Raw genomic sequence first — 115,343 nt, 5'->3', positions numbered from 1 at the left:
CTGGTGCCATTGGGGCCACTGGCGCTCGTCCGCCAGGGCTCCTGGCGCAGGATCGCCTGGTGGGCCGCGGTGAGTTCGGGGCCGGGGTCCACCCCCAGTTCCTCGGCCAGCCGGGTGCGTATCTCGCCGTACGCGGCCAGCGCCTCGCGCTGCCGGCCGGCCCGGTAGAGGGCGGTCAGCTGCAGGGTGCGCAGCCGTTCCCGGAGCGGGTGCCGGACGACCAGGCCGGCCAACTCGCCGGTCAACAGGGCGTGTTCACCCAGTTCCAGGCGGGCCGCGGCCCGCTCCTCCAGTGCCGTCAGCCGCTGCTCCTCCAGGCTCTCGGCCACCGGGCGCACCAGGTCGCTGTCCGCGAAGCCGGCGAATGCGGGGCCGTGCCACAGGTCCAGGGCCTCGCCCAGCAGATCGGCCCGTTCCCGCGCGCCGGCGGACGCGTAGGCGCGGTGCGTCAGTGCCGTGAAGCGGCCGGCGTCCACGGCCTCGGCGGTGATGTCCAGCCGGTAGCCGGGCGGGGTCGCCGTCACCAGTTTCCGGGCGCCGGGCTCCGCCGTGTCCAGGGCGCGGCGCAGCTGCGAGACCTTGCTCTGGAGGGAGGCCGTCGGGTTCGCGGGCGGCCGCGGGCCCCAGAGGTGTTCGACGAGCCGGGTGGTGGACACGGGGCGGCCGAGGTGTGCCAGGAGTGCGGCCAGCAGGGCGCGTACCTTCGTCTCCGGGACGGGGGCGGGGCGGTCGTCGGAGGACCGCACGTCCAGGGGGGTCAGTACGCGGAAGTGCATTGCCCCACGGTAGTGGGGGGCGGCCCGCGTTGTCGGGTGGCTCCCACCGTGGGGGCTTGTCTTTTGCCCCTGCCTTCGGCGGGGCGGTGGGGTGTTGTGGGGCGGGGCCCGGGTGTGTGGGGGTGGCGGTGGTGCGGCCTCCGGGGCGGGGTGTGTGGACTGCTTCGCTTTACGTCCACACACCCCGCCCCTGCGGCCCCACCACCTCCCGTCCGTGGTGGGGTCCCGCCCCGGTGGGGGTGAGGGAGAAGCCGAGTTGCCTTTACGACACGGGGCGGGAATCCGCCCAAATGCCCTCGAATTCCTCGCGGTAGGTTTCGAACAGGCCGTGGTCGCCGTCGCGGGTTTCGCGGGCGTCCTGGCGGACGATCTCCCGGCTGCCGCCGCGGAGGACCAGGACGGGGGACTCCATGCCACGGCTCTTGCGGAGGTAGGACTGCACGACCGCTATGCCGTCGGGGCCGTCGCCGTCGACGAGGTAGGCGGTGAAGCGCGGGGTCTCGTCGAAGACCTGGATCTCGAACGCGCCGGGGTCGCGCAGCCGGGCCCGCACCCGTCGCATGTGGAGGATGTTCATTTCGATCGAGCGGCTCATCTCGCCCTTCTTCAGGCCGATTTCGCGCTCGCGGCGGCGCACCGCGCTGCTCGCGGGGTTGAGGAAGAGCAGGCGGACGCGGCAGCCGGATTCGGCGAGCCGGACCAGGCGGCGGCCGGAGTAGTTCTGGACGAGGAGGTTGAGGCCTATGCCGACGGCGTCGAGTCGGCGGGCGCCGCCGAAGAGGTCCTCGGCGGGGAGCTGACGCTGCAGGCGCACCCGGTCGGGGTGTACGCCGATGACGTCGGCGTAGCGGTCGCCGACGAGATCCTCGACCGCGTCGATGGGCAGCCGTCCGGAGATACGGGTGCCGACGCCGGAGCCGAGTATGTCCAGGAGGCGGGCGGAGGCGCGCTCGGCCTGGGCGAGGACGGTCTCGGACAGGGCGCGGTTGCGGGAGACGATGTTGCGGGCGACCTCCAGTTCGTCGAGGGCCAGCTCGACGTCCCGGCGGTCGTCGAAGTACGGCTCGAAGCAGGGCCAGTGCTGGACCATCAGTTCGCGGAGTTGCGGGAGCGTCAGAAAGCTGACGATGTTGTCGTCGGCGGGGTCGAGGAGGTAGCCCTTGCGGCGGCTGACCTCGCGGACCGCGACCGCGCGCTGTACCCATTCCTGGCCCGCGGGGCCGGCCGCGGCGATGACCCATTCGTCGCCGTGCACCGGCTCGTAGATCGGGCGCAGGACCGCCGCCACGACGGCCCGCAGCCGTTGCTCGACGAGATTCAGCCAGATGTAGGCGCGTCCGGCCCGGCGGGCGCGGGTGCGCACCTCGCTCCAGGCGTCGGCGCCCCAGTCCAGTTCCGCACCGATCTCCAGTGGTCGTGCCAGGGACACCGCGCCGGGCGGTGCGTCGACGGAGCCGCCCTCGTGTCCCTCGTGACTCTCGTCACCAGGGGGCAACTCCAGCCCGCCGCTCACCTGCCACCGCCTTCCGAACCCCCGTGCCAACGATCAAGGCAGACTACTGCGGTGCGGGAGGCGGTGCAGCAGGATGGTTCGAGTCGACTACCAACTCCCCTTATTCATAGTGCCCGTTGTGACCGGACAGCGCGGGTGGAGTGAGCGGATTCATAGCGGTGACGTCGCGTGGCGCCAGCTGGAAGCCCTGCCAGTGGACGGGCATCGGTTCCTGGTCCTCGTCCTTGGCGATGTGGTGGAACCCGATGTTGACCCACGCGATGGGGTGTTTCAGCGGCTGGCCGTTGACCCAGGTGTCGATGCTCTTGCCCGCGCGGGCGCCGCAGTTGGCCAGGTTGTTGCTGGCGAACTGCTCACATTTGTTGTACTCGGTGAAATAGACGTCGTGTTTGGTGTAGCCGCGGCCGGTGTATTTGTTTGTATGGCCCGGCACGATCTCGTAGGAACGCGGGTGGCCGTCCTTGTTCTTGAGCGGGCTGACCACCCGCCACCAGCGCATCGCGCCCGCGTCACCGGCCAGTTCCTTGGTGACGGGTGTGCGGGTCGTGCGGATGGTGGGGGTGAGGCCGCCGGGGCGGGTCGTGGTGGCGGAGTCGAACTGCTCGACCTTGTTGGCGGAGGAGCCGTCCAGCCCGAAGTTCAGCCGCCAGAAGACATTGTGGCTGTGGCTGGTGGCGTAGTCCTTGGCGCCCTTGCCGATCGGCATACCGCGGCCGTCGCCGGCGTCGTAGTCGCCGGGTGAGACGGTGCCGGTGGCGCCGACCTGCATGGTCATGGTGCCGTCACCGGAGAACCGCCATTCGGTGATGTATTCGTACCAGCCGACCTTGTTGACGGTGTAGAGCAGCAGGTCCTTGCCCTGGAGCTGGTAGGTCTTGGCGCTCTCGCCGGGGTAGGGGCCCATGCGGTAGGCGTGGCCGCGGGCGCGCGTGGTGGCGCACAGGCCGCTGACGCTGGGGTGCGCGGGGTCCCAGGCGCCGGGCACCTTGACGGTCTTGATGGTGCCGCCGGGGCATTCGGCGGGGTCGAGTTTCATCAGCCCCTGGGCGAAGCCCTGGCCGGTGAGGTCGTCGTACTCGTTACGGCCGTCGTCGTAGGGGACGTGGATCTGGGCGAGTTTGGCGGTGGTGAGCACCTTGATCGGGGCGCGTTCGCCCTTGGGCTGGTACGAGATGTCGTCCAGGACCAGGCCGGCGTTGCCTTCGTAGTGCCAACACATGCGCCAGACGGTGCCGCCGTCGAGCGTCTGGGTGATGCGGTAGGCGGCGCTGCAGCTGGGGGCGGGAGCGGGCGCGGCGGGGGCCTCGGGGGCGGCGTGGGCGGACGGGGCGATCGTGAGGGCGGTGGCGGCGAGCAGCAGAGGGGCGGCGGTGAGGGCCGCGGCGCGCCGGTGCGGGCGGCGGATCAGGTCTCCGATGGTGCGTCTTTCGGGCACGGCTGTGGCTCCTGTCCCAAGGAGTGGCGGTCGAAGGAGGGCGCGGTCAGCCCAGGCGGGCGACGGTGCGGGCGCTGAGGTCGATGACGAAGCGCCGGGTGTCGATCCACTGACCGTTCTTGACTTTTGTGAAGAGGCGGATGCAGCGGTGCTCCCCGCAGTCGGCCAGGGCACCCGGCGCGTCGCCTTCCGCGCGGCCCCGGTAGACGAAGCCGGTGACGCTGAGCGGGTCCGGTCCGGTGAGCTCGCGTCCGGTGGCGTCGCGGTAGTCCTGCCGCAGCCCCGATCCGAGCGGGGCGGCGATCAGCAGCCGGGCCGCCTCGACGGCCTCGGTGTGGCTGGGCGGCGGCTGGACGCCGTGCTGGGTGTCCGTCGACTCCACCTTCGAGGTGGTGAGGTTGACGGTCTTGGTGATGTAGCTGTCGCTCTTGTAGTCGTAGAAGGAGACATTCGCCCGGCGCGGCGGGTCGGCGAGGCCGGCCTCCGCGGGGGTGAGTTCGGCCAGGTCGGTGGTGAGGCGCTCGGGCCCCGGCTTGCCGGTGACGTCCTTGACGAGGCCGCGCGGGGTGCGCGGCAGCGCCAGATCCTCGGCGCGCCGGAGTTCGTCGTCGGTGAGCGGGTCCCGCCCCCGGCCGCGCTCCCCCTGGGCGCGGACGCCCTCGACGACGCCCGGCGGCGGCTGTCCCGGGTCGCGCCCCGGTGCGGGTGCGCCGGCCGCGGCGGGCCGGCCGCCGGTGCCCGGTCCGTCGGCGGCCCCGGCGTCGGCCGGCAAGGTGATCGCCACCATGGCGGCGGTGCCGGTCAGCGCGATGGCGGCGCCTGCGACGACCTTGCCGAGGTGGCGGTGCATCAGTTGGTGCAAGGTTCCCCCCTGCTGTCACATTCCGTGACTCGCATATCGGTCCCCCGTCGGTCCTCCAGTTAGACGACAAGTAGGACGATCCGACATCGCGACGGGTTGCCCCCCATTCAGCCGAGATCTGGCTAAAAGACCTCTGTGTGCGACAAGTTGCGACAAGTTGGGGAAGGAATTCGATTCGGTCTGCGCATGTGTGTCGTGGAGTCGCCGCAGCGGCCGACGAGAAAGTGGAAGAGTCTACGCATGCAGGTCTGGCCGGGACAGATGTATCCGCTGGGTGCCACCTATGACGGGGCGGGCACCAACTTCGCGGTGTTCTCCGAAGCCGCGAAACGCATCGAACTGTGTCTGCTGCACGACGACGGTTCGGAGACCGCCGTCGAGCTGCGCGAGAGCGACGCCTTTGTGCGGCACGCATATCTTCCGGGGGTGATGCCGGGGCAGCGTTACGGCTTCCGGGCGCACGGTCCGTACGAACCGGAACGGGGGCAGCGCTGCAATTCGGCGAAGCTGCTGCTCGACCCGTACGCACGGGCCATGAGCGGCCGGATCGACTGGGACGAGGCGGTCTACGGCTACCACTTCGGGCGTCCTGAGGTACGCAACGACCTGGATTCGGCACCGCACACCATGGCGTCGGTGGTGGTCAATCCGTACTTCGACTGGGGCGACGACCGTCCGCCGCGCACCGCGTACCACGAGACGGTGCTCTACGAGGCCCATGTGAAGGGCCTGACGATGCGCCATCCGGAGCTCCCCGAGGAGCTGCGCGGCACCTATGCCGCGCTGGCGCATCCGGCGATCATCGACCATCTGACGAAGCTGGGGGTCACCGCCCTGGAGCTGATGCCGGTGCATCAGTTCGTACAGGACCACCGGCTGGTGGATGCGGGGCTGACGAACTACTGGGGCTACAACACCATCGGGTTCTTCGCCCCGCACAACGCGTATGCGTCCTGGGGCGACCGCGGACAGCAGGTGCTGGAGTTCAAGACCGCGGTACGGGCGTTGCACCAGGCCGGCATCGAGGTGATCCTGGATGTGGTCTACAACCACACCGCCGAGGGCAGCCATCTGGGCCCGACGCTCTCGTTCCGGGGGCTGGACAACGCCTCGTACTACCGGCTGTCGGAGGACCGGCAGTACTACATGGACACCACCGGCACCGGGAATTCGCTGCTGATGCGCAGCCCGCATGTGCTCCAGCTGGTGATGGACTCGCTGCGCTACTGGGTGCAGGAGATGCGGGTGGACGGCTTCCGCTTCGATCTGGCGGCGACGCTGGCCCGGCAGTTCCACGAGGTGGACCGGCTGTCGTCGTTCTTCGATCTGGTGCATCAGGACCCGGTCGTCAGCCAGGTGAAGCTGATCGCCGAGCCGTGGGATGTCGGTGAGGGCGGCTATCAGGTGGGGAACTTCCCGCCGCTGTGGACCGAGTGGAACGGGAAGTACCGGGACACCGTGCGGGACCTGTGGCGGGGCGAACCCCGCACCCTGGCGGAGTTCGGATCCCGGCTGACCGGTTCGTCGGACCTCTACCAGGAGGACGGTCGGCGGCCGCTGGCCTCGGTCAACTTCGTGACCTGCCATGACGGCTTCACGTTGCACGATCTGGTCGCGTACAACGAGAAGCACAACGAGGCCAACGGCGAGGACAACCGGGACGGTGAGCGCTTCAACCGGTCGTGGAACTGCGGTGCCGAGGGGCCGACCGACGATCCCGGGGTGCGACGGCTGCGGGCCCGGCAGATGCGGAATTTCCTGGCCACGCTGATGCTGTCGCAGGGCGTGCCGATGCTCAGCCACGGGGACGAGTTCGGGCGCAGCCAGGGTGGCAACAACAACGCGTACTGCCAGGACAACGAGCTGTCGTGGGTACGCTGGCCGGAGCCCGGGCGGGGCGGGGGCGCCGGGGAGCCGTACCTGTCCGACGACCCCGACGACCCCGATGACCCAGACACCGAAGACCCCGACGAGGCGGACGGTCCGGAGGGGACACCGCGGGCGGACGAGGAGCAGCTGGCGCTGCTGGCGTTCGTCCGGCAGATGGTGTGGCTGCGGCGTGACCATCCGGTGTTCCGGCGCCGGCGGTTCTTCCAGGGCCACCCGATGGAGGGCACCCATGACGAGCTGTCCGATATCGCATGGTTCACGGCGGGCGGCGAGGAGATGGGGCCCCGTGACTGGCAGTCGGTGCACGCCAAGTCGCTGACGGTGTTCCTCAACGGCAGCTCGATCTCCGAGCCGGGTCCGCGCGGTGAGCCCATCACCGATGACTCGTTCCTGCTGATGTTCAACGCCCACGACCAGGAGAAGCAGTTCATGGTTCCCGAGTACCTCGGCCGGCAGTGGCAGATCGTGGTGGACACCGACCGGCCGTCTGTGGTGGCGGACGGCGGTGGCGCCAAGGTCAAGGCCGGCGATCGGCTGACGCTCGTCGGCCGGAGCCTGCTGGTGCTGCAACGGCCGGCGTAGCCGCACCGGGCGGACGGGACATGGCCCGGGTGGCGAGGGCGATACCGAGGATCAGTACGGCGGCCCCGGTGGCGACCCCGAAGGCGTCGGACGGGCCGTAGGCCTCGGCGAGCCGGCCGGAGACGGCCAGGGACAGGGCCTGGCCACCGACCACCGCACTGGTGAGCAAGGCCATCGACTCGGCCGGCCGGGTGGTGGGCACCAGCGCCGGCGAGAGCCCGGCGGCGGCCCTCATCAGTGCTGTTGCACATGCGCCAGCAGCCGGTCCCTCGCGCGTCCACGCCGTCGCCCTGGTCTCCAAGATCCACAAACCGACGCTACGAGCCCTGACCTACGGCTGCGCCACCCGCCCCGAGGTCCTGGAAGCGCTTACCGTCACCGCCGGCTCTTCGCCCCTGTCGTCATGGTCACCAGCGTCCTCTGGCACCTCATCTCCTCCGTACGCCGCCCGCAACGCTCCAGCCGCCGCGCCCCCCGGCTCAACTCGCCAGGGGGAGAGCCGGTGCAGCCCCCTCTGTCCGGAAATGCCGGTCCCGGCCCGCAGACCGACCGCGGCCGGTATCCGCCTACGCCTACATCAGCGCCGCGCCGAGCCCTGGTGTTACCACGCCCTCAAGAAGCCGGGCGCTTGTGGCCTGTGACGCGTACCCCCGATCGGCCATGAGTACACTCGCCCACCATGTGTGAGGCTAGACGGTTTAGAAAACGGCAGAAAATACGCGATTACCGACCACGCGCCGACGGTTGTGCCCGGCGTGTGGAAGTCCTACCGAACACGGCCGTATCGATCTATACCGCCTCGTGTCACAGGCTTGCCGCCCGAAGACACGCCACGTCCGCCCCGGCCACTGCCACCTCGGGGGTGGCGTGAGGCGCCGCTCGAACCGACGTCGGCACGCGCAGTCCCGTGACCCGCGCGGACACTGGCTGCTCCTGATCCTCGTCCTCCCGGTGATGTTCGGCGCCCTGCTCTTCGAAGGCTGGACCACCCACGAGGTCGACGCCGCCAAGACGCGGCAGGACTGCACCAGCCCCGTACCCAGGGCCGTGGGCAAGGGCGGCCCGGTGCTCCGGTTCGACGGTGACAAGGTGAAGTCCGCCGCGGTGCCCGCCCGTACCGTGGCGCTCACCTACGACGGGGGACCCGACCCCGTATGGACGCCCCGTCTGCTCGACCTGCTGCGCAAGCACCATGCCCACGCCACCTTCTTCCTCTACGGCGCCCAGGCGGCTCAACACCCGGACCTGGTACGGCGGATCAAGGCCGAGGGCCACGAGATCGGCTCGAACACCTACACCGGCGCCGTCATGGGCTCGGCCTCGCCGCTGCGCGCCTCGCTGGAGCTGTCGCTCACGCAGAAGGCGCTGGCGGGCACCGCGGGCATCCACACCGGTCTGCTGCGGCTGCCGCAGACCACCGCCGTGGACACCATGTGCGGCGGCGAGTGGAAGGCGGCCCGGCAGGCCGGCGCGGAGGGGTACACGCTGGTCGCCGCCGACCGGTGGTTCCGTAAGCCGTCGCAGGGCATGATCCGGCAGCTCGACCAGAACGACATCGCGTACAAAGAAACCGAAAAGCTGCTCAGCAACCGGAATGTCAAGAAATTCACCACTGTGACGTCCGGGGTCGGGCTGCCCTCGACCGACACGCCGGTGTCCACCCTCGAGCGATGGCAGGGCACCGCCCTGATCTGGGCCAAGGCCCTCGGGCACGCGTTTGTCAGCGGGATGACCTGGGTGCTCGGGATAGCGGGCGGGCTCGGGGTGCTGCGGCTGCTGATGCTGGTCTTTTTCGCCCGCACCCACGTCCGGCGGCTGACGCGCTTCCGCCCCGGCTCGCCCCGGCTGCGGGAGGTCACCGACCCCGTGACGGTCCTCGTTCCCGCCTACAACGAAGAGGCGGGCATCGAGTCCACCGTCCTTTCGCTGCTCGCCTCCACCCACCGGCAGCTGCAGATCATCGTGATCGACGACGGGTCGACGGACCAGACGGCGGACATCGCCACCTGGATCAACGATCCCCGCGTGATGGTGATCCGGCAGTCCAACGCGGGCAAGGCCGCCGCCCTCAACACCGGCCTGGCCCATGCGAGGTACGACATCGTGGTCATGGTCGACGCCGACACCGTCTTCGAACCGGACGCCATCCAACGCCTCATCCAGCCGCTCGCCCACCCGGCCGTCGGCGCGGTCAGCGGCAACACCAAGGTCGGCAACCGGCGCCGCCTGCTGGGCAGATGGCAGCACCTGGAATACGTCTTCGGCTTCAACCTCGACCGCCGGATGTTCGAGGTGCTGGAGTGCATGCCGACCGTCCCCGGCGCCATCGGCGCCTTCCGCCGGGACGCGCTGATGGGCGTCGGCGGGGTCAGCGAGGACACCCTCGCCGAGGACACCGACCTGACGATGGCCCTGTGGCAGGCGGGCTGGCGGGTGGTCTACGAGGAGAACGCCATCGCCTGGACCGAGGTACCCACCTCGCTGGGCCAGCTGTGGCGGCAGCGCTACCGCTGGTGTTACGGCACGCTCCAGGCCATGTGGAAGCACCGCCGTGCCGCCGTCGAAGTGGGCCCGGCCGGGCGCTTCGGCCGCCGTGGACTGAGCTACCTCGTGCTCTTCCAGGTCGCCCTGCCGCTGCTCGCGCCGATCGTCGACGTCTTCGCACTGTACGGTGCCCTCTTCCGCGGGCCCGTTCTGTCTGCCGGGGTGTGGCTCGGCTTCCTCACCCTCCAGCTGGCCTGCGCCGGATACGCACTGCGGCTGGACGGCGAGAAGGTGCGGGCGCTGTGGGCGATGCCGTTCCAGCTCCTGGTCTACCGGCAGTTGATGTATCTGGTGGTCATCCAGTCCGTGGTGGCCTTCCTGCTCGGCACCCGGCTGAAATGGCACCGTATGCACCGCTCCGGCACCGCCGCCCAGCAGATCGGGCAGCCGGTCGCGTACCAGAGCCTGTCATCGAGGTGACCAGGCGCTGAGCCGCCGTCAGGGCGCCCACCCGCCTCCGGGCCAGGTGGGCGCCCTGTACAGTCACCGCTGCGTCCCACGGTGAAGAACTGCGGATGGTTTGGTGAAGAGCCCGTGAGCGTGCAGACTGTCCGCCCATGACTAACTGGCTGGACGGGACACCCAACATGGACCGGTACGGAGGCGACGCGGACGCGACGCACGCCGCGACCGGACAGGTTTGGCACCAGACCGCCTACCCGTCGCAGGCGGGCCCCGCGCAGCCGCTGCCGGGCCTCCCGGGTAACGGCGCCCTGCACGGCGGCGGGAGCATCCCGCCCCGGTCCGGCGGTCGCAGGGGCGGCGCCGGCCGTCGTGGCCGCGGCTCCAGGGTCAGGTCTGCCCCGCCCCGCCCCAGCCGGCGCCGCCGGTTCATACGGGTGGCGATCCTTCTGGTCGCCGTGCTCATCATCACCTCCATCGGCACCTACGTCTGGGCCGATACCAAGCTCAACCGCGATGTCGACCTCGCCAAGATCAGTGACCGGACGCCGCAAGGCAAGGGAACCAACTATCTGATCGTGGGTTCCGACAGCCGCGTGGGCCTGTCCGAAAAGGACCTCAAGGACCTGCACACCGGTGGCTCGGCCGATGCGGGCCGCCGCACCGACTCGATGATCCTGCTGCACACCGGCGCCCACGGCACCACGATGGTGAGCCTGCCGCGCGACTCATGGGTGACGATCCCGCCGTACATCCGCCCCGAAACCGGCAAGCACTACGCCGCCTCGAAGAACAAGCTCAACGCGGCCTTCTCCCTCGGCGGCCCCAACCTGCTCGTACGGACCATCGAGCGCAACACGGGCCTGCACATAGGGCACTACACGGAGATCGGTTTCGCGGGCTTCGTGGGCATCGTGGATGCCGTGGGCGGTGTGCCCATGTGCCTGGACAAGGACGTCAAGGACGAGAAGTCGGGCGAGGACCTGACGAAGGGCTGCCACCGGCTCGACGGCCGCACGGCGCTCGCGTTCGTCCGCCAGCGCCACCAGGAGGCCCAGGGCGATCTCGGCCGCAGCAAGAACCAGCAGAAATTCCTGGCCGCACTCGCCCACAAGACCGCCACACCGGGCGTCCTGCTCAACCCGTCCAAGGTCTACCCCACGATGAGCGCCGGGCTGGACACGCTCATCGTGGACGACGACATGAGCCTGTGGAACCTCACCTCGCTCTTCGAGGCGATGAAGAGTGTGACGACCGGCGCCGGCAAGCGACTCAATGTCCCCGTCGCCGGCCTCGGCTTCCCGACCTCCAAGGGCAGCGCCGTGAAGTGGGACATGCCACGGGCGAAGAAGCTCTTCACGGAACTGCGCAACGACCGGCCGGTGGATGTGGCGGACAAGGGCCGAGGTCTGTCCGCACAGTCAGGTCAGCCGGAGTCATAGGCAGGCGAGGGTGACCACGGCTTTGTAGTGGACGGTGCTTTTGGCACCCCCCACATCCTCACAGTCGTAGCGGGTGACGAGGGCTTTGTTCTGCTTGAGCCGGTTGAATACGAAGGTCTACGCAGCACCGGCCCCGCTTCCTTGGAGGAACAACGACAGCAATGCCGATGGGAGATGACACAACGAGCCGTCAGCGGGGTACGGGTGTTCCCATGACGCAGCCATCGAGTCCGTCGCCGACCGCCACCTACCGGCTGCAGCTCCAGCCGGACTTCCCGTTCGCCGCCGCCGAACGGGCCGTCCCGCACCTGGCCTCGCTGGGGGTGTCCCATCTGCACCTCTCGCCGGTGCTGGAGTCGGTGCCGGGGTCGACCCATGGCTATGACGTGGTCGACCATACGGCCGTACGGGCCGAGCTGGGCGGTGAGCAGGGGCTGCGGGCGCTGGCGGCGGCGGCCCGTTCGCACGGCCTCGGCCTGATCGTCGACATCGTGCCGAACCATATGGCGGTGCCGGAGCAGGTCTGGCGGAACGGGCCGCTGTGGGAGGTGCTGCGCAACGGCCCGGAATCCCCGTACGCCCGGTGGTTCGACATCGACTGGGACGCCGGCCACGGCGGGCGGGTGCTGCTGCCGGTGCTCGGCGGGCGGCTCGGTGAGGAGGCGCGGCACTTCCTCGTCGACGAAGACGGGTGGCTGTGCTATCAGGACCGCATCTTTCCGCTGCGCCCCGGTACGGAGACGTTGCCGACGGCACGCCTCCTGGAGGCCCAGTGGTACCGGCTCGCCTGGTGGCGGCTGGCCCGCAGCGAGCTGAACTACCGCCGCTTCTTCACCATTTCGGAGCTGATCGGGGTACGCGTGGAGGACCCCGAGGTCTTCGAGGCGACCCATGGCACGGTGCTGCGGCTGATCCGCGAGGGCGTCATCGACGGGCTGCGCATCGACCACCCGGACGGTCTGGTGGACCCCGGCGGCTATCTGGCCCGGCTGCGCGAGGGGACCGGCGGCCGCTGGACCGTCGTGGAGAAGATCCTGACCGGCGACGAGCGGCTGCCCGAGAGCTGGGCGTGCGCGGGCACGACGGGGTATGACGCGCTGCGCCACATCGACGGGCTGTTCGTCTGCCCGCAGGGCATCGGGCGGCTCTTCTCCCACTACCGGGACTTCGTCACCCCGCTGGCCGACGAGGGCGGCGACTGGGAGGAGACGGTGCGCCGGGCCGCGTACGAGGTCGTCACCCACGATCTGGCCACGGAGGTCGAGCGGCTGGTGCGGACGGCAGTGCGGATCAGCGAACGCTTCCCCGAGCCCGGCGACCATGCGCCGTGGGCGCTGCGCCATGCGATCCGTGAGCTGCTGGTGCGGCTGCCGGTCTACCGCCCGTACGCCGCCGATGCGACCCGGGCGGTGCCGGACGGGGCGATGCTGGGCAGAGCGGCGGTGCGGGCGCGTACCGCGTTCCGGGTGCCCGAGGAGGCGCGGGCGGTGGATCTGATCCACGATCTGGCGCTCGGTGTGGGGGCGGGCGGCGCCGGTCACGACGACTCCGATGGTGACGACCGGTGCCACGGCACCCCGGACGGCGCCGACCCGGACCGGGCCGACTTCGCCGCGCGGTTCGCCCAGACCGCGTCCGCGCTGCACGCCAAGTCCGTGGAGGACACCGCCTTCTACCGCTATCCGGTGCTGCTGTCGGCCTGCGAGGTCGGCGGCGACCCCGGCGAGCCGGCACTCCCTCCGGAGGCGTTCCATGCGTACTGCACGCGGATCCAGCGGGACTGGCCGGTGACCGGGACCGTGCTCTCCACACACGACACCAAGCGCAGCGCCGATGTGCGGGCGCGGATCGCGGTGCTGTCCGAATGCCCCGACCGGTGGCGGGATGTGCTGGGCGGGATGGCCGACGGTGCTATGTGCGGGATCGGGGTCAAGGGGGTGGACGGCGCGGGTCCGCCGGACCCGATGGTGTCCTGGCTGGCCTGGCAGACCGCGTTCGGGCTGGGCGCGCCCGCCGACGGCCCGGCGGCGGTGGGGGCACCCCCACCCGGCGACAGCTGGGGGAGGGTCGGGCCCGCGGTCCTCAAGGCCGTACGGGAGGCCGGGCTGCGCACCTCCTGGACGGAGCCGAACCCGGACTACGAGGAGGCGGTCGCGGAGTTCATCCGCAGCGGACCCTGCGGTCCCACGGCCGCCCCGCTCACCGCTCTGGACGAGGAGCTCACCCCGCACATCCGCGCGAATGTGCTGGGCGCGGCGCTGCTGCACCTCACCATGCCGGGCGTGCCCGACCTCTACCAGGGCACCGAGCTCGGCTACGCCGCGCTGGTCGACCCGGACAACCGGCGGCCCGCCCGCTTCCGGCCGGAGCTGCTGGCCGAGCTGGACGGCGGGGCCGCGCCGCGCGATCTGTCCAGTGAGAAGCTACGGCTCACCGCGGCGGCGCTCCGGCTGCGGCGCGACCGCCCGCAGTGGTTCGGCGCCACCGCGTCGTACGAGCCGGTGTACGCGGAGGGGCCGGCGTCCGAGCACTGTGTGGCGTTCTGCCGCAGCGGGCGGGTGCTGACGGTGGTGACCCGGCTGTCGCTGCGGCTGGTGGAGACCGGCGGTTGGTGGGACACCGGGCTGCGGCTGCCGCCGGGCGGCCCCTGGCGCGAGCTGCTGACCGGGCGCGAGCTGCCGGGCGGTGCGGTGGTGGGGCTGAGCGAGCTGCTGGAGATGTCGCCGGTCGCGCTGTTCGTGAGCGAGGGAGCGGAGGGCGAGTAGCCGTACGGCTTCAGGAATGTGACATACCGTCAGCTGGCTATCTCCGGACTCTCCTTCGCCGTGTTCCGCAGCAGCTCGGTGAACTCGGCTGCCGCGCCGGTCAGTTCGACGCGCGAGAAGACCGTGATGTCGCGGCGCCACGGCGGATCGGTGGGCACGTACGCACAGTCCAGGCCGATGAGTTCATGGGCCGCGGTCAGCAGTACGCCGACGCCGGCCGAGGCCATCCGGACCGCGGTCGAGCTGTGCTGGGTACGGACGGCGGTCCGCGGTGTGAAGCCGACGCGTTCGCACTCCAGGTCCAGCCAGCGGCGCCCCTCGACCACCGGCTCCAGGCTGCAGCGCACCCACGGCCGGTGCGCCAGCTCCGCCAGACGTACCGAGTCCCGGGCGGCGAGCGGATCGTCGTGCGGCACGACCAGCACCATCCGCTCCCGGCCCACGACGGTGACTGGCCCCTGCCAGTCCTTGGGGCGCGGCCCGAGCGCCATATCGGCGATGCCGCGCGCCATCTGCTCGTACAACTCCTCGGTGGTGGCGTACTCGTGGAGCACCAGGCGCATACCGGGGTGGGCGCGGGCCCAGCGTGCGCACACCTCCGGCAGCACGCCGATCGCCTGGGCGTGCACCGTCGCGATATGCAGTTCGCCGCTCTCCGCGCCGCCGGCGGCCAGCGCGGCCCGGCGGGCCTGCCGGGCGCTGCGGACGGCGAGTTCGGCGTACGGGAAGTAGGCCCGGCCCATCGCGGTCAGCCGCACCCCGCGGGTCATCCGCTCCAGCAGCGGGCCGCCGACCTCCCGCTCCAGCGCCTTGATCTGGTGCGAGAGCGCGGACTGGGTGACATGCAACGCCTCGGCGGCGCGGGTGAAGGACTCCTCCTCGACGACCGCGACGAGGTACTCCATCTGCCGCAGGCTCATCCCCACCCCTCCCACCGCGCCCGGCGCATCTCATGAAGCATCTTCATCATCCCCATAGAAACATTGCCTTGGACTCATCGCCGCAGGTGGGCGGAGCCTTGTCGCATGAGTGAGTCAGACATGAACACCACGGACGTCCTTGTCATCGGCGGCGGCACGGGCGGCTACAGCACGGCTCTGCGCGCCGCGTCCCTGGGGCTGCGGGTGGTGCTGGCCGAACGCGATCTGATCGGCGGCACCTGTCTGCACCGCGGCTGTATCCCCAGCAAGGCCATGCTGCACGCCGCCGAGCTGGTGGACGGCATCACGGAGGCCCGTGAACGGTGGGGCGTCAAGGCCACCGTCGACGCCCTGGACTGGCCGGCGCTGGTGGCCACCCGCGACAGCATCGTCGCCCGCAACCACCAGGGCGTGGCGGGGAACTTGCAGACGGCGCGGGTGCGGGTCGTCCAGGGCTCGGCGCGGCTGACCGGGCCGCGTACGGTCCGGATCGAGGGCGCGGGAGAGTTCACCGCCCGGCGCGGCATCGTGCTGGCCACCGGCTCCCGGCCGCGTCTGCTGCCGGGCCTTCCGGAAGCCGGCCAGCGGGTGGTGACCAGCGATGATGCGCTGTTCGCAGCCGAACTTCCGGCGTCCGTACTGGTGCTGGGCGGCGGTGCGATCGGCGTCGAGTACGCCTCCTTCCACCGCTCCATGGGAGCCGAGGTCACCCTCGTCGAGGCCGCGGAACGGTTGCTTCCGCTGGAGGACGAGGACGTCGGCCGCCATCTGGCGCGCGGCCTGAAGAAGCGCGGCATCGCGGTCCGTACGGGCTCAACGCTGACCGGCACCGAGCTGCTGCCGGACGGCATACGGGCCACCGTACGCACCCCCAAGGGCGAGGAGGTGGCCATCGAGGCCGAGCGGCTGCTGGTCGCGGTGGGGCGGGTGCCGGTGACGGACGGGCTCGGCCTGGAGGCCGCCGGGCTGTCGACGGATGCGCGGGGTTTTGTCCCGCCGGCGGACTGGTCGCGGCTGGAGACCGCCGTGCCGGGCATCCATGTGGTCGGCGATCTGCTGCCGCCGCCGTCCCTCGGGCTGGCCCATGCCTCGTTCGCGGAGGGGCTGTTGGTGGCCGAGACGCTGGCGGGAATCCCGGCGCGTCCGGTGGACTACGCGACCGTGCCGCGGGTGACGTACTCCTCCCCGCAGACCGCGTCGGTCGGTCTGACCGAGGCGCAGGCGCGCGCCCGGGGCCTGGAGATCAAGGTCAACACCATGCCGCTGACCGCCACCGCCAAGGGCATGGTGCACGGTCAGGGCGGCATGGTGAAGGTGATCGCGGCGGCCGACGGGGCGGGCGGCGAGGCGACCGGCGCGGTGCTCGGCGTCCATCTCGTCGGGCCGCATGTCTCGGAGATGATCGCGGAGAGCCAGCTGATCGTGGCCTGGGACGCCGAACCGGCCGATGTCGCCCAGCACATCCATGCGCACCCGACGCTGTCGGAGGCGGTCGGCGAGACCTTTCTGACGCTGGCGGGGCGGGGGCTGCATCAGCACTGAGGGTGCGGGCGGCGGCCGCTCAATTCGGTTGCGGTCGGGCGTACGGCTGGCCAGCATGACCCCGTACGCCCGACATCCCCGCACCAAGGAGCCCGGAATGCGCCGATTCCTCGGAACTACTCATCGCCCCAGCCGGACGACAGTTCTCGAGGACCGCACCTTCCATGCTTCTTTCGCACCCTTCGCACACCCTGAACATCGGGATTCTCGCCCACGTCGACGCGGGTAAGACCAGCCTCACCGAGCGGCTGCTGTTCGACACCGGTGCCATCGACCGGCTCGGCAGCGTCGACGCCGGTGACACCCGGACGGACACCGGCGAGCTGGAGCGGCAGCGCGGCATCACCATCCGCTCCGCCGTCGCGTCCTTCACCGTCGGCGAGGTGCAGGTCAATCTCATCGACACCCCGGGCCACTCCGACTTCATCGCCGAGGTCGAGCGCGCCCTCGGGGTGCTCGACGGCGCCGTGCTGCTGCTGTCCGCGGTGGAGGGCGTCCAGGCCAGGACCCGGGTACTGATGAAGACGCTGCGGCGGCTGCGGCTGCCCACCCTGCTCTTCGTCAACAAGATCGACCGGGTCGGCGCCCGGGGCGACGCGCTGCTCGCGGACATCCGCCGCTTGCTGGCCCCCGTCGCCGTCCCGATGACGGCCGTGGCCGGCCTCGGCACCGCGCGGGCCCGCTCGACGGCGTACGCGCTGGAGGACCCGCGGGTCCGCGACCGGATCGCCGAGACGGTGGCCGAGGCGGACGACTCGATCCTGTCCCAGCTGGTGGAGGGGCCACCGCCGACCGCGGAGCGGCTTCGCGCGGCGCTGGCCGCCCGGACCGCCGACGGTTCACTGCACCCGGTGTACTTCGGTTCGGCGCTCGGCGGCCAGGGCGTCGGCGCGCTCGTCGAGGGCATGCTCCGGCTGATCCCACCGGCGCCGGCGGGCGCGGACGCGGTGCCGCGGGGCACGGTGTTCGCCGTCCACCAGCCGCCGAACGGCGAGCGGACGGCCCATATCCGGCTGCATGCGGGCGAGTTGCGGCCGCGCCGGCAGATCGAGCTGCACCGGCGTGCGGCGGACGGCACCGGCGACACGCTGACCGGCCGGATCACCTCGCTCGACATCGTCGGCCGGCCGCCCGGCCACGAAGGGCCGCTCACCGCGGGCAATATCGCGGTGCTCCGCGGGCTGCCCGGTATCCGCACCGGCGACCGTCTCGGCCCGGCCACCGACGCCCCCGCCGACACCGCACTGTTCCCCTCCCCCACCCTGGAGACCGTTGTCCACGCCCGCCGACCGGCGCATGCCGCCGCCTTGCGCGCCGCGCTGCTGACGCTCGCCGACCAGGATCCGCTGCTACAGGTCCGCCCCGCACCAGGCGGCGCGACCTCGGTGCTGCTGCACGGCGAGGTGCAGAAGGAGATCATCGCGGCCACCTTGCGTCAGGAGCACGGCATCGAGGCGGAGTTCGCGCCGAGCCGGGTGGTGTGCGTCGAGCGGCCGATCGGTGTGGGCGAGGCGTACGAGGAGATCGCCAAGCGCGGCCACACCGGCCCCTGGGCCACGGTCGGGCTGCGCGTCGAGCCGGGCGCCCGCGGCTCCGGCGTCGTCTTCACCTACGAGACCGAACTGGGCGCCCTGCCGCACGCCTTCCACCAAGCCATCGAGGAGACCGTCCGGGCGACCCTGCGGAACGGCCCGCGCGGCCGGGCGGTGACGGACTGCCGGGTGGTGCTGACCCGTTCCGGATTCGTCGGCCCGGTCAGCGCGGCCGGCGACTTCCGTACGGTCACGCCCGTCGTCCTGCTGCGGGCGCTCGACCGGGCCGGCACCCGGGTGTACGAGCCCTGCCACGCCTTCGAGGCCGAGATCCCGCTCGCCGCGCTCGCGCCGGTGACCGCCCGGCTCGCGGCGCTGGGCGCGGAGCTCGCCGAGACCTCCGGCGGCCGGCAGTCGTGGCTGCTCAGCGGAGCCCTGCCCGCGCGCCATGTACAGGAATTCCAGGGGCTGTTGCCCGGGCTGACGCACGGTGAAGGGGTGTGGACGTCGCATCCGTCGGGCGACCGTCCGGTGCGGGAGGAGGGGTGGCCGTCGCGGGGCGGGTCCGCATGACGCAGGCCCGGGCCGCGGCCCGGCTCAACGCTCTGTCAGGACGTAATCCACCCGGCCGAACGTGATGTGGTCGCCGGGTCCGACCGGGACCTCGCCCACCACCCGGCGGCCGTTGACGCAGGTGCCGTTGGTGGAGCCGAGGTCGCGCAGCAGCCAGCCCTTGCCGGCGCTGCGGAGTTCGGCGTGGGCACGGGAGACCGTGTCGTGGTTGAGGCGCAGGCCCACGCCGGGCGCCCGGCCTATGAGCAGCGGGAACGGGCCCGGCTCCGGCAACAGCAGCTTGGGCAGCCGCTCCATGCGCCATGCCCTGCGCACCCGGATGTGGAACGCCGACACCCGGCCGACCACCCTCAGCAGCGTGCCCTGGACCTTGCCGCGGCTCTCCAAGTCGGCGGTGGCCAGGTCGAGTTCGGAGCGCTGCTGGGCGGTGAGAACGAGTTCCAGCCGACGCAGAAAGGTGTCCTGGGACAGTCGTCCCTGCGCCGCACCGTCGCGCAGCAGGTCAAGGGCGCGTTCCCGGTCCGCGTCCGACGGGCGCACCGGGTGCGCGGGGAACTCGAGCGAAGTCATGCCGTGATTCTCGGGCCACCGCGAGCCGCTGTCCAGGCGATGTCGGCGTGCGGGGCGCTGCGGGCGGGCACGCCGGCTCGCCGGAACGGCCCAGTGTGATGGCGCGATGTCGGCCCGTGCCGCCACGTCGGGCTGTCGGGCGGCGCGACGACATGCTTTGGTCGTCTGGACCGGGAGCGAACGAAGGAGGACGGCCATGCTGTTCGAGGTGTGGGCGCCGGGCGCCGGGCAGGTCGCTCTCCAATGGGCGGGGGACCGGGCCGATGAGCCGGCGATCCCGATGGAGCGCGACGTCGGCCGGGCGGGATGGTGGCGCACCGAGGCACCGGCGCACGACGGCGACCGCTATGCGTACCGGCTCGACGGGGGGCCGCCGCTCCCCGACCCGCGCGCCGCCCGGCTGCCGGAGGGCCCCGGCGGGCCCGGCGCGGTCGTCGAGCACGACCGGTTCGACTGGCGGCATCCGTGGTCCGGCCGCCCGCTGCCCGGCACGGTCCTCTACGAGCTGCACATCGGGACGTACACCCCCGAGGGCACCTTCGACGCCGCCGCCGCACGGCTGCGCCACCTCGCCGACCTGGGGATCACCCATGTCTCGCTGATGCCCGTCTGCCCGTTCCCGGGCACCCATGGGTGGGGGTACGACGGGGTCGCCCCCTGGGCGGTGCATGAGCCGTACGGCGGGCCCGACGGGCTCAAACGGTTCGTGGACGCCGCACACGGCTACGGGCTGGGCGTCATCCTCGATGTGGTGCACAACCATCTCGGCCCGTCCGGCAACCACCTCCCGGAATTCGGGCCGTACTTCACCGACACCCACCACACGCCCTGGGGCGCGGCGGTCAATCTCGACGCCCCCGGCTGCGAGGAGGTGCGCGGCTATCTCCTGGGCAGTGCGCTCTCCTGGCTGCGCGACTACCGGCTCGACGGGCTGCGGCTGGACGCGATCCATACGCTGCACGACGACCACACCCCGCACTTCCTGACCAAGCTGTCCGCCGCCGTGGACGGGCTGGCCGGGCAGCTGGGCCGCCCGCTGTTCCTGATCGCCGAGTCCGACCTCAACGATCCGCGCACCACCGCGCCGCGCGAGAGCGGCGGCCAGGGCCTGCACGCCCAGTGGAACGACGACTTCCACCACGCCCTGCACACCGCGCTCACCGGCGAATCCCAGGGCTATTACGCCGACTTCGCACGCGCCCCGCTCGCCGCCCTCACCAAGACGCTGACCGGCGGCTTCTTCCATGACGGCAGCTGTTCCAGCTTCCGTGGCCGGGTGCACGGCGCGCCGCTCGATCTGCGGGTGACGCCCGCGTACCGCCTGCTGGCCTACGCCCAGACGCACGATCAGATCGGCAACCGGGCGCTCGGCGACCGGCTCGCCGCCGGCCTCTCCCCCGGCCTGCTCGCCTGCGCCGCCGCGCTGGTGCTGTGCTCGCCGTTCACACCGATGCTGTTCATGGGTGAGGAGTGGGGTGCGACCACTCCCTGGCAGTACTTCACCGATCACACGGATCCGGAGCTGGCCGAGGCGGTACGGGCCGGGCGGCGGCGCGAGTTCGCCGCGCACGAATGGACCGGGCAGGCCGGCGACTGGCCGGATCCGCAGGACCCGGCCACCCGCGACCGCTGCGTCCTGGACTGGTCCGAACCGGCCCGCGCACCGCATGCCGCACTGCTGGCCTGGCACCGTACGCTGCTGGCGCTGCGCCGCGAGCTGCCCGCGCTGACCGACCCGGAGCCACGGCACACCGACGTCCACTACGACGAGGACGCCCGCTGGCTGCTGCTGCGCCGCGGGCCGCTGCGGGTGGCGGTCCATCTCGGGCGGGAGGCCACGGCGGCCATTCCGGTCGGCGACGGCGGCAGCGCCGGGCTGGAGGCGCTGGCGGGCTGGCCCGAGGCACATCTGCCCGGTGTCGACGGTGTGCTGCGTCTGCCACCGGAGTCGGTGGTGATCCTCGGGCCGTAGGGCGGCCGCTGCCGGTGGATCAGTGGGAGAACTCCGAGACGAACGCCGCGCAGAAGGCGTCCAGATCGGCCGGCCTACGGCTGGTGATCAGCGTGTTCGGTCCCGCGGTGCAGATGTTGACCTGTTCGTCGACCCAGGTGCCGCCCGCGTTGCGGATATCGGTCCGCAGGCTCGGCCAGGAGGTCAGGGTGCGGCCGCGCACCACATCGGCCTCGATCAGCGTCCAGGGTGCGTGGCAGATGGCGGCCACCGGCTTCCCGGCGTCGAAGAACGACTTGATGAACGCCACCGCCCGCTTGTCCAGGCGCAGCGCGTCCGGGTTGGCCACCCCGCCGGGCAGCACCAGGCCGTCGAAGTCCGCCGCGGTCGCCTCGGCCACGGTCAGGTCGACGGGGAAGGTGTCCGCCTTGTCCAGATGATGGAACGCCTGCACCCTCCCCGCCGAGGTGGAGACCAACTTCGGGGTGCCACCCGCGGCGGTCACCGCCCGCCATGGCTTGGTCAGCTCGACCTGTTCGGTGCCCTGATGGGCCACCAGAAACGCCGCCTGCACAGCGCGATCACGTCCCTTCGTATGGATCGGGAAGTCGGGCGGGATCCACGGGATCCCGCCGTCCCACTTCCCGACCATAACGGGACGAACCGCATTCGCTCATCCGCTGGACGGCGCCGGCGGACGGTCTGCCCCTCACCCATACCGGTTACTTGGGCCACGGTGGTGCGAATCTGGGGGTACCTCCGCCCGGACTCGATCGCCCGATCGTCCATTCCGTAGATATGTGATGGACACTATGTCCATGCCACTGCAGATCTCCGACCTCCTCGCCCGGCGCGCCCTCAATCTGTCCGTCACCTATGACGTGCCACCGCGGCTGCTGGCCCGCACGATCGAAGCGGCGACCGTCTCGGATCTGCTGACGCCGGGGAAGTGGCTGCAGGGCGGCGAACTCCTGATGACGATCGGCCTGTTGCTGCCGATGGAGCCGGCCGCCTGCCGGGCGTACGTCCGGGATGTGGCCGAGGGCGGGGCCGCGTGTCTGGCGCTCGGGCTGGGGCAGGGGCTGCCGTACCAGGAGGCGCCGGAGCCGCTGGTGACCGCGGCCGAGGAGGCCGGGCTGCCGCTGCTGACGGTGCCGGACGAGGTGCCGTTCATCGCCGTCACCAAGGCGGTCTTCGACGCGCGGGCCGATGAACAGCGCGAGGTGCTGCACCGGGCGTTCGCCACCCAGCGGCGGCTTACGGCCGCGGCGACCGGCGGCGGGCTGCGGCCGATGCTGGAGGAGTGGACGGCCGCCACCGGCGTGGGCGCGGCGGTGCTCGACCCGCTGGGGCGGCTGCTCGCGGCCGGCGAGCGGGAGCAGGGGACGTCGCTGGCGCAGGCGCGCGATCTGATCGAGCGGGTCGCCGCGCGCGGGCTGCGCGGCAGCGCGTCCAGCACGGCCGGGGCGCGACAGCTGGAGGTGCAGCCGCTGGGCGCGCGGCGGCTGCGCGGTCTGCTGCTGCTCACCGGCCGCCCGGACGACGCCGCCCGCTCGGTCGTCCCGGGCCTGGTCTCGCTGCTGTCCCTGGAGCTCGAACGCCGCCATCTGCGCGACGAGCCCGAGCGTCGCCGCAGGTCGGCGCTGCTGTCGGAGCTGCTGGCCGACGAGGATCCGTCCGCGGACCGGGCCCGGGACATGCTGCACTCGGTGGGCCTGACCTCCGAGCGGGTGCGGGGCGTCGTGGTGGAGACGGAGGGCGGGGCCGGGGGTGCGGACGGCGCCGCGCAGGAGGTGGCCGCCGATCTGGCGCTGGCGATGCCCGGCGGCCTGGTCAGGGTCACGGACGGGCCGACCGGCGGGCTCATCGAGGCGGTGGTCGGCGAGGATCTGGACATCCACGATGTGCTCGCCCGCTTCGCCCCGCGGCGCCCGGCCGGTATCGGCCCGGCCACCGCCCCCGAAGCGGTACGGGTGTCGCTGCGCCAGGCGGCCGGTCTGCTCGCCGTCAGCCGGTCGAGCGGTGAGCCCGCCGAGGCCCGGCAGAGCCAGGCCAGCCGGCTGCTGCTCGATCTCGGCGACCGCCGTACGCTGCACGGCTACGCCGACACCGTGCTCGGCCCGCTCGATCTCGCGGACAACGGCGAGGAGTTGATCGCCACCCTGGCCGCCTGGCTGGAGACCGGCGGGGCCTGGGACGCCACCAGCCGGCGGCTCGGCGTCCACCGGCACACCGTACGCAACCGCCTCGACAAGGCCATGGAACTCACCGGCCGCCGCCTCGACGACCCCGACGACCGCTTCGACCTGTGGCTGGCCACCCGCATCCGCCGCGGCGGCGCGCCGTCCACCGGGACCGGTGGACGGCCGGCCCCGCCGCCTTCGTCACGTCCGGCGCGCCGAGGAACCGCTCCGCCACCGCCGGCCCGGTGACCGACACCCCGTAGCCCGGTCCGCCCTTCACTCTCGCCCCCGCACCGTCTTTACTTCGATGGTGACCTACGAGATCCGCACCCTCGCGCCCGGCGCCGCCGGCACCCCCGGCCCCACCGCCGCGCCCGCGCCCGGCTCCCCACGGGGCGACGGGCACGGCACGCTGGTGGCCGTCAGCGATCTGCACGTGCGCTATCAGGAGAACCGCGACATCGTCGAGCGCTTACGGCCGGAGTCCGACGACGACTGGCTGCTGATCGCCGGCGACGTCGGCGAGTACGTCGCCGACATCCGCTGGGCGCTCACCCTGCTCAGCGACCGGTTCGCCAAGGTGGTGTGGGTGCCGGGCAACCATGAGCTGTGGACGCCCGCAGACGACCCGGTGCAGCTGCGCGGCGTGGCGCGCTATGAGCATCTGGTGGAAATCTGCCGGGAGTTGGGCGTGCTCACCCCCGAGGACCCGTACCCGGTCTGGCAGGGCGCGGGCGGCCCGGCCGTCATCGCGCCGCTCTTCCTGCTCTACGACTACACCTTCCGGAAGCCGGGGATGGCGTCCAAGGAGGAGGCGCTCGCCCAGGCCGAGGAGGCCGGGGTGGTGTGCACCGACGAGTTCCATCTGCACCCGGATCCCTATCCGACGCGGGAGGCCTGGTGCCAGGCGCGGGTGGCGGCCACCGAGAGCCGGCTCGCCGCCGTTCCGCAGGAGCTGCCGACCGTGCTCATCAACCACTGGCCGGTGGTGCGTGAGCCCACCCGGCCGCTGTGGTACCCGGAGTTCGCGCTGTGGTGCGGTACGGAGGCCACCGCCGACTGGCCGCGCCGGTTCCGCGCCGCCGCCGTGGTCTACGGCCATCTCCACATCCCTCGGCTGCTGATCTGCGACGGCGTGCCCCATCAGGAGGTGTCGCTCGGCTACCCGCGAGAATGGCGGCGCCGCTCCGGCGCACCGGGCCGGCCGGTCCAGATCCTCCCCACGCCGACCACGGTCGCCTCCGACACCACAGGGACCCGCGCATGATCGACAAGCTGCTGCCGGCGCCGATAGCCACCGCCGCGGCCGTTCACGACGCCCCGGTGTCCGAGATGTACCCCGAGGAGTGGGCGCTGGTGGCCGGCGCGGTCCCCCGGCGGCAGCAGGAGTTCGGCACCGTACGCGGCTGCGCCCGCAGCGCACTCGCCGAGCTGGGCATCGCCCCCGCGCCCCTGCTGCCCGGCCCCGGCCGGGCGCCGCAGTGGCCGGCCGGCATCGTCGGCGCGATGACGCACTGCACCGGCTACCGCGCGGCCGCGGTGGCCCGCTCGACGGACGCGGTGACCATAGGCCTGGACGCGGAGCCCCACCAGCCCGTGGAGGACCCCGGGGTGATCGACCTCATCACCCTCCCCGAGGAGCGCGCCCAGCTCCGCCGGCTGGCGGCCCTGCAGCCCGAAGTCTGCTGGGACCGCCTGGTGTTCAGCGCCAAGGAGAGCGTCTACAAGGCGTGGTACCCGCTCACCGGCCGCTGGCTCGGCTTCGAGGACGCCCTGCTCACCCTCGACCCCACGAACGCCACCTTCACCGCCCGCCTCCTCGTCCCCGGCCCCGTGGTCGACGGCAGCGAACTCACCGAATTCGGCGGGCGCTGGCTGATCGGCTCGGGGTTGGTGGTGACGGCCATAGCGCTGATGGCGTGAGCTGATGGTGTGAGAGGGACGGGGTGCGGCGGGCGCGGGGGGCCTGGACCTCTCGCGCCCGCTCACCCATCCCACGGCGTCCAGGTAGCCGATTCCGCGCTCGTACGCGCAAAAACCGGCGGGCTCGCGGACATCCGACACGGTGTAACGGGCTTTGCTCATATGTCGATTCACACGCATCCGGTCAGCCCCCGGGCATTGCCCTTCGGCGCTCACCATGAATGACGACCGCCCATGCGTCGAAGTCACCTTCGCCGCCGGCCAGCCCCATTTCGCTTCATGGGACACGGCATCAACGGCCCCCGGAGCATGGGAAGATCGCAACTCGCGAATGCGCTCTCCACCACGTCACACCGCATCAACATCCGTCCTTCCACCACCGGTCGGCGGCAACAACGGGCCGGCCGCCGCATCCGTCCACGCCTTACGGTACTTTCATTGATCGTCAGGACGTTGAAGGGTCAGTAGCCCACCATGCATGAGCAATTCGACACAATCGGTGGGACAGAACTGTCCGATACCGAACTGGTCCAGCGCATCCGTGCGGCAGCCCTGATCGACGGCCGGGCGGCGGCTGATCCGTGTGGCGTGCCGGCTCCGGGCGGCGCAGCCGAGGCAGGCGAGGAAGCCCTCAACGAATTCCACCGCCGGCACTACGCCGCCGTACTGGCCTTCGCCCGCGAGTGCTGCGGGTCCTCCCAGGCCGCAGCGGATCTGGCGGCGGAAGCCATCGCCGGCGTCCTGCGGTCCCACGACCCGGGAGAAGATCCCGGTGCGGCCTGGCGGGGCAGCTTGCTGGCGGCGGTACGCCACACCGCCGCCGCCTGGCACCGGAAATCCCGAAGCACCGAGCTGCGCGACGACTTCGCGTCCTGGCTGGCCGGCCGGCACCCGGGGGATGGACCCGATCCCTCCGGCGCCGAACAGGAGTCCTCCACCGGCGGCGAACACTCCGCCGCCGCGCGCCCCGTGGGGCGCAACCCGTCCGCCGAACCGCGCAAGGCCCAGGTATCCCGACGCTCACCGGCGCGCATCGTCATGCTCGCTGTTGCCGTGACCGTCCTGGCCGGCGTTGCCATATCCGTCGGCCCCCTGCTCGGCCCGGCCCGCCACGATGCCTCGGCCCCTGGCCCCGGGGGGTCCGGTCTCTCTTCGGCCCCCACCCCGGACCAGCCGTCGACGGCTTCTCCCGGAAGCTCAGCGACCGCCCCCCGCTCGACGTCGGGCACACCGACCGCAACCCCCACCACGGCGTCGACGCAACCGAGCTCCCGGCCTTCGTCGTCGGCGAAGCCGTCGCCCTCCGGGCGCCCGGACACCGAGGGCAACCCGTCGACCGCCCACACCACCGCGTTGGGCGCCCGGCCGTGGACCTCCAGCAAGAGCGGCTGGGGGCCGGTGAGGCTCAATCGCAGTATCGACGGACGCCCCCTCACCATCCAGGGAGCCGGCTACCCCGAAGGCCTGGGGGCCCACGCCGACAGCGAGATCACCTACAACCTCGGCGGCACCTGCTCCGCCCTCAGCGTGGACGTGGGCATCGACGACGAGGTGGGCGCGAACGGCTCAGTGGTCTTCCAGATCTACCGGGACGGCACGAAGGTCGCCGACAGCGGGCTGATGACGGTCGACCAATCCGCGAAGCACCTCACTGCGGACCTCACCGGCGGCACCAAGCTGCGGCTCGTGGTCACTGACGGCGGCAACGGGAACAACTCCGACCACGCCGACTGGGCCGGCCCCCGCATCACCTGCAGCTGAGCGGCCGTCCACAGCGCTCGGATCAGGTAGCACCCCCCCGCCGTGGACGGGGGACGCCGCCCGCAAGAGCCTCGTCGTGCGTGCGCTGTCCCGGCCGGCCGGGGCCTCACGGCTCACGCGGCGAGGAGCTCCGCCCACCGTGTGATACCGCCCGCGTGGACCCGCGTGCCGCACTCGGCCGACAGGGCGGTGACGATGCCGAGCCCGCGGCCGTGCTCGTCCGCGTAGGGCTCGACGGCCGGCCGCCCGTCCGCCGCCACAGGCCCCGCGTCGGTGACCTCGACGCGCAGGGCGCTGCGCCCGTCGGCCCCGACCCGTGACAGCCGCAGCGCCGCCGGCGGCAGGGCGTGGACGACCGCATTGGTGATCAGCTCCGAGATCACGAGGAGCGCGTCCTCGGCGAGGTCCGGGGCCAGGTTCCAGTCGGCCAGGACCGTACGCACCCGCCGGCGTACGACCGAGACGGCCTCGGGGATGTGCGGCAGCGGACAGACATGTTCGACCGCCTCCCGAACCACCGCGTCAAGCTGTGCCGTCATGCCTCCTCCTCCGGGGCTCTACCGGCTGGACGCCGGGCTTGAGAGGGACGCTATGGGGGGACGGCGGAGGCGGTCAATGAACATCGGTCGGCATTACCGAACGTCGACCTGCGGAGGGCTCATCCCTTCGGCAGATGCCGACCGCGGGACTACGATTGCCCCATGGCCGGCCCGGTCCAGTCGATCGAACGGGCGGCGGCAATCCTGCGTCTGCTCGCCAGCGGGCCCCGTCGGCTCGGGCTCGGTGAGGTGGCCGCGTCCCTCGGACTGGCGAAGGGCACCACCCACGGCATTCTGCGCACCCTGCAGAACATCGACTTCGTCGAGCAGGACCCGGCGACCGGAAAGTACCAGCTCGGGGCCGCGCTGCTGCACCTGGGCACCAGCTACCTCGACGTGAACGAGCTGCGGTCCCGCTCCATCAACTGGGCCGACGCCCTGGCCGCCCGCAGCGGGGAGGCGGTCCGCCTGGGCGCGCCCCTGGAGGGCAAGGTGCTCATCGTCCACCACGTCTTCCGCCCCGACGACACCCTCCAGACCCTGGACGTGGGCGCGCTGCTGCCCCTGCACGCCTCCTCGCTCGGCAAGGTGCTGCTGGCCTTCGGCAGTGTGCCCCTGGAGCCGGCCGTGGAGGCCGGGCTGGAGGCGTACACCCGGCACACCCTGATCACCGCGGAGCGCCTCACCCGGGCGCTCACCGAGGTCCGGGAGCTCGGGTGGGCTGCCGAAGTACAAGAGATGGTCACGGACGAGGCCGGCGTCGCCGCGCCGATCCGGGGCCACGGCGGCCTCGTGGTGGGCGCCATCGGCATCTCCGGCACGGTCGAGCGGATCTGCGACGCCAAAGGGGTCCCGCAGACGGCGCTGGTCACCCAGGTCCGCCATGCCGCCCGGGCGATCTCCAGAGATCTGGGGGCCGCCCGCTGGTGAGCCCCGCCGCCTCGTGCACCGCAACGGAAGGCTGATCATGGTTGAGCGGTATGTGATGTCCATCGATCAGGGCACCACCTCCACCCGATGCATCCTGTTCGACCACCAGGGTCGGCTGGTGTCGGTCGCCCAGCGGGAGCACCAGCAGCACTTCCCCCGGCCGGGGTGGGTCGAGCACGACGCCGTCGAGATCTGGCACACCCTGCAGCGCGTGGTGCCGCAGGCGCTCTCCGACGCCGATGTCGGCCCCGATGAGGTCGCTGCCATCGGGATCGCCAACCAGCGCGAGACGACCGTGCTGTGGGACCGGCATACGGGTACCCCGCTGGGCAGGGCGATCGTCTGGCAGGACACCCGTACGGCCCCGCTGGTCGAGGAGCTCAGAAGCCGGCCCGGGGACGAGTTCTTCCTCCGGCGCTGCTGCCTGCCCCCTTCCACGTACTTCTCCGCCCCCCGGATCCGCTGGCTGTTCGACCACGTCGACGGGCTGCGGCAGCGCGCCGAGGACGGCGAGGTGCTGTTCGGCACGATGGAGAGCTGGCTGGTCTGGAACCTCACCGGCGGGCCGGCCGGCGGCATACACCTCACCGACGTCACCAACGCCAGCCGCACCATGCTCATGAACATCAGCACCCTCGACTGGGACGAGGAGCTGCTGGAGTTCTTCGGGGTCCCCCGCCCGATGCTCCCGGAGATCCGCTCCTCGGCCGAGACCTACGGAGCCGCCCGTTCCGTCCTCCCGGGCGTCCGTATCACCGCGGCGCTCGGTGACCAGCAGGCGGCGCTGTTCGGACAGACCTGCTTCGCCCCCGGCGAGGCGAAGTGCACCTACGGAACCGGCAGCTTCCTGCTGCTCAACACCGGCACCGAACTCGTACGGTCCCGGCACGGACTGCTCACCACCGTCGCCTACAAGATCGAGGACCAGCCCGCGGTCTACGCACTCGAAGGCCCGATCGCCGTCACCGGCGCGCTGGTCCAGTGGTTCCGCGACCGGCTGGGGCTGATCAGCACCGCCCCCGAGATCGAGACCCTCGCACGCGCCGTCGAGGACAACGGCGGCTGCTACATCGTCCCGGCGTTCTCCGGCCTGTACGCGCCGCACTGGCGCAGCGACGCCCGCGGGGTCATCGTCGGCCTCACCTCGTACATCACCAAGGAGCACCTGGCCCGAGCCGTGCTGGAGGCCACCGGCTGGCAGACCCGGGAGGTGGTCGACGCCATGAACGCCGACTCCTCGCTCGCCCTGAAGGTGCTCAAGGTGGACGGCGGCATGACGTCCGACAACCTGCTCATGCAGTTCCTGGCTGATGTGCTCGACGTGCCCGTGGTGCGCCCCATGGCCGTCGAGACGGTCTCCCTGGGCGCCGCCTACGCCGCTGGGCTCGCCGCCGGCTACTGGCCCGACCTGGAGGTCCTGCGCCGCAACTGGCACCGGGCCGCCGAGTGGCTGCCGGACATGGACCCCCAGCGGCGGCAGTCGGAGTACGAGAACTGGAAGCGGGCGGTCGAGCGCTCGCTCGGCTGGATCGCACCGCCGAACCCGCCCTGACGGCTCGTCTCCCCAGCTCGGGGCGCGGTCGAACCGGCCACCGGCGGGCCATGTCGTGAGCCCGCCGGCACGCCCGTCGGTTCCCCGGCACGGAGCAGGGCAGGTGGCCGTGGCTTTCCATGAGGTGCCGTCCTGTGTCACGGGCCATGTGGTCGAGGAATGCGGAGGCGAGGGTCCGGGCCACGGTCACCAGCACGTCATCATTGCTGTCGATCTCGCGGCGGACGACTTTCACAGCCGCCCCGACCGGCGTTCCGGGAATACGACACACGGCCGCGCCACCAGCCTTCGCCACCCCCAGCGACGGAATCCGGACGGACGCGCCCTATCCCGCTGACGCCCCGCCGGCCCGATCCAGCAGCGGTACGGATGACCAGGGATGACGGCGGATGACGATACGTCAGGAAATCCAGCGCGGATCCAGCAACCGGCACGACAGCGAGGCCGGCCCCGAAGGGGGCCGACCCAGCCTGACCTGCATGTTTGCCAGATCGCTGCGTCGACACAGCGAGATCGAGTTGATGCAGTACCGCTGATCCGTCGGGGTCGGGTAGCCCTCGCCCTCGAAGACATGGCCGAGGTGGGAGCCGCAGCGGGCGCAGCGGACTTCGGTGCGGACCATGCCGTGGGTACGGTCCTCCAGGAGTTCGACGGCGTCGGAGGCCTTGGGGTCGCAGAAGGACGGCCAGCCGTCATGCTTCGCGGATTCACATTCCTCGGCGCAGGATGCTGTTGTCCTCGGGTGGTCGTTCGGCGGCGGTCATGAGCTGTTGGGCCAGGTCTTTGAGGGACTGGCGCAGTTGATCGGGGCTGCGGATGATGAAGGGCCATTCCAGGGAGGCGAGCAGGTGGGCCATGGACTCCAGCCGTTGGACCTGCGCGCGCAGCAGTACCCCGGTGGGTGTGGAGGTGAGGGTTGCGATCGTGCGCGGCAGCCGGCGCGAGATGTCGTCGACAGGGCCATCGATCAGCACCTCGACCTGCCATAGGGAGGGTGTCCGGGCCAGGGATGCGGTGAGGTAGGTAACCGGGTCGAAGTCGTCGGGGGCGGTGAAGGTGCTGGCGCTGGGCGTGGCGGATGCGATCCGGTCCATGCGAAAGGTGCGCAGGCTGTCACGGAGGTGGTCGTGACCGACGAGATACCAGCAGCCGGCGTGGAAGATCACGCCGTAGGGATCGACGTCGCGCTCTGTGTGTTCCTGGTGCCAGGAACGGTAGTGCAGGCCGACGGTACGAGCGGAGCGGCATGCCTGCGCCAGGGTCAGCAGGATGCCTGTCCGAGGGGCCTGTGCGAGCACGGTGTTGGCGGTGAAGTCCACGGTGTCCCGCATGGCGGCGAGTGGTTCACGCAGGGCGTTGGGGAGCACTCGTTCGATCTTGGCGAGGGCGCCGGCGCCGGCTGGGGCGGTGGTGCTCATGCCCAGACGTTCGCCGGCCAGTAGGCCCAGCATGACCACGAGGGCTTCTTCGTTGGTGAGCATCAGAGGTGGCATCCGGTAGCCGCGGGCCAGTCGGTACCCACCGAAGCGGCCTCGGACGGACTCCACGGGTATGCCCAGCTCGCGCAGGCGCGCCGCGTAGCGCCGCACGGTGCGGACGTCGGTCCCCAGACGGTCGGCCAATTGCGTGCCGGTCAGTCCTGGGTGTGTCTGGAGGAGCTCCAGCAGGGCCAGTACGCGCGTCAAGGGATATGACATGGATCACTCGTGGTTTCAGGGCGGAAACTGTCCTGTATGGACTCTACTCTCGCCTCAACCCCTTAAATCCAAGGAGAATCCGCATGGCTACCTTCGTACTCGTTCCCGGCGCCTGGCTTGGATCTTGGGCATGGGAGGACACCGCCCGTGCGCTGAGCGAGCGAGGCCACGCGGCGCTGCCGGTGACGCTGACCGGCCTGGGCGAACGATCCGACGTTGCCACCCCGGAGGTGGGACTGGACACCCACATCGACGACATCACCGCGTTCGTCATGGAACAGGATCTGCGGGACGTCACCCTCGTGGCGCACAGCTACGCGGCGGTCCCCGTCACCGGCGCTGCGGGCCGCCTCGGGCCGCGGCTGGAGCGCGTGGTCTATCTCGACAGCGCTCCCTTCAGCGAGGGCACGCGCCTGCTCGATGTCATGCCGGAAGATGTCGTGGACCAGCTGTGCGAGCAGGTTGCCGAGCACGGAGGCGGATGGCGGCTCCCGTTGCCGCCGTTCGGGCTTCTCGGCGCATTCAGCAGCATCGAAGGGCTCGACGAGGACCAGCGCGACCTCCTGCGTACCCGTGCCACGCCCCAGCCGTTCCGCACCTTCGAGCAGCGGCTCACCGGTCCTGCTGAGTTCGGCCCCGACGTGGACCGCGTGGTGGTCGCCTGCAACGACGCCAAGGCTCTGCTGGATGCCGCGCTGCCGACGCTGGCCTTCCTCAACCAGTCACCGTGGCGGCACTTCCATCTGCCCACGGGGCACTGGCCCATGCTGTCCAGGCCCGTCGAACTCGCCGATACCCTCGACGAAGTCGTCTCTTCCGTACGCTGACGGGCATGTTCGCGCTCGTGGGCCGCGGCTGATACCCCGAGCCGGTCGCGGATCAGGCCGTCGAAGGCGCTTTTGTGCCTGGTGAGTCAGGACAGGTAGTACAAGCCCTGGTTGAGCACGCCGGTGTCAGTGCCGCGCTTGTACTCGACGGTGACCGGCGCCCCGTTCTCATCGATCCCGAGCGGGTCGATGCGTCCGCCGTCGACGCAATCCATCACGTACTCGCTCGCGAGGAAGGTGACGCCCGGCATCGCCTTCATGTTCTCCTCGACGAGTCTCTGCACATCCGCCTCGACCTCAGCAAGGCGCGGCATGACTTCGGCCACACCGATCTTCGTCGTGTGGGACAGCTCGCTGGTGCCACAGGCTGATTCCGACAGAGTCGATGAGAGCCGCCCCGGAAAGTTGATCACGAGTCCCATTGCTCCATTGGTGGAGCGGGATGCCCCTGCCGCAGGTGTGAATCGGCAATGAGGTCGGCAGTGACCCCGATCGAGTGGCGTCCTGTGGGCCCGCCTTATGCAGCGATGTCAGGTGGCGGGTGGGGTGCGCAGAGCGAGGATGGCCATGTCGTCGTGGCCGTCGCTCGGGTGGTGGTCGGCGAGGGTCTGTACGAAGTCTTGCAGTGGCTGGTCTGCGTGCGTGGTGGCGACTGCGGCCAGGGCGTCCAGCCCCTCGTCGATGGCGTGGGCGGGGTGTTCGACGAGTCCGTCGGTGAAGAAGATCAGCGTGGCGCCCGCGGGGAGGGGGCGGCTGTGGTCGGGGCGGGCGTGGGCGGTGTTGATTCCGAGTGGGATGCCGGGGTCGGCGCGGAGGTATTCGGCTCGCTGATCGGCGGTGATCAGCAGTGGGGGGAGGTGTCCGGCGGTGCTCCAGTGCAGCGACCAGCCGTCGTCTCGGGGTTCGATGCGAGCCAGCAGTGCCGTGGTGATGGGGTTGGGGGTGGTGGCGTGCAGGGTGTGGTCGAGTTGGGTGAGGATGCTGCTGGGTGGAGTGCGGCGGTCGTAGAGCAGGGCTCGGAGCATGCTGCGGGTTTGAGCCATTGCGGCGGCGGCATGGAGGTCGTGGCCGACGACGTCTCCGATCACGACACCGACGGCTCCGTCGGGCAGGATGACGGCGTCATACCAGTCCCCGCCTAAACGGTTGGGTTCAGCGGCGGGCCGGTAGATCGCGGCGGCGGTGAAGGGCCGCACGTCTGGGAGGGTGGGCAGGAGCAGGCGTTGGAAGGTCTCGGCGCTGTCGCGGATCTGGCCGAACAGACGAGCGTTTTCGATCGCGATGCCGGCGGCGCCGGCGAGGGCGACGACGACTTCCTCGTCCGCTCCGTCAAAGGGGCGTCCGTCGTGGCGTTCGGAGAGGTAGAGGTCACCGTAGATCTCGCCGCGGACGCTGATGGCCACCCCGAGGAGGGTGCGCATGCGGGGGTGGCCGGGAGGAAACCCGGCCGAGGCCGGATGGGAGCGGATGTCTTCGACCCTCAGGGATTCGGGGTGGCGGATCAGGTGTCCGAGCACGCCACGGCCGTGCGGGAACTCCACCTCGGCCAGATCGTCCCGCTCCTGCTCCGTCAGTCCGACGGCGATGAACTCTTCCAGGAACTCGCCGGACTCGTGCAGTACCCCCAGGGCGCCGTAGCGGGCGCCGACCAGGTCCATGGCGGTGGTGACGATGCGGTGCAGTACGGACGACAGTTCCAGCTCCCGGCTGATGGCCAGCACCGCGTACAGCAGTCCCTGCAGTCGGTCCTTGGTAGCGGCCAGCTCCCGCAGTCGCTCGGCGATATCGCCCAGCTCGGCCTCCTGTAGTCGCCCCAGATCGGAGACGGGCGGCCGTTGTGGTTCCTCGTCGTCCTTGGCCATCATGAGCCCCTGGTGGATCGGCCCTCGTTCCGGGTGGCCTTCAGCCGGCAGGAGTCGGAGCCGCTCTGGATGAGGGGGCCTGTGAGCCGGTCGGTGATCGCCGCGCAGAGCCGGGGATCGGCGAAGGTCCTACTTCACCTCTGAACGGAACGTCGGAGGCCACGACCACAGCATGGCACGGTCGAAGAGCCCAACCCCCGCCCACTGTTCCAGAAGTGACATGCCATACCCGAACAGACCCGGGTTCCGCAGCGCTGCCGGGTCTGCGCTCGATGACCTGACGGCCCGTCAGCGAGATATGGGCTTGGCTGTCGATTCGGGTCTCCGACCGGAGCCGCAGACCAGCGCCGGTCCTGCCGTCCCCCAGTGAGCTGCGGAGGTTCGAGGTTCCCTGGCCGTACAGGTGGCGGCACATCGTGCGAAGTCTCGCGCCGGGTGCCCCGCAGGTGGGTGCTGCGCAGGTCCGAGCCCTCGGCAGGGTGCGAACCTGCCGCACCGCCGCCCGCAGATGCCTCACGCACCAGCGGTTGTGTCCACTACGCGCAGCGTCGTCACGGCCGGGTCGGCGGCGCCCCGTACGTGGCCATTGGGCACGGCCGCGGGGCGGTGGAAGAAGTCGACGAGTTCGGCGGTGATGACCTCGCCCGGCAGGACGTTGGGGATACCGGGTGGGTACGCGGCGAGCGTGTCGGCGGACACCCGTCCGATGGCCTCGTGGGCCGGGACGCTGCGGCTGGGCGCGAGGAATCCCTTGCGGGCGGTCAGCGCGACCGGTCCGGGGGCGGGCAGCCGCAGCCTGTTCGCCGAGCGGGGCCGGGAGAGCGCGCAGGGCCCGGAGCAAGCGGTGGGTGTCCGGCCCCGCCCCCGCGCCGACCACGGCGACGATCGCCGAGTCGGTGGCGACCCTCCACCATGATGCGGTGGTCGTGCATCAGACGACGCCGGGACTCGTGGCCGGAGATCCCGCCGCCCCGGGTGTCGACCGGAACCCGCAGCGGATCGGCGTCCACGATGTCAGGGAAGCGCGCAAACCGGCTGGTCGTAATGGGCCGCATGGGTCGCCGCATGCATGGCCGAGGTGACCGCGGCCGGCTACTACATCGCCTACTGGTGGCCCGCCGTCCCGGTCTGGGCCACGGCCGCGGGGGCCCTGATCGTGCTCTTCGTCGCGAACCTGGTCCCTGTCACGCTCTTCGGCGAGCTGGAGTTCTGGTTCGCCACCATCAAGGTCGTGGCGATCACCGCCCTGATCGTGATCGGCGTCGGCGTACTGACCTTCGGCTTCTCCTCCAAATCCTCCAGCTGCTTGAGCTGCGCGGCCAGGCGGTCGACCTCCCGGCGAATGAGCGCCGCGGCCGGTTCGCCCGGGAGGAGCACGGCCCGTTGAATCCCTGGCTGCACCGGGTCCACGGGCACTCGGGAACAGGCATCCCCATGGTCCTGTCGCGCATACTGGAATGTATGCCGCATATGGCTGGACTGTACGAGCGAAGCGGCGAGCTCAAGGTCTTGCGGGCGGCGATGGATGCGACCCGTGGCGGCCATGGAGAAGCCGTGATGATCGAGGGTGCGCCCGGAATCGGAAAAACCAGTCTGCTGTCCGAAGCCAAGCGGATCGCTGTTTCCGCCGGTTTTCAGGTGGCCGGCGCGCGAGGATCGGAATTCGAGAGCGACTTCCCCTTCGGAGTGGTGCGGCAGCTCTTCGAACCGCTCCTTGCACGGATGACGGTGGAAAATCGGCAGCGTATCCTGTCCGGCACCGCAGGCCAGGCCGCGATCGTACTGAAGAGAGTGGTTCCCGAACGCTCCCCCGGCGGGGATTTCTCCATACTTCATGGGCTGTACTGGCTGACCGCAGATATCTGCGATGAGCAGCCCCTCATGATTGCGGTCGACGATCTGCACTGGGCGGACAGCGATTCGCTGAAGTTTCTTGATTATCTAATGCCACGCCTTGAGGATATCCCGGCCTGCGTGGTGGGAACCCTCAGACCATTTGAAACAAATTCCCAGTCGCATACACTCGACCAGATTGTCACCGCAGCGCCCTCGGTGCTCGTTTCTCCGTCCAGGTTGAGTGCCGAGGCATCGGCCTCGCTCGTCATCAGTGAATTCGCGAAATCCGGGTCACCCGAACCGGAGGACGACGACTTCCTCTCCGCCTGCTGGTCCGCGACCGGCGGGAATCCCCTCCTGCTCAAGGAGCTCACCGAGGCACTCGCCGCCGAGCACGTCGAACCCACCGCCGCGCACATCCCGCAGGTCTACGCCCTGGGCCCGCGCGCGATCGCCCGGCGGGTGGCGATGTGGATGCGGCGCCTCCCCCACAGCTGTGGGCCACTGACCTGCGCCATCGCGGTGCTCGGGGACGGTGCGGACCTCAGTCATGCGGCGGAGCTGGCGGGGCTTGACCGGGACGAGGCACTTCAGGCGGCGAAGAGCCTCGAACACGCCCAGATCCTCCACACCGCCGTACCGTCGGACGTAATGAACCCCCGGTGGGGGTTTGTCCATCCGCTCGTGCGTGCCGCCGTGTACGAGGAGATCACACCGGCCGATTGCCACCGCGCACACCGGACCGCCGCGCACCTGCTCCGGGACTCCAAGGCCGAGATCGAGAAGGTCGCCCTGCACCTGCTGCGCACCCTGCCCTCCGGGGACGCCGAGACCGTGACCCTGCTGTGGTCGGCGGCGCGGAGCGCCCTGGCCCGCGGCTCCCCGGAGACCGCGGCGAAGTATCTGCGCCGCGCCCTGGCCGAGCCCCCGCCGACCGGTGACCGGCTCGACCTTCTCTTCGCCCTCGGCAGCGCCATGCGGCGGGTGGACAGCGCGGCAGCCGTTCCGTATCTCACGGAGGCACACGAGCTGGCCGGGCCGTCCCGGCAGCGCGTCGAAATCGCACTGTCCCTCGGCGACGCGCTGCTCGCGCTGCGGCGCGCCGAAGAAGCCCTGGCGATCTGGCAACAGGCCCTGGCCGATACGACACCGCAGGACACCGAACTGCTCTACCAGCTGAACGCCTGCATCCTTTCGATCCCGCTCTACGAACCCGGCCGGCCGGATCTGCGTAAGGACATCCTCGGCCGCGTTGCGGCGCTGCGCTCCCCCAAACCGAGCGAGAGCATGGGCGGCCGGTACCTGGACTGCGTCATCGCCGGGCACGACGCGGTCATCGGCGACCCGCGGGCGGTCGTCCGGGCGCAGCGCGCGCTCCACGACGCGCCGGCCGGGCCGTCCGACGGACAGATGTCGCTGTCCTTCGGCTGGCTGGCCCTGATCAGCGCCGACCGCAGGGAGGTCCTGGGCAGTCTGGACGCCGCGGTCGAGCAGGCGCACCGGCAGGGGTCGGTCAACGACCTGACCGGGGCTCTCGTCTACCGCGCGATGGCGTGGCTGTACCAGGGCAATCTCGACGAGGCCGCCGCGGACGCCTCGGACGCGATGCACACCGTCGACGCGTCCTCGCTGGATCTGCGCCGGCTGGTCCTCGGCCCCGTCCAGGCCGAGGTGCAGATCGAGCAGGGTGCGCTGTCGCGGGCGCAGGCCACACTGGAGTGGACCGGAGTTCCCGATCCCGCGCCGCTCACCGGGCTGATGTACTACGTGCTGTACAGCCGCTCCCACCTCCTGCGCCTCCAGGGCCGCACGACGGAGGCCCTCAACACCGCGCTGGCCGCGGGCGCTTCGTTCAGCGCGGCCGGCGGGGACAACCCCGCCATCGTCCCCTGGCGGTCGGAGGCAGCCCTGTGCCTGCATCTGCTCGGCCGGGACGAGGAGGCCAGGACCATGGCCGACGCCGAGCTCAGACTGGCCCGTTACTGGAGTGCGCCCCGGGCCCTCGGCCGCGCGCTGCGCATCGCCGGCACGCTGAGCGAGGGCGACGCGGACGTCGGTCTACTGCGCCAGGCCGTCACCCGGCTGGAGGGCTCCCCGGCCCGCCTGGAGTACGCCAAGGCGCTGGCGGACTACGGCGCGGCGCTGCGTCGGCACGGCGTACGGAGCCAGGTGCGGACCTTGCTCAGCGACGCCCTGGACATCGCCGAGGCCCGTAGCGCGGCGCCCCTCGTCCAGCAGATCCTGGACGAGCTGCATGTGGCCGGAATTCGCCCGCGGCGCCACGCGGTCACCGGTCTGCAGTCGCTGACACCGAGTGAGCAACGGGTCTACGACCTCGCCGTCGCCGGGCACACCAACCGGGAGATCGCGCAGCAGCTGTTCGTCACGGCCAAGACCGTGGAGGTCCACCTGTCCAGCGTCTACCGGAAGCTCGGCGTCACCAGCCGACGCCAGCTCGGCGCGCTGTCGGAGCAGACCCACGCAGCGGACGAACCGGAGTGACTCATGTCCGCCGTGCCCGACGCGAAGCCACCCCCAGCCCCGGACGGACCGCAGGGCGGAGCCCGCAGCAGCCGCAGAATGCGCTTCGCGCCCCGCATCTGGCACAAGTTGCTGGCCCTCTGCATCGCCCTCATGATCCCCCTCGGGGTGGCCACGTTCTCCCTGGTCGACCAGCAGAACAGCAAGATCTACTTTGCTCGGACCGAGCTGGACGGCGTCCAGTACCTGCGTCCCTTGAGCGCATTGGTGCAGGACGTCTCCGACCGCCGTGCGCTGCTGCACCGCGAGATCACCGGAGAGCCCGTACCAAGGAGCCGCATCGCGGCAGCCGACCGTGCCGTCAGCGCGGACTTCACGGCGCTCATGCAGGTCGACCAGCGACTGCGGAAGCCGCTGCACACGACCGTCCCCGACCTCTCCGCCAAGGGGAAGAGCCGGTTGGCGCCCGCGGCTCTGCGCCACGACTGGGCGCGGCTGGCGTCTGCTCCGTCCGACGTCCGCGCCGACGTGCCGCGGTACACCCGGCTCATCGGGAACCTGCTGGCGCTGGGTTCCTACGTCGGCGACACCTCGAAGCTGATTCTCGACCCCGACCTCGACACGTACTACACGATGGCCGGGCTGCTGCTCCGCGAGCCGCAGATGATGAACCAGCTCTACCAGATGGCGGAGAGGGGAGACTCGATACTGGCCCAGGGCGACCGGTCCACCGGCAACCGGGTACGCATCGCCTACGACACCACGGTGCTCAACCAGAACCTCCTCCAGCTCAACAGCGATCTGAACCGGGCGTTCGGGGCCACCTCCCACACCGGGCTCCGCCCCGCGATCCAGCCCCTGCTGGCCAAGGCCACCTCGTCGGTCCGCGAGGTGACCGGCACCGCGAACCGGCAGTTCACGACCAGCGACCGGAGTGCGCTCCCGCGGGCCGTCTGGCAGGCCCAGGCCGCCGGCGCCATCCGGGCGAACTCGCACCTGTGGAAAGCCCTGTTCGACCAGGAAGACCACATGCTGAACGCCCGCCTGGACAACCTCCACGACCGCAACCTGCGGGTCCTGGCCGGCATCGCCGCAGTCCTCGCCGTGATCACCGTGGTGGCCGCGCTGCTCTCCCGACGCATCACCGGCAATGTGGCGGCCGTGGTGCACGCCGCGCAGGCTCTGGCCGCGGGCGACCTCACGCGCCGCGCGACGGTACGGAGCCGCGATGAGGTCGGCACGATGGCCACCGCCTTCAACGTCATGGCCGGGAGGCTCCAGGAGAGCTACTCCGCCGTCGAGGAAGAGGTCCGCCAGCGCACCGCGGAGCTGAACCAGAAGACCGAGTCGCTCGGCCTCCTCCAGCATGTGGCTGCCGCCGCCAACGAGGCGGACAGCTGGGAGGACGCGGTGCAGACGGTCCTGGACCTGGTGTGCCGGCACATGGGGTGGCCGGTCGGCCACGTCCACCTCGTCGAGTCCACGTCCGGCTCGGGCTCCCGCACCGGCCGACCCACTCCGGATCCGGAGTTCACCACGTCACCCATCCGGCACGTCGAGGAGCAGAACCTGCGGGTGCCGCTGCACGACATCGCCGCAGCAGCCGGACTGTACGAGCCGAAGGGCCTGCCCGCCACGGTGCGCGCCACCGGCCGCCCCGCCTGGATACGTGACATCACCGCGGGGTCCGCCGGGCCTCGCCCGACGCCGCTCGGCGTCGCCGAGAGTGCCGGGGTGAGAGGCCGGATCGCCGTCCCGGTCGTCATCGGGAAGGACGTCGCGGCGGTCCTCGACTTCCTGACCCCGGAGGCCATGGAGCCGAACGACGCCTTGCTGCGGCTGATGCTCAACGTCAGCACCCAGCTCGGACGGGTACTGGAACGGTCCCGCGCTGCCGCGGAGCTCCAGGCGTCCAAGGAGGCGGCAGAGGTCGCCACCCAGGCAAAGAGCGCGTTCCTCGCGACCATGAGCCATGAGATCCGCACGCCGATGAACGCGGTGATCGGCATGACCGAAATTCTGCTGGACACCCCGCTCAATGCCGAGCAGGCCGAATTTGCTCATGTCATCCAGAACAGCGGTAACAGCCTGCTCACCATCATCAACGACATCCTCGACTTCTCCAAGTTCGAGGCCGGAAAATTCGATCTCCGGCTTGAGCCGCTACAGCTTCGACAGTGTGTGGAATCAGCCTTCGACTTCGTCACTCCGATGGCCGCGGAGAAGCCGGACCTCGACTTGGCTTACATCATCGATCCGGAATTGCCGGAAGAAATCATCGGAGATGTCGACCGGCTGCGCCAGATCCTCATCAATCTGCTCAACAACGCCGTCAAATTTACGGAAACCGGCGAAGTCGTCCTCAGGGCCGCATTGGCCGACGCGGAATCGGGCTCTTTCCCGGAGCCGCCGGAGACGCTCCACCAGCCCGCTTCCGAGGACACGGACGGCATCATGCGCCTCCACTTCTCCGTGTGCGACACCGGAATCGGAATGGCCGCGGACCACCTGGCTCAGCTGTTCCGGCCTTTCGAGCAACTCGACACGTCCACCACCCGGCGCTTCGGCGGGACGGGACTCGGACTCGCCATCAGCAAGCGGCTGGCCGAGCTGATGGGAGGCACGATGTGGGTCGAGAGCGAACTGGGCGTGGGGTCGACCTTCCACTTCACGGTGGAAACGCGAGAAATTCCCGAAGCGATGCGTTCCAGCCAGGTGGTCTCCCGTATCGAGCTCCGAGGAAGACACCTGCTGGTCGTGGACGACAAATCCACGAACCGGATGATTCTCACGCGCCAGGCGAGCGCCTGGGGGATGGTGGTACGCGCCACCGGATCCCCGCGGGAGGCCCTCGAATGGGTCCGGCAAGGCGATCCGTTCGACATCGGAATTCTGGATATGCAGATGCCGGACATGGACGGCGTCATGCTCGCGGAAGAAATCCGCCGCTACCGGAGCATGGCAGAGCTGCCGTTGTACCTGCTGACTTCTGTTGGCCGCCCCATGGCGACCCGAGAGAGTCTGGCGGAGTTCTCCGGATACCACACCAAACCCATCCGGGCGGCCGAACTCTACACGGACCTCTGCCGCACGCTGCTCGGCGTCACGGTGCCCGTCGAATCGTCCCGCACGGCACAGCGGCCGGAGGTGAAGGAGAGCCGCCTCGCTCCCCTGCGCATCCTTCTGGCCGAGGACAACCTGGTGAACCAGCAGCTGATCGTGCGGATGGTCCGGAAGATCGGTCACTCGGTGGATACCGTCGGCAACGGAGCCGAAGCTCTGGAGTCACTGCAGCACACGCGCTACGACGTGGTCCTCATGGACGTACAGATGCCGGTGTTGGACGGCTTGGACGCCTCCCGGCAGATCCACCAGTCCCTGTCCGCCGCGGAACGGCCGTACATCATCGCCCTCACCGCCAATGCGATGAGTGAGGACCGCGACGCCTGCCTCGCCGCCGGGATGGACGACTACCTCAGAAAGCCCCTGCGCGGCGTCGATCTCGCCGAGGCACTCGACCGTGTGCCCCTCGGTCCCCCCGCGCGGAGTCCAAAGACGGCGCAGCCTGCACGGAGCCCGGAGACAGCGACGCCCGCAGGGGAGCCGGGAGCGGTACCGCCCGCAGCCGGCCCGGAGACGGCGCAGCCCGAGCCAGAGGCCGGCGCCGATGCCGGCACCGAGGCGTCGGCGCTGCCCGTCCTCGACAAACCCACCTTCGAGCGCCTGGTCGGCTCCTTCGGCAAGGAATTCGTCAGCCAGCTCATCGATGCCTTCCTGGAGGACTCCCCCCAACTGATCGAAAGCCTTCGCCGCAGCCTCGACCAGGGGGACGGAAGCGAATTCCGCAGAGCGGCCCACACGCTCAAGTCCCACGCGAACACCTTTGGATTCCCGCGTCTCGTCCGGCCGTGCCAGGACGCGGAGGACATCGGCGCCAGCGGGGATCCCAGCGCAGCAGCACCGCTGGTGACCCGCATCGAAGGGGAGTACCGCGCTGCGAGAGACGGGCTGGTCGCCCAGAGAGCGGAGCTTGGCCATGACCGATAGCAACGCCGTGACGGACAGAACCGAAAGGAAAGGGCGCATCTTGGTCGTGGACGACGATCGCACGAACCGCATGATGCTCACCTATCGCCTGGAAATGGCCGGGCTTGAGACCGCGACATCCGAGAACGGGCTCGAGGCTCTCCAGATGCTGCGGGAGAGCGACTTCGATGTGGTGCTGCTCGACATCCTCATGCCGGGGATGGACGGCTACGCGACGCTCGATCTGATGAAGCACGATCAGCAGCTCAGCCGCACGCCCGTGATCATGATGTCGGCCGTCGGCGAGCTGGACAGTGTCATCCGCTGCCTCGAAATGGGCGCCGAGGACTATCTGCCGAAGCCCCTGGACCATCTCCTGCTGACCTCCAGGGTCGACAACATCCTGCTGAAGATCCGGCTCCAGCAGGTGGAAAAGGCGCTCGCCGAGCTCACCGAGGCCGTGCAGGCCATGGCCGGCGGTGCGCTCCCGGCGGGAGCCCTGGACCAGGTCGCCGGGCAAACCGACTCGGTCGGCCGTCTGGCACGACAGCTTCAGCAACTCGCGGCCGTGACGTCGGAGCGGTAGGCGCACGACGCCCGGGAGCAGCCCGCCACGCTGAGTAACCCCTGCTCGCCTGACGTAACCCGCGCCGGCCGGGCGGGTGCGGTACACCGGCGCCGGCCCGTCCCCGCCTCCTCCACCACCGTCCCGTCTCCCCGGCCACCGCACCGCCCCGCAGCCGGCCCCCGATTAGGGGTCGTACTAGGGGGTTCCCCTAACGACTGCCACAGGGCGCCGGGTGCACGGTGAAGGCATACGTCAGCTCCCCGGCACAGCCGACGGCACGGAAAGAGGTGGGGTGGACGTGATGACCCGGGTCGTTGTTCGCACACCACAGCCCTCCCGGGTGCCCCACCGGAGCCCGCGTGGCCTCCTGACTCCACCAGCCGCCCACGGTCCCGGAGAGAAAAGCGAGGGCGGAAAGATGTTCCCGGAACCGGAATCGTCCCCGGGCACGGCCCAGCAACCCACGGCGGGCTCAGACCTGACGCCGTACGGCTTCTCCTGGTCCGGGCCTCACGCGAGGGCTCCCGTATGGCGGCCCTCACCCCTGCCATTCCAGCCTCCCGCTGCGGCGGATTCCGCTCGGCCGGACAGCTTCGTCATGAGTACCGTCATTCGCACCCGCTGTGTCGCCGTACGTGAGGGCGTACTGCTCCCGCTGTGCCGTCTGTTGGGGCGGCTGGCGGCGACCGCCGCCGCGCGGGTCGCTCAGCTGGCCCGGTACCTGAGGAGGACACGCGGCAAAGTGGTCTCGCTGCCGCTCGAATCGCATGTGCGCGCCGTGCCCCAGGCCCGGCGGATCATCCGGACCGAGCTGGCCCGATGGGGGCTGTCCGAGCATGTCGAGATCGCCGAACTCCTGGTGAGCGAACTGGTCACCAACGCGCTCCAGCACGCCTGGGGCCCCCTCCATCTGCGGATGTCCCACTCCCCCGTTGACCGGACGCTGCGCTGCGACATCGCCGACGGCTGCCCCGCCGCTCCGCCCGCTGACCGTCCACCCGCCCGCGCCGACGAGGACCACGGCCGAGGGCTGCACCTGGTGGACCAGCTCTCGACCCGCTGGGGCGCACGGCACACCGCCGCGGGGAAGACCATCTGGTTCGAACTGCGCACCCCCGGCAGCAGTGCCCGTCGGCGGGGGGCTCTGCGGCGGCGACTCTGATCGGTGGGGTGCACGTCGAGGGTGAGCTGGCCGGCTTCGCGCACTTCAACCGACAGCGTTTGGCGGGCCCCAGCAAGACCGCGGCACTCGCATGTCCGGCACGACCGGCCCTTGTCTGCAGCTCCTGCCAGCACGGATCCAGTGACGGGAACGGCGACGGGGTCGACCCGGCGTGGGGTCGACCCCGCTTGACCGCACGTTGGCCAGATCGCTACGCCGCTGCCAAGGAACGCGCTAGGCGTTGAAGCGGAACTCAACGACTTCGCGAGTCACCGGATTCACAGGACTCCATCGAACCGCCACTCACTCCTCGTCCGGAACCAGTCGCAACGAGATCGAGTTGATGCAGTACCGCTGATCCGTAGGGGTCGGATAGCCCTCGCCCTCGAAGACGTGGCCAAGGTGGGAGCCGCAGCGGGCGCAGCGGACTTCGGTGCGGACCATGTCGTGGGTACGGTCCTCCAGGAGTTCGACGGCGTCGGAGGCCTTGGGGTCGTAGAAGGACGGCCAGCCGTCATGCTTCGCGGATTCACGCTTCTCCTGTGCACCTTCCGGCGGGTATTCGGCTCGGCAACCTGCATCGGCTGGAGAGGCCGGGGCGTGCGCTTGGCGGGAGGGGCTGCCGAGAAGTGGTAGCACCTGCGTGTTGGTAGACGGGATCACCGCGCTGTCCGCCTCTCCTCACTTCCGTCTGCGGCGGGTGTGCGGTGTGTGGGGCATCAGGCGTCTATCCCGACGGTGGACGTGTCCAGCGCATCACGGGGGGGGCTCACGGTCTGTCAGGACGGCGCGGAGCGCAATACCCCTTCACGGATACTGCGGGTGCCATTCGAAGAGCAGGATGGTGGCGTCGTCCCGCAGGTCGTTGTGCTGGTAGTCGAGGATGGCGTGAATGAGCAGCCGCAGCACCTCGGCCGGGCGCTGGCCGGCGGCGGAGGCGCGGATGATGAAGTCCGTGAACCGGTCGAGGCCGAACTCAACGCCATTCGCGTCGCGCGCGTCGACCACACCGTCGGTGTAGAGCAGGACGCGGTCGCCCGGTTCGAGTCTGGTCTCGTGGACCTGCAGGGCGGCCGGGGCGAGTTCGAGGTACAGGCCGATCGGCGGCTGCGGGGGGCTGTCCAGCGCCCCGTCGAGCACCCGCTCGGCACGGATCAGCAGCGGTGGCGGGTGACCGCAGTTGATCCAGCACAACTCCCCGGTGTCGGCGTCGAGCCGGCACACCACACCGGTGCAGAAGTGGTCGGGCAGCCACTGGGCGAGCGCACGGTCGACGGAGCCGACGAGGTCGGGCAGGTCGGCGCCGCTGCGACGGGCGTTCCGCGCGCCGGCCATGGCCACCGAGGTGGTCAGACCGGAGGCCAGATCGTGGCCCATGCCGTCGAGGATCATGGTGTGCAGCACCTGCTTGACCACCGCGTGGTCGAAGGCGTCGCCGCCGACGTCGTACGCCGGCTCCAGCACCGCGGTCGAGACGCACTGCTTGCTGCCGATGGTGCGGGGCGGCAGGAAGGCCCGCACCATCTCGGCGGGCAGCCGCATCGTCGCGGTGCGGGTGCGAGCAGCGATCCAGTCGCTGTAGGCGCGCTTCGAGGTGACGACCATCGCGAGCAGATCGGCCAGCATCCGGCTGCGCCGCATCCGCGGCCCGTCCAGTGTGGCGGTCCGCACCGCCAGCACCCCCAGCCGCTCCGCACCGTCGACCAGCGGCACCCAGACGACCACGCCGTCGCCGTCGTCCGTCACCCGCGGGGAGACCGTGCGGTACGCCCAGCCGGCCTGCGAGGCGTCCACCGGTAGCGGTTCCAGGGACTCGTCGAGCGGGACGAGCAGCCATTGCTGCAGGTCGACGAGGTAGATCAGCGCCGATTTCAGGCCGAGGGCCGAGGCGCACCGGTTCGCCAGTGCGGACAAATCCACCGGAAGGACGATCTGCGCCTCGGTGATCAGCTCTTCCAGCAGACTCTCGTCGACGGCGGCGCCGGGATCGGCGCGCGCCTGCGATGGGTCCGGCACGGGGATCACCCCTTCCGCCCCCAGTCTCACACCGATCCCGGCGCCTCTCACCTCAGCGGCGCCCGCCGAGCCAGCCCACGACCGCGTCGACGACCGGGGTGCTAGTTCGGCGATGCGCCGGACCGCCTCGCGGCCCCCGGGGACGAGCGGCACACCGGCGGTGATCAGCACCGATTGCAGCTCCAGCCGGTTCGGGTCGGGCGCCGCAACGGTGAACGGCAACCCGTCCTCCGCCCGCGGCGGCGCCGGCCAGGCCCTGCCTTCCGGCTCGTTGACGCGGCCCACGAAGACAGCCGCGGTGTCGGCACGGGGTCGGCGGCCAGGCTGGGCGTGACGGAGGCGAGCGCCCGGTGGAGCCGGTCGTGGGCGCCGCCGCTCAGGTGTCGAGGTGATGAGGATCGGCGATCTGGGTCCGGTTCGTTTCGAGTGAAGCTCGCGATCAAGTGGTGAGGGCGTCGTTCCGCTGGTCGGGGGTGGCGTAGAGCCGGTCGTGCTCGCGGGCGGCGTGGAAGCACCAAGCCCCGCCGCTGACCTGCGGATCCTGTTGTTCCGTCAGTTCCCGTGCGGAGCCAGTCGATCATGATTGAATGCTGCGCGTCGCGGTGCTCGGGGCGCTGATGCCGCGCCCGCCCGCCCTCTCTTCACGATGTGACGCGGGTCATATCAGCCCCATGTCACGAACGGAAGGGCAGCTTGCGTCTGGTGGTCGTCCGCACAGCGGGAACGACCAACACGAAGGAGATAGCAGAGCGATGAACGCGACAGCAGCGCAGCAGCACGAGGTCCTGGTCCTGGGCGCCGGCTACGCCGGGCTCTCCGCCGCGATCCAGCTCGCGGCCCGCACCAGGAAGCGTGGGAACCTGCGAGTGACGCTGGTCAACCCCTACGACAACTTCACCGAGCGGCTCCGACTGCACATGACCGCCACCGGCCAGGAGACGGCCGAGATGAACATCCCGGAGCTGCTGGACGGCACCGGCGCCGCCTTCGTCCGCGGCTGGGTCACAGCCGTGGACACCGAGGCGAAGACCGTCCGGATCGACGACGACCGGGTCCTGCGCTACGACACCCTGGTCTACGGCCTGGGCAGCATCGCGGACACCGTCACCGTCCCCGGCGTGGACGACCACGCCTACACCTTCAACAGCCCGGAGGACGCCGCCCTCCTCGCCGACCGGCTGACCCGGCTCGACGGCGGGACCGTCGTGGTCGGCGGCAGCGGCCTCACCGGCGTCGAGGCCGCCGCGGAGATCGCCGAGCGGCACCCGGAGCTCCAGGTGGTGCTGCTGGGCCGGCAGGAGCCGGGCGCGAGCATGCATCCGAAGGCCAAGGCCTACCTGGACGCGGCGCTCGCCCGGGTCGGCGTGCGGGTGCGCAGCGGCGTCGAGGTGGCCAAGGTGCTGCCGGACAGCGTCGAGCTCGCGGACGGCTCCAGCATCCCGGCGGCCGCGGTGTTGTGGACCAGCGGCACCCGCGTCTCGCCGCTGGCTGCCACCGCGGGCCTGACCGTCGACGAGCGCGGCCGTGTGGTCACCGACAGTGCGCTGCGCTCGGTCTCCCACCCGGATGTCTACGCCGTGGGCGACGCCGCGGCGATCCGTCAGGGCTACGGCGTGATGCACGGGACCTGCCAGGGCGGCATGCCCACCGGCGTGCACGCGGCCCTCTCGATCCTGCGGGTGCTGGCCGGCAAGGAGCCCAAGCCCTTCCGCTTCGGCTACTACCACACACCCGTCAGCCTGGGCCGGAACGACGCCGTCGTGCAGTTCACCCACCCCGACGACAGCCCGCGCCGGCTCGTGCTGACCGGCAGGCGAGCCGCGAAGTACAAGGAGACGGTCACCGCCGCGCCGTGGCCGACCTTCGCCCGCATGAAGAAGATGCCCGTCTCGGGCGCCCTCTGGCCGCACGGCGGCCGCTACACCCGGATACGGAGCGCCAAGTGACCCAGCCGCAGCAGATCGGCCCCGACCAGCTCGCCTTCCAGCAGTACCGCAACCTGCTCTTCTCCGTCGCCTACCGCCTCCTCGGCACCGCCGCCGATGCCGAGGACGTGGTCCAGGACGCCTGGCTCAAGTGGTCGGCGGCCGACCGTTCCCAGGTCGCCGACCCCAAGGCCTATCTGACCCGGATCGTCTCCAACCTGGCGGTGGAGCGGCTTCGTTCGACCCGCCACCAGCGCGAGACCTACGTCGGGCCATGGCTCCCCGAGCCGATCCTCACCGGCCCGGATACCGCCGACGGCGTCGCCATGGCGGACTCGGTCTCCATGGCCCTGCTGGTCGTCCTGGAGACGCTGAGCCCCCTGGAGCGCGCGGTCTTCGTGCTGAAGGAGGTCTTCGCCTTCAGCTACGCGGAGATCGCGGAGGCGGTGGAACGCTCGGAGACGGCGGTCCGGCAGGCCGCGCACCGCGCCCGCCAGCACGTCCAGGCCCGCCGGCCCCGTTTCACCGCGGACCGCGCCCGCCAACGCGACGTCACCGAGCGCTTTTTCGTGGCGACGTCGGGCGGCGACATCAACACCCTCATGGAGCTGCTCTCCCCGGACGTGACGCTGTGGACCGATGGCGGCGGCAAGGTCCGCCAGGCCCTCAAGCCGGTCGTCGGCCTGGAGACCGTGGCCCGTTGGTTCGCCGCGCTCGGCACCGTGACCTACCAGGGCATCGAGCCCGGGCAGATGCGGGCAGAGCTCACCTGGATCAACGGCGGCCCGGGCGTGGTCTTCCGCGGCCCGGACCGCGTGGTCGCCACGCTGACCTTCGACTTCGACCCGGAAGGCCGCATCTCGACCATCCACAACGTGGCCAACCCGGACAAGCTCCACGCCGTCGCCGACGGCACTCGGCACGAACTCTCCTGAGCTGCCCGATCGTTGTCGACGCCCTCCGGAATCCTCGTGAGCGCCCGGGTGCGGCTGCCCCAGCACGGCCCGGGTGGAGCTGGCCGGCGCAGTCGAGGGCGTCCTCGGGTGGGCCGGCGAAGCCACCGGTGGGCAGGATGGAGTCTGCGTGCGGTTCGCAGCTGGCGTAAGTAGGGGGCGAAGCCCCAGATGTCGGCGGATCCCGCGTAGCCCAGGCGCATGAGCTTGAGGACTTCGCCGTCGGCGAGTTCACCGTCGATGTAGGCGAAGGTGTCGGCGCCGCGGTGGCAGATGCGCAGGTCCGTCAGTTGTGGCCAGGTGCTGCGGGCGTGTGCGGCGAGTCGCTGGTCGAGGTGGGCCTTGGTGGAGTCGGACGGTGTGGTGGGTATGGCGGATATCCTGCCCGACCGGCCGGGAAGCGGATGCGGCAGGCTGTGACCGTCGTGATCCACTTCTGCTGATCGGCTTGCCTTCCTTGCCTGTTGCCGCCGCGCGCCCGATAGTCCGGACCGCCGCCGAGCGGCACCGGTTGAAGAAGGCGGCCTGGGGCCACAAGACCGAGCACCGGGCCAGGGTGCGGGCGCAGATCGTGCTCTGGGCGGCTCGGGGCAGGTCCCAGCCACACCTTCGCCGCCGCGCACGGCCGCCCGCAGCTGATCGAGGGGCCCGAGCTCGTCCACCTCATCAAGGAACACCTGGGGAAAGATGTCATCGCCGGTCCGGTCCCCCCGAAGCGTTGGCCGTGAGGTAATGATCCTGCCGCAGCGGCTGCTACGCCACCACGGCGGCAGCCGATGGCGGTTGACGCCGCTTTAAGAGCCTCCACCAGTAGGTAAGCACGGGAGACAGTTGCACTAACCAGGGGGGGCGGTCATCTAACGCAGTCGGGCGTGCGGGCTCAGAGACGTCGCAGCATGCGCGGGTCCTCGAAACCGACTAAGCGGGGGCGGCGTCGATCGTCGCGCCATGGCTGATGAAGCGCTGGGCGCGTTCGAGGCAGAGGGTCTGCTGGTAGCGCAGTGGGGGTGAGACCGGTGGCGCGGATGAAGAGGCGGGTGAGGGTGCGTTCGCTCACGCCGACGGCGAGGCCAGGGTGGGCAGGGGCAGCAGTTGGTCGAAGCGGACATCGATGAGGTCCTGGGCGCGGTGCACGGTGTCGTCGAGGTAGGACCGATGCCGGAGCATCGCCCTGGACTGCGGCTCATGGCGCCGTTGCGACGACCATGTCCCGGGCCTCCTGGGCTGCGACGGCCGGGCCGTGCCGGGTTTGCGACCAGGTGCAGGGCCAGATCGATGCCGCTGGCGATGCCGGCCGATGTGATCACCCGGTCGTCGGCGGTGAACAGGACGTCGCGGACGACCACTACCTTGGGGTGGCGCAGGGCCAGGTCCTGCACATCGTGGTCGATGGCGCAGTGGCGGCCGTCGAGCAGGCCAGCCTGGCCGAGCGCCTCGGCTCCGGCGCAGACGCTGGCACCGTCCCGCCCCTGGCGTGATGGTCCCGGAGGACCTGTGGGTAGGCGACGCCGATAGCGGGGGCATCAGCCAGGGGATCTTTCCGCCAGCCGGGCACCACGATCAGAGCCTCGGGACTGAGCTCGGGCCAGTTGAGCCCGGCCACCAGCGGCAGTCCCTGGGCGGTGGAGACCTGGGCTGCTCGGCGACGTAGGCGAGCGTGTAAGAGTGCCCGAAGCCGGCGGCCGTGGAGAAGACCTGCGCGAGGCCGCGCTCGTCGGGCGGAGCGGGAGGCCCCTTGCCCGGCAGCGCGCGGCCGCACTCCTGCACGCGCACACCCCGATCGCACCGCTGGACGCGGACGCGACCGTCGCTCCCGCCGCCGCTCTTGCAGCACCGCGCACAAGCACGCACTTGGCCACGCGCTTCTCCAGCGAGGACACGAGAAGGGAAATCAGCCCTCGTTTGGAACCAAGCGCAGAGAGATCGAGTTGATGCAGTACCGCTGGTCGGTCGGCGTCGGATAGCCCTCCCCCTCGAAGACGTGCCCGAGATGCGAGCCACACCGCGCACACCGCACCTCCGTCCGCACCATCCCGTGTGAATGATCGGCCACAAGTTCTACCGCGTCCGAGTTGCGTGCATCCCAGAAGCTCGGCCAGCCGCAGTGGCTCTCGAATTTGGTGTCGGAGCGGAAGAGTTCGGCACCGCAGGCGCGGCAGGAGTAGACGCCCGTGGTCTTGGTGTCGGTGTATTCGCCGACGAAGGCGGGCTCGGTGCCGGCCTCGCGGAGTACTTGGTACTCGGCGGGGGTCAGCTCTGCGCGCCACTGCTCGTCGGGCTTGTCGATCTCGTACGGCATCTGCCGTGCCTCCTCAGCTCAGCTGCCCAGGCGGGACAGGATGGCGGGGCCGAGGTCGGTCACATCGCCCGCGCCCATGGTGAGAACAAGGTCACCGGGCTTGGTCATTCCGGCGATGACGTCCGGGACGGCGGCCTGGTCGCTCTGGGCGGTGACATCGGCGCCCGCGGCGCGCGCGGCATCGATGATCAGGGCGCTGGTGACGCCCGGGATCGGGTCCTCACGGGCCGGGTAGATGTCCAGGACGACGGAGGCGTCGGCGAGGGCGAGCGCCTGGCCCATTTCCGTGCCCAGCTCCTGGGTGCGGGAGAAGAGGTGCGGCTGGAAGACGACCAGTACGCGGGAGCCTTCGGCGGCGCCGCGGATGGCATCCAGGTCGGCGGACATCTCCGTGGGGTGGTGGGCGTAGGAGTCGATGACCTGCACACCGGCCGCCTCGCCCTTGAGCTGGAGGCGGCGCTTGACGCCGGTGTACTTGCCGAGCGCGGAGGCGAGGTTGTGCGGCGGCAGGTCCAGGGCGACGCCGGCGGCCAGGGCGGCGACGGCATTGTGGGCGTAGTGCCGGCCCGGGACGGAGACGGTGAAGGTGAGGATCTTGCCGCTGGTGAGGGAGACGGTGACGTCGCTGGTCAGGCCGCGGGGGTTGACCTTGAGGATGCGGACGTCGGCGTCGGCGGACTCGCCGTAGGTGACGACCTCGATGTCGTAGCGGCCGGAGATCTTGGCGGTCAGCTCGCGGGCGCCTTCATTGTCGGCGGAGATGACCAGGGTGCCGCCGGGGCGGATGCGGCCGACGAAGGTCTCGAAGGACTCGTAGATCTCGTCCATCGAGGCGTAGTTGGCGTGGTGGTCCAGCTCGACGTTGAGGACGATGGCGACCTCGGGGGCGTACTTGTGGAAGCTGCGGTCGCTCTCGTCGGCCTCGGCGACGAAGATCTCGCCGCTGCCGTGCTCGGCGTTGGATCCGGGGGCGTCGAGGTCGCCGCCGATGGCGTAGGACGGCTTGAGGCCGAGGGCGCCGAGGGAGACGGCGAGCATGGAGGTCGTTGTCGTCTTGCCGTGCGTGCCCGCTACGGCGATGGGACGCAGGCCGTCCATGAGGGAGGCGAGGGCGTCTGAGCGGTGCACGACCGGGATGCCGCGCTCATGGGCGGCGGCCAGCTCGGGGTTGTCCGGGCGGATCGCGGAGGAGACGACGACGCTGGTGGCGTCCTCGGCCAGATGGGCGGCGGCATGGCCGATGTGGACCGTGGCGCCGAGGTCGCGCAGGGCCTGGGCGGTCGCGGAGTCCTTGGCGTCGCTGCCCGCCACCCGGGCGCCGCGCTGCGCGAGGATCTTGGCGATGCCCGACATACCGGCTCCGCCGATGCCGATGAAGTGCGGCCGGTCCATCGAGGCTGGGATGGCGGGTGCCATGGGCGGGTCTCCCTGATCGTCGCGAGCGGTGATGCCGTGGACGATTCTCGCACCCGGCACCGACAAGGGCGGTCCTCGGACCCCGGCCGGGGCCGTTCCGGGGCGGCGGGGGGCCGAAGACCGGCGGTCAGCGGCGGATCAGGCCCTGGGCGGTGGCGGCGGCGACCGCGGAGGTACGGGAGTCCACGCCCAGTTTGGAGTAAATGTGGACGAGGTGGGACTTGACGGTCGCCTGGCTGAGGAAGAGCTGCTTGCTGATCGCCGCGTTCGACAGACCGTCGGCGACGAGCTGGAGGACCTCGGTCTCGCGGCGGGAGAGCGCGGTGGCCGGGGAGCGCATCCGGTCCATCAGGCGCAGCGCGATGGTGGGCGCCAGCGCGGACTTTCCGGCGGCGGCGGTGCGTACGGCGGCGGCCAGTTCCTCCGGCGGGGCGTCCTTGAGGAGGTAGCCGGTGGCGCCGGCCTCAATGGCGGCGAGGATGTCGGCGTCGGTGTCGTACGTGGTCAGGACGAGTACCCGTGGGGCGCCGGAGCAGGCGGTGATCGCGGCGGTGGCCTGGGAGCCGAGCATCCGGCCGCCGAATTGGAGGTCCATGAGGACCACGTCGACATCGAGCCGGGCGGCGAGATCGACGGCCTGCTCGGCGGTGGGGACGTCGGACACCACCTCGAAGTCCGGTTCGGTCTCCAGGACCGCGCGCAGTCCGGCGCGTACGACGGGGTGGTCGTCGGCGAGCAGCAGCCGGATGGGGGAACCGATGGCGGTCACGAGGCGGCCTCCGGGGCGGTGGAGCTTCCGGACGGGGCGGGGGCGACGGGGCAGGGCAGGGTGACGGCGACCGCGGTGCCCTCCCCGGGGGCGGACTCGACGACGAGGGTGCCCCGCAGGGCGCGGGCCCGGGCGCGCATCGCGGCCAGGCCGAAGCCGGTGCCGGTGACCGCCGCGGAGCCGGGGGCCGGGACCTCGGCCGGGACGAACCCGGCGCCGTCGTCGACGACGTCCAGGGCGACCTCGGTGTCCATGTAGCTGAGGGTCAGCTCGACGCGGTCGGCCGCGGCGTGCCGGACGGTGTTGGCGAGCGCGGACTGGGCGATACGCAGCAGGGCGACCTCGTGCGGGGTGGGCAGGGCGGTGGGCGCGCCGGAGACCTGGCAGTGCACGGCGAGACCGGAGGTACGGGCGGTGGTGGCGCAGAGCCGTTCCAGGGCGGCGGGCAGCGAGCCGGCCTCCAGGTCCGGCGGGCTCAGCGCCCGTACAAAACGGCGCGCCTCGGCGAGGTTGTCGACGGCGGCGGTGCGGGCCTGCCGGACGTGGCCGAGGGCCGCCTCGGGCCGCTCCGGTATGGCGCGTTCGGCGGCCCTCAGCAGCAGCTGGATGCTGGACAGGCCCTGCGCGAGGGTGTCGTGGATCTCGCGGGCCAGCCGCTCGCGCTCGGCGAGCACACCGGCGGCGTGTTCCGCGACGGCCAGTTCGCCGCGGGCCGCGGTCAGCTCCTCGATCAGGCGGCGGCGCTGTTCGCTCTCCCGGTAGAGGGCCTGGTAGCCGAGGACGACGGCGATCGCGACGGCGGCGCCCAGAACAGGACCGATGACCGTGCCGACGGTGAGCGCGTGGGTGTGGTTGTGCCAGCGGAATCCGGCGACGGCGGCGACGGTGGTGGCCGCGACGGCGGCCAGCGCCCCGCGCAGCGGCAGCAGATGCAGTTGGACGAAGAAGAGCGGGAAGGCCACCCAGACGCCGTCCGGGGTGAGGACGAGCAGCACCAGCCAGACCAGGGCCACGGCCGCGAGCCAGAGGGCGGCGGCGGAGGTGGAGCTGCGCAGGCGGGGCAGCGCGGGCCCGACGGCGTAGAGGGCGAAGAGCACGACGGCGGTGGCGATGACGGCCGGGGCGTCCGGGGCGTGGTCCACCACCGCCCGTACGGCGGCGAGCGCGAGCAGCGCGGCCACCATCAGATGGAGGCAGCTGCGCAGGACCCGCAGGACGGGGGTGAGGGAGTGATCGGTCACGGCGTCTTCAGGCTAAGGGGCCGCCCGACCTGCGGCATCAATCAAAGGGTTGAACCCGGGGCGCACCTTTCGATGCCGGTGAACCACTCCCCGGCGCGATGTCCGGGCCCCGTCGGACGGGCGACGGTGGGGCCAGCCGCCGGGCAGTGGGTCCGGCGCCCGGAACCCGAGGATGGCCAAGCCTGTGTTCGTCGCCTGGAGAGACCTGAGATTCGCCAAGGGGCGGTTCGCCCTGATGGGCACCGTCATCGTGCTGATCACGGTGCTGGTGGGTCTGCTGTCGGGGCTGACGGCGGGCCTGGGCCGGGAGAACACCTCGGCGATCACCGCGCTGCCCGCCGACCATCTGGTGTTCTCGGCGCCCGCCGACGGGCGCGGCGTCGCGTTCACCGATTCGCGGCTGCCGGAACGGACCGTTCGGGACTGGGCGGGGGTGCCGGGCGTACGGCACGCCGAACCGCTGGGGATCGCCACGACGAAGGCCGAGGCAGGCAGCCGGACGGCCGCGGTCTCCGCGTTCGGGGTGCGGCCCGGGTCGCGGCTGGCGCCCGGCCCGGGCGGGGTGGGGGACGGTGCGGTGGTGCTGTCCGAGAAGGCCGCCGCCGCGCTCGGTGTGCGGGCCGGTGGGGCGCTGACGCTGGGGGGCCGGGCGGTCCGGGTCGCGGCGGTGTCGGGCGCGGCGATGTACAGCCATACGCCGGTGGTCTGGACGTCGCTGGGTGACTGGCGGCGGCTGACGGGCGGCTCCGGGGCGGCCGGCACAAGCGGCGACTCCGGGGGAAGCGGCGGATCCGGCGCCACCGGGAGCGGCAGCGCATCCGGTGCCTCCGTAGGTGCGACCGTGCTCGCCCTCTCCACCACCGGGACGGCCGATCTGACGGCCGCCGACGAGAAGCTCGGCACCACGACGGTCACCACCGACGACGCGCTGCGGGCCATCGGCTCGTTCACCTCCGAGAACGGCTCGCTACAGCTGATGCGCGGCTTTCTGTTCGCCATCTCCGCACTGGTCATCGGCGCGTTCTTCACGGTGTGGACGATCCAGCGCAGCGGCGATGTCGCCGTGCTGAAGGCGCTGGGCGCCTCGACCCGCGCTCTGCTGCGGGACGCGCTCGGCCAGGCCGTCGTCCTGCTGGTGATCGGGACCGGCCTGGGCACTGCCGTCGTGGCCGGTGTGGGCGCGGGGATCGGCGACGCGGTGCCGTTCGTGCTCGACCCGTCCACCGTGCTGATCCCGGCCCTGATCACGATCGCGCTGGGTGCCATGGGCGCCGCGCTGTCCATCCGCCGCATCACGTCCGTAGACCCGCTGACCGCCCTGGGAAGTGCCCGATGAGCCTCGAACTGACCGATGTCACCCTCACCTACCCCGACGGCGGTGCCCGGCTGACCGCGCTGGACCAGGTCTCGCTGGCCGTACCTGCCGGATGCCTGACCGCGGTGATCGGGCCGTCCGGGTCCGGGAAGTCCAGCCTGCTCGCGGTGGCCGCCACGCTGATCGGCCCGGACCACGGGCGGGTGGTGATCAACGGTACGGACACCACCGGGCTCGGCCGCGCCGAACTGACGACGCTGCGCCGCACCACCATCGGCACGGTCTTCCAGCAGCCGAACCTGCTGCCGTCCCTGACCGCCGCCGAGCAGCTACAGGTGATGGCGCATCTGGACGGCCGCTCGTCCCGTAAGGCACGGCCCCGGGCGCTGGAGCTGCTGGCGGCGGTCGGCCTGGAGGGTCAGGCCGACCGGCGGCCGCATCAGCTGTCGGGCGGTCAGCGGCAGCGGATCAATATCGCGCGGGCGCTGATGAACGAGCCCGCGGTGCTGCTGGTGGACGAGCCGACCAGCGCGCTGGACCACGAACGGGGCGCCGCGGTGCTCGACCTGCTGCTCCGGCTGACGCACCAGCGCGCCACTGCGACGGTGCTGGTCACCCACGACCACACGCATCTGGACGCGGCGGACGAGATCGCCGAGGTGCGGGACGGCCGGCTGCGGCCCCGGCTCGGCGCCCGCCCCTGAGCGCCGGGCCGCCGAAAGCCCGGCTCCCCCGGGCCGGGCGCCCGCCCGTGCCCCTCGGTGCGCGGGCCGCGGTCAGTCCTCGGCGGAGCCCTGGGGCTGCTCGTCGGCCGCGTGCGAGAAAAGTTTGAGGACCGGTACGCCGACCTTGTGACGGGCGCGGGAGGCCCAGTCGCGGTGGAAGAACTCCTCGACGAAGTGCGGGGTGGTCAGCACGATCACCTCATCGGCGCCGGTCTCCGCGACGACGGACTGCAGCAGGTCCAGCGGATGGTCCTCGACCACCTGTCCGATGGCCTCCGCGCCCGCAGCGCGCAGGGCGGCCAGGGTGTGGGACAGGGCGAGCTCGGCGGGGGCCTGCGCCTGTTCGCCGCCCGGCTCCTCGCCCTCCCGTACGGCGTCGTCGAATTCGCCGAGGGCGACGTCGTCGATGGCCCGCAGCAGGACGTCCTGCTTGCCGCGCGGCTGCATGAGGACGACGAAGGAGGTCCGGTCATCGCCGTGCAGGGTGGTCACAAACTCCACGTCCGCGGGCGTCAGAGGCTTCTCGATCATCAATACGCTCGTGAACACGACGGACGCCCTTCTTCTCTTCAGGGCGCCGCTTTGCGCCCGACAGAAACCATCCTGCCCCGTCGCCACACGGGACCTGTTGGCTTTTAGTGTGCCCAACGGAAGCTAAGCGGAACAGGTAATTCCGCTGATTGTCAGGACCGACGGTAACGAGTGAACAGGAACCCGGCCTCCTCCAATACGGATGCCAGGGCGAACCGCTCCGGAACCGGCACGGCCGGGCCGTCCATGATCCTCGGCGCGTCGCCCACCGCGACCACCGGAGCCAGCGACAGACACATCTCGTCCAGCGCACCGGCCGCCGCGAACTGCCCGAGGAGCTTCGGCCCGCCCTCGGTGAGCAGCCGGGCGTGCCCCCGTTCGGCCAGCACCCCGGCCACCCGGGCCGGGTCGACGCCCAGGCCCTCGCCGGCGAAGAGCACCTCGGCGCCCGCGGCACGGGCCTGCGCCACCCGGTCCGCCGGCGCGCCCGCACCGGTCAGTACGAGGGTCGGAACCAGCGGCTCGGTGAACAAGGGCAGGCTGAAATCCAGCCCGAGCCCGGCGGTCACCACCGCGATGGCCGCGGCAGGGCCCTGGCCCGCGGCGGCCCGGCGGGCGGCGAACGCCTCCCGGGCACGGGCCGGCCGGTAGCCCTCCTTCCGGACCGTCTCGGCGCCCACCACCACGGCATCCGCGAGCCCTCGCAGCACTCCGAAGATCCGCATGTCGGCATCGCTGGAGAGCGGCTGCGAGCGGCCCTCGTGGTGGGCCGCGCCGTCCATGGAGGACACCATGTTGGCGCGCAGCCAGCCGGTGCGCCCCGCACGCGCCGGGTCGTCCGCGGCCGGATACGCGTACGCGTCGGCCAGCTCGTCCAGCGTCCACGGACGGTCCATGCCATCGATCGCCGCCACCTGGGCGTTCTCGACGTCGGAGGCCGGTGCGGGCAGGGCGGTGAGAGGGAACAGGCGTCGCATGGCGGCAGTGTGACATGCGACGCTCGGCGGACCGGGCGATACCGCACAGGAGATAGGCTGGACGGCTGTGTCGCCTTCCCAGCCCTCCTCGCCACAGCCCGACCCCATAGCCGGACCGCCGGCCGACGGGGACGACGTGGCCCCCGCCGCGCTCACCGCCCGCGCCCCGCACGTCCCGGCCGACCGCCTGGTCGCCGAGATGGTGCCGCCGCCGCGCTTCCAGGACGCCCGCTTCGACACCTACATCCCGGACCCGAAGCAGCCCAGCCAGGCCGAGGCCGTCCAGGTCCTGAGCGACTTCGCGACGACCATCGACGGGGGCGCCGGGGCCGGTGCCGCCAAGCGGCGCTGGTTCGCCAGGAAGCCGGCGGCCCCCAAGGGCCCGCGCGGCGTCTACCTGGACGGCGGCTACGGCGTCGGCAAGACCCATCTGCTCGCCTCCCTGTGGCACGCGACCCCCGCCCCGGCCGAGCTCAAGGCCTTCGGCACCTTCGTCGAGCTGACCAACCTCGTCGGCGCGCTCGGCTTCCAGCAGACCGTGCGCACGCTCGGCGAGCACAAGCTGCTGTGCATCGACGAGTTCGAGCTGGACGATCCCGGCGACACCGTCCTGGTCTCGACCCTGCTCGGCAAGCTGGTGGACGCCGGCGTGGCGCTGGCCGCCACCTCCAACACGCTGCCCGGCAAGCTCGGCGAGGGCCGGTTCGCGGCGGCCGACTTCCTGCGCGAGATCCAGGGGCTGAGCGCGCACTTCCGTCCGCTGCGCATCGACGGCGAGGACTACCGCCACCGCGGTCTGCCCGAGGCGCCCGCCCCGTACGACGACGAGACCGTCACCCGCACCGCGTACCGCACGCCCGGCGCCTCGCTCGACGACTTCCCCTCCCTGCTGGAGCATCTGTCCAAGGTGCACCCCAGCCGCTACGGCGCGATGTGCGACGGCATCGAGGCGGTCTGCCTCACCGATGTCCAGGCGGTGCCCGACCAGTCCACCGCGCTGCGCCTGGTGGTCCTCGCGGACCGGCTCTACGACCGCGAGGTGCCGGTGCTGACCTCCGGCAAGGCCTTCGACGAGCTGTTCAGCGAGGAGATGCTGCGCGGCGGCTACCGCAAGAAGTACTTCCGCGCGATCTCCCGCCTGACGGCACTGGCGCGCGACGCGGGGCCGCTGGTGGCGGGCGCCAACCCCTGAGGGACAAAGAACGCCGACGCACCCGTGCCGCCTGGTTCCCGGCGGCCCGGGTGCGTGGTACACACGTGCGGGTCACGTCACCTGTCCGCCAACAGGGAGTTGCCCATGTCCGCGACACGACGTCAGATCCTGGCCAGAACCGGTGCGTTGGGGGCGGCGATCGCCTTCTCCGGCAGCCTCACGGAGATCTTCGCGGGGACCGCGACCGCACAGAGCATGGGACGGAGCGGCTACGGCCCGCTGGTCCCGGACCCGGACGGCCTGCTCGACCTCCCCAAGGGCTTCCGCTACAAGGTCCTCTCCCGGGAGGGCGACCCGCTGCCCTCCGGCGAGGGCAAGGTGCCCAGCAACTGCGACGGGATGTCGGCGTTCCCCGGCCGCCGCGGCGGCACCTTTCTCGTCCGTAACCACGAGAACCGTACGCACTCCCGCTCCGCCGTCCCCAGGGTCCGCGAGCTGACCTACGACCCCGGTGGCGAGGGCGGCTGTACGGCGCTGGAACTCGACCGGGACAACACCGTGCGCTCCGAACGGGTGGCCATCGCCGGCACCTCCACCAACTGCGCGGGCGGCCACACCCCCTGGAACACCTGGCTGACCTGCGAGGAGACCGAGCTCCGGGCCGGTGAAGAGAACTACACCAAGGACCACGGCTTCATCTTCGAGGTCGATCCGTACGACCCGCGGCGCACCGGTGCGGTGCCGCTGACCGCGATGGGCCGCTTCCAGCACGAAGCGATCGCCGTGGACCCCGGCACCGGCACGGTCTACGAGACCGAGGACGCCTTTGAGAAGCCGTTCGGACTCTTCTACCGCTTCCTGCCCGAGAAGCCGATGGGCGGCCGCGGCTCGCTCCGGGCCGGCGGCCGCCTCCAGGCGCTGCGCGTCCCCGATGTGCCCGACCTCTCCACCGTCCAGCAGCCCGGCACCACGTTCGACCAGGTCAGATGGGTGGATGTGCCCGATCCGCTCGCCCGGAAGACCCCGATCCGATTCCAGGACTTCGGCCCGGGCGGCATCACCCACGCCCAGAAGCTGGAGGGCTGCTACTGGGGCGGCTCCTGCGTCTACTTCGTCTCCAGCTTCGCGCACCGTGCCGCCGGCTCGGCGGCCGACCACTACGGCCAGATCTGGAAGTACGACCCGAAGAAGCGCCGGCTCACCCTGGTCGTCGTCTTCGGCCCGGACACCGACCTCCAGCTGCCCGGCGAGTCCCCGGACAACATCTGCCTCGCGCCCAGCGGCGGGCTGATGGTCTGTGAGGACGGCGAGGGGGCCCAGCATGTCTTCGGCCTCACCCGACGCGGCGAGGTCTATGCGATGGCGCGCGGCCGGCAGAACATCGGCACCCCGCAGAAGCCGGAGTGGGGTGAGTTCGCGGGGGTGACGTTCTCGCCCGACCACCGGACGATGTATGTCAATTGCTATACGCCGGGGACGACGTTCGCGGTGACGGGCCCCTGGCACCACTGACCCCGCGGGGCGCCGGTCAGCCCGAGCAGGCGGACCGCTGGGCCTCCTGCCATTCGCAGACCGGGCAGAGCACGATGCCCGGCCGGTCGACCGGGTACTCGGTCGGCCGGCCGCACTGCAGACAGTCGGCGTACAGCGGTCCCGCGGCGGCGGGGCCGCCGCCCTGACGCGCGGCGGCGCCCGCACCGGCGCAGGTGGTCAGGTGGTCGTGCTCATCGGTGTCCGGCATGCCGCCGAGCGTACGCCTGCTCCTTCTGCCCCCCACGTGCTCCCCCGCTGTTCAGTTGCGGCGCGAGCTGAGGGCGCAGGCGACGGCGGTGGCACCGGTCGCGATCAGGGCGGTGGCGGCGAGGGGCAGCCAGGGGGCGCTGATCGTGCCGTGCGCGGAGCCGGTGACCAGGCCCGTGATGGCGGCGTTGGCGGGCGAGGCGCCCAGTACGGCGAGCAGCAACGCGGCGAACATCCCCGCCGGAATGCCCCAGCCGGGGCTGCGCAGCACCGGCCAGTTGCACAGTGCGCCGATCGCGGTGCCCATGAGCAGGCAGGCCAGCGCGGCGAGCAGTCCGGCGCCGGTCGCCGGCAGGACCGGGACGGCCACGCGGTGGTCGGCGGAGTGCGGATCGGACAGCAGCACGACCGCCGCCGTACCGAGGAGCGCCAGCAGCAGCCCGGCGCAGGCCGCGGTCAGCACACAGGCGAGGTGGACCCGGCCGGGACCGGCGGCGGCCGCGGCGCAATTGCGGGCGGCCGGCGGTTCGTTGGTGACACAGACCCGGGTGAGCCATACGGCGGCCGGCAGCAGGCCGGCGGCGGCGTACCCGTAGGCGTCGAGGATCGGGCCGCCGCTCTGGACGCCGATGGCCAGGAAGGCGGCGTAGAGGATGACCGGCGGCAGCCAGCGGTGCGAGCCGACGAGCAGCGCCGCCTGATAGCGGAGGAGGGCGTTCACGGGAGGGGGGCCTCGTCGGGGTCGGGGGCGGACACGGGGTCGGGTGCGAAGGGGGGCTCGGGGGCCGGGCCGTCGTCCGGGGCCGGGACCGTGGTGACCGAGCGGATGTGCCAGGGCGGACGGGCGGTGAGCAGGGCGCGCAGCAGTGCGTCGGAGTGCGCGGCCGGGACCGTCAGCCGGGTCGTGCCGTCCGGTCCCGCCGCGATCTGCGGTCCGCCGGGCAGCCGCGGCGCTCCGGCGGGCGCCCGGTCCGGGCCGGCGGCCACCCCGCCCGGCCCGGTCGGCAGCACGCTGCCCGGTGCGCCCTCGACGTCGATGACCACGCGCGGCCCGCTCGCGGCCGCCGGGTCCGCCGTCCGGCCGCTCTCCTCCCGGGGCAGCAGTCGCCCGTCCACGACCTGGTAGCGGGCGTCGGCCGCGCCGGCGAGCCGCTGCGGGTCGTGGTCGACGAACACGACCGTGCCACCGGCCGCGACCCGCTCGGCGACCGCGCGGTCGAGCTCCTCGCGCGCGCCGCGGTCCAGGCCGGTCCAGGCCTCGTCCAGGACGAGGAGTTCGGGCTCGGCGAGCAGCGCCTGGGCGACCGCGACCTTCTGGCTGGTCCCCTTGGACAGCTCGGCCAGCCGGGTCCGCGCATGGCCGGCCGCCCCGAAGCGTTCGAGCCACTCGCTGGCGCGGCGGGCCGCCTCAGGGCCGCGCAGACCGTGGATGCGTCCGAGGTGGGTGAGGTAGCCGGCGGCGGTGAAGGGCAGCGCGGCCGGGAACCGTTCGGGCACATACGCGCTGCGCGGCCGGCCGGTGATCCGGCCGGTGCTGGGCCGGTCGATCCCGGCGAACAGCCGCAGCAGGGTGGACTTCCCGCTGCCGTTGGTCCCCTCGACGCGCACCAGCGCGCGTGCCGGCACCTCAAGATGTACGTCCCGCAGCACCCAGGGGCCGCGCACCCCGTAGCGCCGCCCTACCCCGTCCAGCCTCATGCGTTCCGGCACCTCCGCTGTCTGTCGGCGTCCCCCGCCGCTCCGTCGAACCCGACGGTAGCCGGACCGGCGGACCGGTGCCCGCTCGGGGACGGGGTTGACGCGGCCGGCCGTACGGGAGCGAACCGCGCACCGGACGGGCGGAGTTGGTCTGCCCCCCCGGCGGCCGGGGCGAAGCCGTGGCGGGCCGGCATCCGGACACGGCAGGCCCGCGGCGGGCCCTGGCGGGGCCGGCGCCGGCGGCGTTGTCGGTGGCGGCTGGCAGACTTGGCCGGGTGACCAGCACCGAGACCGCCGGGGAGCCCGGCAACAGCACCGGCAGCCCCTTCCTGCACGAAGAGACCGACCGGGACGCGGCGCCGCAGTTCGTGCTGCCGCTCGTCGCCCGGATCGAGCGCGCCGAGCCGCCGGCGCGTACGGACGCGCTGGAGACGGCGGCGCGGGCGGTGCTGGTGCTGCTGTCGGACGAGCGGTCGGCCGGGGACGGCGAGTGGGCCGAGGCGGTGCGGGACTGGGAGGACGCCCGGATCCGGAAGGTGGTGCGGCGGGCGCGCGGCGCGGAGTGGCGGCGGGCCGAGGCGCTGCCGGGCATCACGGTCACCGGCGACCGCGCCGAGGTGCGGGTCTTCCCTCCGGTGCCGCTGGACGGCTGGCCGAAGGACCTGGCGCGGTTGCAGGTTTCGGGCACGGAGCTGACCGATCCGCAGCCGCCCGGGGCGCCCGCCGCCGGCGGGCCGGTGCTGTGGCTCAACCCCGAGCTGAAGATGTCCGCGGGCAAGGAGATGGCGCAGGCCGGACACGGCGCACAGCTGGCGTGGTGGGAGCTGCCCGAGGAGGAGCGGGCGGCCTGGCGCGCGGCCGGTTTCCCGCTGGCCGTGCGGTCGGCGGCGCCCGCGGACTGGGCGGCGCTGACCCGCAGCGGGCTGCCCGTGGTGCGCGATGCCGGCTTCACGGAGATCGCCCCCGGGAAAACTCTTGTGGTCGAGGGGGGCGATCGCTACTGCCCTCTCCCGCGCCGACGGCGACCGTAGGCGGTCGCGGTACGGTGTGCGGCGATGGATGACGACGTGCGGCCCTGGGACGCGGCGGCGCCGCTCGTACGGGCCGTGCAGAGCGGTGACGCCCTCGCCATGGACGACTTGCTGAAGCTGGTGACGCCGTATGTCACCCGGCTGTGCGCTCCGATCGCCCTGACCGATACCGCGGACGCCGTGCAGGAGTCCCTTCTCGCGGTGTTCCGGGGGCTGCGCGGGCTGCGCGATCCGCAGGCGTTCTACGGCTGGGTGCGTGCGGTCACCGTGCGGGAGGCCGTCCGGGTGGCGCGGCGCTCCGCGAGCGAGACGCCCGCGGACCCCGAGGAGATCGCCCGGCTGCGGGACCTGCTGCCCGGTGTCGGAGGCGAACTGAGCGTGGAGGTACGTGACTTGCTCGCCCGGCTGCCCCTCCGGCATCGCACCGTACTGGTGCTGCGGGAACTCGAAGGAATGGACGAGCGGACGACGGCCGAGCTGATCGGCGTACCCGAGGGCACCGTGAAGTCACGACTGAGCAGGGCCCGTTCCTCCTTCCGGAAGGCGTGGACATCGTGAACGCCCCCGACCCGGTCGCCCGGCTGCGCGTACTGGCCGCCGGACTGCGCGCCCCCCTGTACGCCGAGACCCGGATCGCTCTGCCCTTCGACCAGGTGTGGGCGGTCGTCGCCGACCTGGAGGACGAGCTGCCCCATCTGATCTCCTTCGTACGGGAGTTCAGGGTCCCGCCCGGCGACAGCGAACGCAAAACGGCGCAGGCCGTGGACGTACTCGGCCTGCGCGGGCCGTTCGACGTGCGGCTGAGCCCCGGGTGGTGCCTCATGCAGTCCCGCCTGGTGACGATGGGAATGGCCGCGGCGCCGGACGGCACCGGGACGCGGCTCGCCGTGTGCGGCGCGGCGCGGCCCGCCGCCCTCGGCCCCGTGCAGCGCGTGTACCGCAGTCTGCTCGGCGCACGCCGCACTCGCGCCTTCTTCCGTGCCGTGGAGCGCCGCGCCGCCCTGCGCTGAGCCCTCAGCCGGCCCTGGCGATGAGTTTCCGCAGGGCCTCGGCCACCAACTCCGGCCGCTCCTCGTGCAGATGGTGCCCCGCGCCCGGCACCACCCTTACGGTCAGATCGTCCGCGTCGGGATCGCCGCCTCGCAGCAGGGCCGGCGGGATCACCGGGTCGTGCTCGCCGCCCAGGACGAGCGTCGGGACGGTCAGCCGCCGTCGGCGGTGGGTGCCCCGGAAGCCCGCCGGGATGTCCCGCACGACGTACTGCCAGAACATCGCCTGCCCGGCGTGAGCCGAGGCCTGTGCCGCCCCGGCGAACTCCGTGAGATCCGTGTCCCGCCACACCGCGCGGTCGGCGACCGCGCGCCGCAGCAGATACCGGGTGAAGGCCGGCCAGTGCCGCAGGACCAGCCGTCCGAGTACCGGGTACTCGATAAAAGCCGTGAACCACATCCGCCACAGATTCGGCAGGACGTCACGGTGCCGCGTCCACGGGTGCGCCATGTTCAGCGCCAGGAAGGCACGGAACCGATCCGGAGCCCGCTGACAGAGCCGGAAGCCCACTCCGGCACCCCAGTTGTGCCCGACCAGGGTCACCCGGCCGAGGCCGAGCTCGTCGAGAAGCGCGAGTATGTCGTCGCCGAGTCCGTCCGTGTCGTAACCGCGCTTGGTCTGCTCCGACCAGCCGAAGCCGCGCAGATCGACGCACATCAGCCGGTGGCCGTCGGCGAGCAGCGGGACGAGCGCGCGCCACGCGTACCAGTGCTGCGGGAAGCCGTGCAGCAGCACTACGGGCTCGCCGGTTCCGGACTCGGCGATGTGCAGCCGGGCCCCGCGGAGCGTCACCCACCGGTGCTCGACCCCTTCCAGCGGGGGCATGGGACGGTTGCTGTTGATCACGAGGGAATCCCTTCGCCGGATGTGAGAAGCCGCGTTCACCCCGCCAGGAGGCGCACAACCCCTCGAAGGTTCCCTCGGGTTTGCGCGTACGCTCCGTGCGTACGTACGGCCGGCGACTTTCCGTCGTCCATCGCTACCTCAGCCAACTCATCCATGCGCGGGACAGCGGTGAAGATCTGACCGCTGTCAACTTCCTCCGTATCGCGGGAGAGCCTCAGTACGGCGTGTGTCGGCATTCGCCTCATCAGCGTCTGACGAGCCGGCAGATGACGGCCGCGCTCGCCGAACTCTCAATAGCCCTCACAGCCGGAAAGCCGGAAAGTTGAGAAGTCGAGATCAATCACGCCGAGTAAGCACGCTCGCATGCCCGATTTCCGGGCACCTGAAAACGGTGCTGTGCGGAGTCCGCGACCAGGGCGCGAGACGGTCGCCACAGCACCCGCGTACAGCCATTCCCGGAGAGTCGGAGAGTGAACTCCCGGCAAAAGAGAGACAAAATCATGTCCCGGAAAGACTCAACCGAGTCCATTGAATTTCCCAAGGATGACCGACTGGACGCAAAATCCAGGACGGCCCCTGTGAAAGAGGCGGCCCTCCTGCATTTTTGACGGTCCGTTGGTTCTCGGGCCTCAGGGCGCCGCGGCCGTTACGGCCGTTCGCTCGGTTTCGACCGGCATCGGCTTCTTCGTACGGCGCAGCATTCCGACCGCAATGCCGGCGATGACAAGAGCCGTGGCACAGAAGGTCAGTGCGGTCATGCGCTCGCCCTGGAAAATCCAGGCGGACGCCAGGCCGAATACCGGGACGAGCAACGAGAACGGGGCGACGGTCGGTGCGTCATAGGTACGCAGGAGATATCCCCAGGCGGCGAAACCGAACAGCGTCGCGCCCCACGCCACATAGAGCGCGGCGCCCACTCCGCTGAGGTTCAGATTTTGCAGCGCCCGCAGATCCGCGTCCCAGCCTTCGAAGGGCACGGAGATGAGCGCGAGCGGGACGGGCGGCACGACGCTCACCCAGACCATGAACCGGAACGCATCCGGCGGACTCGCCTTGCGCATGGCGATGTTCGACAGGCCCCAGCATGCCCCCGCACCCACGACCAGCAGGAATCCGGCGAGTGTGCCGGCTGCCGAGTCCAGCCCGGCCAGCACGATGCCCACCGAGGCAATGGCCATGCCGACGATCTGCACCCGCCGGGCGCGCTCCTTCAGCAGCACCGCGGCGAAGAGCACGGTGAACACCGCCTGGCCCTGGAGCACCAGGGAGGCCAGCCCCGGGGGCAGCCCCGCATGCATACCGATGAACAGCATCCCGAATTTCATGATGCCGAGCGCGACACCGACCGCAATCACCCAGCGCCAGGCGACTTTGGGCCGCCCGACGAAGAAGACCGCGGGCAGCGCGGCCAGGAGAAAACGCACCGCAGAGAAGAGAAGTGGTGGAAAATCGCGCAGCCCCACGTCGATCACAACGAAGTTCGCGCCCCATACGGCAGCGACAACCACCGCCAGGGCAACGTGTACGGGCTTCATGCCAATGGCTCCTGGGGACGCGCTCCTTCGGGATTTTCCATCACAACAGTCGCCGCCCGTAAGGGCCAGCAAAGGTTTCTGAAGGTGGGGTATTAGCATCGCTTCATGTTCGACCTCAATCGCTTGCGCGCCCTGCGCGCTGTGGCCACCCACGGCTCGATGACGGGTGCGGCCGCAGCCCTGGGCTACACGCCGTCCGCCATCTCCCAGCAGATCGCCAAGCTGGAGCGCGAGACCGGCTCCGCACTGCTCGACCGGCAGGGCGGCAAGGTGGAGCTCACGCCCGCGGGCTGGCTGCTCGCGGAGGCGACGGACGAGGTCGTGGCGGTGCTGGAGCGGACCCGCTCGCGCCTGGAGGAGCAGCGCGACCGGCCCACCGGGCGGCTGATGCTCGCCGCGTTCCCCACGGCCTGCCGCGGCTTCGCCGCCGCCGCGCTCGCCGACCTCGTCAGGCGCCACCGCGCCCTGGACTGCCAGTTGGTGGAGGCCGACCCCAACCGCGCCATCAGCCTCGTCGTACGGGGGGAGGCGGATCTCGCGGTCGTGCACGACTGGCACAACACCCCGCTGACGCTGCCCGCCTCGCTGTCCGTCACCGAACTGGGCGAGGACATCGCCGACGTCGCCCTGCCCGAAGGGCACCCGCTCGCGGAGCGGGACGTGCTGACCCCGTACGACCTGCGGGAAGAGCGGTGGATCGGGCAGGGCTCCGGGGCCATGTGCCATGAGTGGCTGCTGCGTTCCTTCTCCGAACTCGGCACCGAACCGGACATTGCCTACCAGATCGAGGAATACGAGTCCCAAGTATCGCTTCTGGCGGCGGGGTTGGGCGTCACGATGCTGCCCCGACTCGGCCGCGGCACCCTGCCGTCCACCGTCCGCGTCGTCCCGATGCAGCCCGCACCCTCCCGTCGACTTTCGGCCATCTGGCGCTCCCAGGCCGACCGCAGGCCCGCGATTCACGCCACATTGGCGGCGCTGCGCGGGCACTGGCCTCACGCGGATTCCGGCCGGCCGGCCCGAGAATCCGCATGAACACCGGGTCAACTCCACGGGGACATTCGAGCTTTAGCTAATAGCCGGACGACTCACATCCCGGGACCGACGATTGACAAGCCCGAGAATCGTGATCAAGAGTAGGTCCTGACAGCGCAGCCCGTAAGCGCTGACGATTTCCGGATGGGGGACAGTACCGGAGGGCTTCTTTTTCTCGCACGGCTGATTAGACGTCTCCGCAGGAGACGACCAGATCGGCTGGCGCACCATCGGGGATTTCACGCACAGACGCCTGGCCGCGCTGAGCAGAGTTCCCTTCTTTCGACGATTACTGATCGCCGGGCGATTCCGCCTGCCCGCTTCCCTTTCCTTTCTTCTGGCGCAATGCCAGGCCACCAGACCCGTTTCTTCGTGCCACGCGCCTTCCCTTGGCGCCGGCCCACCGTCGTTCGGTTGAAAGAGGTGCTTGTCCGTCATGGCAATTGACGCGTCCATGCCCACTCCCTCAGCGGCACCCGACCATGCCTCGGCCCTCCAGGAGCTGCGGACGGTGCTGTCCGCAGAGAACTACGAAGGCGCCGTCCGCTGCGCGGCGCGCCTGTACGACGCACTCCCGGACAAGGAGCAACTCGTCCGCAATGTCGTCCTGGTGGCCTACGGCGGCGGCAAGGACAGCTCGTACACCCTCGCCTTCGTGCGGACGATGCAGCTCATCCTCTCCCAGGAGCACGGCGCGACGTTCCGCATGCGGGTCGCCACCAACCGGCACGCGGGCATGCCGCAGGCCGTGATGGACAACATCGACCGCGCCTACCGCTCCCTGCGCCTGTTAGAGGACCCCGACTGCGAGCTGCTGCTGATCGACGGGCAGCAGGTGCGGACCTTCGACGCCACGCTGCCGCAGACGGACGACGTCGTGGGGCGCAACCGCCTCGACATCCTGATGACCGGCCACCGCACGGCCGCCGACGCCCGCCCGACGTTCTGCAACGCCTGCAACCTGAGCATGGTCAACTCCTTCGGCCTGGCCGCGGGGTACGACGGCGGCGTCGACCTGATCATCACCGGCGACTCCCAGCAGGAGCAGCGGGACTACTACCTGTGGGTCACCCGGCTCGCCCGGAAGTTCGGGCTGCAGCCGCCGCGCGACATGCGCGCCGGCTTCCAGGGTTTCCTCGCCTCGCTCAACAACATCTCGCAGGCGTACTTCGCCGATATCCACGGCCCCGACGCGTCGGACGTCGTCGCCGAGCACGCGATCACCACCGACGTCCGCACCGGTCTGCAGTTCTTCTCGATCTACGACGACACGGCTTACGCCTCCGGCGACCACTGGGAGCTGCTCACGGACTACCTGGGCTTCCGCTTCGACGACATCGCCTTCAGCTTCACCGAGTCCGACTGCGGCAACCCCGCGCTGATGGCGCACCTGCGCGCCCTCAAGTGCGAGCACCGCTACGGCCAGTCGTACGCCGAAGGGCTCGCCGGATATGTCGAGTTCGCCATCTCCCTCATGCACAAGAAGGAGTTCCCGCCGCAGCTCGTGGAAATCATGCGGGAGCGCTACGAGGGCCGGGCCGACCGGATGCGGGCGGCCATGGACGCCTACGCCGCACAGGCGTACGGCTTCACCGAGGAACAGCTCGTCGCCATGGTCCACGCGCCGTTCACGGAGAAGGGCACGAACCTGGAGACGTACCTCGCCGCCGAGCAGCCTGACCTTCTCGCCCACGCCCCGCTCATACGTGGGCTCCTGGACGGTTCGGTCCCGGCGGCGGACGGGGAGGCCGTCCCGGTCACCGAACGCCTGGAACAGCTCACCGGCCTGACGCTGGATCAGCTGAAGGTGCTCTACGGCAGCTCGCTCCGGTTGCCGAGCCTCACCCCCGCCGGCGGCGAGCTCATCGACGCCATCCTCGAAGGCGACCCGCACAAGCAGGTCGTACACACCCGGCACAGTGCCGAGGGCCCCGTGGTGCCCGAGCTGCTCTCCGGCCGGTGACCGTGACGGCCGGCACCCCCTCGGGGGACTTCGTACAAGTAGGTGCCACCCGCGACGGTCTGGACCCGTACCTGGACTGCGCGCGCCGCCGCGGCATGCGGGCGGTACTGGTGGAGACGCCCGCCTATCTGCGCTGGCGCAGGCTGCTCGGACGGCGGGAGTTCGATGTCGAGGTGGCCGTGGCACGGCCACAGGACCCGGACGCGGTCCGCGCGGCGCTCGCCGCCGCCGCGGTCGCGCCCGGCCTCGTCCTGACCGGGTTCGAGCGCTATGTGTACGCCGGGTTCGCCCTGGCCCGTGCGCTGCGCGTGGCACCGTGGCCGGGCGTAGGCGACGGCTTCCGGCCGCTGGACAAGCGCGAGCAGCGCGAGGCTCTGCTGCGCGGCGCTCCGCAGGTGGCCCAGCCCCGCTTCGTACCTCTGGGCCCCGGCGACGGGGACGCGGCGGACCGGCTCGGCTTCCCGCAGGTCATCAAGCCGGCGGATGGCGGCGGTGGGCTCGGCGTACTGCTCGTGGACGGCGTCGCACAGCGCCGCCGCGCCCTGGACCGCGTCCGCGGCCTGGTCAACTACGGGGGCGGCGCGTTCTCGGGCATCGTGGCGGAGGAGTTCGTCAAGGGCCCCGAGCTCTCCCTCCAGGGCGTCGCCCACGAGGGCAGCGCCGTGCTGCTGAGCGTGTGCGAGAAGCTCACCTGCCTCGAAGAGGTACGCGGCGAGTCCGGCCTGTCGGGCTTCCGCGAGGTGGGCCACGTGGCCAGGCCCGGCGACGGCGCGCCGCCCGCGCTGCGCGAACTGGCGCAGGCCTGCCTGGACGCCACCGGCTACCGTGCGGGCCCCTTCCACGTCGACGTCATCCAGGGCCCGGCCGGTCCGGCCTTCGTGGAGATGGGGTTCCGGCTCTCCGGGGGCGGGCTGGTGGCGCTGGTCGAGAAGGCGACCGGCGCCGACTGGGCGGAACTGGCCTTCCGTGCCCACCTCGGCGACGCGGCGCCGGTACGGCCGCCGTCCCCGGACGGTGGCCGTAGCGGCGGGGAGTCCGTCCCGGATGCCCCGAACGGCCCGCACGGCGCGGGTGGCACGGGCATCGCCGGCCAGATCTCGGCCGTGTCGGAACAGGAACTGGCGGCAGCCGAGGCCCTCCAGGAACCGGGCGTGGCCGTCGAGATCCAGCGCGCCGCGCCCCCGCCGGACCCCGCCGCGCTGCCCGCGGACGACTTGCCCGTGCTCGCTTCCGACCTCGCCCGGCACACCGGCGCGGTCGGCCGGGTCGTCGTCAGCGGCGGCCCCGGCGACCGGATCCCCGCACTGCTGCATTCACTCGTTGCCCACCGATTGCGAGGCTGACCTTTCATGTGCCGACTCATCGTGGCCTCAGGGGACTTCCGTGCCGCGGATATCCTGGCCGCGGCCGAGGCGATGAGCTGTGGCCGCACCGCCGACCACGACGGTCCCACCGAGGTGCACCCCAACGGCTGGGGCGCGGTATGGCGCCAGGCGGACGCACCGTACGGCCTGGGCCGCCACCGGGACGTGCGCCCCCTCACGGAGAGCTTCCGCGAGTCGCCCGTACCGGATCTCACGACCGACTTCCTGGCCGTGCACGCACGCCACGCCACACTGGCCAAGAACCACGGCCCGCGCTTCACCCACCCCCTGGAACGCACCGGCGGCGCCGTCCCCTGGCTGTTCATGCACAACGGCTTCCTGCCGACGGTCCACCGCCTGCTCGGCATGGAGTCATCGGAGTTCGACTCCCGCGAGTACTTCGACTACGTCGTGCCCGCCGGCGCCCGCCGGCTGGACGAGGCGGAAACCCTCGACCGGCTCAACTCCATTCCCAGGGGTGGGAGTTCGGGTAACGCCATCGCGGTGAACCCCTACTCCGCCTACGTCATCCACTGGACCTCACCGGACACCGTCTCGCCGCGGTACTTCGGCATGTTCCGGCTGCAGACCGACCGCTCTTTGGTGATCGCCTCGGAGGTGGTCCCCGACCTCGCCCCCGCGGACCACTGGGAGCCGCTGAAGCCGGACACCGTCACGGAGATCCCGTGGACCACGGGCCTCACCCCCCGCAACCGTTACGACCTCGAAGGAGCACCGACCCATGTCCACGACTGATGCCTGGACCCGCGTTGTCATCGACGCCGCCGCCGAGCGCCCGGACGCCGATCTGCTCCGCCGGCTGGCCCACGGCGAGACCGCCGTGGTCGTGCTGCGCAACCTGCTGCCCGCCGAGGCGTTCGCCGACAACCGGACCCGCATCGGCAAGCTCTTCGCCAACGCCTCCACGACGAGCTACGCCAACGGCGCCCTCACCACCATCGGCCCCTACCTGGCCAAGTACCTCCAGGACCTGGACGGTTACTTCCAGGCCGCCGACGAGGCCAAGGGCATGCTGGACGCCGCCGACTTCGACCTCGCCGACCAGGTCCGCGCCCGGCTCAGGGACGCCTTCGGCCTCGACGCGGTGTCGGTCGCGCAGGAGCCGGACGGCCGCGACTACGCGGCGTCCGTCGTCCGCATCCACGCCGACGGCGTCCGCAACCCGCTGCACAACGACAACATCATGCGGGACGCGCAAGGCACCGGCATCGCCCTCACCGGCCTCGCGTACCAGCTGAGCTGCGTGGTCTGCCTGCAGGAGTGCGACGGGGGCGGCGAGCTGCGTATGTACCGCAAGCCCTGGGAGCCCGCGGACGAGACGTACAAGATCCAGGACGGTCTCGGGTACGACGAGGCCGTGGTCGACGGGTACCCCTGCCACGAGTTCAAGCCGCAGACCGGAGACGTGTACCTGATCAACCCGATGCAGTACCACTCCATCGAGCGGGTCACCGGATCCGACCGGCTCACCATGGGCTTCTTCATGGGCTTCGGCACCGACACGCTCAATTCCGCGGTGGTGTGGGGATGACGGCACACACGGTCTCTCCCGACGCCCCCGCGCGGGCGGACGCGGCACGGGAAGCGGGCAGCACGCCCGGCACGACATCGGACCGGCTGCTGGCCCTGCTGCAGGACGGCCGGGCCCGTCACCAGCTGATCGAACATGCCCCGGAGGGGCGTACGGACGTGGTCAGCGCGCTGCGCGGGAACGCCCTGGACCAGGCGGCCAAGTGCATCATCATGCGCGTCAAGGTCACCAAGAAGTCCTCGCGTTACGCCCTCGCCGTCGTCCCCGGTGACCGGCGGGTGGACCTCGGCCGGGTCAAGGAGCTGTACGACGCACGGCATGTGTCCTTCGCCGACCCGGCCACCGCGGAACGCCTGTCCGGCTGCGTCAGCGGCTCCATCGTGCCGTTCTCCTTCGACCCCACGCTGGAGCTGATCGTCGACCCCGGCCTGCTGGAGCACCGGGAGATCTTCTTCAACGCGGCCGAGCTGCATCTGTCCCTGGCCCTGGACACGGAGGACTACCGGCGACTGGCCCGGCCGCGGGTGGCGCCCATCGCCGAGCCCATCGCCGAGCCCGCCACCGAGCCCGCGACGAGGACGGCATCATGACCGCGACAGCGACGGCTTCGGAACGACGGCCGACGGCGGAACGGCCGCGCACCGCCGTGGTCACCGGCGCGAGCAGCGGCATCGGCGCGGCCACCGCCCGCAGGCTGGCGAGCGAGGGATACCACGTCGCGCTCGCCGCCCGCCGCACCGACCGCATCAAGGAACTCGCCGACGAGATCGGCGGCACCGCGTACACGCTGGACGTCACGGACGAGACAGCGGTGGCGGAGTTCGCCGGCCGGCTGGACCGGGTGGACGTCCTGGTGAACAACGCGGGTGGCGCGCTGGGGAGCGAGCCGGTCGCGGACGCGGACCCGGCGGAGTGGCGGCGGATGTACGAGGTGAACGTCCTCGGCGTCCTGCATGTCACACGGGCGCTGCTGCCGAAGCTGACCGCCAGTGGCGACGGCACGGTCCTGATCGTGTCCTCCACCGCCGGGCATGGGGCGTACGAAGGCGGCGGAGGGTACGCGGCGGCCAAGTTCGCCGCGCACGCGCTCGCCGTGACCCTGCGGCTCGAACTGTGCGGCGCACCGGTACGGGTGATCGAGATCGCCCCCGGCATGGTGCGCACCGAGGAGTTCGCGCTGAACCGCTTCCGCGGCGACCGCACGGCCGCCGACCGGGTGTACGCGGGCGTGGCGATGCCGCTGACGGCCGATGACGTCGCCGACACGATCGCCTGGTCGGTCACCCGCCCGAGCCATGTGAACATCGACCTGCTGGTGGTACGCCCACGGGCGCAGGCCGCCCAGCACAAGGTGCACCGCACGTAGCGGCACCGCGCCGCGCGGACCCCGTGGGTGACAGGGATGCCCCGCCGTCCACGGGTCCACCGGCCGGTGGACGACAGCTACAACCGGCCGGTGCTGTCGACGAGCCCACCAAAACATGTTCGCCGCGCTCAGCGGGGCATCCGGCCGGCCGGGCCAGCTCATCGGCACCGATATTCTCGGCGAAACGCTGCCTCAGCAGACTTCGGGCCCGCGCCACAGCGGCCAGGTCTACCCGACCCTGCCGGTCCGGCAGAGGTGCCGGCGCCACACCGGTCCGGCCGGGCTGACGTGCCGCTCTCCCCTGCACACGAACACTGGTACAGCGGACGCCTGGAGCCGGGCCATACCCGCCGCGACCTCGGCTCCGCCACCGCCTACTTCGCGGAGGTCGGCCTGCACGGATCTTTCCGGGGGCTGCCTGACCGAGGTCTCGATCCGCCTGCCGCCCGAGCGGCGGCCGCCCACAGATCACGCATAGGTGCACTGAGCCGGGGGCGACCAAGATCGCCCCCCCAGGGCGGGCGGTCAGCCCTCCTCCCCCCGCTGTTGGCCAAGGTTTGTATGTGGCCAGCCGCGCCGGCGGGTGCTCGGTGTCGTGCCTCAGCGGGCGCTGCCCAGGTTCCGGTCGGCCTCGTCACCTTCGAGCATGAGGGTTACTTCCTCGATGCGGCTGAAGCGGCCGTCGGGAGCGAAGTCGGCGAACAGGTAGACCTCGGTGCGCACGGTGGATCCGTCCTTCTTGTTGACGTGGACCGTGTGGCGGTCGGCGTAGTGGCTGCCGTCGGACAGCTCGTCGTGGACCTCGACGGAGCCCTCGGCCACAACCGTGCGCAGATGGGCGATGTGCTCAAGGAAGCCTTCGCGGTCGGCCCACTGTCCGTTGGTGCGCTGACGATAGTCAGGAGCGAAGTGCCGGTCGGCGGCCTCATGGAGGTCAAGTCCGGGGTTGAAGATCAGGTCGGTGAGTGCCGCGGCGATGTGTGTGCGATTCATGGCGGGTTTCCTTTTCGCGTTTCACGTTTCGACAATGCGTGCGCTGCGCACGCATCCCTGTCACTGTAACCCATATGCGTGCGAGACGCACGCTATTCTGGGAAGGTGGAGAACAACGTGGGGCGAGAGATCGCCGATGCCCTCGGTGTGCTGCTCAAACGCAGCACCCGCATTGAGCTGCACCGGACCCTGACCGCCGGCATGGGGGAAGCGGTGGACGAGCTGACGTACCCGATTCTCAGCGGGCTGGACAGAACCGGGCCCCGCAGTGCGGCCGACCTGGCTCCCGACGTAGGGCTCGACCGGTCCAATGTCACCCGCCGCGCCTCCAGACTGGAGGCAGCCGGACTCGTACGACGCGAACCCGACCCCTCCGACCGGCGCGCCACTCTGCTCGCCCTCACCGACGAGGGAGAACGCACCGTGGAAACCCTGCGCCGGCGCCTGTCCGACCACATCACGGCCAGCCTGTCCTCATGGCCGGCCGACGAAGCCGCAGCCTTCGCGAGTCACCTCCGGCGCTTCGTCGCCGACGGACCGTTCACCCGGCCACGCCGGTTGCGCGGTGACTCCCTCCCCTGAACGCAGGCCGTCCTCCTGGAGTACTCGTCACGCAAGCGCGGCCAGAACCGGCCGAAGCGCCCGGCTGTCCGACCACCGGGTCTCGGGTTCAGAACGCGTCCCTGTCCGAGGCCCCAGCGTCACAACCCGTGGAGTCCTCAGCTGTCAGGAACGGACAGGGAATGAGAGGAGGAGGGAATGAGCAGGTGAGAGCGCGGTGCAAGGTCCTGGCCCCGAACGAGATCGCACCGGGCTCGTGCACGGTCGTCGCCGACCACCGCGCGCTGCGCAGGGCGCTGGACGAAGCTCAAATCAACCTCTGAACTCGGCCGGTGCAGGGTTCGGCCCCCCGTGGCGCGGCCATGAGTACCCCGACCACGGAGCGAGAGGGGGGACCATGGAGCGTCTTGGTACCGGAATCGGCTGGCGGCCGGAGATCGCCGCGGAGATCGCGGAGCTGCCCGGGGTGGACTGGGTCGAGGTCGTGGCGGAGAACATCTGCCCCGGCCATCTGCCGTACGCCCTGCAGGAGCTGCGCGAGCGCGGCACCACCGTCATTCCGCACGGGGTCTCGCTCGGCCTCGGCGGCGCCGACCGGCCGGACACCGGCCGGCTGACCGCGCTCGCCGAGCGTGCCGAGGCGCTGGGCGCGCCGCTGGTCACCGAACACATCGCCTTCGTCCGGGCCGGCGGGCCGCTCACCGCCTCGCCGGTCATGGAGGCCGGACATCTGCTGCCGGTTCCGCGTACCCGTGATGCACTCCGGGTGCTCTGCGAGAACGTACGGATCGCCCAGGACGCGCTGCCGGTGCCGCTGGCCCTGGAGAACATCGCCGCACTCATCAACTGGCCGGGCGAGGAGCTGACCGAGGGGCAGTTCCTGTCGGAGCTCGTCGAGCAAACCGGGGTGCGGCTGCTCATCGATGTCGCCAACCTCCATACGAACCACATCAACCGGGGCGAGGACCCGGCCGTCGCCCTCGACGAGCTGCCGGTCGAGGCCATCGCGTACGTCCATGTCGCGGGCGGTGTGGAGCGGGACGGGGTGTGGCACGACAGCCATGCCCACCCGGTGACCCGGCCGGTGCTGAACGTGCTCGCCGAGCTGTGTGCCCGGATCACCCCGCCCGGCGTGCTGCTGGAGCGCGATGACGACTTCCCCGAGGGCGGGGAGCTGGCCGGCGAACTCGACGCGATCCGCACCGTGTTGAAGGAGGCCCGCCATGCCCAGGTGGCTTGAGCCGGTTGCGGACACCGTGCCGGACACACGCCCGGAAGCGAACGCCGGCACCCACGCCGGCACCCACGCGGACGCGCACCCGGACGCGCACCCGGACACGGGCACCGACGCGGCGCGGCAGCGTCTGGCGCTGGCGCAGACCGCGCTGCTGTCCGCGCTGGTCGCCGGGACGCCGGCCCCGGAAGGCTTCGACCGCGCACGACTGCGCGTACAGAGCCGGGCGCTGACCGCCAAGCGAGCCGCGGTCGTCGCCAAGGTCGCGCCCGAGCTGCCCGAGATTCTCGGCGAGGGCCACCGGGCCGCGTTCGTCGGCTATGCGCGGCACCGGCCCATGAGCGGCGGCTACCGCCAGGACGCGCTGGACTTCGCGGCGCATCTGCTGGCCCAGGGCCGTCCCGAGGACCCGGCCGCCCGGCAGCAGTTGACCCGCTGGTGGCAAGATCGCGCGGGCCCGAAGCCGCCATCCGCCCGGCCGATGGCCCGACTGACGCGCGCCGTGCGGCGCGCCCTGCACCAGAGGTGACCACCATGTTCTTCGAGCACGTGTCCTCCTTCGCGCAGTGGGTGTACCTGGGGATCGGCGCCTCGTCGCTGGTGCTCATCATCGGCGCGATCCTGGTGCGCTTGCGGACCCCGTCCGTCCGCAAGGCGGATGCCGTGACCCACGAGGTGTGGGAGATGGCGTTCCTCACCGGCGGCCCCGGGCGGGTGGTGGACGCCGCGATCGCCGGTATGCATGAGGACGGCCGGCTGACGGTCGGCGGCCCGGGCGTGGTGACGGTACGTCAGGCCACCCCGCACGACGCGGTCGAGGCGGCCGTACTGGAAGCGGTCGCCTCGACGCCCGGTGGGGCGCTGACCACGCTGCGCGCCACCGCGATGCGCAGCCCGGCGGTCCAGGGCATCGGCGACCGGCTGGCCGCCCGCGGGCTGCTGCGCCATCCGCGGCTCGGCCGGGGCTGGCGCCGGTGGGCGAGCGCCCAGATGGCGGCGTGTGCGGTGCTCTTCTTCGTCGGGGTGCTGATCTCCATCATCGGCAACGGCTGGGACGACGCGTCCGATGCGCCGCCGGTCATCACGATCGTGCCCGCGTTGATCGGGGGCCTGATCGTGGGCTCGCTGTGCCGGAAGGGGTTCACCCATCGGATCACCAAGGCGGGCTCCTTCGCCCTGCGCGCCGCGAAGACGGCCAACCCCGCAGGGGGCGTGGGCGGGGCCTGGCAGGCCGCCGGGCTCGTGGTGGCGCTCGGCGGTACGGCGCTGATCACGGACGAGCTGCTGCGGCAGCAGTTCGCGGAGGCGCAACACGTCGCGGCAGCCGCCGCTTCGTCCGGCGGATCCGCCTCGTCCGGCAGTTCGTCCGGTTACGACTCGGGGGGAGGCTCGTCAGGTGACAGCACCTTCTGGTGCGGCTCCTCCGGCGGCGGCTCGGGGTCCAGCTGCGGCAGCGGTGGTTCTTCGTGCGGCGCCGGGGCGTCGTGCGGCGGGGGCGGTTCGAGCTGCGGGGGCGGCTCGTCCTGCGGCGGCGGATCGAGCTGCGGCGGCGGGTCCGGCTGCGGCAGCAGCTGACGCCGCGTCCCCCGCGCCGGCCCGTAAATCGCTTGCGTCCGCCCGGATGTGAGAAAAATTCGTGGCGGCTGTCATGCCCTGTCCCGTAAACCTGCCGCTATGTGGCTTCTCTTCCTCCTCGTCGCCTGGGTGGCGGCGGTCCTCTCCTGCGCCCGGGTCTGCCGTGCCGCGGTGGCCGCCGCCCGCACCACCGGACCGGCCCCGCGGCCGGCGCCCCGCACCACCCTGGATCCGTCCGCCGAAGACCACCCCGGGCCCGGACTGACCCTCTACGAGATGGCCTATCTCTCCGGTGGCCCGCACCGGCTCGCCGATGTGGTCCTGGTGCTGATGGCCCAGAAACGGCGGCTGCTGCTCGCCCACACCGGCTGGGCCACCGTCGTCGAGCCGGTCGCCCAGGACGCCGTCGAGCGCGCCACCCTCACCGCCATAGGACCCGAAGGCCAGCGCCGGATACCCGCGATACGGGACGCCCTCGTCGCCGACGACGCGGTGCGGGCGGTGGCCGACCGACTGGTGGCCGCCGGGCTCGCGCTGCCCGCCGCGGCCCGTCCGGGCATCCGCGGCGCGGTCCGCCTGGTGCAGGGCGCCGCCCTCCTGGTGTTACTGTCCGCCGCGGCGAGCTACTGGATGGCGCCGTCCGGCGAGGACAACGGGCTGGTCCTGGCCTGGTTCGCGCTCCCGCTGATCCTCACCCTCGGCACGTGGGCGGTGGCCCGCTTCGAGCTCCATCCGTACCACGACTGGGCAACCGACGCGGGCGAACGGTGCCTGCCCGATGCTCAGCAATCCCCCGGCACTCCGGGCTCCCCCGCCGCCCCTGCCCCCCTCACCACCCTTGCTCTCCACGGCCCCACCGCCCTCACCGACCCCTCCCTGCGCGCCGCGCTCCACTCTTCCGGGGCATAGCGTCCGACACCGGACCCAGGTGCTTTACATCGACAACCACCGCCTCAACTATCCCTTTTGTATGCACACACGAAGGGACGGCCAGTGAGAGCACTTGCGTTGTACGGCACCATCGGGTCGCTGATCGTGACCGCCCTCGCCACTGCTCCGGCAGGCGGCGCCACGAGGGCCTCCTCCGCGCCGCCCGCGCCCGTTGCGCACCGCATCGACTTCGGCCGGTGCGCACCGGTGGAGCATCTGCCGTCATCCGTCGAGTGCGGCAAGCTCACCGTTCCCCTCGACTACGCGCGCCCCGACGGGAAGAAGATCGGCCTCACCGTGAGCCGGATCCGCGCCACCACGCACGGCGAACGGCAGGGCTCCCTGGTCTTCAACCCCGGCGGCCCCGGCGCGTCCAGCATGGAGTTCCCGCTCTACGGCGCGCTCCCCAAGTGGAGCAAACTGGCCCGCGCCTACGACTTCGTCGGCTATGCGCCGCGCGGGGTCGGCCGCTCGGCGCCGCTGTCGTGCCAGGACCCGGAGGAGTTCGTCAAGGCGCCCACCGACAGCTGGATGCACCCGGATGCGGACTTCAAGCGCAAGAAGGTCGCGCAGGCGAGGGCGTATGCCCGCGGCTGTGCCCGCCGGGCCGGCGCCGATCTGCCGTTCTACAACTCCGTCAACAACGCCCGCGACCTGGACATGCTGCGGGCGGCCCTCGGCGACAAGAAGCTGACGTTCATGGGCGCCTCGTACGGGACGTACTTCGGTGCGGTCTATGCGACGCTCTTCCCCGGCCATGTCCGGCGGATGATCTTCGACAGCGTCGTCAATCCCTCACCCCGGAAGATCTGGTACCACAACAACCTCGACCAGAGCATCGCCTTCGAGCGGCGCTGGGGCGACTGGCTGCGCTGGGTCGCCCGGCACGATGACCACTACCACCTCGGCAAGTCCAGGAGGGCGGTGCAGCACGCCTACGACAGGGCCACCCACAAGCTGCGCCGCGATCCGCTGAGCGGCAAGATCGGCCCCGGTCAGCTGCAGTCGGCCTTCCTCAAGACCGGCTACAACGACGCGTTCTGGCCGATGCGCGCCGAGGCGCTGTCGGGGTATCTGCACGGCGACCCCAAGCCACTGATCGCGCAGGCCCTGCCCCGGTCCGGCGGCGCCAAGGACGCGGAGAACGGCAACGCCGTCTACACCGCCGTGGAGTGCAACGACGCGATCTGGCCGCGCTCCTGGAAGACCTGGAACCGCGACAACACCGATATCGCGCGAACCGCGCCGTTCGAGACCTGGGACAACGCCTGGATGAATCTGCCGTGCGCCTTCTGGCCCGACCGGTCGGAGTCGGCCGAGGCCGGTCTCGACGCCGCGGTCCGCCATGCGACCGGCCGCGATGCGGGACAGGAGCTGAGGGACGCCACCGGGCATGCGGCCGAGACCGCGCTGGACGATGCGTTCCACGGGCGGCACGGTCCGCTCGACGTCCACACCGAGCCGGGCGCACTGCCGCCGGTGCTGCTGATGGCGGCCGAGCGGGACGCGGCGACGCCGTACCGGGGAGCGTTGGAGCTGCAGCGGCGGTTCCCCGGCTCCTCACTGGTCACCGAGAACGGTGCGGGCACCCACGGCATCGCCTTCGGCAGCAACGCCTGTGTGAACGCGTACGCGGAGGCGTATCTGCTGCGCGGGAAGATCCCGGCGCACAAGGTGTACTGCCCGCGGCGCGCCGAGCCGGTGCCGGGCCAGCAGGTGACCCGGGCGCAGCACGCGCGGCCGGGGAAGTAGCGGCACCCGCCGGATGCGATACGGGCCGTCCCCCAAGGGGGGCGGCCCGTATCGCTGTGTGCACGCTCGCTGCGTGCCGGCCCCGGATCAGGCCAGGCCGGCGACCAGCTCGGCAACCGGCTTGCGCCGGCCGGTGTAGAACGGGACCTCCTCGCGGACGTGCATCCGCGCCTCGGAGCCGCGCAGATGACGCATCAGGTCGACGATGCGGTAGAGCTCATCGGCCTCGAACGCCAGCACCCACTCGTAATCGCCGAGCGAGAACGAGGGCACGGTGTTGGCGCGCACGTCCGGGAAGCCGCGGGCCATCTTGCCGTGGTCGGCGAGCATCCGGCGGCGGTCCTCGTCGGGGAGGAGGTACCACTCGTAGGAGCGCACGAAGGGGTAGACGCTGACGTAGTCGCGGGCCACCTCGTCGGCCAGGAAGGCCGGGATGTGCGACTTGTTGAACTCGGCGGGGCGGTGCAGCGCCATGTTCGACCACACCGGCGTAAGCGCCCGGCCGAGACGGGTGCGGCGGAAGAGGTTGTACGCCTCCTGGAGCGCGTCCGAGCTCTCCGAGTGCCACCAGATCATCAGGTCGGCGTCGGCGCGCAGGCCGGACACGTCGTACGTGCCGCGGACCACCACGTCCTTGGCGGCGAGCTGCTCGAACAGCTCCTCGACCTCGTCTGCGTAGCCGCTGCGGTCCTCCGGGAGGACATCGCGCAGCTTGAACACCGACCAGAGGGTGTAGCGGATGACCTCGTTGAGGTCCTTGGCCTTCTTGCCGGCGTGGGGAGCCTTCTCGGGCGCCGCGGGGCTCCGGGGCGCGGAAGCGGGGGTGGAAGCGTCTGTCATGTCGTCCATTCTCACTCGCCCGGGGTGGCGTCCGGCGTCAGGGTGCCGAGGATCTCGTCCGCGGCGTGGCGCGCCGAGCCGATGCAGGCCGGAATGCCGACGCCGTCGTAGACCGCGCCGCACACCCGCAGCGCACCCGGCATCCGGGCGACCGCGTCGCGGATCCTGGCCACCCGCTCCAGATGACCGACGGCGTACTGGGGCAGCCCGCCCTCCCAGCGGGTGACCCGGCTCGCGACCGGCCGGGCACTCAGGCCGACCGCCGCTGCGAGGTCGGCGAGCGAGAGATCGACCAGCTCGGAGTCGTCGCGCCGGAGGTCGGCGTCGTCCTCGTACCGGCCGATGGAGGTGCGCAGCACGAAGAGGTCCGGGTCGGCGGCGCCGATCCAGCCCCACTTCTGGCCGGCGAAGGTGGCGGCCTTGATCCGGTGGCCGTCGACGGGCGGTACGAGGAAGCCGCTGCCGCCGGGCACCCGGTCCAGGTCGGCGCGGCGGAAGGCCATGGTGACCAGCGCCATCGAGGCGTAGTCGACGGCGGCGAGCTCGGCGGCCGCGGCGGGGCAGTCGTGGCGCAGGATGTGCGCGGCGGCGCCCGCGGGCGCCGCCAGGACGACCGCGTCGGCCGTGACCGTCCGGGCGCCGAGGCGGATCCGCCAGCCGTCGCCGTCGGCCCAGTGAAGATCGTCCACGACGGATCCGAGCAGGATCTCGCCGCCGGCCCGGCGTACGGCGTCGGCGACGGCGGCCGGCAGCGTCCCGATCCCGCCGTCGATCCCCATGAAGACGGGGCCGTCGGGCGCCGCGGTGGCGGCGGCGCGCGCCTGGAGGGCCCGTACGCCCTCGATCAGGGAGCGCTGGGTGCGGGCGGCCTCGAAGAGCTGCGGGACGGCGGCGCGCATCGAGATGCGGTAGGCGTCGCCCGCGTAGACGCCGCCGAGCAGCGGTTCGACGAGCCGGTCGACGACCTCACGGCCGAGCCGGGCCGCGACATACTCACCGACCGCGACATCCTCGCCGGCCTCGGTCCGCGCCAGCGTCTCGTCCTCGGCGATCCGCGCCATGCCCTCGGGGGAGATCACACCGGAGGCGGCGAGCAGACCGAGGTCCCCGGGGACGCCCATGACATGGCCCTTGGGCATCGGACGCAGCGCGTCACGGGTCCACAGGGACGCGGTGGCGGTGGCGGGTGGCTGCAGCCGGTCGCCGAGCCCGACCGCGCGGGCGAGGTCCACCGCCTCCGGGCGCCTGGCCAGCATCGACTCGGCACCGAGGTCGACCGGTACGTCCGCGATATCACCCGCGCGCAGCTTGCCGCCGAGCCGGTCCGATGCCTCCAGGACGGTGACATGGGCGCCGCCTTCGAGCAGCCGGTGTGCGGCCGCCAGTCCCGAGATGCCTCCGCCGATGACGACGACGTGACCGACGCGACCCGGCCCGCGGCCCGTACTGGTGTGCGCTGTGCTCATGCCTCCACTCTCTCAGAGCACACCACCGGGACCGTGACCGGATCGCGATCCACGAAGGGCAACCCCGGCCCGCCGGTCACCGTCGAAGGGGCAACAGCAGCACGCCACTTCGAGGGGGAGCAGCCATGCGGGGAGCGGTACGAGAGCGCGGGGTACGGGCCGGGCGGGCCACCGGGGGCCGCCGGGGCGCTGCGGCGGGGGTGCTGCTCGCCGCGTCGCTGGCGGCCGCCGGGTGCAGCGCGTCGGGTGGTGAGAGCGCCACCGGCGACGCGATGGCAGGCAAGGCGGCGGTCGCGCCGAGCCGGGCGGCGAACGCACCGAGCGGCGGGGCGGAGGGCGGCCGCGGCGGGGCGGCGGACGGGTCCAACGGGGGTGACCGGAGCGCCAAGACGCCGAAGATCGCGCCCTCGCAGATCATCCGCACCGCGACCCTCACCGTGCAGACCAAGGACGTCGCGACGGCGCTGGCCAAGGCGCGGGCGGCGGTCGACGGCGCGGGCGGCTATGCCGCCGACGAGACCACCGACCGGGACGCCGGGGGCCATGACCGGTCGCGGATCGTGCTGCGGGTGCCGCCCGCGGAGTACAACGCGGTGCTGGGGCGGCTGTCCGGGCTCGGCAAGCTGCTCTCCCGCGAGGTCTCGGCGAAGGACGTCACCGACCAGGTGGTGGATGTCGACAGCCGGATCAGGACGCAGCGGGCCAGCGTGTCGCGGGTCCGGGCGCTGATGGAGAAGGCGACGTCGATCAGCGACATCGTCTCGCTGGAGTCCGAACTGGGCACCCGGGAAGCGAATCTGGAGTCGCTGGAGGCCCAGCTGAAGTCGCTCAAGGAACGGACCGGGACGGCCACCGTCACGCTGCTGCTGCGGCAGCCGGACGCCACCCCCGAGGAGAAGCCCGACGACGAGCCGGCGTCCTTCGGGGACGCGCTGTCCGGCGGCTGGCACGCCTTCATGACGGCCGTGCGCTGGGTGCTGGTGGCGATCGGCGCGGTGCTGCCGTTCGCGGTGGCCGCGGCCCTGCTGTACACGCTGTGGCGGCTGGTCCGTGACCGGCTGCCGGTGGCCCGCCGCGTCCGGCGGCGTACGGACGGCGGCAGCGCCCCGAAGCCGGCGGACGGTGCGGCGGACGGAGCCCAGGACGCTTCCGGCGCCGGCGCCCCGGCCGGAGCCCCCGACGCGGCCGACGCACCCGACACGGCCGATACGCCGGGGGAAGGTGACCGAGGGACCCGTTGACAGCGGGCAGCGGCGGGCAAAGACTCGGGTCGGCGGGCGGCGATCTTCGTACTGCCCGCCGACCGTCGAGCCGGGACAGCGAGGACAGCGCCTGATGACCGACCCACGCGTACGGGATGTCTACATCGTCGATGCCGTACGGACCCCCGTCGGCAAGTACAGCGGCGCGCTCGCCGGTGTCCGGCCCGACGATCTGGCCGCCCATGTGCTCAAGGCCCTGGTGGACCGCACACCGGACCTCGACCCGGCGCGGATCGACGATGTCTGCTTCGGTGATGCGAACGGCGCCGGCGAGGACAACCGGAATGTCGCGCGGATGGCGGTGCTGCTGGCCGGGCTGCCGGTCACCGTCCCCGGCGTCACCGTGAACCGGTTGTGCGGTTCCGGCCTGGAGGCGGTCATCCAGGCCGCCCGGGCCATCGCGCTCGGCGATGCGCGGATCGCGGTGGCGGGCGGCGTGGAGTCGATGAGCCGCGCGCCGTATGTGCTGCGCAAGCCCGAACGCGCCTTCCCCGCGGACCATCAGGAGATGTTCTCCTCGACGCTGGGCTGGCGGATGGTCAATCCGCGGATGGCTCCCGAGTGGACCGTCGCGCTGGGCGAGGGCGCCGAGCTGATCGCCGACCGGCACGGCATCACCCGCGAGCAGCAGGACGTGTTCGCGCTGGCCAGCCACCAAAAGGCGGTACGTGCCTGGCGGGAGGGCGGCTACGACGCCGAGGTCGTGCCGCTGCCGGGCGTGGAGCTGGTGCGCGACGAGACGATCCGCGAGGGGTCCTCCCTGGAGTCGCTGTCCAAGCTGAAGCCGGTGTTCCGTACGGCCGGGGGCACCGTCACCGCCGGGAACTCCTCGCCGCTCAACGACGGTGCGGCCGCGCTGCTGCTGGCCGACGAGGAGGGGGTGCGGGCCACCGGGCGCGAGCCGCTGGCCCGTATCCGCGCGAGCGCGGTGACCGGCGTCGAGCCGCAGCTGTTCGGTCTGGGCCCGGTGGAGGCGGTACGGCGCGCGCTGGAGCGGTCCGGGCGCGGCTTCGCCGATGTGGCGACGTTCGAGCTCAACGAGGCGTTCGCGGCACAGGCGTTGGGCTGCCTGGGCCAGTGGCCGGAACTCGACCCGTCCGTGGTGAACCCGCGCGGCGGCGCCATCGCCATCGGCCACCCGCTGGGCGCGTCCGGCGCCCGCCTCGCGGGCTCGGTGGCCCACCAGCTCGCCGCACTGGGCTCGGGCACCGGGCTCGCCGCGCTGTGCATCGGCGTGGGCCAGGGGCTCGCCCTCGTCCTGGAGCGCTGAGCGCCGAGACGCTGCCGGACGCCACGGGAGCGGACCGTGGACCCCGGGATGCCGCCTAACGGGCCGTAACGTAGCGAAGGGTGGCGAGCGGACCGTACGGGAAGCGGCTCGGCGCCCTACGGACACGACGAAGGGGTACGGCATGGCGGCGACGGAGCGGCTGGTGATCGTCGGTGGCGACGCGGCGGGGATGTCCGCGGCTTCGCAGGCGCGTCGGCTGCGAAAGCCCGACGAGCTGGCGATCACCGCGTTCGAGCGCGGCCATTTCACGTCCTACTCCGCCTGCGGCATCCCGTACTGGGTGGGCGGCCGGGTCGAGGGGCCGGACGCGCTGATCGCCCGTACGGCCGAGGAGCACCGCGCCCGGGACATCGATCTGCGGATGCGTACCGAGGTCACCGAACTCGACCTGGACCGCGGCCGGGTGCGTACCCGGGAGCTGGACAACGGCGGCCGGGAGTCGTGGACCGGCTTCGACAAGCTGGTGCTGGCGACCGGCGCACGGCCGCGGCGCCCCCCGCTGCCGGGAATCGACGCGCCCGGAGTGCACGGCGTGCAGACCCTCGACGACGGCCAGGCCCTGCTGGACACCCTCGCGGCGTCCCCGGGCCGGCGGGCGGTGGTGGTCGGCGCGGGCTACATCGGTGTGGAGATGGCCGAGGCGCTGATCCGCCGCGGTTACCAGGTCACCGTCCTGGAGCAGAGCGCACAGCCGATGTCGACCCTCGACCCGGACATGGGCGCGCTGGTCCATGAGGCGATGTGCAAGATGGGCATCGAGACGGTGCTCGGGGCGACTGTCACCGGCGTGCTGACCGATGATGGGGGTACCTCCCTGCTCATGGGGGTCCCCCCTGTTCGAGCGAAGTCGAGAACTTGGGGGAGAAGCCGAGAGCTTGGGGGAGGGCGGGCCCGCGCGGTCACCACCGAGGACGCCGAGTATCCGGCGGATGTGGTGGTGCTGGGCCTGGGCGTACGCCCGGAGACCACGCTCGCCGCCGCGGCCGGGCTGCCGCTGGGCGAGTCCGGCGGGCTGCTCACCGACCTCGCGATGCGGGTACGCGGCCATGACCACATCTGGGCGGGCGGCGACTGTGTCGAGGTCCTCGATCTGGTCTCCGGGCACACCCGCCATATCGCCCTGGGCACCCACGCCAACAAGCACGGTCAGATCATCGGCACCAACGTGGGCGGCGGCTATGCGACCTTCCCCGGGGTCGTCGGCACGGCCGTCAGCAAGGTCTGCGATCTGGAGATCGCCCGTACCGGGCTGCTGGAACGCCAGGCGCACGCCGCCGGCCTGCGGTTCGTCACGGTGACCGTGGAGGCCACCAACCGCGCCGGCTACTACCCCGGTGCCAGCCCGATGCACGTCAAGATGCTCGCCGAGCGCCGTACGGGCCGGCTGCTCGGGGTGCAGATCGTCGGCCGCGAGGGTGCCGGCAAGCGGGTGGACATCGCGGCGGTCGCTCTCACGGCCGGTATGACGGTGGAGCAGATGACGGCCCTCGACCTCGGCTATGCGCCGCCGTTCTCGCCGGTCTGGGATCCCGTTCTGGTGGCCGCCCGCAAGGCGACCGGGGCGGTACGGGCCGCGGGGAGCTGACCCGCCTACCGGCCGCCCCGGAGCGGGCCGAACTGCAGCGCGCGGGCCGCCCGCAGCCGGTCCAGTGACTCGCGGGCCAGCCCCGCGAGGAACACCGGGCACAGCCAGGCGTCCAGCGGAGCGCCGGTCCCGGATGCCGCGCGCCGCTCCTCGTGCAGCCGCCGGCCGCCGGGACTCTTCAGGCGCATCCCGGCCGTGACGACGTCCTCCGGGTCGTTGCCGAGGACGGGGTGCCCCAACTCGCCGTGGGCGCAGCGTGCTTCACGGGCCGCGGCCGGTACGGAGGCCAGCCCCGCGATCAGGTCGTCGATCGGCCCCGGAGACGTGACCAGGCCGGCGGCCGCGTACCAGGACAGCGCGCTGACGATGACGACCAGTCCGGCCCGCTCGGCGTCCGCCCTCGCCGCCGCGAGGGCGGCGCCGTAGTGGGACAGCGTCCAGGACACGCTGACCCCGGACGTCGGACAATCGCGCAGGACGGCGGCCAGATCCTGGATCTCCTCCTGGTCGGCGGTGGACAGCCGGGCCGGGATGCCGTCGGTGGTTCCCGGGGCGAGGATGTCGACGGCCACCCGGGCGTACCCGGCGACATTGCGCGGGCAGCGCCACTCCTCCTTGGATCCCACCGCGAGGGCGGTCCAGTCCGTGTCCTCCCCGGACGGTGTGCCGTTGCCCAGCAGCGGGAGGTAGGAGACGAGGCACTCCAGCTCGTCGTCGAGATCGCCCTCGTAGGGGTGTGTCTCATGCGTGCAGGGGCGCCGGCGCAGCGTCCGGTCGGTGGCGCGCAGCGCGTCGAGGACCGTTGCCGCGGTGCCGTCGGAGACGGGCTGCAGGGCGACGTAGTCGGCCGTCATCAGCAGACCGAGGGTCCACAGCCAGGCGCGCTCGCCGCCGGGGTCGGCGGCGAGCGCGTGGGCGCAGGCCAGGACGGCATCCGTGTCGTGGCCTGCGTAGTACTCGGCGCGGATCTCTTCCCAGGTGGCGGCGAGATCCGCTATCGGGGCGGCGGGGGTGGCGTGCATGACCTGCACGACGCCCCACGGGTGGGGAGCAGTTCCGCTCAGCGCGCCGTACGGGTGTGGACGTACTCGACGAGGCGGGTCAGCGCGTCCGGGTCCGTGTTCGGCAGTACGCCGTGGCCGAGGTTGAAGATGTGGCCTTCCAGGCCGGCGGCCGCGTCGAGCACCTCGGCGGCCTTGGTCTCCACGGCCTCACGGGGGGCGAAGAGCACGGCCGGGTCGATGTTGCCCTGGAGGGCCTTGCCGGGGCCGACGCGGCGGGCCGCCTCGTCCAGCGGGACCCGCCAGTCGACGCCGACGACATCGGCGCCCGCCTCGCCCATCAGGCCGAGGAGTTCGCCGGTGCCGACGCCGAAGTGGATACGCGGGACGCCAAGGCCCTCGACGGCCTGGAAGACCTTGGTGGAGGCCGGCATCACGGAGCGGCGGTAGTCGGCGGGCGAGAGCGCGCCGACCCAGGAGTCGAAGAGCTGGACCGCGCCGACCCCGGCCTCGATCTGGACCTTGAGGAAGGCCGCGGTGATGTCGGCGAGGCGGTCCAGGAGGTCGGCCCACAGCTGCGGGTCGCCGTACATGAGGGCCTTGGTGCGCTCGTGGTTGCGCGACGGGCCGCCCTCGACGAGGTAGCTGGCGAGCGTGAAGGGCGCGCCGGCGAAGCCGATGAGGGGGGTGCTGCCCAGCTCGCGGACGAGCAGGCCGATGGCCTCGGTGACGTAGGAGACATCGCCGGGCTCCAGGGCGCGCAGCTGCTCCAGGTCGGCGCGGGTGCGGATCGGGTTCTCGACGACCGGGCCGATGCCGGGCTTGATGTCGAGGTCGATACCGATGGCCTTGAGCGGGACGACGATGTCGCTGAAGTAGATGGCGGCGTCGACGTTGTGGCGGCGCACGGGCTGGAGCGTGATCTCGGTGACCAGCTCGGGCCGCATGCAGGAGTCGAGCATCGCGATGCCCTCACGGACCTTGCGGTACTCGGGCAGTGAGCGCCCGGCCTGGCGCATGAACCACACCGGCGTGTGCGGCACCGGCTCACGGCGGCAGGCCTTGAGGAAGGCCGAGTCGTGCGTACCGGTCCGCTGCCGGCCCTCAAGAGGGCTTGCCGCTGCTCGATCGGAGCGGGGAGTTTGGGGAAGGTCGTTGGCGCTCACGCCCCAAATCTTCGCATGCGCGCGGACGACACTCCCCGGGCGCCTCCGAATGGGCGACGCGCGCACCGGGTGTCCTCCCCGTATGCGGGGCCGGTTCCGCCTAATCTTCCGGGCATGGCTGCGGCTCACGAACACCTCGCGGACAGCGCGGACGAGGCCCCGATCCCCTTCCGTCAGGCGGTCGAGGCGCTCCGCGCGGCACGACTGCGGCCGGAGATCGAGATCGACCCGACGCCCGCGCCGAAACGGCTCGCCCCCTTCGCGTACGCGCTGGAGGCGGCGGTCGTCGAGCGCGCCTCGGCACCCGGCGGCGAGGACCGGGATCTGGCGGACGGGCGGCTGGTGCTGCTGCACAATCCGGCCGGCGACGACGCCTGGCAGGGCACCTTCCGTGTGGTGACGCTGGCACGGGCGGAGCTGGAGCCGGAGATGGGCGCCGATCCGCTGCTGCCGGAGGTGTCCTGGTCGTGGCTCACAGGGGCGCTGGATGCGCGCGGGGTGCGTTACGGCGCGCCGAGCGGCACGGTGACCCGGGCCGGGTCGTACTACTTCGGCGGGCTGGCCGCACGGGAGCCGGCTACGCAGATCGAGATCCGGGCGTCCTGGACGCCTGCCGAGGGTCCTGGCGGGGTGCCGGATCTGGCGGCGCATCTGTCAGCGTGGTGCGATCTGCTGTGCCAGGTGGCGGGCCTGCCGCCGGCCACGCTCGACATGGCGCCGCGCGGCGGGGTCGTACCGCTGCCGCAGCGCCGCGGTGCGCAGCCCCGCTGAGCCCCGCCGACCGTACGTCGGGCGCGCGGCCCGGCCGCAATGATCACGTTCGTGCACCGCGGGTACCGCTGATTTTTCGCGCGCTACCGCAGTGATCACGCTGCCGTCAACCGATGGAGAGGTCCGTGCGGGATCGCGTACGGCTCTGATCACCTCGGTATGCACTAGGTGCTCACCTCTGATCGATCATGCATCCGATTTGCCCGAATTGCCCCTAACTAAATCGTGATCAAAGTCTAAAGTCCTGCCGGATTGCTGCCGAAGAGGTCAGTGACCCTTCAAACACGGATCATTCCGGCTCTCCCAAGTCGGCTTCCGTCCCCGCCACTCCCCCCAGGAGGCCCGGTGTCTGTTCTCCTCGAGCAACCTTCGAGCCTGGTCGCCTACCGCCCGAACAAGCCGACGGCCATGGTCGTCGTGGCCGACCCTCGCGTCCGCTCCACCGTCACCCGCCATCTGTGGGCCCTCGGAGTGCGTGACGTGATCGAGGCGTCGTCCATCGCGGAGGCCCGTCCCCGCGTCGGCAACCCGCGCGACATCTGCGTTGCCGACGTCCACCTTCCCGACGGCTCCGGCCTCACGCTTCTGTCCGAGACCCGGGCGGCGGGTTGGCCCAACGGCCTCGCGCTGTCCGCGGCCGACGACATCGGCGCCGTACGCAACGCCCTGGCCGGCGGCGTCAAGGGCTATGTCGTCACCGGAACCCGCACCAACCTGGGCCTTCCCGGGCGCCCCGGCGCCTCGCCCATCGGTGCCAACGCTGCCCGTATGCAGCGCCGTCCGCCGGGCGCCCCCGGGCACCCCGGTGGTTACCGCGAGCTGTCGGGACGTGAGGTCGAGGTGTTGCGGCTGGTGGCGGAGGGCCAGTCGAACAAGGCCATCGGCGTCTCGATGGGGCTTTCGGCGCTCACCGTGAAAAGCCATCTCGCCCGGATCGCCCGCAAACTCGGCACCGGTGACCGGGCCGGAATGGTGGCGGTCGCGCTGCGCACCGGCATCATCCACTGACCCCTGGCACGACCCACTCGCCCGTCGAGGGAACGTTCCCTCGACGGGCGACGTGCATACACAGATACCCTTGACTGGTGACCGACGCCCAAAAGACCGCAGCAGACACGACACTGCGAGCACCCGGAGACTCGCCTCCGGATTCCCGACCGGCGCCGGTCCCTCTCCTGGAGCCCCGTGAGGGCATCCCTCCGGTGACCGCCACGGACGAGGCGCTCGCCGAGGTAGTGGCGGCCTTCGCGGCCGGTACGGGCCCGGTGGCTGTCGACGCCGAGCGGGCCTCCGGCTACCGCTACGGCCAGCGCGCCTACCTCGTACAGCTGCGCCGTGAGGGCGCCGGCAGCGCGCTGATCGACCCGGTCGGCTGCCCCGACCTGTCGGCACTGGGCGAGGCGATCGGCGACGCCGAGTGGGTGCTGCACGCCGCCACCCAGGACCTGCCGTGTCTGCGCGACATAGGAATGGTCCCCACCCGGCTGTTCGACACCGAGCTGGCCGGACGGCTGGCCGGCTTCGCCCGGGTCGGCCTGGGCGCCATGGTCGAGAACGTCCTCGGCTTCGCCCTGGAGAAGGGCCACTCCGCCGTCGACTGGTCCACCCGCCCGCTGCCCGAGCCCTGGCTGCGCTACGCCGCGCTCGATGTCGAGCTGCTGGTGGATCTGCGCGATGCGCTGGAGGAGGAGCTGACGCAGCAGGGCAAGCTGGAGTGGGCCCATCAGGAGTTCGCGGCGATCGCCGCCGCTCCCCCGCCGCCGCCCCGCAAGGACCCCTGGCGCCGTACGTCCGGTATGCACAAGGTCCGCAGGCGCCGCCAGATGGCCGTCGTACGGGAGCTGTGGACGGCCCGCGACCAGGTCGCCCAGCGGCGCGATGTCTCCCCCGGCAAGGTGCTCGGGGACACCGCGATCGTGGAGGCGGCGCTGAATCTGCCGCCGAACAGCCACGCGCTGGCGGGGCTGCCCGGCTTCGGGCACCGCATGGGCCGCCGGCAGCTGGAGCAGTGGCAGGCCGCCGTCGACCGCGCCCGCGCGCTGCCGGAGAGCGACCTCCCACAGCCCGGCCAGCCGCTCAACGGCCCGCCGCCGCCCCGTTCCTGGGCCGACAAGGACCCGGTCGCGGCCGCCCGGCTGTCGGCCGCCCGCGCCGCGGTCACCGCACTGGCCGAACGCCTGAACCTCCCGCAGGAGAACTTGATCACCCCGGACACCGTGCGCCGGCTGTGCTGGGAGCCGCCGGCCCTGCCGACGCGGGAAACGGTCGCCGAGGTTCTGGTGAGCCACGGCGCCCGCCCCTGGCAGATCGAGCAGGTCGCGCCGATCCTCACCGAGGCGCTGCTGACGGACGCCGACTGACGCCATGAACCCCGGGCCGGGAACACCGGCCCGGGGTTCGCGTCCCGGGGTTCACGGACCGGACCTCAGTCCCTGTCGACGTCCATGTGCAGAACCTTGCGGTTGGTCGCGTCGATCTCGTAGGTGGTCTTGTACCAGTCGTCGGTGGTCACGACGTCCACGGACCACGCCACCTTGTCGTTGCCGTTGTCGGCGTCACCGAGCTCCAGGGAGCTGACGGTGCCCTTCGTCTTCTCGGTGGCCGTCTGCGCGGCCTGCTGGGCGGTGACGGTGGCCTTGGCCAGCCGGGCGGCCAGCCGCTTCTTGTCGTAGGCGTCGTCCGATTCGGTGAACGACTGGGTCACCCTGCCGGAGACCGCGTCGACGCGCACGGAGTGCACCGTCCCGTCGGATGCCGCGACCGCGGTTTCCCAGTACGGGCTGGTGGGCGTTCCCTTGAGCTCGGCGGCGATCGGCTCCGATTTGGGGGCCGCCGCGACTTTGGGGGCCGCCGCGACCGCCGCGCGCAGCGCCTGCTCGTAGCCCACCTTGGCCGCGGGGATCAGCGCCTTCCGCTTGATCTGGTCCATGGTGAGCCCGGCGCTCGGGGAGGCGGGCGCCGAGGCGGGTACCGCTCGCGAGGGGACCGCGTTCTTCTCGGGCTGCGCGGTGCTGCCCGCGCTGTCGCTCCCGCAGCCCGTCAGCAGCGCGCCCGCGGCGGCGACGGCGCAGACGAGGCGGATCGTATGCGGCCCCGACGGTCGGCTACTCCCTGTCACCACACCACTCCTTTTCGTGTCCATACGGGCACTTTAAGTGTGGGATCGGATGAAATACGCCAAGACCCGGCGGTATTTGGCCCTTTTCGATCAGCCGCATCCGCCACTCACGGCGCAATCACCCGGCAGTCCGCGCATTCGGGCCGCATCCGCCACACATCTGTCCGGTGTGACCTTCACCGCTCCGGGCGGTGGGGGTGTGCAGCCTGGTTACCCGTAAGTAGCATGTGGGTGTGAAGCGTCCCTGGGGGGCGCCCCGCAGCAGTGCCATCCCGCACCTGGAGGAGAGCCAACGTGCCTCGTACCGCTAGGGACGTCGTCTTCGTCGACGGCGTCCGCACCCCGTTCGGCAAGGCGGGCCCGAAGGGCATCTACCACGAGACCCGCGCCGACGATCTCGTCGTGAAGGCCATCCGGGAGCTGCTGCGCCGCAACCCGGCCCTGGACCCCGCGAAGATCGACGAAGTCGCCATCGCCGCCACCACCCAGATCGGCGACCAGGGTCTGACCCTGGGCCGTACCGCCGGCATCCTCGCGGGCCTCCCGCAGTCCGTGCCCGGCTACTCCATCGACCGCATGTGCGCCGGTGCACTGACCGCCGTGACGGCCACCGCCGGCTCCATCGCCTTCGGCGCGTACGACGCCGTCATCGCGGGCGGTGTCGAGCACATGGGCCGGCACCCCATGGGTGAGGGCGTCGACCCCAACCCGCGGTTCGTGAGCGAGAAGCTCGTCGACGAGTCCGCCCTGTTCATGGGCATGACCGCGGAGAACCTCCACGACCGCTACCCGCACATCACCAAGCAGCGCGCCGACGAGTACGCCGTGCGCTCGCAGGAGAAGGCGGCGAAGGCGTACGCGAACGGGAAGATCCAGCAGGATCTCGTCCCGATCTCCGTGCGGAACACCAACTCCGAGGTCGGTGAGACCGGTTGGGGTCTGGTCACCGCCGACGAGCCGATGCGGCCGGGGACGACCCTGGAGAACCTCGCCGGGCTCAAGACGCCGTTCCGTACGCACGGCCGCGTCACGGCCGGTAACGCCGCCGGTCTCAACGACGGCGCCACGGCCTCGATCATCGCCTCCGAGGACTTCGCCCGCGAGCACAACCTCCCGGTGAAGATGCGCCTCGTCTCGTACGCCTTCGCGGGCGTCGAGCCCGAGGTCATGGGCTACGGCCCGATCCCGGCGACCGAGAAGGCCCTCGCCAAGGCCGGTCTGTCGATCGAGGACATCAACCTCTTCGAGATCAACGAGGCCTTCGCCGTCCAGGTGCTCGCCTTCCTCGACCACTACGGCATCGCCGACGACGACGAGCGCGTCAACCAGTACGGCGGCGCCATCGCCTTCGGCCACCCGCTGGCCTCCTCCGGCGTCCGTCTGATGACGCAGCTGGCCCGCCAGTTCGAGGAGCAGCCGCAGGTCCGCTACGGCCTGACCACGATGTGCGTCGGCTTCGGCATGGGCGCGACGGTCATCTGGGAGAACCCGAACTTCGACGGAGGCAACAAGTGAGCACCACCACCGCCGAGCTTCTGAAGGGTGCGGCCGAGCTGTTCCCGGACGAGGTCGTCACCCAGGCGCACGTACGCCACCTCGATCTGCCGTTCGGCGCGGGCAGGTTCGCCCTCATCACGCTGGACAACGGCTTCGACCACACCAAGCCGACCACCTTCGGCCCGGCGTCGCTGGCGAACCTCAACCTGGCGATCGACCAGGTCGAGAAGGAGGCCGCGGACGGCGACATCGTCGGCGTCGGCCTCACCGGCAAGCCGTTCATCTTCGCCGTCGGCGCCGACCTCAAGGGCGTCGAGCTGCTGAAGAAGCACGAGGACGCGCTGGCCATCGGCAAGGGCGGCCACGAGGTCTTCAAGCGGCTGTCCGCGCTCGCCGTGCCGACCTTCGCGTACTACAACGGTGCGGCGATGGGCGGTGGCGTCGAGGTCGGTCTGCACTGCTCCTACCGGACCGTCTCCAAGGCGCTGCCGGCCTTCTCGCTGCCCGAGGTCTTCCTCGGTCTCGTCCCGGGCTGGGGCGGCTGTGCGCTGCTGCCGAACCTGATCGGCGCGGACCGTGCGGTCTCGGTCATCATCGAGAACTCGCTCAACCAGAACAAGCAGCTCAAGGGCTCGCAGGTCTTCGAGCTCGGGATCGCCGACGCGATCTTCGAGGGCGCGGACTTCCTGGAGCAGTCGCTGATCTGGACGGCCAACGTCCTCAAGGGCGAGGTGGCCGTCGAGCGTCCCGCGATCGACCGTGGCGAGGCCTGGGACCAGGCCGTGGCGCGTGGCACGGCCATCGCCGACGGCAAGGTGCACGGCGCCGCCCCGGCCGCCTACCGCGCGCTCGACATCATCGCCGCCGCCAAGAGCGGTGACCTCCAGGCGGGCTTCGACGCCGAGGACCAGGCCCTCGCCGACCTGATCATGGGTGGCGAACTGCGCGCCGGCATCTACTCGTTCAACCTGGTGCAGAAGCGTGGCAAGCGCCCCGCCGGTGCGCCCGACAAGAGCCTGGCGCGCCCGGTCACGAAGGTCGGCGTCGTGGGTGCGGGCCTGATGGCCTCGCAGCTCGCGCTGCTCTTCCTGCGCCGCCTGGAGGTGCCGGTGGTCCTCACCGACATCGACCAGGAGCGCGTCGACAAGGGCGTCGGTTACGTCCACGCCGAGATCGACAAGCTGCTCGGCAAGGGCCGTATCAACCAGGACAAGGCCAACCGCCTCAAGGCCCTGGTCTCCGGTGTCCTCGACAAGGCCGAGGGCTTCGCCGACGCCGACTTCATCATCGAGGCGGTCTTCGAGGAGATCGGCGTCAAGCAGCAGGTGTTCGCGGAGGTCGAGGCGGTCGCCCCGGCGCACGCGATCCTCGCCACCAACACCTCCTCGCTGTCCGTCAGCGAGATGGCCTCGAAGCTGAAGCACCCCGAGCGGGTCGTCGGCTTCCACTTCTTCAACCCGGTCGCGATCCTGCCGCTGCTCGAGATCGTGCGCGGCGAGAAGACCGACGACGCGTCGCTGGCCACGGCCTTCGGTGTCGCCAAGAAGCTGAAGAAGACCGCCGTTCTCGTCAAGGACGCCCCGGCGTTCGTCGTGAACCGGATCCTGACCCGCTTCATGGGCGAGATCCAGAACGTCATCGACGAGGGCACCTCGGTCGAGGTCGCCGAGAAGGCCGTCGAGCCGCTCGGTCTGCCGATGTCGCCGCTGGTGCTGCTGGAGCTGGTCGGCCCGGCCATCGGTCTGCATGTGTCGGAGACGCTGAACGGCGCCTTCCCGGACCGCTTCAAGGTCTCGCCGAACCTCAAGGCCGTCGTCGAGGCCGGCAAGCGCGGCTTCTACGTCTACGACTCCGGCAAGCCGGAGCTGGACCCCGAGGTCGCCGCCCTCCTCAAGCAGGGCGACTCGGTGCTGACCGAGGACCAGGTCCGCGACCGCGTGCTGGACGCCGTGGCCCAGGAGATCGGGCTCATGCTCGACGAGGGTGTCGTCGCCGAGGCCCAGGACATCGACCTGTGCCTGATCACCGGCGCCGGCTGGCCCTTCCACCTGGGCGGCATCACGCCGTACCTGGACCGTGAAGGTGTCTCCGAGCGGGTGACCGGCAAGAAGTTCCTGGCCCCGGGCGTGGCGAGCGTGCCCGCGTAAGGGCGCAGCTGATTGCGGAATGCGCGGGCCGGCTCGGCGGAGCCGGCCCGCGCATTCGTGCATCCGGGGCGCGGGCGGTGGTGCCCCGGCGTGGGAGGGTTGCGGCATGGATTCCTTGGTCATTGTCGATGGCGCGAATGTCGTCGGCTCGGTGCCCGACGGCTGGTGGCGGGACCGGCACGGTGCGGCGGAGCGGCTGCGCGACGCGCTGCCCGGGTACGCCGCGGACGGGCTGCCGGGGCTGCTCGCGCCGCCCCTGGAGATGGTCCTCGTGGTGGAGGGCGCGGCGCGCGGGGTGACATCCGTCGAGGGCGTACGCGTGGTGTCCGCGGGCGGCAGCGGCGACGACCGGATCGTGGAGCTGGTGGCACAGGAAGGCGGCGGGCGGGACTGCCTGGTGGTCACCGCGGACCGCGGGCTGCGGGAGCGGGTCCAGGCGCTGGGGGCGCGGGTGACCGGGCCGCGGGCGGTGTGGGGGCGCGGTGGCGGGCGCGGCGGGGCGTAGGGCCGGCACACGGCTTGGACGAGGTGGCCGCCTTCGAAGCGGGCTCCGGCGCGGACGAGGGCGACGAGGTGGGGGCGTTCACAGCCCGCCGGCGGTCCTGGGCGGACTCGACAAGCTTGAAGACCATGGCCAGTCCGGCTGCGGTGGTGATCGGCCTGGGCCGGTGGTAGCCGTTGCGCACCACCAGACGCCGCCCGTTTTCGTCCCGTTGTTCGGTCAACTCGGCGCTGTAGGCGTTGACCTCGGCCTCCAGCGCTGCGGCCGGCATCCGCCTCGCGCCCTCGCGGACGATCTCGTCCAGCAGCGAGCTGCCGCTTGATGTGCTGCCCTCCCCGTTGACTACCGTAAGCACGGGCGTGCTTCCCGACCGACGCTGCAATGTCGGCCTTGCTCGATGACCTATCGATCAATCCATCGGGAAGGTGCGCCTCCTTCCGTCACGCCGATCCACAAGTCCTGAGCATTGCTCATCTTCGACCGGCTGGTCAGTGAGTACGGCGCGGTCGACGTTTCGTACGGGATCGTCCGTGCCTACGTTGCGGAGAGCCGGATGCTCGGCCAACGGGCACGTTCGATCACGGTCGTTCGGCGTCAGCCGGCTTGGGTGAAAGCACCGTCGGTGAGGATAGGCACCGTTTCGCAGTCATCCAGCTTGGCCGCGACCGCGACGTCGTCGGCGAATCCTCCCTGGGTCACTTCGAGCCTCGGTGAACAGGTAGCAACGGCGTGCGCGATATCGGGATCTCCGCGAAGGTGGTCCGTGCGGCGGCGGCCTCGGGAGACAGCGGACCGACTCCTTGCCATCGCGGAGCCATTGGGGGACAGAAGTACCAGTCGAGGGGTGAACGGAGCTCGGCGCGATGCGGCGGGTGCCAACGACCAGGCACTCGAGCGCGGCCTCGACCTCGATGTCTTCCAGCCACAGGTACGGGTCTTCATCAGTCACAAGCCGAATGGTGCAGGCATGGAACGCGCGCCGAGACCACATCCACTCCTTGCCGCCCCACCTGCTGCCGGCGTGCTGTCTCACAACCAGCCGCGGCGGGCCGCGATCACTCCGGCCTGGAAGCGGTTGGCGGCGCCGAGGAGGTCGTGCAGACGGCTGATGCGGCGTCGCATGGTGCGGACGGAGCAGCCGAGCTGGCGGGCTACCGCCTCGTCCTTGAGGCCGCTGACCAGGAGAGTGAGGACGAGTCGGCCCTCCTCGCCGAGGGGGTCCTCGGCGGGGGCGTTGAGGGGCAGGGCCTGCTTCCAGCACATTTCCCAGTAGCTGGTGAGGGCATCGAGCAGGGTGGACGGGCGGATCACCGCGGCGCGGACGTCGTTGAGGTCGAGGGAGAGCGGCATCAGGGCGAGCTTGCGGTCGGCGATGGCGAGTTTGATGCCCAGGCCGGGCAGGACGCGGGCCTGTTCGCCGTGCCGGACCAGCTCGCGGACGTCGTCGAGGACGCCAGGCCATTCCAGGGCCTCGGGGGCGTAGACCGCGCGGTATCGTACGCCGCGGCCGAGCGCCGTCGCCTCCACCGGGTTGGAGGTGGTCAGGGCGTACGGCGGCCGGTCCAGGGTCATCACGTCCTCGTGGGCCTCCTGCTGAAGGCGGACGAACCAGCGGCCGAGCGCCTCGCTGCCGGTGGTGATCTCCACCTCGTCCTCATAGGTCGCGCCGGTGCGCGCGGCGGTGAACAGCCGGGACAGCTCGTCGGCCGCCGAACGGACCCGCTCCAGCTCATTGCTTCTGGCCCGCACCAGCGCCTCGACGGCGGCGCCCGGCTCGATCGCGGCGTACCGGCGGCGGGAGCCGGCGAGCCGGCCGACCATCCCATGGTCGCGGAGCCGGTCCAGCGCCCTGGCGACGCGCTCGGCCGAACAGCCGAGATCCGCGGTGAGTTCGGCAGGCGCCGCCGTCCGCCGGGTCAGGACGGCGCGGTAGACGCTCTCGTCGAATGGATCGATGCCTGCCGCCGTGAGTTGCGGTGTCTCGGGAGTCATGGACGGATGGTGGCCCAATTGTGCCAGCGGCAGCAATGGGCCACGGAGATCAGTTGTGCGTCAAGTGCCCTCACCACTAGGACCTTTACGCATGGCAATGAAGTCACGAAGATCGCGTCATGCCGCCCTCGCCGCCGTTGTTCTCGCCGGCACGATAGCGGTGACACCGGGTGCCGCCGACGCGTCCACTCCCGGCCCGTCGCAACGAGTGCTCGTCGAACTGTCCGGGAACCCAGCGGTCACCGCCGCGCCCGGTGGATCGCTGCTGTCCGCCGAGGCCGCCCGCGGCGTCGGCGCCGCCCGCCGCGCGCTCGACGCGCGGCAGGAGACGTTCCTCGGCTCGGCGAAGAGCGCTGGGCTGCACCCTTCTGCGACCCGCAAACTGGGTCTGTTCATCGATGCCGTGGCAATGACGGTGCCCACGTCCGAGGTGGGGCGGCTGTCCTCGCTGCCGGGCGTCACCGCCGTCCGCCCCGACACCCGGGTGCTGACGAAGACGGACGTGAGCGTGCCGCTGATCGGCGCACCCGACGTCTGGCAGCGCAAGGACCCGGCCGGAAGCCGCGTCACCGGCAAGGGGACCACCGTCGCGATCCTGGACAGCGGCGTGGACTACACCCACCCCGACCTGGGCGGCGCACTCGGCAAGGGGCACAAGGTCGTCGGCGGGCACGACTTCGTCAACGCCGACGAGGACCCGATGGACGACAACGGCCACGGCACCCATGTCGCCGGCACCATCGCGGGCAAGGCGGCCGAGAAGGGCGGCGTCACCGGCGTGGCGCCCGACGCGAATCTGCTGGCCTACAAGGTGATGGACGCCGACGGCTCCGGCTACACGTCGGACATCATCGCCGGAATCGAGGCGGCCTCCGATCCGGCCAACCCACACCGCGCCGATGTCATCAACATGAGCCTCGGCGGCCCCGGCGACGGCACCGACCCGCTGGGCCGCGCCGCGACCGCGGCCGTACAAGCCGGCGTGGTGGTGGTGGCCGCGGCCGGCAACGACGGACCGGGCACGGGTAAGGTCAGCAGCCCCGCAACGGCCGACGGCGTGGTCGCGGTCGGCGCGTCGACAAGCAATCTGCGGCTGCCCAGCGCCTATCTGGCCGGCAAGAAACCCGAGTTGATCCAGACCTACCGCGGCATCCTGTCCGCGAACCCGCCGGAGCACCCCGTCACGGCGCCGCTGGTCGATGTCGGCGAGGGCACCGCCGAGGACTGGAAGCGGGTCGGCGACGTACGCGGAAAGATCGTACGGGCCGAGATGCTCATCGCCTCCGAAACCCAGTACCTGACGGCGAGCGCCGTGGAGTGGGCGAAGGAGGCGGAGAAGCGCGGCGCGATCGCCGTGCTGGCCGGCCTGCCTTCCAACGACGGCCCGGTGTTCGCCGGAGCACCGGGAGAGGTCCGGCCGCCGGAGGTGAACCCTGAGCCGGGAGTGGCCCAGGTGCCGTCCTCGTCCGCGCGGATCGACGCCTCCGGCGACTCGCTGCGCATGGACCACCTGGTGGTCATGGGCATCGACTCGACCCAGTACACGGAGTTGAGCGCCCGACTCGCCGCCGGGAAGGTCTCGGTGACGCTGCGCGGCACCGACACCACCGACCGGATCGCTTCGTTCTCCTCACGCGGTCCCGCACAGGACTTCGGTTTGAAGCCCGATCTGGTCGCACCGGGCGTGGAGATCCGCTCCACCGTGCCCAAGGCACTGTACGGGCCCGGCCAGTACCGCATGTCGGGCACATCGATGGCGACCCCGCACGTCGCCGGCGCTGCGGCCCTACTGCGCCAGCTGCATCCCGGCCGGGCGCCTGCCGAGATCAAGGCCGCGTTGGTCGGCACCGCGAAGCCGCTGAGCGGCAGCGGGCTCACGACGCAGGGCTCGGGCCGGCTCGATGTGGCCGCGGCCGCCTCGGCCACGGTCAGCGCCGCGCCGGCGTCGGTGTCGTTCGGACTCGCCGATCTGTCCCGGCGTCACGTCGGCGGAATCGCGAAGGTGACGCTGCGGAACTCCGGCAAGCGGCCGGTCGCGACCTCGCTGCGGACCGACGGTCCGGCCACGGTCTCGGCGAAGCGGGTCACCATACCGGCCGGGGGGACCGCGACCGTCACGGTCTCGCTGCGCGTCGCCCGACCGACGGCCGACACCGAGATCAGCGGCCGTCTCACGGCGACTCCCGACCAGGGATCGGCGATCAGGGTGCCCTACCTGCTCGCCGTCCGGTATCTGGCCGTCCAGGCCGCACCCGACCCGAGCGACGGTCACTCGACCGTGCACATCGCCCCGCCGACCCGGCTGGCCGCACCGCCGGTCGTCACCGTCACTCCGCCTCGCGGCAAGGCCGTCGACGTCACTTCCACGCTCGATCCCGCCAGCGGCTACTACCGGGCCAAGGTGACCGGCAGCGTGGCCGGCGCCTACCGGGTCTCGGTTCGCGGCACCGCTGGCACCGGGCAGCGGCTCACCGGCGCCGGCGCCTTCGAGGTCACCCCGGTCGACAGCCGCAGGAACCGCTGGAAGCCGGTAGGTCCCAACAGCCAGGCCGGCTCCATCGCCCTCTCGTCGAGCCGGCCGAAGCAGGCCGTCCTCACCCAGTACCAGAAGGCGGCTCCCTGGCTGACCACCGACAACGGCGCCTCCTGGCGCCAGTTGGGACGACTGCCTGTCGCGGACGGCACGGGTCCGCTCGTGGTGGACGCGAAGAATCCCGACCGCTGGTGGTACGCCGTGAACAGCGTTCACGACGGCACTCGCCGGGGCGCCATCCTGCGCACCGATGACAACGGGCGGACCTGGCGCACGCTCGACGTCCCGGACACCCGCATCGCGGCGCTCGCCGCCGATGAACGGACCCGCACCCTGGTCGCGGTCACCTCGGACGCACTGCTGGTCAGCACGGACGCGGGCGACCACTGGACGACGTATCCGACCGGCGTCACCGGCGGCATCACCGCCGCCGCCGTCACCGGTGACACCCTCTATATGACGACGTATCACGGCGTCTGGGCTCGCTCCGGCATCGGCTCGGGCAACCCCGGCAAGGCACGCCTGCTCTTCGACCCGTCCGGCGAGACCGTCGGCGGGCTGGCCGCCGACTCCTCGGTCGTGGCGGTGTATGTCCCGGGCCGGGGAGTTGTCGGTTCCCGTGACGGCGGGGCGACCTGGACCACCCTGCTGTCCATGCCGAACGGCGGCCTCCGCCTGACCATCTCGGGTGACGACCTGCACCTGAGCACACTGTCCGGCAGCGGCCGTCTCAGCCGCGACCACGGGCAGACGTGGACCACGGTCGCTGCGCCGTCGCGCGCAGCGGTACCGATGGACTACGACCGTTGGGCCGACGGTTCCGTCACCGTCTCCAGCGAGCAGGACGGTCTCTACCGGGGTGCCGCGGACGGCACCGGATATCGGCGGATCGGCGTCCAGGGACTGACCGTCAACGATCTCGCGGTCAGTGACGGCCGTCTGCTCGCCGCCACCGACAGCGCGGTCTACCGCACCGCCCTTCCCGTCGCGAGCCCGGAGTGGGGCCAGTCGGGCGGCGAGGGCAAGAGGGGTGTCACCGTCTCGCAACTTGCCGTGTCGGCCAAGGATCCGAAGGTGATCTGGAAGGTGCGGCGCACCGCGTTCGGCTCATTCACCGTCGAGCGCAGCGGCGACGGCGGTGCCACCTGGGAGAAGAGGGGCAGTTCGGCGGAGGTGCCGACGGCGCTCCTGGTCCACCCCGCCGACCCGAACCGGGTCATGGTCAGCTTCCGAAGCCTTCTGGGCCAGGGGCTGTTCGCCACCAGCGACGGCGGCGCGACGTGGAAGAACCTCTACCACGAGCGCTCCTTCGACACCATCGCGGGCGACCCCGCAAATCCGCTGCGCCTGTGGCTCGGCAACACGGCCGGTCTCTACCGGTCTGACGACGGCGGGGTGACGGTCACCAAAGTCGCCGACGGCCCGGTGACCGCGATCGACCTCGACGGACGGCGCCTCGTCGTCGGCGGCGAGAGCGTCCGCGTCAGCACCGACGGCGGCCGGACCTTCCGCACCGCGGACACCGGCGCTCTCGCGATCCATGTCTCCGATCTGCTCCGGGTCGAGGGCACGCTCTACGCGGCCACCACCAGCTCCGGGGCCAGCGGCCTCCTGCAAGGCGGCCGCGGCGTACTGCGCAGCACCGACCACGGTCTGAGCTGGCACAACATCTCAACCGGCCTGCAGAACACCGACACCACCAAACTGGCCGCGAGCCCCGACGGCCGCACGCTCTACGTCGGCACCGTCGACGGCGGCGTGCACCGTCTCAACCTGCGCCACTGATCACTACGGACCGGGCGCCCGGACGGAACCTCCGTCCGGGCGCCCGGTCCACGCGTTGACGCGGCCGGTGGATCAGCGCAACGACCACGACGGCCGGGCCACCCCATCGCGCCGTCGCCGACGACCGGTTCGGGGTCGCGCATGCCGCGGCGGCGACCGTCGCGCAGCAGGTCGGCCCAGGAGAACCGCTGCCGTTCGCCGGTGGCCTCATCGACTCGCCGGTCGTTGACCCGCGGGGCTTTCACCTCGACCGCTCCGGCGGCGGTGGCCACGGTCCGGGGCCGGTGGTGGCCGTTGCGGACCACCAGGCGACGCCCGGCTTCATCGGTCTCGGCAGCCGGCTCGGCCATGTACTGGTTGACGTCCGCCTCCAAAGCGGCGGCCAGCATCCTGCGCGCGCCCTCACGGACGATCTCGTCGATCAAGGAACCGGACTGGGTAGCACCGTCGTCGGTGACTACGCTGAGCACGGGCGTGCTTTCCCGGCCCGCGCTACGAACGCGGGCCTACTCGGTGACCATCACAGGATCATTCGGGAAGGCACGCCCTCCGCGTGCCCTCCCGGAGCCGATCCACAAGTCCAGAGCATTGCTCACAGAAGACCGGGGCAGGCCTACAGCGGCCGGACGTCAGCGTTCGCGAGCCTGCCGGTTGCGGATGCCGAGGCGGCTGTGCGAGCGCCCGTACAGGAAGTAGATGCCGAAGCCGGCCACCATCCAGATCGCGAACCGGAGCCAGGTCTCCGCGGGCAGATTGAGCATCAGCCACACCGAGGCCAGCACCGAGAGCACCGGCACCAGCGGCACCAGCGGGGTGCGGAAGGAGCGGTGCAGATCGGGCCGTGAGCGGCGGAGCAGGACGACGCCGACGGCGACCACGACGAACGCGAAGAGTGTGCCGATGTTGACCAGTTCGGCCAGCTCGTCGATCGAGGTGAAGCCGGAGACCACGGCGACGACGACGCCCAGCGCGACGGTCGACCGGTAGGGGGTGCCGTACTTCGGGTGGGCCAGCGAGAAGACCCGCGGCAGCAGCCCGTCCCGGCTCATCGCGAAGAACACCCGGCTCTGGCCCAGCAGCAGAATCATGCAGACCGAGGTCAGGCCGACGGCCGCGCCGAAGCTGATCACGCCCGCGAAGAACGGGTGCCCGAGGTCCTTGAAGGCATCGGCGAGCGGGGCGTCGGTGGAGAGCTTGCTGTACTTCTGCATGCCGGTGACGACGACCGACACGGCGACGTAGAGGATCGTGCAGATGGCCAGCGAGCCGAGGATGCCGCGTGGCACATCGCGCTGCGGGTTGCGGGTCTCCTCGGCGGCGGTGGCCACGATGTCGAAGCCGATGAACGCGAAGAAGACCACGGCCGCCGCGGCGAAGATGCCCATGGTGCCGAAGTTGGACGGGGCGAAGCCGAACATCAGCTGGGCCAGCGGCGCGGCCAGTCCGCCGCCGCCCGCACTGGGCTCGCTGGGCGGGATGAACGGCGTGTAGTTGGCGCCGGTGATGAAGAAGGCACCGGCGAAGATGACCAGCAGGACGACGGTGACCTTGATCCCGACGACCACCGCCGTCACCCGCGAGGACAGCTTCATTCCGAGCACCAGGATGCCGGTCAGCACCAGCACGAGGATGAAGGCGAGCAGATCGAAGCCGAAGTGCCCCTCGTGGGTGCCGGACAGGCCGACAGGCAGATGCCACCCGGCGCTGTCGAGCAGTGAGCGGATGTAGCCGGACCAGCCGACGGCGACCACCGCACAGCCCAGGGCCAGTTCCAGGATCAGGTCCCAGCCGATGATCCAGGCCGGCAGCTCACCCAGCGAGGCGTACGAGAAGGTATAGGCCGATCCGGCGACCGGCACGGTGGAGGCGAACTCCGCGTAACACAGCGCCGCCAGCGCACAGACCACGCCCGCCACGACGAAGGACAGCGCGACCGCGGGCCCGGCCTGCTCCTTGGCGATTTTTCCGGTGAGGACGAAGATGCCGGTGCCGATGACGACACCGACACCGAAGACGGTCAGATCGAGCGCCGACAGGGACTTTTTGAGCGTGTGCTCCGGCTCCTCGGTGTCCAGGATCGACTGCTCTACAGTCTTTGTCCGGAACAGGCCGCGATCGCGGCGTGAATCGTGTGGTGTGCCGTGCTGTGTGCTCATGGGCGAACCTCCGCCTGGACGACCCTCGCAACTCTCCTGAACTGACCGAGTCTCCGCAATGTCAGGAAACAGTCAGCCTCGGCGGGCCTCCATGCGGTGGGGATTCACCCGATGGGGCGCGGCAGCGGTTATGCCGATGGGCCGGACGGAACATCCATACGGATGACCGGCCCGGCCCATCGTCGCCGTCCGCGGAATCAGTCGCGGGCGACCTCGGCCGGCTCCGACGCGCCCTTGGCGCCGGCGGCCGCCGGGGCGTCCACGGTGTCGGCGGCGTCCTCGGCACGGTTGTCGATCTTGGCGACCAGGCCGGTCACCTGGCGGGCGATGTCCGGCGCGGTGAGCCCGATCTCCGCCATGACCTCCTTGCGGGAGGCGTGGTCGAGGAACCGCTCGGGGATGCCGAAGTCACGCAGCGGCAGATCCACCCCGGCGTCCCGCAGCGACTGGGCGATGGCCGAACCGACGCCACCCGTACGCGAGTTGTCCTCGACGGTGATCACCACGCGGTGCCGGTCGGCCAGACCCGGCAGCGCCTCGTCGACCGGCTTGACCCAGCGCGGGTCCACGACGGTCGTCGAGATGCCCTGCTTGTCGAGGAGGTCGGCGATCTCCAGGCACATCGGGGCGAGTGCGCCGACGGAGACCAGGAGGACATCCGGCCGTGTGACGCTCTCGGCGGGCTTGCGCAGGACGTCCATGCCGCCGACCCGGCCCACGGCCTCGACGGCGGGGCCGACCTTGCCCTTGGAGTAGCGCACGACGGTCGGGGCGTCCTTGACCTCGACGGCCTCGCGCAGCTGGGCGCGCACCTGGTCGGCGTCGCGCGGCGCGGCGATCCGCAGACCGGGGACGACCTGGAGCAGGGACATGTCCCACATGCCGTTGTGCGAGGCACCGTCGTCACCGGTCACCCCGGCCCGGTCCAGGACGAAGGTGACACCGCACTTGTGCAGCGCGACATCCATCAGGATCTGGTCGAAGGCGCGGTTGAGGAAGGTGGCGTAGACCGCGAAGACCGGGTGCAGACCGCCGGTGGCCAGGCCCGCCGCCGATACGGCCGCATGCTGCTCGGCGATGCCGACGTCGTAGACCCGGTCCGGGAACGCCTTGGCGAACTTGCCCAGGCCCACCGGCTGCAGCATGGCCGCCGTGATCGCCACGATGTCGTCGCGCTCCTGGCCCAGCTTGACCATCTCGTCGCCGAAGACGGAGGTCCAGCTGGCACCGCCGGAGGACACCGGCAGCCCGGTGTCCGGGTGGATGACGCCGATGCCGTGGAAGCGGTCCGCCTCGTCCTGCTCGGCGGGCTTGTAGCCGCGACCCTTCTCGGTGAGGCAGTGCACGATGACCGGGCCGCCGAAGCGCTTGGCACGCTGGAGCGCGGACTCCAGGGCCTCCAGGTCGTGGCCGTCGATCGGGCCGACGTACTTCAGGCCCAGGTCCTCGAACATGCCCTGCGGGGCGATGAAGTCCTTCAGGCCCTTCTTGGCGCCGTGCAGCGTCTCGTAGAGCGGCTTGCCGACGACCGGGGTGCGCTCCAGGAGGTCCTTGCCACGGGCCAGGAAGCGCTCGTAGCCGTCGGTGGTGCGCAGGGTGGCGAGGTGGTTGGCCAGGCCGCCGATGGTCGGCGCGTAGGAGCGCTCGTTGTCGTTGACGACGATGACGAGCGGGCGGTCCTTGGCGACGGCGATGTTGTTCAGCGCCTCCCAGGCCATTCCGCCGGTCAGCGCGCCGTCACCGATGACGGCGACGACATGGTCGTCCTTGCCGCGCACCTGGTTGGCCTTGGCCAGGCCGTCGGCCCAGCCCAGGACCGTCGAGGCATGGCTGTTCTCGATGACGTCGTGGGCGGACTCGGCCCGCGAGGGGTAGCCGGACAGGCCGCCCTTCGTGCGCAGTCCCGAGAAGTCCTGACGGCCCGTAAGCAGCTTGTGGACGTAGGACTGGTGTCCGGTGTCGAAGAGGACCCGGTCCTTGGGGGAGTCGAAGACACGGTGCAGGGCGATGGTCAGCTCGACCACGCCCAGGTTCGGGCCGAGGTGTCCGCCGGTCTTGGAGACCGCGTCGACAAGGAAGGTACGGATCTCCCCCGCCAGCTGCTCGAGCTGCTCCGGGCCCAGTCGGTCCAGATCGCGCGGTCCCCTGATACGGGAAAGCAACGCCACCCCTGCCTCCTTGCTGCTGTGGTCGAGCTTGCTGCTGTGAGCGAGCCTGCTGCTGTGAGCGAGCTTGCCGATCAGATGAGTCTAATGTTGCGTCTTCGGTGGCGACGCCCGGGCCTCGCGATGTATGTCACTCGGGTGACACGGGCTTTCGGCCGACGGTGTGGTGCGGCCGCACACGCGGACCGGCCCCCACCGGATCATTGCCCGGTGGGGGCCGGTGCCGTCGGCTGCCGACGGGCGCGGTTCAGGCGCGCCCGCTGCGCCGATGCCGTCGGACGACGGCCGGTGCTCAGGTGCGCCCGGCGGTCTTCTGCGTCCGGCGGGAGACGGAGTCGATCACGACGGCGGCGAGCAGCACCGCACCGGTGATCATGTACTGGATCTCACTGGCCATGCCGAGCAGGTTCAGGCCCTGCTGGATCGACTGGATGACCAGCATGCCCAGCAGCGCGGACCAGATCTTGCCCCGGCCACCGAAGAGGCTGGTACCGCCGATGACGGCCGCCGCGATGACGTTCATCAGGGTGTTGCCGGAGCCCAGGTTCTTGGTGGCGCCGCCGGAGAGGCTGGCGATGAACAGTCCGCCGAACGCGGCGAGCATGCCGGAGATGGCGAAGACGCTGATCCGGATCTTGTGCACATTGATACCGGCCCGGCGGGCCGCCTCGGCGTTGCCGCCGACCGCGAAGATCTGCCGGCCGTAGGTGGTGCGGCGCACCACGAAGTCGGCGATGACCAGGACCGCGAGGAACAGCACCAGGGCCAGCGGCAGACCGCGGGCACCGGCCGGCTCGTTGAGGACGTAGGCGACGACGAAGGCGATCACCGCGACCACGCCGGTGCGCAGCAGGATCTCGCTGAGCGGCCGGGACGGCAGCGCGGCGGCCTTGCGGCGCTTGCTGTCCAGCAGCAGCGATCCGGCGTAGGCGAGGACGGCGACCAGCGCGAGGCCGTAGCCCGCTGCCTTGTCCTCGAAGTAGTAGCCGGTGAGGTTCTCCACCACACTGCCGCTGGGCGTGTTGATGGAGCCCTCGTTGCCCATCATCCAGATCTGCAGGCCGCTCCAGCCGAGGAAGCCGGCCAGCGTGACGACGAAGGCCGGCACACCGATCTTGGCGAAAAAGAACCCGTGCAGGGCGCCGATGGCGATGCCCGCGACGATCGCGATCAGGACCGCGAGCCAGTCGTTGACGCCGTTGGTGACGCTGAGTACCGCCCATACGGCCGCGCCGACGCCCGCCACCGAGCCGACGGAGAGGTCGATCTCGCCGAGCAGCAGCACGAAGACGATGCCGACGGCCATGATGCCGAGGCCGGAGGTGTAGACACCGATGTTCGCGATGCTGTCCGCGGACAGGAAGCTGCTGTTCTTGAGCTGGAAGACGACCGCGATGACGATCAGGCCGATGATGACCGGCAGCGAGCCCAGCTCACCGCCGCGCACCCGGCGCTTGAAGTCGTTGAGATAGCCGGTGAAGCCCTGTTCCCGGACGAGCAGCCGGGGGTCGACGGCGGCCGGCTGCGGGGTGTCGGCGGCGGCCGGTGCCTCGGTCGTCGCCTGCTCTTCGCCGGCGGGCTGCTTGGTGAGGTCGCTCATGCTCCGGCCTCCTTCTTCACCTGGTTCGTGCGCGCCTTGCGGCGGGTCACGGCATTGTCCGAGGCGCCGGTGATCGCGGCGATGATCTCTTCGTGGGAGGTGCCCTCGACGTCGAAGACACCGTTGTTGCGGCCCAGCCGCAGCACCGCGACCCGGTCCGCGACGGCCTGCACATCGGCCATGTTGTGGCTGATGAGGATGACGCCGAGGCCGCGCTCACGCAGCCGCTCGACGAGGTCGAGGACCTGGGCGGTCTGCTCGACGCCGAGGGCGGCGGTGGGCTCGTCGAGGATGACGACCTTCGGGTCGCCGATCAGCGCACGGGCGATCGCGACGACCTGCCGCTGACCGCCGGAGAGCGCCGCGACGGGGATACGGACGCTGGGGATGCGGATGGACAGGGTGTCCAGCAGCTCCTTGGCGCGCTTCTCCATCGCGATCTCGTCCAGGACGCCCGCGGTGCGGATCTCGCTGCCGAGGTAGAGGTTGGCGACGACATCGAGGTTGTCGCAGAGCGCGAGGTCCTGGTAGACGGTCGCGACGCCGAGTTCCTGGGCGTCGTGCGGCTTGTTGATGCCGACCGTCTTGCCCTCCCACTCGATGGCGCCGTCGTCCACCGGGTGGACGCCCGAGATGGTCTTGACGAGCGTGGACTTGCCGGCGCCGTTGTCGCCGACGAGGGCGACCACCTCACCGGGGTGGATCTCCAGGGTGACGTCCGTGAGTGCTTGGACGGCGCCGAACCGCTTGGAGATTCCGCGCAACGCCAGCACAGGCGTAGCGGACACGTGAATCATCTCCTTCGCCGCCGTCACAACGGCGGGGATGGTGGTGCATGGAGCAGGGGGGCTTGCGAGGTCCGGTCCGGTGCACACGCCCGGGACGGGGTGGCACAGGGCGGGTGGCGGACCGGGGCCGGGGCCGCGGGCGATGCCGCGGGCCCCGACTGACGGGTGGCCGGGGGCCTGGGGCCGGGGGGCCGGGGGCCTGGGGCCGGGGCCCGGGTGCCTTACTTGATGCCGGCCGCCTCGCAGGCCTTCTTGACGTCGCCGGTGCAGATCTGGCTCGCCTTGTAGACCTTGTCCTTGATGATCGTGGAGGCGATGTTGTCCTTGGTCACGATCTGCGCGTCGTAGAGCTTCGCCGGGATGCCCTTGACCTCGCCGCTGAGGCTGTCGACCTTGGTGGACGTCAGGGAGTCGATCTTCTCGCCCTTGAGCAGCTTGACGGCGATCTCGGCCGTGGAGTCGGCCTGCGGCTTGATCTGCTTGTAGATCGTGAACGCCTGGTCGCCCTTGAGGAGCCGCTGCAGGCCCGCGAGCTCGGCGTCCTGGCCGCCGACCGGGACCTTTACGCCCTTCTGCTTGAGCGCGGTGATGATGCCGCCGGCCATGCCGTCGTTGCCGGAGTAGACGCCCTGGAAGCCGTCCTTGCCGAGCGAGTCGAGGGCCGCGCCCATCTTCCGGTTGGCCTCGTCCGGCGACCAGTCCGGGATGTCCTGCTCGTAAGCGATCTTCTTGACCTGCTTGTCGAGGACGCTGTGGGCGCCCTTCTTGAAGAACGGCATGTTCGGGTCGGTCGGCGAGCCGTTGATCATGACGACATTGCTGTCCTTGGCCTTGTCGCCCAGCGCCTTGACCAGTGCCTGGCCCTGCAGGCGGCCGATCTTCTCGTTGTCGTAGGAGACATAGGCGGAGATGTTGCCCTCGGCCAGCCGGTCGTACGCGACGACCTTGACGCCCTTCTTGGCGGCCTGGTTCACCCAGGACTTGGTGGCCTTGTAGTCGACCGCGTCCAGAATGATCACCTTCACGCCCTGGGTGATCAGCGCGTCGAACTGCTTCTTCTGGGTCTCGGTCTCCTGCGCCGCGTTGTTGTACTTCACCGTGCAGTCGCTGCACAGCGCCTTGATCTTCGCCTCCATGAGCGGGCGGTCGAAGGTCTCGTAACGCGTGGTCTTGTTCTCCGGCAGCAGCAGGCCGATGGTCTTGTTGTCGCCACCGCCGCCCTTGGCGCCGTCTCCGGCCTTACCGCAGGCGGCCACGGAGAGCGCCATCGAAACGGCGGCGGTTCCTATAACGACGCGACGCGTCCAAACGTTCATTGGGGTTGCCTCCCTGACGAGGCCGCGTCGTTGCGGCCGAGGTGGCTGGAAGTCAACTCGGCCGTCAGCCGACCGTCAAGAAGTAAATCCTTAACGAGATGGCAACGGTGCCATGCGTTAGCTGTGTGAACTCAGCGCGCTCACGCTATGGCGGGTGCGTCCGCGCTCTGCGCGCCGTCGAGAAGGGTCGAATCGCCCATCTCGCTCAGCACCAGCGCCAGCGCGCCCAGCACCTCCGCGCGGCCGCCGAGCGTGCCGGGAACGATGCCCAACTGCCGTGCGGCGCTGGGGATCGCGTACCGCGACACCGACTCCCGGATCGGCGCGAGCACCAGCTCACCGGCCTCGGCGAGATCGCCGCCGAGCACCACTCTGCTGGGATTGAGCAGATTGCACAGATTCGCCACACCGCTACCGATATGGCGGCCTACGTCCGCAATCACCCTTCGGCAGCCCGGGTCGCCCTCGCGGGCCAGCTGCACCACCCGCGGCATGGTCAGATCCGCGCCATGGCTCGGCTGCAGCAGCGGGAGGACGTACCGGGCCGCGGTGAAGGTCTCCAGACAGCCGCGGTTGCCGCAGCGGCACACCGGGCCGGACTCGTCCAGCGTGATGTGCCCGATCTCGCCCGCCGTACCGCCCGGCCCGCGGTAGATCTGCCCGCTGATCACCAGGCCCGCGCCGACACCGCTGGCGACCTTGATGTACGCGAGGTCGGCGGCCCCGCGGCCCCCGCCCCACACCAGCTCGCCCAGCGCGCCGAGGTTGGCGTCGTTGTCGACGTAGACGGGCACCCCGAGCCGCTCGGAGAGCTCCTGGCTGGGGTTCGTACCGGACCAGCCCGGCAGGATCGCGGTCGAGCCCAGCGTCCCCGATTCCACGTCGATGGGGCCCGGCACACCCAGGCCCACGCCGACGACCTTGCCCGGGTCGATCCCGGTCGCCTCGATCAGCCGGTTGACCAGCTGTTCCGCCCGGTCGAAGCCCTGGGCGGCGGAGGCGTCCACATCGATCGGCTCGGCCTCCTCGGCGAGCACCTGGTGGGCGAGGTTTCCGACCGCCACCCGCAGATGGGAGTGCCCGAAATCGACCCCTACGACGATGCCCGCATCGCCGGAGAGCGAGACGCTGCGCGCCCGCCGCCCGCCCGCCGAGGTCGGGGTCACCTCAACGGTCCCGCCGTCCTTCAACTCACGAACGATGTTGGAGACGGTGGCTGCGGACAGCCCCGTGCTCCGGGCGATCTCCGCCTGCGTGAGTGAGCCCGCCATACGCACCGCGCGTACGACCCGCTCCAGATTGGCTCGGTGCAGCGAGGACTGCGACCCGGGAGTCTCCATCGACTCATCCACTCCTGACTGGGGCTGGGGGTACCTCCTCCCAGCGGCAGCTGAGGAAGGCACGACGACCGCCCGCCGGGCCGGGCCACATCAGCGGGGCCCGGCTTGTCTCCAACATGTGAATCTAAGCTGAGCTGCCCGGGCCGCCTCCCGTCAAGTCCTTGCGCGAGTGGGAAACGACCGTCCATGCGCGAGGCCTCCCACCGGCGATCCGGCGGGAGGCCTCGGGGGCGTGGCACACGCGGCGCTACTTGAGCGCCCCGGCGGTCAGACCGGCGACCACCTGCCGCTGGAAGATGATGTACGCGGCGAGCACCGGCAGCATCGCGATCGTCAGCCCCGCGAACAGCCCCGACCAGTCGCCCTTGTATCCCTGGCTCACCGCCAGGGCCACCAGCCCCTGGGTCAGCATCTTCTTGTCCGGGTCCCCGACATTGAGCACCGTCGGCAGCAGATACTGATTCCACTGCCCGAGGAAGTTGAAGATCCCGACGCTGATCAGCCCGGGCTTGGCCATCGGCAGCATCACCTGGAAGAAGGTGCGGGTGTGCGAGGCGCCGTCGATGAGCGCCGCCTCGGCCACCGATGTCGGCAGCGTTTTGAAGAATCCGCTGAGGAAGAAGACCGTGAACGGCAGCGAGTAGGCGATATAGACCAGGATCAGCCCGTGGTAGGTGTCCAGCAGCGCCATGTTCTTCATGACGAAGAACAGCGGGACCAGCGCCAGGATGACCGGGAAGCCCATCCCGCCCACGAACAGGAAGTACACAAAGCGGTTGCCCGGGAAGTCGAAGCGGGCCAGCACATACGCCGCCATCGCGCCCAGCAGCA

General features: G+C 71.1%; 87 protein-coding genes and 9 pseudogenes (2 of these 96 running past the window's edge). 51 read left to right on the top strand and 45 right to left on the bottom strand.

From position 1 onward, the window contains the following. The 4 genes from KI385_RS34270 to KI385_RS34255 form a co-directional block, all read right to left on the bottom strand. Window positions 1-776: the 5' portion of an AfsR/SARP family transcriptional regulator gene (locus KI385_RS34270; RefSeq protein WP_238575932.1), read on the bottom strand. The gene continues 2,749 nt to the left of window position 1, outside the view; 776 of the gene's 3,525 nt are visible here — the first part of the coding sequence; it begins with the start codon at window positions 774-776; the stop codon falls past the left edge of the window. A gap of 262 nt (window positions 777-1,038) precedes the next feature. Further along, window positions 1,039-2,289: an SAV2148 family HEPN domain-containing protein gene (locus KI385_RS34265; RefSeq protein WP_238575931.1), complete on the bottom strand. Its 1,251-nt coding sequence runs from the start codon at window positions 2,287-2,289 to the stop codon at window positions 1,039-1,041. Window positions 2,290-2,389: 100 nt separating this feature from the next. Continuing rightward, window positions 2,390-3,724: a copper amine oxidase gene (locus tag KI385_RS34260; RefSeq protein WP_238575930.1), complete on the bottom strand. Its 1,335-nt coding sequence runs from the start codon at window positions 3,722-3,724 to the stop codon at window positions 2,390-2,392. A gap of 46 nt (window positions 3,725-3,770) precedes the next feature. After that, the gene (locus KI385_RS34255) at window positions 3,771-4,586 is read right to left on the bottom strand and encodes a Tat pathway signal sequence domain protein (protein ID WP_238575929.1); all 816 of its coding nucleotides are present in this window, start codon (window positions 4,584-4,586) and stop codon (window positions 3,771-3,773) included. 240 nt (window positions 4,587-4,826) lie between these two features. On the opposite strand from KI385_RS34255, the gene glgX reads away from it, so the two are divergent. Next, window positions 4,827-7,058 (top strand): glycogen debranching protein GlgX, encoded by a 2,232-nt coding sequence (glgX, locus tag KI385_RS34250; protein ID WP_238575928.1) that lies wholly within the window; start codon window positions 4,827-4,829, stop codon window positions 7,056-7,058. Here glgX and KI385_RS34245 read toward each other — a convergent pair. Further along, complete coding sequence (locus KI385_RS34245) at window positions 6,994-7,293, bottom strand: hypothetical protein (RefSeq protein WP_238575927.1); 300 nt, start codon at window positions 7,291-7,293, stop codon at window positions 6,994-6,996. The genes glgX and KI385_RS34245 overlap by 65 nt on opposite strands. Before the next feature lie 632 nt (window positions 7,294-7,925). Between KI385_RS34245 and KI385_RS34240 the strand changes: the two genes are divergently transcribed. The 3 genes from KI385_RS34240 to treY all read left to right on the top strand — a co-directional run bounded on the left by KI385_RS34240 (window position 7,926) and on the right by treY (window position 14,211). Further along, the gene (locus tag KI385_RS34240; RefSeq protein WP_238575926.1) at window positions 7,926-10,022 is read left to right on the top strand and encodes a bifunctional polysaccharide deacetylase/glycosyltransferase family 2 protein; all 2,097 of its coding nucleotides are present in this window, start codon (window positions 7,926-7,928) and stop codon (window positions 10,020-10,022) included. Between the two features lie 137 nt (window positions 10,023-10,159). Continuing rightward, window positions 10,160-11,446, top strand: a complete 1,287-nt coding sequence (locus KI385_RS34235; protein WP_238575925.1) for an LCP family protein — start codon at window positions 10,160-10,162, stop codon at window positions 11,444-11,446. Window positions 11,447-11,658: 212 nt separating this feature from the next. Then, window positions 11,659-14,211, top strand: coding sequence for a malto-oligosyltrehalose synthase (gene treY, locus KI385_RS34230; protein ID WP_238575924.1), 2,553 nt, complete (start codon window positions 11,659-11,661; stop codon window positions 14,209-14,211). Between the two features lie 29 nt (window positions 14,212-14,240). Here the strand turns inward: treY and KI385_RS34225 are convergent, their stop codons facing one another. Beyond that, entirely contained in the window at window positions 14,241-15,131 is an 891-nt protein-coding gene (locus KI385_RS34225; protein ID WP_238575923.1) for a LysR family transcriptional regulator, read from the bottom strand. Between the two features lie 120 nt (window positions 15,132-15,251). Between KI385_RS34225 and lpdA the strand changes: the two genes are divergently transcribed. Both lpdA and otr(A) read left to right on the top strand, forming a co-directional pair. Further along, window positions 15,252-16,673: a dihydrolipoyl dehydrogenase gene (lpdA, locus tag KI385_RS34220; RefSeq protein WP_238577973.1), complete on the top strand. Its 1,422-nt coding sequence runs from the start codon at window positions 15,252-15,254 to the stop codon at window positions 16,671-16,673. Window positions 16,674-16,837: 164 nt separating this feature from the next. Then, a complete protein-coding gene (gene otr(A), locus KI385_RS34215) occupies window positions 16,838-18,778 on the top strand; it encodes a tetracycline resistance ribosomal protection protein Otr(A) (RefSeq protein WP_238575922.1) in 1,941 nt (646 codons plus the stop codon). 24 nt (window positions 18,779-18,802) lie between these two features. Here otr(A) and KI385_RS34210 read toward each other — a convergent pair whose 3' ends face one another. Then, entirely contained in the window at window positions 18,803-19,348 is a 546-nt protein-coding gene (locus KI385_RS34210) for an FHA domain-containing protein (RefSeq protein ID WP_238575921.1), read from the bottom strand. 196 nt (window positions 19,349-19,544) lie between these two features. Here KI385_RS34210 and treZ point away from each other — a divergent pair, with 196 nt between their 5' ends. Then, on the top strand, window positions 19,545-21,320 hold the full coding sequence (treZ, locus tag KI385_RS34205) for a malto-oligosyltrehalose trehalohydrolase (RefSeq protein ID WP_238575920.1): 1,776 nt from the start codon (window positions 19,545-19,547) through the stop codon (window positions 21,318-21,320). 19 nt (window positions 21,321-21,339) lie between these two features. Here the strand turns inward: treZ and KI385_RS34200 are convergent, their stop codons facing one another. Then, the gene (locus KI385_RS34200; RefSeq protein WP_238575919.1) at window positions 21,340-21,873 is read right to left on the bottom strand and encodes a type 1 glutamine amidotransferase domain-containing protein; all 534 of its coding nucleotides are present in this window, start codon (window positions 21,871-21,873) and stop codon (window positions 21,340-21,342) included. Window positions 21,874-22,117: 244 nt separating this feature from the next. Here KI385_RS34200 and KI385_RS34195 point away from each other — a divergent pair, with 244 nt between their 5' ends. The 4 genes from KI385_RS34195 (at window position 22,118) to KI385_RS34180 (ending at window position 27,166) form a co-directional block, all read left to right on the top strand. After that, on the top strand, window positions 22,118-23,731 hold the full coding sequence (locus KI385_RS34195) for a PucR family transcriptional regulator (RefSeq protein WP_238575918.1): 1,614 nt from the start codon (window positions 22,118-22,120) through the stop codon (window positions 23,729-23,731). 61 nt (window positions 23,732-23,792) lie between these two features. Beyond that, the gene (locus KI385_RS34190; protein ID WP_238577972.1) at window positions 23,793-24,749 is read left to right on the top strand and encodes a metallophosphoesterase family protein; all 957 of its coding nucleotides are present in this window, start codon (window positions 23,793-23,795) and stop codon (window positions 24,747-24,749) included. Continuing rightward, window positions 24,746-25,405 carry a 4'-phosphopantetheinyl transferase family protein gene (locus KI385_RS34185; protein WP_238575917.1) on the top strand — a complete coding sequence of 220 codons (660 nt, stop codon included), beginning with the start codon at window positions 24,746-24,748 and terminating at the stop codon, window positions 25,403-25,405. Before KI385_RS34190 ends, KI385_RS34185 begins: the two co-directional genes overlap by 4 nt. 474 nt (window positions 25,406-25,879) lie before the next feature. Continuing rightward, window positions 25,880-27,166, top strand: coding sequence for an NPCBM/NEW2 domain-containing protein (locus KI385_RS34180; RefSeq protein ID WP_238575916.1), 1,287 nt, complete (start codon window positions 25,880-25,882; stop codon window positions 27,164-27,166). 113 nt (window positions 27,167-27,279) lie between these two features. Here KI385_RS34180 and KI385_RS34175 read toward each other — a convergent pair whose 3' ends face one another. Further along, window positions 27,280-27,705 carry an ATP-binding protein gene (locus KI385_RS34175; protein WP_238575915.1) on the bottom strand — a complete coding sequence of 142 codons (426 nt, stop codon included), beginning with the start codon at window positions 27,703-27,705 and terminating at the stop codon, window positions 27,280-27,282. Between the two features lie 162 nt (window positions 27,706-27,867). Between KI385_RS34175 and KI385_RS34170 the strand changes: the two genes are divergently transcribed. Further along, window positions 27,868-28,635 (top strand): IclR family transcriptional regulator, encoded by a 768-nt coding sequence (locus KI385_RS34170; protein ID WP_238575914.1) that lies wholly within the window; start codon window positions 27,868-27,870, stop codon window positions 28,633-28,635. A gap of 37 nt (window positions 28,636-28,672) precedes the next feature. Then, the gene (glpK, locus tag KI385_RS34165) at window positions 28,673-30,187 is read left to right on the top strand and encodes a glycerol kinase GlpK (protein WP_238575913.1); all 1,515 of its coding nucleotides are present in this window, start codon (window positions 28,673-28,675) and stop codon (window positions 30,185-30,187) included. Window positions 30,188-30,692: 505 nt separating this feature from the next. Here glpK and KI385_RS34160 read toward each other — a convergent pair. Both KI385_RS34160 and KI385_RS34155 read right to left on the bottom strand, forming a co-directional pair. Further along, a pseudogene (locus KI385_RS34160) lies at window positions 30,693-30,884 on the bottom strand (peptide-methionine (R)-S-oxide reductase); the annotation flags it as partial. A gap of 10 nt (window positions 30,885-30,894) precedes the next feature. Next, on the bottom strand, window positions 30,895-31,884 hold the full coding sequence (locus KI385_RS34155; RefSeq protein WP_238575912.1) for a helix-turn-helix transcriptional regulator: 990 nt from the start codon (window positions 31,882-31,884) through the stop codon (window positions 30,895-30,897). An 83-nt stretch (window positions 31,885-31,967) separates the two neighbouring features. Here KI385_RS34155 and KI385_RS34150 point away from each other — a divergent pair, with 83 nt between their 5' ends. Beyond that, window positions 31,968-32,711: an alpha/beta fold hydrolase gene (locus tag KI385_RS34150; RefSeq protein WP_238575911.1), complete on the top strand. Its 744-nt coding sequence runs from the start codon at window positions 31,968-31,970 to the stop codon at window positions 32,709-32,711. A gap of 20 nt (window positions 32,712-32,731) precedes the next feature. On the opposite strand, the pseudogene KI385_RS34145 reads toward KI385_RS34150, so the two are convergent. The 3 genes and pseudogenes from KI385_RS34145 to KI385_RS34135 all read right to left on the bottom strand — a co-directional run. Continuing rightward, window positions 32,732-33,025, bottom strand: a pseudogene (locus KI385_RS34145) (transporter); the annotation flags it as partial. A 216-nt stretch (window positions 33,026-33,241) separates the two neighbouring features. Next, entirely contained in the window at window positions 33,242-34,576 is a 1,335-nt protein-coding gene (locus tag KI385_RS34140; RefSeq protein ID WP_425357008.1) for a PP2C family protein-serine/threonine phosphatase, read from the bottom strand. A 510-nt stretch (window positions 34,577-35,086) separates the two neighbouring features. Further along, window positions 35,087-35,272: a hypothetical protein gene (locus tag KI385_RS34135; protein ID WP_238575910.1), complete on the bottom strand. Its 186-nt coding sequence runs from the start codon at window positions 35,270-35,272 to the stop codon at window positions 35,087-35,089. Window positions 35,273-35,603: 331 nt separating this feature from the next. Here KI385_RS34135 and proY point away from each other — a divergent pair. From proY to KI385_RS34110, 6 genes and pseudogenes are all read left to right on the top strand, one after another. Further along, a pseudogene (gene proY / locus KI385_RS34130) lies at window positions 35,604-35,864 on the top strand (proline-specific permease ProY); the annotation flags it as partial. Window positions 35,865-36,007: 143 nt separating this feature from the next. After that, a pseudogene (locus tag KI385_RS44710) lies at window positions 36,008-36,490 on the top strand (AAA family ATPase); the annotation flags it as partial. A gap of 156 nt (window positions 36,491-36,646) precedes the next feature. Continuing rightward, window positions 36,647-38,911 (top strand): helix-turn-helix transcriptional regulator, encoded by a 2,265-nt coding sequence (locus KI385_RS34125; RefSeq protein ID WP_238575909.1) that lies wholly within the window; start codon window positions 36,647-36,649, stop codon window positions 38,909-38,911. A 3-nt stretch (window positions 38,912-38,914) separates the two neighbouring features. Then, window positions 38,915-42,937, top strand: a complete 4,023-nt coding sequence (locus KI385_RS34120) for a response regulator (RefSeq protein WP_238575908.1) — start codon at window positions 38,915-38,917, stop codon at window positions 42,935-42,937. Then, a complete protein-coding gene (locus tag KI385_RS34115) occupies window positions 42,927-43,502 on the top strand; it encodes a response regulator (protein ID WP_128505117.1) in 576 nt (191 codons plus the stop codon). Before KI385_RS34120 ends, KI385_RS34115 begins: the two co-directional genes overlap by 11 nt. A gap of 580 nt (window positions 43,503-44,082) precedes the next feature. Further along, window positions 44,083-44,646, top strand: a complete 564-nt coding sequence (locus KI385_RS34110; protein WP_238575907.1) for an ATP-binding protein — start codon at window positions 44,083-44,085, stop codon at window positions 44,644-44,646. A gap of 303 nt (window positions 44,647-44,949) precedes the next feature. Here the strand turns inward: KI385_RS34110 and KI385_RS44705 are convergent, their stop codons facing one another. Both KI385_RS44705 and KI385_RS34100 read right to left on the bottom strand, forming a co-directional pair. Then, entirely contained in the window at window positions 44,950-45,285 is a 336-nt protein-coding gene (locus KI385_RS44705; protein ID WP_425357007.1) for a peptide-methionine (R)-S-oxide reductase, read from the bottom strand. Window positions 45,286-45,453: 168 nt separating this feature from the next. Beyond that, entirely contained in the window at window positions 45,454-46,662 is a 1,209-nt protein-coding gene (locus KI385_RS34100; protein WP_238575906.1) for a PP2C family protein-serine/threonine phosphatase, read from the bottom strand. Window positions 46,663-47,414: 752 nt separating this feature from the next. Here KI385_RS34100 and KI385_RS34095 point away from each other — a divergent pair. Then, window positions 47,415-48,608, top strand: coding sequence for an NAD(P)/FAD-dependent oxidoreductase (locus tag KI385_RS34095; protein ID WP_238575905.1), 1,194 nt, complete (start codon window positions 47,415-47,417; stop codon window positions 48,606-48,608). Then, the gene (locus KI385_RS34090; protein WP_238570638.1) at window positions 48,605-49,522 is read left to right on the top strand and encodes an RNA polymerase sigma-70 factor; all 918 of its coding nucleotides are present in this window, start codon (window positions 48,605-48,607) and stop codon (window positions 49,520-49,522) included. Before KI385_RS34095 ends, KI385_RS34090 begins: the two co-directional genes overlap by 4 nt. Before the next feature lie 898 nt (window positions 49,523-50,420). Here the strand turns inward: KI385_RS34090 and KI385_RS34085 are convergent. The 5 genes and pseudogenes from KI385_RS34085 to KI385_RS34065 all read right to left on the bottom strand — a co-directional run bounded on the left by KI385_RS34085 (window position 50,421) and on the right by KI385_RS34065 (window position 55,265). After that, window positions 50,421-51,286 (bottom strand): annotated as a pseudogene (locus tag KI385_RS34085) (GlxA family transcriptional regulator). 145 nt (window positions 51,287-51,431) lie between these two features. Continuing rightward, window positions 51,432-51,839: a peptide-methionine (R)-S-oxide reductase MsrB gene (gene msrB / locus KI385_RS34080; protein WP_238575904.1), complete on the bottom strand. Its 408-nt coding sequence runs from the start codon at window positions 51,837-51,839 to the stop codon at window positions 51,432-51,434. Between the two features lie 18 nt (window positions 51,840-51,857). Next, complete coding sequence (murC, locus tag KI385_RS34075; RefSeq protein ID WP_238575903.1) at window positions 51,858-53,255, bottom strand: UDP-N-acetylmuramate--L-alanine ligase; 1,398 nt, start codon at window positions 53,253-53,255, stop codon at window positions 51,858-51,860. 127 nt (window positions 53,256-53,382) lie between these two features. Then, entirely contained in the window at window positions 53,383-54,015 is a 633-nt protein-coding gene (locus KI385_RS34070) for a response regulator (protein ID WP_238577970.1), read from the bottom strand. Window positions 54,016-54,020: 5 nt separating this feature from the next. Further along, window positions 54,021-55,265, bottom strand: a complete 1,245-nt coding sequence (locus tag KI385_RS34065; protein WP_425357006.1) for a sensor histidine kinase — start codon at window positions 55,263-55,265, stop codon at window positions 54,021-54,023. Window positions 55,266-55,449: 184 nt separating this feature from the next. Between KI385_RS34065 and KI385_RS34060 the strand changes: the two genes are divergently transcribed. After that, window positions 55,450-56,601, top strand: coding sequence for an ABC transporter permease (locus tag KI385_RS34060; protein ID WP_238577968.1), 1,152 nt, complete (start codon window positions 55,450-55,452; stop codon window positions 56,599-56,601). Then, the gene (locus tag KI385_RS34055) at window positions 56,598-57,284 is read left to right on the top strand and encodes an ABC transporter ATP-binding protein (RefSeq protein WP_238575902.1); all 687 of its coding nucleotides are present in this window, start codon (window positions 56,598-56,600) and stop codon (window positions 57,282-57,284) included. The genes KI385_RS34060 and KI385_RS34055 overlap by 4 nt, the downstream gene beginning before the upstream one ends. Before the next feature lie 72 nt (window positions 57,285-57,356). Here the strand turns inward: KI385_RS34055 and KI385_RS34050 are convergent, their stop codons facing one another. Next, complete coding sequence (locus KI385_RS34050; protein ID WP_238575901.1) at window positions 57,357-57,854, bottom strand: indole-3-glycerol phosphate synthase; 498 nt, start codon at window positions 57,852-57,854, stop codon at window positions 57,357-57,359. A 134-nt stretch (window positions 57,855-57,988) separates the two neighbouring features. Next, the gene (locus KI385_RS34045) at window positions 57,989-58,813 is read right to left on the bottom strand and encodes a dihydrofolate reductase family protein (RefSeq protein ID WP_238575900.1); all 825 of its coding nucleotides are present in this window, start codon (window positions 58,811-58,813) and stop codon (window positions 57,989-57,991) included. A 67-nt stretch (window positions 58,814-58,880) separates the two neighbouring features. Between KI385_RS34045 and zapE the strand changes: the two genes are divergently transcribed. Together zapE and KI385_RS34035 are read left to right on the top strand one after the other, a co-directional pair. After that, a complete protein-coding gene (gene zapE, locus KI385_RS34040) occupies window positions 58,881-60,005 on the top strand; it encodes a cell division protein ZapE (RefSeq protein ID WP_238575899.1) in 1,125 nt (374 codons plus the stop codon). 105 nt (window positions 60,006-60,110) lie between these two features. Beyond that, window positions 60,111-61,478 (top strand): alkaline phosphatase PhoX, encoded by a 1,368-nt coding sequence (locus KI385_RS34035; protein WP_238575898.1) that lies wholly within the window; start codon window positions 60,111-60,113, stop codon window positions 61,476-61,478. 16 nt (window positions 61,479-61,494) lie between these two features. Here KI385_RS34035 and KI385_RS34030 read toward each other — a convergent pair whose 3' ends face one another. The 3 genes from KI385_RS34030 to KI385_RS34020 are packed head-to-tail and all read right to left on the bottom strand — an operon-like array spanning window position 61,495 to window position 63,404. Further along, a complete protein-coding gene (locus tag KI385_RS34030) occupies window positions 61,495-61,707 on the bottom strand; it encodes a hypothetical protein (protein ID WP_238575897.1) in 213 nt (70 codons plus the stop codon). 51 nt (window positions 61,708-61,758) lie between these two features. Next, window positions 61,759-62,427: an ABC transporter gene (locus tag KI385_RS34025; RefSeq protein ID WP_238575896.1), complete on the bottom strand. Its 669-nt coding sequence runs from the start codon at window positions 62,425-62,427 to the stop codon at window positions 61,759-61,761. Beyond that, the gene (locus KI385_RS34020; RefSeq protein ID WP_238575895.1) at window positions 62,424-63,404 is read right to left on the bottom strand and encodes an ATP-binding cassette domain-containing protein; all 981 of its coding nucleotides are present in this window, start codon (window positions 63,402-63,404) and stop codon (window positions 62,424-62,426) included. Before KI385_RS34020 ends, KI385_RS34025 begins: the two co-directional genes overlap by 4 nt. Window positions 63,405-63,679: 275 nt before the next feature. Here KI385_RS34020 and KI385_RS34015 point away from each other — a divergent pair, with 275 nt between their 5' ends. The 3 genes from KI385_RS34015 to KI385_RS34005 are packed head-to-tail and all read left to right on the top strand — an operon-like array spanning window position 63,680 to window position 65,445. Continuing rightward, window positions 63,680-64,435 carry a peptidyl-tRNA hydrolase gene (locus KI385_RS34015; protein ID WP_238575894.1) on the top strand — a complete coding sequence of 252 codons (756 nt, stop codon included), beginning with the start codon at window positions 63,680-63,682 and terminating at the stop codon, window positions 64,433-64,435. 24 nt (window positions 64,436-64,459) lie between these two features. After that, entirely contained in the window at window positions 64,460-64,993 is a 534-nt protein-coding gene (locus KI385_RS34010; RefSeq protein WP_238575893.1) for an RNA polymerase sigma factor, read from the top strand. Continuing rightward, on the top strand, window positions 64,990-65,445 hold the full coding sequence (locus KI385_RS34005) for a hypothetical protein (protein ID WP_238575892.1): 456 nt from the start codon (window positions 64,990-64,992) through the stop codon (window positions 65,443-65,445). Before KI385_RS34010 ends, KI385_RS34005 begins: the two co-directional genes overlap by 4 nt. A 4-nt stretch (window positions 65,446-65,449) precedes the next feature. Here the strand turns inward: KI385_RS34005 and KI385_RS34000 are convergent, their stop codons facing one another. Together KI385_RS34000 and KI385_RS33995 are read right to left on the bottom strand one after the other, a co-directional pair. After that, entirely contained in the window at window positions 65,450-66,331 is an 882-nt protein-coding gene (locus KI385_RS34000; protein WP_238575891.1) for an alpha/beta fold hydrolase, read from the bottom strand. A gap of 629 nt (window positions 66,332-66,960) precedes the next feature. Continuing rightward, window positions 66,961-67,866 carry an EamA family transporter gene (locus tag KI385_RS33995; RefSeq protein ID WP_238575890.1) on the bottom strand — a complete coding sequence of 302 codons (906 nt, stop codon included), beginning with the start codon at window positions 67,864-67,866 and terminating at the stop codon, window positions 66,961-66,963. 105 nt (window positions 67,867-67,971) lie between these two features. Between KI385_RS33995 and KI385_RS33990 the strand changes: the two genes are divergently transcribed. From KI385_RS33990 to KI385_RS33960, 7 genes are all read left to right on the top strand, one after another. Beyond that, window positions 67,972-68,901, top strand: coding sequence for a LysR family transcriptional regulator (locus KI385_RS33990; protein ID WP_238575889.1), 930 nt, complete (start codon window positions 67,972-67,974; stop codon window positions 68,899-68,901). Between the two features lie 436 nt (window positions 68,902-69,337). Beyond that, on the top strand, window positions 69,338-70,864 hold the full coding sequence (locus tag KI385_RS33985; RefSeq protein WP_238575888.1) for a PqqD family protein: 1,527 nt from the start codon (window positions 69,338-69,340) through the stop codon (window positions 70,862-70,864). Continuing rightward, complete coding sequence (locus tag KI385_RS33980; RefSeq protein WP_238575887.1) at window positions 70,861-72,207, top strand: ATP-grasp domain-containing protein; 1,347 nt, start codon at window positions 70,861-70,863, stop codon at window positions 72,205-72,207. Before KI385_RS33985 ends, KI385_RS33980 begins: the two co-directional genes overlap by 4 nt. A 6-nt stretch (window positions 72,208-72,213) precedes the next feature. Continuing rightward, window positions 72,214-72,984: a class II glutamine amidotransferase gene (locus KI385_RS33975; RefSeq protein ID WP_238575886.1), complete on the top strand. Its 771-nt coding sequence runs from the start codon at window positions 72,214-72,216 to the stop codon at window positions 72,982-72,984. Beyond that, the gene (locus KI385_RS33970; protein WP_238575885.1) at window positions 72,971-73,780 is read left to right on the top strand and encodes a 2OG-Fe(II)-dependent halogenase WelO5 family protein; all 810 of its coding nucleotides are present in this window, start codon (window positions 72,971-72,973) and stop codon (window positions 73,778-73,780) included. Before KI385_RS33975 ends, KI385_RS33970 begins: the two co-directional genes overlap by 14 nt. Beyond that, entirely contained in the window at window positions 73,777-74,370 is a 594-nt protein-coding gene (locus tag KI385_RS33965) for a YbaK/EbsC family protein (protein ID WP_238575884.1), read from the top strand. The genes KI385_RS33970 and KI385_RS33965 overlap by 4 nt, the downstream gene beginning before the upstream one ends. Then, a complete protein-coding gene (locus KI385_RS33960) occupies window positions 74,367-75,146 on the top strand; it encodes an SDR family NAD(P)-dependent oxidoreductase (protein WP_238575883.1) in 780 nt (259 codons plus the stop codon). Before KI385_RS33965 ends, KI385_RS33960 begins: the two co-directional genes overlap by 4 nt. A 600-nt stretch (window positions 75,147-75,746) precedes the next feature. Here the strand turns inward: KI385_RS33960 and KI385_RS33955 are convergent. Further along, a complete protein-coding gene (locus KI385_RS33955) occupies window positions 75,747-76,139 on the bottom strand; it encodes a nuclear transport factor 2 family protein (protein ID WP_238575882.1) in 393 nt (130 codons plus the stop codon). Between the two features lie 105 nt (window positions 76,140-76,244). Between KI385_RS33955 and KI385_RS33950 the strand changes: the two genes are divergently transcribed. From KI385_RS33950 to KI385_RS33925, 5 genes and pseudogenes are all read left to right on the top strand, one after another. Next, window positions 76,245-76,721, top strand: a complete 477-nt coding sequence (locus KI385_RS33950) for a MarR family winged helix-turn-helix transcriptional regulator (RefSeq protein ID WP_238575881.1) — start codon at window positions 76,245-76,247, stop codon at window positions 76,719-76,721. A 376-nt stretch (window positions 76,722-77,097) separates the two neighbouring features. Beyond that, window positions 77,098-78,463: pseudogene (locus tag KI385_RS44700) on the top strand (MbnB/TglH/ChrH family RiPP precursor modification enzyme). Between the two features lie 5 nt (window positions 78,464-78,468). Beyond that, on the top strand, window positions 78,469-79,509 hold the full coding sequence (locus tag KI385_RS33935) for a TIGR04222 domain-containing membrane protein (RefSeq protein ID WP_238575878.1): 1,041 nt from the start codon (window positions 78,469-78,471) through the stop codon (window positions 79,507-79,509). 99 nt (window positions 79,510-79,608) lie between these two features. After that, window positions 79,609-80,418, top strand: coding sequence for a TIGR04222 domain-containing membrane protein (locus KI385_RS33930; protein WP_238575877.1), 810 nt, complete (start codon window positions 79,609-79,611; stop codon window positions 80,416-80,418). 84 nt (window positions 80,419-80,502) lie between these two features. Continuing rightward, window positions 80,503-82,191: an alpha/beta hydrolase gene (locus tag KI385_RS33925; RefSeq protein WP_238575876.1), complete on the top strand. Its 1,689-nt coding sequence runs from the start codon at window positions 80,503-80,505 to the stop codon at window positions 82,189-82,191. Window positions 82,192-82,278: 87 nt separating this feature from the next. Here the strand turns inward: KI385_RS33925 and hemQ are convergent, their stop codons facing one another. Together hemQ and hemG are read right to left on the bottom strand one after the other, a co-directional pair. Further along, complete coding sequence (gene hemQ, locus KI385_RS33920; protein ID WP_128511373.1) at window positions 82,279-83,031, bottom strand: hydrogen peroxide-dependent heme synthase; 753 nt, start codon at window positions 83,029-83,031, stop codon at window positions 82,279-82,281. 11 nt (window positions 83,032-83,042) lie between these two features. Continuing rightward, a complete protein-coding gene (gene hemG, locus KI385_RS33915; protein ID WP_238575875.1) occupies window positions 83,043-84,497 on the bottom strand; it encodes a protoporphyrinogen oxidase in 1,455 nt (484 codons plus the stop codon). Window positions 84,498-84,622: 125 nt separating this feature from the next. Here hemG and KI385_RS33910 point away from each other — a divergent pair, with 125 nt between their 5' ends. From KI385_RS33910 to KI385_RS33900, 3 genes are all read left to right on the top strand, one after another. Then, window positions 84,623-85,738, top strand: a complete 1,116-nt coding sequence (locus KI385_RS33910) for a DUF4349 domain-containing protein (RefSeq protein ID WP_238575874.1) — start codon at window positions 84,623-84,625, stop codon at window positions 85,736-85,738. A gap of 94 nt (window positions 85,739-85,832) precedes the next feature. Then, window positions 85,833-87,029: a thiolase family protein gene (locus KI385_RS33905; RefSeq protein WP_238575873.1), complete on the top strand. Its 1,197-nt coding sequence runs from the start codon at window positions 85,833-85,835 to the stop codon at window positions 87,027-87,029. Window positions 87,030-87,171: 142 nt separating this feature from the next. Beyond that, entirely contained in the window at window positions 87,172-88,635 is a 1,464-nt protein-coding gene (locus KI385_RS33900; protein ID WP_238575872.1) for an FAD-dependent oxidoreductase, read from the top strand. A 5-nt stretch (window positions 88,636-88,640) separates the two neighbouring features. On the opposite strand, the gene KI385_RS33895 is transcribed toward KI385_RS33900, so the two are convergent. Both KI385_RS33895 and hemE read right to left on the bottom strand, forming a co-directional pair. After that, a complete protein-coding gene (locus KI385_RS33895) occupies window positions 88,641-89,657 on the bottom strand; it encodes a hypothetical protein (protein WP_238575871.1) in 1,017 nt (338 codons plus the stop codon). Window positions 89,658-89,695: 38 nt separating this feature from the next. Continuing rightward, a complete protein-coding gene (gene hemE, locus KI385_RS33890) occupies window positions 89,696-90,802 on the bottom strand; it encodes a uroporphyrinogen decarboxylase (protein ID WP_238575870.1) in 1,107 nt (368 codons plus the stop codon). Window positions 90,803-90,916: 114 nt separating this feature from the next. Here hemE and KI385_RS33885 point away from each other — a divergent pair, with 114 nt between their 5' ends. The 3 genes from KI385_RS33885 (at window position 90,917) to KI385_RS33875 (ending at window position 93,933) form a co-directional block, all read left to right on the top strand. Then, window positions 90,917-91,573 (top strand): DUF3000 domain-containing protein, encoded by a 657-nt coding sequence (locus KI385_RS33885; RefSeq protein ID WP_238575869.1) that lies wholly within the window; start codon window positions 90,917-90,919, stop codon window positions 91,571-91,573. A 345-nt stretch (window positions 91,574-91,918) separates the two neighbouring features. After that, on the top strand, window positions 91,919-92,581 hold the full coding sequence (locus KI385_RS33880) for a response regulator transcription factor (RefSeq protein ID WP_018088879.1): 663 nt from the start codon (window positions 91,919-91,921) through the stop codon (window positions 92,579-92,581). A 77-nt stretch (window positions 92,582-92,658) separates the two neighbouring features. Beyond that, window positions 92,659-93,933 carry a ribonuclease D gene (locus KI385_RS33875; protein WP_238575868.1) on the top strand — a complete coding sequence of 425 codons (1,275 nt, stop codon included), beginning with the start codon at window positions 92,659-92,661 and terminating at the stop codon, window positions 93,931-93,933. A gap of 65 nt (window positions 93,934-93,998) precedes the next feature. Here the strand turns inward: KI385_RS33875 and KI385_RS33870 are convergent, their stop codons facing one another. Next, window positions 93,999-94,691, bottom strand: a complete 693-nt coding sequence (locus KI385_RS33870; RefSeq protein WP_238575867.1) for a PepSY domain-containing protein — start codon at window positions 94,689-94,691, stop codon at window positions 93,999-94,001. Window positions 94,692-94,985: 294 nt separating this feature from the next. On the opposite strand from KI385_RS33870, the gene KI385_RS33865 reads away from it, so the two are divergent. From KI385_RS33865 to KI385_RS33855, 3 genes are all read left to right on the top strand, one after another. Then, window positions 94,986-96,206, top strand: a complete 1,221-nt coding sequence (locus KI385_RS33865; RefSeq protein WP_238575866.1) for a thiolase family protein — start codon at window positions 94,986-94,988, stop codon at window positions 96,204-96,206. Further along, entirely contained in the window at window positions 96,203-98,335 is a 2,133-nt protein-coding gene (locus KI385_RS33860) for a 3-hydroxyacyl-CoA dehydrogenase NAD-binding domain-containing protein (protein ID WP_238575865.1), read from the top strand. Before KI385_RS33865 ends, KI385_RS33860 begins: the two co-directional genes overlap by 4 nt. Window positions 98,336-98,441: 106 nt before the next feature. Then, window positions 98,442-98,840: a PIN domain-containing protein gene (locus KI385_RS33855; protein WP_238575864.1), complete on the top strand. Its 399-nt coding sequence runs from the start codon at window positions 98,442-98,444 to the stop codon at window positions 98,838-98,840. Window positions 98,841-98,854: 14 nt separating this feature from the next. Here KI385_RS33855 and KI385_RS44695 read toward each other — a convergent pair. The 3 genes and pseudogenes from KI385_RS44695 to KI385_RS33845 form a co-directional block, all read right to left on the bottom strand. Continuing rightward, window positions 98,855-98,982: pseudogene (locus tag KI385_RS44695) on the bottom strand (IS256 family transposase); the annotation flags it as partial. Further along, a pseudogene (locus tag KI385_RS33850) lies at window positions 98,962-99,192 on the bottom strand (IS256 family transposase); the annotation flags it as partial. The pseudogenes KI385_RS33850 and KI385_RS44695, both read right to left, overlap by 21 nt. Window positions 99,193-99,866: 674 nt before the next feature. Beyond that, entirely contained in the window at window positions 99,867-100,829 is a 963-nt protein-coding gene (locus KI385_RS33845; RefSeq protein ID WP_238575863.1) for a helix-turn-helix domain-containing protein, read from the bottom strand. 91 nt (window positions 100,830-100,920) lie between these two features. Between KI385_RS33845 and KI385_RS33840 the strand changes: the two genes are divergently transcribed. Next, window positions 100,921-105,147 carry a S8 family serine peptidase gene (locus KI385_RS33840; RefSeq protein ID WP_281066932.1) on the top strand — a complete coding sequence of 1,409 codons (4,227 nt, stop codon included), beginning with the start codon at window positions 100,921-100,923 and terminating at the stop codon, window positions 105,145-105,147. Between the two features lie 167 nt (window positions 105,148-105,314). Here KI385_RS33840 and KI385_RS33835 read toward each other — a convergent pair. The 8 genes and pseudogenes from KI385_RS33835 to KI385_RS33800 form a co-directional block, all read right to left on the bottom strand. Further along, window positions 105,315-105,617 (bottom strand): annotated as a pseudogene (locus tag KI385_RS33835) (transposase); the annotation flags it as partial. Between the two features lie 159 nt (window positions 105,618-105,776). Next, on the bottom strand, window positions 105,777-107,303 hold the full coding sequence (locus KI385_RS33830; RefSeq protein ID WP_238575862.1) for an amino acid permease: 1,527 nt from the start codon (window positions 107,301-107,303) through the stop codon (window positions 105,777-105,779). A gap of 197 nt (window positions 107,304-107,500) precedes the next feature. After that, window positions 107,501-109,471: a 1-deoxy-D-xylulose-5-phosphate synthase gene (dxs, locus tag KI385_RS33825; RefSeq protein WP_238575861.1), complete on the bottom strand. Its 1,971-nt coding sequence runs from the start codon at window positions 109,469-109,471 to the stop codon at window positions 107,501-107,503. A 289-nt stretch (window positions 109,472-109,760) separates the two neighbouring features. Continuing rightward, window positions 109,761-111,068: a sugar ABC transporter permease gene (locus tag KI385_RS33820; protein ID WP_238575860.1), complete on the bottom strand. Its 1,308-nt coding sequence runs from the start codon at window positions 111,066-111,068 to the stop codon at window positions 109,761-109,763. Continuing rightward, window positions 111,065-111,865, bottom strand: a complete 801-nt coding sequence (locus tag KI385_RS33815) for an ATP-binding cassette domain-containing protein (RefSeq protein WP_238575859.1) — start codon at window positions 111,863-111,865, stop codon at window positions 111,065-111,067. Before KI385_RS33815 ends, KI385_RS33820 begins: the two co-directional genes overlap by 4 nt. Before the next feature lie 212 nt (window positions 111,866-112,077). Next, a complete protein-coding gene (locus tag KI385_RS33810; RefSeq protein WP_238575858.1) occupies window positions 112,078-113,124 on the bottom strand; it encodes a substrate-binding domain-containing protein in 1,047 nt (348 codons plus the stop codon). A 188-nt stretch (window positions 113,125-113,312) separates the two neighbouring features. After that, a complete protein-coding gene (locus KI385_RS33805) occupies window positions 113,313-114,512 on the bottom strand; it encodes an ROK family transcriptional regulator (protein ID WP_238575857.1) in 1,200 nt (399 codons plus the stop codon). Between the two features lie 247 nt (window positions 114,513-114,759). Continuing rightward, window positions 114,760-115,343: the 3' portion of a carbohydrate ABC transporter permease gene (locus tag KI385_RS33800; RefSeq protein ID WP_238575856.1), read on the bottom strand. 400 nt of this gene lie beyond the right edge of the window; the window shows 584 of its 984 coding nt (coding positions 401-984); the start codon falls outside the window, past its right edge; it ends in the stop codon at window positions 114,760-114,762.

This window comes from Streptomyces inhibens (assembly GCF_022221585.1).
In the GTDB taxonomy this organism is placed as follows: Bacteria; Actinomycetota; Actinomycetes; order Streptomycetales; family Streptomycetaceae; genus Streptomyces; species Streptomyces inhibens.
This window is presented reverse-complemented; position numbering and strand designations above follow the sequence as displayed.

What these genes read in the sequence shown, in the direction of transcription:
- KI385_RS34235 (WP_238575925.1), top strand. Translation starts at nt 10,160, where the DNA reads ATGACTAACTGGCTGGACGGGACACCCAACATGGACCGGTACGGAGGC.
- KI385_RS33900 (WP_238575872.1), top strand. Translation starts at nt 87,172, where the DNA reads ATGGCGGCGACGGAGCGGCTGGTGATCGTCGGTGGCGACGCGGCGGGG.
- KI385_RS34030 (WP_238575897.1), bottom strand. Translation starts at nt 61,707, where the DNA reads ATGCCGGACACCGATGAGCACGACCACCTGACCACCTGCGCCGGTGCG.
- KI385_RS34140 (WP_425357008.1), bottom strand. Translation starts at nt 34,576, where the DNA reads ATGATGGCCAAGGACGACGAGGAACCACAACGGCCGCCCGTCTCCGAT.
- KI385_RS33970 (WP_238575885.1), top strand. Translation starts at nt 72,971, where the DNA reads ATGTCCACGACTGATGCCTGGACCCGCGTTGTCATCGACGCCGCCGCC.
- KI385_RS33845 (WP_238575863.1), bottom strand. Translation starts at nt 100,829, where the DNA reads ATGACTCCCGAGACACCGCAACTCACGGCGGCAGGCATCGATCCATTC.
- KI385_RS33840 (WP_281066932.1), top strand. Translation starts at nt 100,921, where the DNA reads ATGGCAATGAAGTCACGAAGATCGCGTCATGCCGCCCTCGCCGCCGTT.
- KI385_RS33935 (WP_238575878.1), top strand. Translation starts at nt 78,469, where the DNA reads ATGTTCTTCGAGCACGTGTCCTCCTTCGCGCAGTGGGTGTACCTGGGG.
- KI385_RS33965 (WP_238575884.1), top strand. Translation starts at nt 73,777, where the DNA reads ATGACGGCACACACGGTCTCTCCCGACGCCCCCGCGCGGGCGGACGCG.
- KI385_RS33985 (WP_238575888.1), top strand. Translation starts at nt 69,338, where the DNA reads ATGGCAATTGACGCGTCCATGCCCACTCCCTCAGCGGCACCCGACCAT.
- KI385_RS34020 (WP_238575895.1), bottom strand. Translation starts at nt 63,404, where the DNA reads ATGAGGCTGGACGGGGTAGGGCGGCGCTACGGGGTGCGCGGCCCCTGG.
- KI385_RS33820 (WP_238575860.1), bottom strand. Translation starts at nt 111,068, where the DNA reads ATGAGCGACCTCACCAAGCAGCCCGCCGGCGAAGAGCAGGCGACGACC.
- murC (WP_238575903.1), bottom strand. Translation starts at nt 53,255, where the DNA reads ATGGCACCCGCCATCCCAGCCTCGATGGACCGGCCGCACTTCATCGGC.
- KI385_RS34115 (WP_128505117.1), top strand. Translation starts at nt 42,927, where the DNA reads ATGACCGATAGCAACGCCGTGACGGACAGAACCGAAAGGAAAGGGCGC.
- hemG (WP_238575875.1), bottom strand. Translation starts at nt 84,497, where the DNA reads ATGAGCACAGCGCACACCAGTACGGGCCGCGGGCCGGGTCGCGTCGGT.
- KI385_RS34245 (WP_238575927.1), bottom strand. Translation starts at nt 7,293, where the DNA reads ATGAGGGCCGCCGCCGGGCTCTCGCCGGCGCTGGTGCCCACCACCCGG.
- msrB (WP_238575904.1), bottom strand. Translation starts at nt 51,839, where the DNA reads ATGCCGTACGAGATCGACAAGCCCGACGAGCAGTGGCGCGCAGAGCTG.
- KI385_RS33830 (WP_238575862.1), bottom strand. Translation starts at nt 107,303, where the DNA reads ATGAGCACACAGCACGGCACACCACACGATTCACGCCGCGATCGCGGC.
- KI385_RS34095 (WP_238575905.1), top strand. Translation starts at nt 47,415, where the DNA reads ATGAACGCGACAGCAGCGCAGCAGCACGAGGTCCTGGTCCTGGGCGCC.
- KI385_RS34210 (WP_238575921.1), bottom strand. Translation starts at nt 19,348, where the DNA reads ATGACTTCGCTCGAGTTCCCCGCGCACCCGGTGCGCCCGTCGGACGCG.
- KI385_RS34170 (WP_238575914.1), top strand. Translation starts at nt 27,868, where the DNA reads ATGGCCGGCCCGGTCCAGTCGATCGAACGGGCGGCGGCAATCCTGCGT.
- KI385_RS33810 (WP_238575858.1), bottom strand. Translation starts at nt 113,124, where the DNA reads ATGGCGCTCTCCGTGGCCGCCTGCGGTAAGGCCGGAGACGGCGCCAAG.
- KI385_RS34045 (WP_238575900.1), bottom strand. Translation starts at nt 58,813, where the DNA reads ATGCGACGCCTGTTCCCTCTCACCGCCCTGCCCGCACCGGCCTCCGAC.
- KI385_RS33995 (WP_238575890.1), bottom strand. Translation starts at nt 67,866, where the DNA reads ATGAAGCCCGTACACGTTGCCCTGGCGGTGGTTGTCGCTGCCGTATGG.
- KI385_RS33960 (WP_238575883.1), top strand. Translation starts at nt 74,367, where the DNA reads ATGACCGCGACAGCGACGGCTTCGGAACGACGGCCGACGGCGGAACGG.
- KI385_RS33855 (WP_238575864.1), top strand. Translation starts at nt 98,442, where the DNA reads ATGGATTCCTTGGTCATTGTCGATGGCGCGAATGTCGTCGGCTCGGTG.
- KI385_RS34180 (WP_238575916.1), top strand. Translation starts at nt 25,880, where the DNA reads ATGCATGAGCAATTCGACACAATCGGTGGGACAGAACTGTCCGATACC.
- KI385_RS34120 (WP_238575908.1), top strand. Translation starts at nt 38,915, where the DNA reads ATGTCCGCCGTGCCCGACGCGAAGCCACCCCCAGCCCCGGACGGACCG.
- glgX (WP_238575928.1), top strand. Translation starts at nt 4,827, where the DNA reads ATGCAGGTCTGGCCGGGACAGATGTATCCGCTGGGTGCCACCTATGAC.
- KI385_RS33955 (WP_238575882.1), bottom strand. Translation starts at nt 76,139, where the DNA reads ATGAATCGCACACACATCGCCGCGGCACTCACCGACCTGATCTTCAAC.
- hemQ (WP_128511373.1), bottom strand. Translation starts at nt 83,031, where the DNA reads ATGACAGACGCTTCCACCCCCGCTTCCGCGCCCCGGAGCCCCGCGGCG.
- glpK (WP_238575913.1), top strand. Translation starts at nt 28,673, where the DNA reads ATGGTTGAGCGGTATGTGATGTCCATCGATCAGGGCACCACCTCCACC.
- KI385_RS33815 (WP_238575859.1), bottom strand. Translation starts at nt 111,865, where the DNA reads ATGATTCACGTGTCCGCTACGCCTGTGCTGGCGTTGCGCGGAATCTCC.
- KI385_RS34150 (WP_238575911.1), top strand. Translation starts at nt 31,968, where the DNA reads ATGGCTACCTTCGTACTCGTTCCCGGCGCCTGGCTTGGATCTTGGGCA.
- KI385_RS33885 (WP_238575869.1), top strand. Translation starts at nt 90,917, where the DNA reads ATGGCTGCGGCTCACGAACACCTCGCGGACAGCGCGGACGAGGCCCCG.
- KI385_RS34155 (WP_238575912.1), bottom strand. Translation starts at nt 31,884, where the DNA reads ATGTCATATCCCTTGACGCGCGTACTGGCCCTGCTGGAGCTCCTCCAG.
- KI385_RS34010 (WP_238575893.1), top strand. Translation starts at nt 64,460, where the DNA reads ATGGATGACGACGTGCGGCCCTGGGACGCGGCGGCGCCGCTCGTACGG.
- KI385_RS33975 (WP_238575886.1), top strand. Translation starts at nt 72,214, where the DNA reads ATGTGCCGACTCATCGTGGCCTCAGGGGACTTCCGTGCCGCGGATATC.
- KI385_RS34110 (WP_238575907.1), top strand. Translation starts at nt 44,083, where the DNA reads ATGAGTACCGTCATTCGCACCCGCTGTGTCGCCGTACGTGAGGGCGTA.
- KI385_RS33990 (WP_238575889.1), top strand. Translation starts at nt 67,972, where the DNA reads ATGTTCGACCTCAATCGCTTGCGCGCCCTGCGCGCTGTGGCCACCCAC.
- KI385_RS34055 (WP_238575902.1), top strand. Translation starts at nt 56,598, where the DNA reads ATGAGCCTCGAACTGACCGATGTCACCCTCACCTACCCCGACGGCGGT.
- KI385_RS33930 (WP_238575877.1), top strand. Translation starts at nt 79,609, where the DNA reads ATGTGGCTTCTCTTCCTCCTCGTCGCCTGGGTGGCGGCGGTCCTCTCC.
- KI385_RS34225 (WP_238575923.1), bottom strand. Translation starts at nt 15,131, where the DNA reads ATGAGCCTGCGGCAGATGGAGTACCTCGTCGCGGTCGTCGAGGAGGAG.
- KI385_RS33805 (WP_238575857.1), bottom strand. Translation starts at nt 114,512, where the DNA reads ATGGAGACTCCCGGGTCGCAGTCCTCGCTGCACCGAGCCAATCTGGAG.
- KI385_RS34195 (WP_238575918.1), top strand. Translation starts at nt 22,118, where the DNA reads ATGCCACTGCAGATCTCCGACCTCCTCGCCCGGCGCGCCCTCAATCTG.
- KI385_RS34185 (WP_238575917.1), top strand. Translation starts at nt 24,746, where the DNA reads ATGATCGACAAGCTGCTGCCGGCGCCGATAGCCACCGCCGCGGCCGTT.
- treY (WP_238575924.1), top strand. Translation starts at nt 11,659, where the DNA reads ATGACGCAGCCATCGAGTCCGTCGCCGACCGCCACCTACCGGCTGCAG.
- KI385_RS33910 (WP_238575874.1), top strand. Translation starts at nt 84,623, where the DNA reads ATGCGGGGAGCGGTACGAGAGCGCGGGGTACGGGCCGGGCGGGCCACC.
- KI385_RS33905 (WP_238575873.1), top strand. Translation starts at nt 85,833, where the DNA reads ATGACCGACCCACGCGTACGGGATGTCTACATCGTCGATGCCGTACGG.
- KI385_RS34175 (WP_238575915.1), bottom strand. Translation starts at nt 27,705, where the DNA reads ATGACGGCACAGCTTGACGCGGTGGTTCGGGAGGCGGTCGAACATGTC.
- KI385_RS34035 (WP_238575898.1), top strand. Translation starts at nt 60,111, where the DNA reads ATGTCCGCGACACGACGTCAGATCCTGGCCAGAACCGGTGCGTTGGGG.
- KI385_RS33895 (WP_238575871.1), bottom strand. Translation starts at nt 89,657, where the DNA reads ATGCACGCCACCCCCGCCGCCCCGATAGCGGATCTCGCCGCCACCTGG.
- lpdA (WP_238577973.1), top strand. Translation starts at nt 15,252, where the DNA reads ATGAACACCACGGACGTCCTTGTCATCGGCGGCGGCACGGGCGGCTAC.
- treZ (WP_238575920.1), top strand. Translation starts at nt 19,545, where the DNA reads ATGCTGTTCGAGGTGTGGGCGCCGGGCGCCGGGCAGGTCGCTCTCCAA.